Consider the following 112,937-nt stretch of genomic DNA (forward strand, 5'->3'; position numbering starts at 1 on the left):
AGGCGGGCTTTGAGCTTGCCGGTGGGCATGCCGGAGATCAGTTGCCGGAACCGTTTCCTGCGCCCGTGCTTCTCCCGGGTCTTCTCGGCGCTGAAGTCGAGATCCTCGATGGCGATCGCCGTGACACCGGTCCGGGCGGCCCAGTGCAGGAGTTGGGTGAGGGCGTGGCGGACCTGTGCGTCCCGGTGTGCGGCCGTTCTGGACAGGTCGTAGGCGAAGCGGTGGGGGTTGCCGACGGGGTTGCCGTGGGGGTCGAGGCGGTAGGCGGCGAAGTGGCCGGCGTTGGTGTCCACCCCGATCACACCCCCGGCCCTCGCAGCCTCCAACGGGACGGTCTGCACGACAGGTCGTTGCCAGGACGCGGTCAGGTACCAGCGTCCTCGGCGGGTGTCGTAGTGGATGCGGTAGGCGACGGCCCGGTTGCCTACGACACGGTCGGCCCACTCCGCACCCCGGTGCGCGAACCCGACCGTGCAGGTGAGGGTGTAGCGGCCGTGTGCGCTGTTGGCGAGGTGGGCCAGGGGGACGGGGAGTTTGATGCTGACCCGGCCGTCCGGGGTGACGCGGATCGTCTCGTTCCCGTACCGCTTTCCCGACTCACCGTCCGCCGCGAGGAACCACCGCTCCGCCTCCCAGCGCTCACGCCACTGCGCCACGCTCAGCCCGGCCTCTTCGAGGTGGTGGCGGGTGTTCAACAAGCGTTTCCCGCCCCGCACGACCCGTACCCGCCCCGACCGCCAGTCCGCGACAGCAGCCGCAAGCCGGTCCTCCAAGGCTGTGAGACGGCGGGACTTGTGGAACCACTCACCCCGGGACCGGTAACCACCCGGCGCCCGCTTGGTGCCCTTCGAGCCGACCGGGAGCGACAGGCGGTGGCGCAGCGTCCTGATTCCGGCCTCAAGGCTGCGGATGTGCGCGGCCAGGCACCGCCTCGCCAGCGCCCACTGATCATGTGACGCCTTCGTGACCGCTCCCGCCCATCTGGATGACGACTCGCCCGTCAGACCCCGCTTACGGGCCGCCCATGAGGCGCTGGAGTGCTCCAGGCCCTCAGCGCAACGCGCTTTGAGGTCCATCGAGGCGAGCGAGCCCAGGTGCGCACTCACCAGGCGCAGCACGTTCCTGTCCTCGTGCGTGAGGTCCTTGAGCCGGGTACGTACCGCCACACCGGACGGGCCGGGAGCGATGAACGCAGCGGTGACCGGGCGGAGGTCAGCCATGTTCGGCGGCCTCCATTGCCCTGCGGGCACGGTTCCGTGCCGACCTGCGCCCGTACAGGCGGGCGCAGAACGAGGTCAGCACCTCCACCATGTCCCGCACCAGGTCGTCCTCGACTTCGCTGTCGTCCAGCACCAGGAGGCGACGGCCCGTCGCGCACAAAGCGGCCTCGACAAGTTCTACGTTCATCCGTCCGAACCGGTCCTTGTGCTCCACCACCACGGAGGTCACGTGCGGATCGGCCAGCAGGCGCCGGGCCTTGGGGCGGCAGCCGCTCATCCCGGAGGCGATCTCTGCCTCGACCCGAACGACCCGGTGACCGGCCTTCGCCGCCCACGCCGGCAGCCGGGCGACCTGGCGCTCCAGATCGCTCTTCTGGTCGTGCGAGGACACGCGGGCATACAGACCCACTCCGCCCATGGCCCCGGACGTGGTGTTCGCGTCCACGTTCACCAGGATCGTGCGCGGCCCGACCCGCTGAGCCGGCACCGGCAACGTTCCCTCACGGAACCATCGATACGCGGTCTGCGGATGCACACCCTGCGTCCTCGCCCACTCCGTCAGATTCACGCCCTGAGAACGACACTCACTCAAACGTGGTTACGCTCACTCCCTCAGCTCTGAGGACCAGCAGGTGGATACCCCACGCCCCCGCCCCGCCACAACTCCGCCGGGGGCTCCGGAAACCAGCGCCTACGCTTGCTGCCATGCCCATCCCACCCGCATATGCCCTTGTCGCGACCGACCTGGACGGCACCCTCCTGCGCGGCGACGACACCGTCAGCCCGCGCACCCGCGCCTCGCTCGCCCTGGCCCGCGCGGCCGGCGCGCGCCACCTCGTCGTCACCGGGCGGCCCGTGCCCGGTGTGCGGGAGTTGCTGGACGGGCTCGGGTACGAGGGGCTGGCCGTCTGCGGGCAGGGGACGCAGGTGTACGACGCCGGGGCGCGGCGCACCGTGCGGGCCGTCACGCTCGACCGGGAGGCGGCCGGGACCGCGCTCGGGAAGATCGAGGCCCAGGTGGGGCAGGTCTTCGCCGCCGTGGACCAGGACGGGGCCGAGGGGCGCACGCTCATCGAGCCCGGCTACCGGCTGCCCCACGCCACGCTGCCCGCGCAGCGCACCCGGCACCGCGACGAGCTGTGGGCCGAGCCCGTGATCAAGGTGCTCATCCGCCACCCCGAGCTGAGCGACGAGGCGCTGACCGCCGAGGCCCGCGCGGTCGTCGGCGACCTCGCCACGGTGACGCACTCCGGCCCCGGAACCGTCGAGCTCCAGCCGTACGGCATCGACAAGGGCGCCGGGATCGCGCTCGCCGCCGAGGAGCTGGGCGTGGACCCGCGCACGGCGATCGCCTTCGGGGACATGCCCAACGACCTGCCGATGTTCCGCAGCTGCGGCTACGGCGTCGCCATGGGCAACGCCCACCCGGAGCTGCGCGCGGCGGCCGACGAGGTGACGCTCTCCAACGAGGAGGACGGGATAGCGGTCGTGCTGGAACGGCTCTTCGGGTGAACCCGCCTCACCGGTCCAGCGTCGCCCCCAGCGCCCGCAGCACGTGGTCCACCAGCTTCCCCACGTCCTCCGCGTCCTGCATCGGCTTGCGCAGCACATGGCGGTAGTACAGCGGGCCGTAGAGCATCTCCACCGCGAGATCCAGGTCCGCGTCCGGCGGGATCTGGCCCTGCTCCTGCGCGCTCCGCAGCCGGCCGACCGCCTCCTGGAAGCGGGGATCGATCAGCTGCGTGCGAACTGTTTCGGCCAGCCGGTCGTCGTGGTGGAGCTCCGAGAGGATGCCCGCGTAGGCCGGGCCGAACGGGGGCACGGCGAGGACGTTCACCGCACCCGTGAGGTGGGTGCGCAGGTCCTTCGCGATGTCGCCGGTGTCCACGAACGGGGTCGCGGAGACCAGCATCTCCGTAAAGGCTTCCAACAGGACCGCGCTCTTCGACGGCCACCAGCGGTAGATCGTCTTCTTGCTCACGCCCGCCCGCGCCGCGATCGCCTCGACCGTGACCCGTCCGTAGCCCCTCTCCGTACAGAGATCGAGGGCGGCTTGCAGGGTCGCCCTGCGTGAGCTCTCGCTCCTGCGCAGTGAACTCGGCGATGTGGTCATTCGGTGAGCATAGGACTCTTTGAGCCAAACCTTATTGACAGCGAGTCGCTACAAGTCGAACAATGCTCTGGCGGAAACGGAACGTACCGTGTCGGCTCGTTCCTTCTGTTTTCCGCGCCGTTCGTGCCGTTCGTGCCGCGACGAGCCGATCGGGGGACGGCTCGCCGGCCGACGGTACGGGCGCGGCTCCCTCTCAGGCGGTGATGTCCTTCGCCGTGAACCGGGCCCAGGCCGCAGAGCCGAACACCGCCACGTACAGCCCCTGAAGTTCGAGGTTCTTCAGCAGCTGGTCCCAGTAGACGGGCTCGCGCAGCAGGTCCGCGAAGGACAGCCAGTAGTGCGGGAAGAGGTAGGGGTGCACCCCGCTCAGCTGGGGGATGGTGTCCACGATCTGGACGGTGATCAGCACCCCGACCGTCGCCGCCATGGCCGCGATGCCACTGTTCGTGAGCGTCGAGACGAACAGCCCGAGCGCCGCGAAGCCGGTCAGGGACGCCGCCACGAAGACCGCGACGACCCCCGCGCGTACCAGGCCCTCGCCGAAGCCGATCGTCGTCCCCGAGATCGTCGTGACGTCGCCCACCGGGAACAGCAGCGCGCCCACCGCCAGCGCGGACGCGGCCACGACGAGCGTCGCGACCAGGCAGAAGCCGAGCGTCGCGGCGTACTTCGCGAGCAGCAGCCGCGTCCGGCCGGCCGGGGCGACCAGCAGATAGCGCAGGGTGCCCGCGTTGGCCTCGCCCGCGACCGCGTCGCCCGCGATGACGCCGACCGCCATGGGCAGGAAGACGGGGAGCGTCGCGGCGAGCGCGGCGAAGACCAGGAAGAGCCCGTTGTTGGTCACCTGGGACAGGAAGGCCGGCCCGCCGCCCTCTCCCCCGGCCCCCGCCGAGGAGCCGTCCGCCGTCTCGATGCGCACGGCGATCCCGATCAGGGCGGGCACGGCGGCGAGCACACCGAGCAGCGCGAGGGTGCGCCAGCGGCGCAGGGTGGTGGCGCACTCGGAGCGGAGGATGCCGAGGGTCCAGAGGGGGTTGCGCCCAGCGGACCCGGTCTCCTGAGCGGTTTCAACTCGCGACATCGAATCCCTCTCCCGTCAGGGCCACGAACGCGTCCTCCAACGAAGCCCGTTCCACGCCGAACGCCCGCACCCGGACGCCCGCCCGCACCAGCGCCGCGTTGAGATCGGCCGGGTCCACCGTGCCCGGCGGGGCGTCCGCGCGGACCCGGTCGCCGTCCACCGTGATCCCCGTGACGCCGTGCTCCTTCAGCACCCGCGCCGCGTCCGCCGCGTCCGGCGTGGTGACCGCGAGGCGGCTGCCCGTGGCCAGGCCCGCGACCGGGCCCTGGGTGAGGAGGCGGCCCCGGGCCATCACCGCCGCGTGCGTGCAGACCTGCTCGATCTCGTCCAGCAGATGGGAAGACAGGAAGACCGTGGTGCCGTCCGCCGCCAGCTCCCGGACCAGGGCGCGGATCTCGCGCATGCCCTGCGGGTCCAGGCCGTTGGTCGGCTCGTCCAGGACGAGGAGGCGGCGCGGCCGGAGCAGGGCGGCGGCGAGGCCGAGGCGCTGCTTCATGCCCAGCGAGTACGCCCGCGCCTTCTTGCCGGCCGCCGGGGCGAGCCCGACCCGGTCCAGCGCGTCCCCGACCCGGGCGGCGCGGGTGCGCGGGTCGGCGGTGGGGTCGGCCCGGTCGAACCGGAGGAGGTTGTCCCGGCCGCTCAGGAACCCGTACAGCGCGGGTCCCTCGATCAGCGCGCCGACCTCGGGGAGGACGGTGCGCGAGGCGTCCGGCATGGGGCGGCCGAGGACGCTCGCGGTGCCGGAGGTGGGGGCGATGAGGCCCATGAGCATCCGGATCGTGGTGGTCTTGCCGGAGCCGTTGGGCCCGAGGAAGCCGAAGACGCTGCCGCCGGGCACGGTGAGGTCCAGGCCGTCCACGGCGAGCTGGCCGCCCCGGTAGCGCTTGGTCAGCCCGCGCGTCTCGATGACGGGTGCGGTGCCGGGTGCCCCGGGCTGCCCGATGGGCTCGGCGTCGGGCCCTGCCATGCGTGCTCCCCACTGGTCGTACGGTCGCGCCCGCCCCGCCGCGCGACACGCACGGCGGGGCGGGCGAAGGAGCGTCAGCCCGCGTTCGCGGCGGCGACCAGCGCGTCCTTGGTGACCGCGCCCACGTAGACGCGGCCGTCGTCCGTCATCAGCGCGTTGATCAGGCGGGTCTTGAAGACCGTGCCCGAGCCGAACTTCCCGCTGACCTTGTCGCCGAGCGCGTCCAGGAACTGCTGGGCCTCGGCGGGGACGTCCTTCGACGCCTCGGAGGGCAGCGCCGCGCCGCCGGGCGTCTTGAACTCGGCGATGCTGTTCCAGCCCTTGCCGATGATCTTCGGGGCGCCCTCGCCCTCCGCGGCCTTGAACTTCCCCAGGTCGCCCCGCGACTTCTCGTGGCCCTCGGCCTTCGCGTCGTCGGCCTCGGTGACCTTCGCGCCCTTGGGCGGGGTGAAGGCGAACGAGGACGCGGCGGGCTTCCCGAAGTCGACGGAGGTGAAACCGGCGTCCACGACCGCCTTGCCGCCGCTGCTGGGCTGAAGCGTGAACTTCAGCGGCACGCCGTTCTCCGCGTCCACGGCGACGGTGATGGACCCGACCGTGGAGCCCTTCTGCTCGGGCTTCAGGACCAGGCGGTACGCGTCGCGCCCTGCGACCCGCGCGGTGCCGTCCACCGAGACGGACGTGGTGCCGTCGGCGGCCTTCAGGGCCTCCTCGGCGAGCGCCTTCGGCGTGGTCGGGACGCCCTCGGGGGCCGCCTGCTCCTTGCCGTGCGGCGCCTTGCCCTTGCCGTCCGCGTGGTAGACCGCGTTGGAGCCGCTGTCGTAGGCCCAGACCTCGTCGCCGTTGTGGATGAGGCTGTACTCGGACGCCTGGTCCAGGACGGACAGGCGCTGCTTGTCGGGGCCGTCGGCGGCCACCCGGAGGGTGTGCGTACCGGAGGCCAGCTCGGTGAGCTTGGACTGCGGGTCGGCGCTCGATCCGCCCTTGCCGCCGTCGCCGTCCTCGGCCGCGCCGGACAGGAAGGAGCCGGCCAGGCCGCCCATGGACGGGATGCCGAGGTCCGTGCTGATCTTCACCGTGCCGGAGAACTGCTCGGTGTCCGACGCGGCGATCTTCTCGATGAGTTCCTGCGCGGTGATCTTCGGCAGATCGGGGTCGCCCGAGCTGGCGAGCGCCGGGACCAGGCCGATCGTCGCGGCCGCCACCCCCGCCACCGCTACGGGGACGATGTAACGCACGGCCTTGCGGCGGCCGGCGGGCCTCCGGACGGCCGTGCCGTTGGTCTCCGCGCTGTCGTTCGGTGCCATGTGTGCCCTACCTCCGTGGTCGGCGGCTTCCGTCGGGATGCACTCGTCCACTCCGTGCCGCCATTCTCACCCGTTTTGGTCAGGAGTGGTTGTTCTCCATCTGACCAAATCGGGCGGCCCGAAGCGTCAACCCCCGGGAGCAACCTCGTGTACCTCTTCGGTATGACGGTGGAGGGCCATTTCTCCACCGCCCAGTAGGGGTTGGGCCCTCACAGGCAGTCGCGGGCCACGGGTCCGTCAGCCGGCGCGGTGGACCACCGCGTCGCACAGCTCTTCCAGGGCGAGCTTCGCGTAGCACTCCGGGAGCGGCTTCAGCGCCGCCCGCGCCTCCTGGGCGTACCGCACGGTGTCGCGGCGGGCCAGCGCCAGGGCCGGGTGGGCGCGCAGCAGCCGCAGCGCCTCCGCGAGCCGGTCCGGGTCGCCGAGGTCGGAGTCGAGCAGCTCCACGAGGGCCAGGTCGTCCGGCTTGCCGTCCGCCGCGGCCTGCGCCCTGAGGTGGAGGACGGGGAGGGTCGGGATGCCCTCCAGGAGGTCCGTGCCGGGGGTCTTGCCGGACTCGTGGGAGTCCGACGCGATGTCCAGGACGTCGTCGGCGAGCTGGAAGGCCACGCCGAGCCGTTCACCGTACTGGGTGAGGATGTCCACCGCGGCGTCGTCGGCGCCGGACATCAGCGCCCCGAACCGGCAGGCGACGGCGATCAGGGAGCCGGTCTTGCCGCGCATCACTTCGAGGTAGTGGTCGACCGGGTCGCGGCCGTCGCGCGGGCCCGCGGTCTCCAGGATCTGGCCGGTGACCAGGCGCTCGAACGCCTCCGCCTGGATGCGGACGGCCTCCGGACCGAGGTCGGCCAGTATGTGCGACGCGCGCGCGAAGAGAAAGTCGCCGGTCAGTACGGCGACCGAGTTGCCCCAGCGGGAATTGGCGCTGTCGACGCCCCGTCGCACCTCGGCCTCGTCCATGACGTCGTCGTGGTACAGCGTCGCGAGGTGGGTCAGCTCGACCACGACGGCCGCGGGCACCACGCCCGGCGCGTCCGCGTCGCCGAACTGGGCGGCGAGCATCGCGAGGAGCGGCCGGAACCGCTTGCCGCCCGCGCGCACCAGGTGCTGGGCGGCTTCCGTGATGAAGGGCACGTCGCTCTTGGTGGCATCGAGCAGGCCCGACTCGACAGCAGCCAAACCGGCCTGGACACCGGCCTCAAGAGCCTGGTCCCGCACGCTCAGTCCGAACGGCCCGACGACGGTCACGAGGGGATCTCCTGTCTGCTGACGATCACACGGAATGTCGATGTGTCGTTGCCACCACTCAAGTCAGCGTATCCGGTCCCCTTTGGATCACCGTGGGCGCCTTCCCGCATCCGCCGGTATGTTCGGGATCAGCTCATACGATCAGGAGTTGCCGCTTTGTCCCACACAGCAGCAGACACCGAACCGGCGCAGCCGCCCCCGGCCGACGACCACGCGTTCTTCGGCCAGCCACGGGGTCTGATGACCCTGTCCGGCCTGGAGGTCTGGGAGCGGTTCTCGTTCCTCGGCATGCAGGCGATCCTGGTCCTCTACTTCGCGGACACGGTCGCCAACGGCGGCATGGGCATGGAGGCCGGTACCGCCGCCTCCGTCTCGGCCGCGTACGGCACGCTCGTCTACCTGGTCTCCGTGGCCGGCGGCTGGCTGGCCGACCGCATCCTGGGCTCGTACCGGGCGGTGCTGTACGGCGGCATCCTGATCGCCTGCGGGCATTACGCCATGGCGGTGCCCACCAACGCGATGACCTGGGTCGGGCTCGGTCTGATCAGCGCCGGTACGGGGCTGCTGAAGCCCAATGTGGCGACGATGGTCGGCAAGCTCTACCGCACGGACGACGAGCGCCGGGACGCGGGCTTCGCCCTCTATTACATGGGCATCAACATCGGTGCCTTCCTCGGTCCGCTGATCACCGGCTGGCTCGGTGACCACGCCAGCTGGCACTGGGGCTTCTCGGCCGCCGCCTTCGGCATGACGCTGGGCCTCATCCAGTACGTGGCGGGCCGCCGTCACCTGGCCGGCCGAAAGCACGCCGCCGAATTCCCGCTGGCCCCCGGGCCCATGCGCCGGGCGGTCCTGCTGATCGTCGTCGGGGCGGTGGTGGTGGCGGCCGTCGCGACCGCGCTGGCCCTGGCCGGCTGGCTGACGATGGACCGGTTCGTGGACCTGCTCACCCTGATCTCGGTGATCGCACCCGTCGTCTACTTCGCGGTGATGTTCCGCAGCCCCCGGGTCACCGCCGAGGAGCGCGGCAGGCTGCGCCCGTACGTCGTGCTGTTCCTGGCGTCCGTGGTGTTCAACTTCATCCTCTTCCAGGCGTACTCGACGATGATGCTGCTCGCGTCGACCAACGCCCGTACGGAGATCTTCGGCTTCCACTTCCCGGCGAGCTGGTACGCCTCCGCGCTCGGCGCCTTCGAGGTGCTGCTCGCCCCGGTGGTCGCGGCCGTCTGGGCGAAGATGGGGCCGCGCCAGCCGCACGCCTCCAACAAGATCGCGATCGGGGTCATCCTCGGCGGTCTCTCGTTCCTGCTGATGGTCCTGCCCACCTCCGGGCACACCGGCGACACGTACAAGATGGCCGCCTGGTGGATCGTCGGCTCCTATCTGCTGCTCGGGCTCGGCGACATCCTGCTGGAGACCTCCGGCATGTCGGCGACGACCAAGCTCGCCCCGAAGGCGTTCGCCAGCCAGACCATGGCCCTCTGGTTCCTCTCGCTGGCCCTCGCCAACGGCATCCAGGCCCAGATCGTGAAGCTGTACGGCGAGGTGTCCAACCCCGCCTACTTCGGTGTCAACGGCGCCGTGGCGGTGGTGGCCGGTGTGGCCGTCATCGCCGCCGCCCCCTGGCTCAGGCGCACGATGCACCCCGTCCACTGAGGTACGCCCATGCACATCCAGACCGCGTTCCCGTACGAGACGACCCGCGAGGACCTCTACATCCCGCTGCCGGACGGCACCCAGCTGTACGCCCGGATCTGGCGGCCGGTCACGGACGAACCCGTGCCCGCCCTGCTGGAGTACCTGCCGTACCGGCTGAGCGACTGGACCGCGCCGCGCGACTGGCAGCGCCACCCCTGGTACGCCGGACACGGCTACGCCTCCGTCCGGGTGGACGTGCGCGGGCACGGCAACAGCGAGGGCATGCCGGGCGACGAGTACGACGCGACGGAGCTGGCGGACGGGGTCGCGGTCGTGCACTGGCTGGCCCAGCAGGAGTGGTGCTCCGGCCGGGTCGGCATGTTCGGGATCTCCTGGGGCGGCTTCAACTCGCTCCAGATCGCCGCGCTGGCCCCGGAGCCGCTGAAGGCCATCGTCACGGTGTGCTCGGCGGACGACCGCTACGACAACGACGTCCATTACATGGGCGGCTCGGTCCTCGCCGTGGACATGCACGCCTGGGCGGCGACCATGCTGGCCTTCGTCTGCCGGCCGCCCGACCCGGCGGACGTCGGCGACGACTGGCGGCAGATGTGGCTGGACCGGCTCGAAGCGGTGGACCCCTTCATCCACACCTGGCTCTCCCACCAGACCCGCGACGCCTACTGGAAGCACGGCAGCGTCTGCGAGGACTACTCCGCGATCGAGGCGAACGTCCTCGCGGTCGGCGGCTGGCACGACCCGTACCGGGACACCGTCCTCCGGCTGGTCGAGCACCTGGACCCGGCGAAGGTGCGCGGGATCATCGGCCCCTGGTCGCACCAGTACCCCGACCGGGGACTGCCTCCCGGACCGGGCATCGGCTTCCTCCAGGAGACCCTGCGCTGGTGGGACCAGCACCTGAAGGACGAGGACACCGGGGTCATGGAGGAGCCGCTGCTGCGGTCCTGGATCAGCGAGTCGCACCCGCCCGCCACGGTGTACGAGACGCTGCCCGGCCGCTGGGTCGGGGAGACCAGCTGGCCGTCGGAGAACGTCACCCCGGTCGCGTACGCCCTCCAGGGCGGGCCGCAGATCGTCCACTCGCCGCAGCAGACCGGGCTGGACGCCGGGCGGTTCTTCCCCTTCGGCAACGACGCCGACCTGCCGCCCGACCAACGCGACGAGGACGCCAAGTCGCTCTGCTTCGAATTCCCGGTCGCCGACGCGCCGATCGAGATCCTGGGCAGACCCCGGGTGAGCCTGCGCATCACCATGGACGTGCCGCGCGGCCAGGCCGTCGTCCGGCTCTGCGACGTCGCCCCCGACGGCTCCTCCACCCTCGTCACGCGCGGCGCGCTCAACCTCGCCGCCCGGGGCGGCCGGGACCGCACCGAGGACTGGAAGCCCGGCGCCACCGAGGACGTCACCTTCGAGCTGAACGGCATCGGGCACACCTTCCCGCCCGGCCACCGCATCCGGCTCGCCGTCTCGTCCTCGTACTGGCCCTGGATCTGGCCGCAGGCGGGCTCGGCGGGCTTCACCCTGGAGGCGGACGGCAGCCTCGTCGAGCTCCCGGTGCGGCGGCACACCGAGGATCCCGCCATCCGCTTCGAGGAGCCCGAGCAGTCCGAGCCGCTGGGCGTCGTCTACCCGGAGACGCTGGACGCGCCGCGCCCGGAACGGCTCGTCGTCCGCGATGTCGCCAAGGGCGAGTGGCGGATGGAGGTGGACCCCCGCTACGGCGGCACGCGGGTCTACCCGGACGGGCTGGAGTTCACCGAGGACGCGGTGGAGACGTACACCATCCAGGAGGGCGACCCGCTCTCCGCGCGGACCCGGTCCGACTGGACGATCCGGCTGCACCGGCCGGAGATGGCCTGGGACGTGCAGATCGACACCCGCTCCGAGATCACCGCCGACGCGGACGACTTCCACACCGTCAACGAGGTCGTCTGCACCGAGGGCGGCGAGGTCGTCTTCCACCGGACCTGGGAGAAGAGCATCCCGCGAACTTCCGGGTGACGTCGCATGTGAGGCGTACTTTCCAGGGCATTGGGGATGGTTGGGGCACTGCCGTACGGCAGTGCTCCCGACGTAACGTTGTCCCCAAGCGACCCGGAAAGCGAGGCAGCGAACGATGCCCGAGCAGAGCAGTCCGCTCGATGTGGCCGAGGGCGACCCCTTCGGCCCGCACAACCTGCCGTACGGCGTGTTCTCCACCCCCGACCGCCCGGGCGAACGGCGCGTCGGCGTCCGCCTCGGCGACCACGTCCTGGACGCCGGGGCCGCCGCCCTCGCCCTCGGTTCGCCGTACGCCCAACTCCTCGCCCAGCCGGACCTGATGGCCCTGCTGGCGGCCGGGCGCACCGCCTGGCGCGATGTGCGCCGGGCCCTGACCGCCTGGGTCACGGTCCCCGCGCACCGCGCCGACATGGAGCCGCTGCTGCACCCGCTGGACGCGGTCACGCTGCATCTGCCGTACCAGGTCGCGGACTACGTGGACTTCTACGCGAGCGAGCACCACGCCACCAACGTGGGCCAGATCTTCCGCCCCGACGCCGACGCGCCGCTCACCCCCAACTGGAAGCACCTGCCGATCGGTTACCACGGCCGCGCCGGGACCGTCGTGGTCTCCGGCACCGAGGTGGTCCGCCCGGCCGGCCAGCGCAAGGCACCGGCCGACCCGGCACCCGTCTTCGGCCCCTCCGTGAAGCTCGACATCGAGGCGGAGGTCGGCTTCGTCGTCGGCACCCCCTCCGAGCAGGGGAAGCCCGTCGCCCTCACGGACTTCCGCGAGCACGTCTTCGGGCTCTCGCTGCTCAACGACTGGTCGGCGCGCGACATCCAGGCGTGGGAGTACGTCCCGCTCGGCCCGTTCCTCGGCAAGTCCTTCGCGACCTCCGTCTCCGCCTGGGTCACCCCGCTGGAGGCCCTGGACGCCGCCCGCACCGCACCGCCCGCCCGCGACCTCCCGCTGCTCCCCTATCTGGAGGACGCGGACGAGGACGAGCCCGGCGGCTACGACCTGCGGATCTCCGTCGCGGTCAACGGGCACGTCGTCGCGGAGCCGCCGTTCTCCACGATGTACTGGACGGCCGCCCAGCAGCTCGCCCAGATGACGGTCAACGGCGCCTCGCTGCGCACCGGCGACCTCTTCGGCTCCGGAACCGTCAGCGGCGCCGAGCCGTCCCAGCGCGGCTGCCTCCTGGAGCTGACCTGGAACGGCCGCGACCCGCTGGAACTCCCCGAGGGCAAGCGCACGTTCCTGGAGGACGGCGACACGGTGACCCTCACCGCCTGGGCGCCGGGGCCGGACGGCACCCGGGTGGGTCTCGGCGAGGTGTCGGGGCGGGTCGTGCCCGCGGAGTGAGCCCGGCGGACCGGGCGGGACCGGTCCGCATGCCGGACCGGCGGGTGGCGGAACTTGCCCGGGCCGCTCCCGTCACCGCAGGTCAGAGCCGTTCCGCCGGGGTCCGTTGATGGCGCAACACTGTGGCAACACCAACTCCCGTACCCCGCCGCTATGGTCCACCGCATGCCAGCCGAACGCACCCGCGAGCACACCGTGCCCGTCGCCGCCGCCCGCCGGCGCCGGCTGCGTGCGGACGGCGCCCGGCTCCTCGCCGACCTGCTGCGCCACCAGGTGCGCACGGGTGCGTTCCCCGGCGGTGTCCTGCCGTACGAGGACACCATCGGGCGCGACTACGGCGTCTCCCGCAACACCGTGCGCCAGGCCCTCGACCTGCTGCGCGGCGAGGGGGTGGTCGAGCGGCAGCCGGGCGTCGGCACGGTCGTCGTCGCCGAGAAGTACCCGCACGCGCTCGACCGGCTCCAGGGTCTGGCGGAGACCCTGCGCGAGCACGGCCGGGTCACCAACGAGGTCCGTACGGTCGGGCCCGTCCCCGCTCCGGCCCCGGTCGCCCGGCGGCTCGGGCTCGCCGAGCACACCGACGTGCTCTACATCGAGCGCCGCCGCCTGCTGAACGGGCTGCCGCTCTCCCTCGACCTCACCTACGTCCCGATGGACCTCGGCGCCGGGCTGCTCGGCGCCGACCTGGAGAACACCGACGTCTTCCGGCTGCTGGAGTCCCTGACCGGGCAGCGGCTCGGCGACGCCGACATCACCCTGGAGGCCGTCAACGCCGACGCGCACTCCGCCGCCGTCCTGGAGGTCCCGCGCGGATCCGCGGTCCTGATGCTGGAACGGCTGACCCGGCTCGCCGACGGCCGGCCCGTGGACCTGGAGTTCATCCGCTTCCGCGGCGACCGCATCAGCATGAACGGCGTCCTGCACCGGGCCTGTTGAGCCACCCCACCCATTCGAAAAAACCTTCCCTGGAGCCCCGCCATGCCTCTGGCGCCCCAGCGGGCCGACGTGCCCGTGACCATCGACGAGTCGAAGTGCATCGACGGATGCACTCTGTGCGTCGACATGTGCCCGCTCGACTCCCTGGCCATCCACCAGGACAGCGGCAAGGCGTACATGCACGTGGACGAGTGCTGGTACTGCGGCCCCTGCGCCGCCCGCTGCCCCACCGGGGCGGTCACCGTCAACATGCCCTATCTCCTGCGCTGAAAGGCCCCGACTCCATGCGACGCACAGCACCCGGCGCCCTGGCCGGCGCCGCGCTGCTCCTCACGCTCACCACGGGCTGCGGCGGCGGGGCGAGCGCGGACGACAGCGGTACGGTCACGGTGACCGTGGGCTACCAGTCCCGCACGATCAACACCGTCACCGCCGGCACCCTGCTGCGGTCCCTCGGCTATTTCGAGGACGAGCTGCGCAAGCGCGGCGAGCGGGACGGTGTCACGTACAAGGTGGAGTGGCAGGACTACGCCACCGGCGCCCCGATCACCGCCCAGATGACCGCCGGAAAGATCGACATCGGCTCGATGGGCGACTTCCCGCTGCTGATCAACGCGGCCCGGGGCGTCCAGCTCAAGCGCCCCACCCGGCTCGTCTCGGTCACCGGCTACAACCTGTCGGGCGGCCTCAACACCGTGGTGACCGGGCCGGATTCGCGACTTCGCACGCTCACCGACCTGCGCGGAAAGAAGGTGTCCACGAGCGTCGGATCGGCCGCCGACGGCACCCTCGTACGGGCTCTGCAACAGGCCGGGCTCGACCCCGAGAAGGACATCCGCAAGCTCAACCAGCAGCCCGCAGTGGGGGCTTCGGCGCTTCAGGCGGGCAGCGCGGACGCGTTGTCGCAGTTCGTGGCCTGGCCGGGGCTGCTCGCCTTCCAGGGCCGGGCCAAGGCGCTGTACGACGGCGCCGAGCTGAACCTGCCGACTTTCCACGGCGTCACGGTCAATGAGGAGTTCGCGGAGAAGCGGTCCGCCGTGGTGGAGGACTTCCTGCGCGCCCAGGGCCGGGCAACGAGCTATCTCCACGAACACCCCGTCGCCGCCTCGGAGTCCGTCGCGAAGGCCACCGGCCTCCCGGCGGAGGTCGTGCACCTCTACAACGGTGCTCAGGGCATCGCCACCTTCGACACCACCCTGAAGCCCGCGCTCGTCGCCGCCCTGAAGAAGGACGTCCCGGTACTGGCCTCCGCGAAGCTCGTCGGTGACGTGGACGTGGACGCCTTCGTGGACGACCGGTACATCAAGCGGGTGTACGGCTCCGGCTATGCGAAGGCCCTCGCCGCCGGGCCGCCCGCCCGGCGCGGCGGAGAGGTCTGGCTGAAGGGCGAGGACGCCACCACGGCCTTCGCCACCTCCGCCGAAGTCCTGCGGTACGTGGCCGCGCACCGGGACGCCGTCCGGGTGGCGTACGTCCCCGACGCGAAGACCGGGACGCTGTGGTTCGCGGACCGCGCGGTGTGGGTCGCGGACGGCCCGGTGCTGCGGCCGTACGTCACCGGGTCGGCCGCCCGCGCCGATGTGGCGGCGCACCCCGGCGCCCGGACCGTCTCCTACGCCGACGCGCTGAAACGCGCCGGGTCCGCGTCATGAGCGGGCGGTGGTCGCCCGTCCGGCGGGTGCTCTCGCTGGCGGCGGTGCTCGGGCTGTGGCAGGCGCTGACCACGTACGACATCAATCTGTGGCTGCGCTTCGAGCAGTTCCCCACGGTCGGCGAGATCGCCCGCGCGTTCGCGGACCGGGTCGCGGGTGACGCGTACTGGCAGGACCTGACCGACAGCCTGACCCGGATCGTCACCGGCTTCGCGCTGGCCGCCGTCCTCGGGGTCACCGTCGGCACCGCCGTCGCCCGCTCGCGGATCGCCGCCGATCTGCTGGGCCCGGTCCTCGAAGTGCTGCGGCCCGTCCCGGCGATCGCGCTGGTCCCGGTCGCGATCCTGCTCTTCCCGAGCAACGAGCAGGGCATCGTCTTCATCACGTGCACGGCCGCGTTCTTCCCGGTCATGGTCTCCACCCGGCACGCGGTGCGGGCGCTGACCCCGGTCTGGGAGGAGGCCGTCCTGACCATGGGCGGCGGGCGGCGGCGCGTGCTGTGGTCCGTGGTGCTGCCCGGCGCGCTCCCCGGCATCCTCGGCGGCCTGTCCGTGGGGATCGGCGTCTCGTGGATCTGCGTGATCTCCGCCGAGATGATCTCCGGCGAGTACGGGGTCGGCTACCGGACCTGGCAGGACTACACGGTGGTCGACTACCCCGGGGTCTTCGTCGGCATGGCCACCATCGGCCTGCTCGGCTGGCTCACCTCCACGGCGGTGGAGCTGCTGGGCCGCCGGCTGACCCGCTGGCTGCCGCGCACGGAGAGCCGCCCGGCCGCCCCCGCGCGCCGACGCCGCCCCGCCCCGGCGGCGCCCACCGCCCCCTCGGTCCGCACGGCACAGGAACGGGTGCGCTCATGACCACTGACACGACGTATGGGCTGCGGCTCGCGTTGCGCGGCGCCACGCTCGGCCGGACCGGGGCGCCCGTCCTGGACGGCATCGACCTCGATGTCGTGCCCGGCGAGATCCTGGCCGTCGTCGGCCCGTCCGGCTGCGGCAAGTCCACGCTGCTGCGGACCCTGGCCGGGCTGCTGCCCCCGCTCGGCGGCGAGGTCACCGAGGACGGCGCGCCCGTCACCGGGCCCCGCGCCGAACGGGCCCTAGTCTTCCAGGACGACGCGCTGCTGCCCTGGCGCACGGTCCGGGCCAACGTCGAACTGCCCCTGGCCATCCGGGGCGTGGGGCGCGCCGAACGGCGGAGCCGCGCCGGGGAGTGGCTGGCCCGGGTGGGGCTCGCCGAGCACGCGGCGAAGCTGCCGCACCGGATCTCCGGCGGGCAGCGCCAGCGCGTCCAGCTGGCCCGGGCGCTCGCGGCGGGGCCCCGGGCGGTCCTGATGGACGAGCCGTTCGGGGCGCTGGACGCCCAGACCAGGGCCGGTATGCAACAGCTCCTGGTCGATGTGCTCCGGGGCAGCGGCGCCACGGTGGTGTTCGTGACGCACGACGTGGACGAGGCGCTGTTCCTCGGTGACCGGGTGGCCCTGCTGCCGGGCGGGCGGGTGCTGCCGGTGCCGCGTCCGCGCGAACGGGCCGCGCACACCGATCCGGCGACGGTCGCGCTGCGCCGCGAGGTCCTGGAATCCCTCACCACCCTCTGAACTCTCCCCTGAACTCCCCTTTCCTGAAAGGCACCCCCGTGCAGATCCCCGCCCTCGCGGACGCCGAGGAACTCTCCTGCGACGTGCTGGTCGTCGGCGGCGGTACGGCCGGCACGATGGCGGCCCTCACCGCCGCCGAGCACGGCGCCTCCGTCCTCCTCCTGGAGAAGGCGCACGTCCGCCACTCCGGCGCGCTCGCCATGGGCATGGACGGCGTGAACAACGCGGTGATCCCCGGCCGCGCCGAACCCGACGACTACGTCGCGGAGATCACCCGCGCCAACGACGGCATCGTGGACCAGTCGACCGTCCGGCAGACCGCGACGCGCGGCTTCGGCATGGTGCGGCGCCTGGAGTCGTACGGGGTGAAGTTCGAGAAGGACGAGCACGGCGAGTACGCGGTCCGGCAGGTCCACCGCTCGGGGTCGTACGTCCTGCCGATGCCCGAGGGCAAGGACGTCAAGAAGGTCCTCTACCGGCAGCTGCGGCGGCGCGAGATGCGCGAGCGCATCCGCATCGAGAACCGGGTGATGCCCGTACGCGTGCTGACCGGCGACGACGGCCGGGCGATCGGCGCGGCCGGCTTCAACACCCGCACCGGGCAGTTCGTCACGGTCCGCGCGGGCGCCGTCATCCTCGCCACGGGCGCCTGCGGCCGCCTCGGCCTGCCGGCCTCCGGCTACCTCTACGGTACGTACGAGAACCCGACCAACGCGGGTGACGGCTATGCCATGGCGTACCACGCGGGCGCCGAGCTGACCGGCATCGAGTGCTTCCAGATCAACCCGCTGATCAAGGACTACAACGGCCCGGCCTGCGCGTACGTCGCCAATCCGTTCGGCGGCTACCAGGTCAACCGGCACGGCGAGCGGTTCGTGGACTCCGACTACTGGTCGGGGCAGATGATGGCCGAGTTCGCGGCGGAGGTGGCCTCCGACCGGGGCCCCGTCTACCTCAAGCTGAGCCATCTGCCGGAGGAGTCCGTCAGCGCGCTGGAGACGATCCTGCACTCCACGGAGCGCCCGACACGCGGCACGTTCCACGCGGGGCGCGGTCACGACTACCGCACCCACGACATCGAGATGCACATCTCCGAGATCGGCCTCTGCGGCGGCCACTCGGCGTCCGGAGTCCGCGTGGACGACCACGCCCGCACCACCGTGGACCGCCTCTACGCGGCCGGTGACCTGGCGTGCGTCCCGCACAACTACATGATCGGCGCGTTCGTCTTCGGCGACCTGGCGGGCGAGGACGCGGCCCGATTCACGGCGTACGAGGGCGAGTTGCCGGCCGAGCAGCTGCGAGCCGCGCACGAGCTGGTCTACCGGCCGCTGCGCCATCCGGACGGGCCGCCGCAGCCCCAGGTCGAGTACAAGCTGCGCCGCTTCGTGAACGATTACGTGGCTCCGCCGAAGTCCGGGGCCCGGCTGTCGATCGCCCTGGAATCCTTCGAGCGGATGCGGACGGACCTCGCGGAGATGGGCGCGAAGACCCCGCACGAGCTGATGCGGTGCGCGGAGGTGTCGTTCATCCGCGACTGCGCGGAGATGGCCGCGCGCTCCTCGCTCGCCCGTACGGAGTCCCGCTGGGGGCTCTACCACGAGCGCACGGACCACCCGGAGCGGGACGACGCGGACTGGTTCCACCACCTGGACCTGTACAAGTCGGCTTCCGGCGCCATGGAGTTCACGGCGCGCCCGGTGGCGCCGTACCTGGTCCCGGTGGAGGGGTTCGCGCCGGCCGGGGGGCCGGTGCGGCGGATCGGCACGGTGGAGCCGGTGGGGGTGGGGACGGCGGGGGCGCGGGAGGCGGCGCCGGTGTCGGTGTCGGCGCGTGTTCCCGCGTCGGCGGCCTCCGAACCGGCCGTCTCCACCTCGCCGCGCATCCTGGAGCTGCTGGCGCTGAGCGAGGGCGAACCGGACCTCGATGCCCTCGCCCCGTATCTGGACGACCCGGACGCCGCCGTGCGCCGGGCCGCCGTCGCCGCGCTCACGGAGTCCACCCCGCCGGGCGCGGGCCCCGCGCTGGCCACGGCCCTGGGCGACGCATCGGCCGCCGTGCGCGCGGCCGTCGCGGCGTCCCTGCGCGAACTGGTCGAGGTCCTGCCCCCGTCCCCGGAGCTCCGCACCCCGCTGGTCGCCGCGCTCTCCTCGGCCGACGCGGTGGTCCGCGCCGCCGCGCTGGACACCCTGCGGGCGCTGCGGCTGGGCGACGCGGAGCTGTACGCGGGCACGCTGGACGACCCGGACCTGGACGTGCGCGTGGAGACCGTACGGGCGCTGGTCTCGGTGGACGCGGTGGAGGGCCTGGCCCGCGCGGCGGCCGACCCGGCCCGCGAGGTCCGCGTCGCGGTGGCGAAGGGCCTGGCCGCCGTCCACTCCCCCGCCCCGGCCCCGCTCGCCCCGCTCCTGGACGACCAGGACCCCCTGGTCCGCGCGGCGGCCCTGGGCGCGCTGGCGGAGACGGGCTGCCCGGAGCCGTACGCCGACCGCGCGGTGGCCGCCCTGGCGGACCCGGCCTGGCAGGTCCGCGCGGGGGCGGCGAGGGGGCTGACCTCGGCTTCACCGGCCCACGCGGTGCCTCCGCTGGCCGCCACCCTGGCCGACCCGAACGCGGACGTCCGGAAGGCGGCGGTCCTGGCCCTCCTCCGCCACGGGGACGCGCCGGGGGCCCGGGAGGCGCTGGCGGGGGCGGTCGCGGACCCGGACGCGGACGTGCGGGCTTACGCGGGGCGGGGGGCGGGGGTCCCGCGGTAGGTCCGTCCGGCCGCGGGACCGGTGATCGCGGCAACGAGGTTGCGCAGGGGCCCGGCGGGCTCCGGCACAGGCGCGGCGAGTGTGCCGCGCGAGGCTCAGGTCATCGGCGGAGGGCTTCGGCGGGTTCGATTCTGGCGGCTCGCCAGGCCGGATAGAGGCCGGCGACCAGGCCGGTGACGAGACCGATGAGCGGGGCGGTGGCCACCGTGGCGGGGTGGACGACCGGGGTCCAGTCACGGGCGACGGCCACGCCGAGGACGGTGAGCGTGCCGAGAGAGGTGCCGATCAGGCCGCCGAGAGCTCCGAGCGCGCCGGACTCGGCGAGGAACTGGCCGGTGATGTGCCGGCCCCTGGCACCCAGCGCCCGACGCAGTCCGATCTCTCCGGTGCGCTCCAGGACCGCGACCAGGGTCGTGTTGGCGATGCCGACGGCACCGATGACCAGGCAGATGCCGGCCAGCAGGAGGAAGAGCTGGTTCAGATCCGACGTGACCTTGCTCCGGAGGGTTTTGGGGTCCGGCGGTGGTGTCGACTTGAGGTATTCGGGATGGTCGGGGCGGAGTGCGGTCGGGGCGAGTGTCGCCACCTGCTGGGCGGCGCCGACGTCGGTGGCGATCAGCATCTTGTCGCTGCCCGCCTTCGGCCGGCCCCACAGCCGCACGGCCGTGGTGCGCGGGACCACCACCGAGAGCAGCAGGTTGGCCTGGCGCTCGACGTCGTCCACGATGCCCACGACGGTGAAGGGCTCGTCACCGATGAAGACGGCCGGCCGGGTCTCCAGGGTGGTGATGCCGAGCCGGGCGGCGACACCCGAGCCGAGCACTGCCACCGGCAGCGCCTTCTTCGAGTGGAACTCGTCGTAGATCCTGCCCTGCCGCATGGTCGGAACGGCGGCGCGCAGTGCCCCTGGCGAGGCGCCCACGACGTCCACCTGTTCGCCGCTCTCGGCCGCGGTGCCGACCGGGGCGGCCCGTACCGTCATGGAGGGGCCGGTCTGGACCGTGAAGTAGACACCCGCGTCCCGCACCCCGTGCAGTCGGCCGATCCGCTGGTCCGCGTCCTCGGGGAAGCCGGGCCCGGCGTACTCGTCCACCTGCGTGCTGATGTCTTCGACTGACACCTCGGTGGCAGTGAGCATGTTGAAGCGCGAGTCGATCTGAGAGGACGTGGTCGCTGTCAGCCCCAGGATCGCCACGAAAGTGCCGACGCCGAGCACGGTGCCCAGCGCCGTCAGTGCCGAGCGTGCCGGACGTTGCAGCACACCGGCGAGCGATTCGGCGAAGGCGTCCCGCAGCGTGAAGCGCGAGGGCTTGACCTCGGGTTCCGGCCTGAGCCGGGGCCTTGGCACCCGCGGCAGGAGGGGGGCCCGGGAGACACGGCGATTCATGGGCGCACCTGCTCGTGGAGTACGCCGTCGCGGATCGCCACGCTGCGCAGTCCGCGCCCGGCCACCTCGCCGTCGTGAGTGATCACCAGGACCGTCATGCCGTCGGCGTGCAGTTCGTCGAGGAGTTCCAGCACGGTGGCCGCGTTGGCCGTGTCGAGGTTGCCGGTCGGCTCGTCACAGAGCAGGAGCGAAGGGCGGGCGACCAGGGCGCGGGCGATGGCGACCCGCTGCCGTTCGCCTCCGGACAGCCGGGTCGGCAACGCGTCGGTCCGGTGGGCCAGCCCGACCCGCTCCAGTGCCTCCCGCGCCCGTGCCGGACGCTCACGTCGTGGTGCACCGTTGTAGACCATCGCCAGTTCGACGTTCTCGGCGGCCGAGCGGTGCGGCAGCAGATGGAAGGACTGGAACACGAAGCCGATCCGCCGCCCGCGCAACGCGGTGCGGTCGGCGTCCTTCAGAGCCCCGGTGTCGATCCCGTCCAGCAGGTACCGCCCGTGGGTGGGTGTGTCCAGCAGCCCGGCGATGTTGAGGAAGGTCGACTTCCCCGAGCCGGAGGGCCCGATCACCGTGACGAACTCGCCCCGGTCCACCCGTAGATCACATGGCTTGAACGCCTCCACGGGCGGTGGCCCCGGGTAGGTGAGCGCCACCTGATCGAACTCGATGACGGGGGAGGTCACTTGGCTGCACCGTCCTTGTCCTCCGTGCGGCCCTGGCCGGCCTTCTCCGCCACCCCCGGATTCACTCCGGTGATGACGTTGTCGCCCTCCTTGAGTGCGCCTTCGGAGAGCGGGACGACCTCCACGTACCCGTCCCCCGTGGTTCCGGGACGCACCTCGACACGACGCTGTTCCTCGCCCCGGGCCACGGTGACGGTCGTCCTGCCGTCCTCGCCGGCGGAGACGGCGGTGACGGGTACGACCAGGGCCTCGCCGTCGGTGGCGCCTGCTTCGATCGTCAACCGCACGTCCTGGCCGGCCAATGCGACGGGCAGCGCCTTCAGCGGGCGGACCAGCATCACGTAACCGGCCTCGCCGGCCGGAGCCGCGTCGTCGCCGTCACCGGCGGGCGTTTCCGGCTGCTGGACGGTGTCCGAGACGGACAGCACCTTCGCCTGGGCGGTGGTCCCGGATATCTCCGAAAGGATCTGCACCCTCTGACCAGCTCTGACCATGCCTTTCTGGTGCTCCTGGAGGGCCCCCCGTACCAGCAGCGCACCGGCGGACAGGGTCATCGCCGGGCCGTTGACCGGCGAACCGACCCGGACGGGCACGCTGTCCACGCGGGCCGGGAAGTCCTCCAGGAAGACCACTTCACCCGCCGGCAGCATGGGCCCCTGTGCGGCCTGTGCCTTGCTCAACTCGGCGCGTGCCTCGGCCAGGTCCTCCTGGGCGCGTTCCACCGCCCGGCCCCTGTCCTTCGGGGACGCGGCGCCTGCTTCCTCGGGCCCGGCCTTCCCCGCCGAGCCCGTCGTGCCGGGCGATTCCGCGGCCGCGTCCCGGGCGTCCTGGAGCGCGCGCTCGGACGCGGTGACCGCGTCCTGCGCGTCCTTCACCCCAGCGCCTTCGTCGGCCAGCGCCGGCACCGGCTCGTAGCCGATGGACGCGTAGAACGAGTTCAGCGCTCTCTTGGTGCCCTCCCCGAAACGGCCGGCCGCGTCGCCTCCGCTGCCGTGGCCCAGCTGGGCCAGTGCCCGTTGCACCTGCCGTACGTCCTCACCCTTGGCGCCCGGCTTGAGGTCCCGGTACACCGGCAGTTTTCCCTTGAGCGCGAACACCGGCCGCCCGGACACCTCCATCAGCACCGTGCCGGCCGTCACCGAATTCCCCGCCTTGAGCGCCACCTTCGTCACCACCGGTGTGCCGCCGCCCTCGCCGCCGCTGATCACGGGGGCCACCTGCACCGACTGGCCGGCCGTCACCGTCCCCCGGACGATGACCGAATCGGTCAACTTCCGCTTCTCGACCCTGGCCACCAGCACGTCCATCGGGGGAGGTCCCGCCTCAGCCGCCTGCTGGGCGGGTGACTTGATCACCAGGGAAGCCCCCACCCCGCCGACACACAGAAGAAGGGCGGCCGCGACCACGATCACCACCATCCCGCGCCGCCCACGGAGCCAGACACTCCGGGGCCGGACCGGTGTCTCCGGAGGAAGGGGTGGTGTCTCCGTCGGGTTTTCCTGCACATTACGCATGTACGCCTCGGGATTCTGGCACGCCGTTTTTCGGCGGCGGATCGAAGAACACCGGCCGGTCCGGCCGGCTGCTCCGTCGCAGAATCCTGCCGACTGCATGGTGTCGTGTGGAGGAGGTGAATTCTCTGCCGCCTTCCCACGGCGGCAGAGGAATCCGGGGGTTCTTCGCGGAAGGGCCGGAAAAACTGATGGGAGTGCCCGAAGGAAGGGAAGCCCGCCGGGGCTCGTTACGCCTTGTCGCCCGTTACGCCTTGTCGCCCGGATCGGAACCGGGGTCCTCCGCGGTGATACCGCACTTCTTGAGGGCCTTCTTGCCTTCCGGGCTTCCCAGCTGCTTCTCCAGCGCGTCGTCGGGCACGGCCTCGCCGGTCGCCGTCGGATCCCGGAACTCCGTGATCCCTTCTGCGCGCATGCACTTCGCCTGCTTGCGCAGCACCTCCAGGGCCGCGGCGTCGAGCGTGGGCACCGCGGCACCGCCGCATTTCGTGATGGCCGCCTGGAGATCCTCCGGCGTGTTCTTCCCCTTGTCGGGAATGCTCTTTCCGTCGTCCACCGTGAACTCGATACCGAGATCCCGCAGGCAGGACTCGTGAGGAAATGCCTGAGCCGAAGCAGATGACCCGGGATCGGCCCCTCCGGATTCACCCTCCTTCGAATCGCCACCGGAGCAGCTGACGGAGAGGAATGCAGTGATGAGGACGACCGCACCCATGCGAGGCGGAGTCCATAAAGATCGTTTTCCATTGGCGCGCATGAAAATTCACGGTAAGTCAAGAGGGGGTCCCTGTCCACTGTCCCCGGGGGCAGTAGACAGACGTATGTATGTCGTGATCGCATATGAGCCACGCGGCCTGCGGGGCCGCATGAATCAAGCCATTTCAATGAAAGGCGTGAATCGTGAACGCAAGAACCTCCAGGGTCGTCGCCACGGCCGGCCTGCTGCTTCTGAGCGGGGCCGGTGTACTCGCGACGGCGGGCCAGTCCGCGGCTGCCACCCGTGACGGAAGCACCAACTCGGGCGAGTTCGGCGCGTACTACCTGCAGAACCAGGCCAGCTACGTGTTCGACTTCGCCAGCTACGACGCGAACTTCGCCAACGACTCGTTTCCCAAGGCATCCGGCATCAACCCTGATGACAACACGGAGTCCTACTGGAACCGCAACTCCACCTACGTGGACGTGTACACCGAGTCGGGTCGCGGGGGCGTCCACGGCTGGATCCCGGATGGTCTGTCCGGGGACTTCAGCTCCAACTACAAGAACAACGTGACGTCGGCGTACGAGCGCTGACGAGGCCCGCCGCTTAACGGCCACCCTGCGAGACGCGCCCCCCTGCCCGTATACGCCGGGCAGGGAGGCGCGGCTTCATAGTAGCGAGAATCCGGAACTTGGAGCTGCCGTGAACCGTCTGTCGTCGCTGCGACGCCCCACACTCACCCCGGCGATCCTTGCGGTGGCATCCGCGGTGCTCCTGGCTGCGGGTTGCTCCTCGGGAGGGGGAACCGAGGAATCCAAGGAGCCCGAGGTCTCCGGCACCCCCAGGATCACCGATCCCAACTCCTTCGCCTTCCCGCTGGACCCGTACCTCACCAAGCCGGATGACCAGCACACCCTGAGCAAGGCCCAGGAGGAACTCACCCGTCAGTGCATGAAGCGGTTCGGATTCACCTACCGTCCGGCGGCCCAGCGCCCCACGGTCAACCCCTTCGGCGAGAACGGGCTCCGCTACGGGGTGAGTTCGACGCGGTTGGCAGCCAAGTACGGATACGGGTCCGGGTCCGGGGACGGTCCTGACCAGCCCGAGGCCCCGGCGTCCGGGGCCGAGCTGCTGACAGGCGCGGCGAGGCTGGCGATGTTCGGGAAGGAAGACCTCAAGCCCTCCGACCTGCCCAGCAGTCAGGAGGAGGCCGAAGCGTCGGAGGCGAACAACGGGGTCATCGCGGGAAAGGCGGTCCCGGTGGGCGGCTGTCAACGCGAGGCGGCCATGAAGGTGTTCTCCCCGCGCAGGAAATCGCTGCCGATCACGTTTACCTACGGGCTCATGACGGATGCCTGGTCACGCACACGTGATGACAGCCGGTACGTGGCAGTGGGGCGGAAGTGGGCCGAGTGCCTCAAGGAGAAGGGATACGTGACCTCTCCCGATCCGCTCACGCAGGATCGCGACCTCAAGTTCACGGATCCGCAGTCACCACAGGCGATCACCGTGGCGAAGGCGGACGTGGCCTGCAAGGAGAAGGTGAATCTGATCGGCGTCGCCTTCGCGGTGGAGAGCGCCTATCAGAAGCGTCTCGTCGAGCAGAACGCCGAAGCCCTCAAGCAGGTGCAACAGCAGCAGGAGGAGCAGTTGCGACTGGCAGCGTCGCTGCTCCGCTGACCTCCGTGGGTGCGTGAGCCCCGGCCCGCTCTCACTCGAACTCCGGGGGCTCCTCGTCCCAGCCGAACTCGGCGTCGTCGAAGGCGGACGGCTGGGCGGGGCGGGCGGCGGGTGCGGTGGGCGCCGGTGCGGGCTTTCGCGCGGGGGGCGGGGCCGTCTGCGTCGGGGGTTCCGGGGTCTCCGCGGCCGCCGGGGCCTCGGGTGTGTCCAGGCCGGACAGGACCTCCAGGACGCCTTCGCCGTACGTCGCGAGCTTCTTCTCGCCCAGGCCGCTGATGCCGCCCAGCTCGCCCAGGGTCGTCGGGCGGATCGTGGCGATCTCGCGGAGGGTGGCGTCGTGGAAGATCACGTAGGCCGGGAGGCCCAGCTCCTTGGCCTGGGCGGCTCGCCAGGCGCGTAGGGCCTCGAAGACGGGGACGGCCGTCTCGGGGAGGTCGGCGGCGGCCGCCGCCTTCGGCTTGCGCTCGCCCCGGGCGGAGGACGCTCGCGCGGTCGTCGGCCTCTTCGGCTCCTTGCGGAGCTGGACCTCGCGCTCGCGGCCCAGGACCGTGCCGCTCGCCTCCGTGAGGACCAGCGTGCCGTACTCGCCCTCCACGGCGATCAGGCCCTGGGCCAGGAGCTGGCGGACCACGCCGCGCCACTCCGCCTCGGACAGGTCCTCGCCGATGCCGAAGACCGACAGCTGGTCGTGGTCGAACTGGATGACCTTGGCCGTGCGGCGGCCGAGCAGGATGTCGATGATCTGGCCCGCGCCGAACTTCTGGCCGCGCTCCCGCTTCAGCCGTACCACCGTGGACAGCAGCTTCTGGGCGGACACCGTGCCGTCCCAGGTCTCCGGCGGGGTGAGGCAGGTGTCGCAGTTTCCGCAGGAAGTGGCGGTCGGCTCCTGGCCGAAGTACGTGAGGAGCTGGGCGCGGCGGCACTGGGCCGTCTCGCACAGGGCGAGCATCGAGTCCAGGTGCGAGGCGGCCCGGCGGCGGAACGCCTCGTCGCCCTCGCCGCCCTGGATGAGCTTGCGCTGCTGGACGACGTCCTGGAGGCCGTACGCCATCCACGCCGTGGACGGGGCGCCGTCGCGGCCGGCCCGGCCGGTCTCCTGGTAGTAGCCCTCGACGGACTTCGGGAGGTCCAGGTGGGCGACGAAGCGGACGTCCGGCTTGTCGATGCCCATGCCGAAGGCGATCGTCGCGACGACGACCAGGCCCTCCTCGCGCAGGAAGCGGGACTGGTGCGCCGCACGCGTCCCGGCGTCGAGCCCCGCGTGGTACGGGACGGCCTCGATGCCGTTGCGGCAGAGGAATTCGGCGGTCTTCTCCGTGGACGCGCGGGAGAGGCAGTAGATGATGCCCGCGTCCCCGGCGTGCTCCTCCTTGAGGAAGGCGAGCAGCTGCTTCTTCGGGTCGGCCTTGCCCACGATCCGGTACTGGATGTTGGGCCGGTCGAAGCTGGCGACGAAGTGCTTGGCGTCGGGCATGCCGAGCCGCTGCGTGATCTCGCGGTGCGTGGCGTCCGTCGCCGTCGCCGTCAGGGCGATGCGCGGCACGTCCGGCCACCGCTCGCCGAGCACGGACAGGGCGAGGTAGTCGGGGCGGAAGTCGTGGCCCCACTGGGCGACGCAGTGCGCCTCGTCGATCGCGAAGACGGAGACCTCGCCCCGGGCCAGCAGCGCCAGCGTGGTGTCCAGCCGCAGCCGCTCCGGGGCCAGGTACAGCAGGTCCAGCTCGCCCGCGACGAACTGCGCCTCCATCGAGCGGCGCTCGTCGAAGTCCTGCGTGGAGTTGATGAACCCGGCCCGCACGCCGAGCGCCCGCAGCGCGTCGACCTGGTCCTGCATGAGGGCGATCAGCGGGGAGATCACGACGCCGGTGCCCCGCCGGACCAGGGCCGGGATCTGGTAGCAGAGGGACTTGCCGCCACCGGTGGGCATGAGCACGACGGCGTCCCCGCCGGCCACCACGTGGTCGACGATCGCCTCCTGCTCGCCGCGGAACGCCTCGTAGCCGAAGACGCGGTGCAGCGTCCGCCGCGCCTCGCTCTCGGCCGTGGCGGCGGTCCCGCCCGTGCTCACATCCGTGGTCATGCCCGTCACGCCCGTCCCGCTCATCGCTCTGTCCCCCGATATCGGTCCCGCTGCGTCCCAGCGCTCTCCCCTGCCACGATAGGCGCCGCCTGTGACAACGCCGGACGGGCTTGACTTCCCGAGGGAAGGCCAAGCCCGTCCGGCGCTGCCGTACAGCCGTTTCCGGCTACCTCACGAACGTCCCGGCCTGGCCCGCCAGGTCCAGGAAGTACTGCGGGGCCACACCCAGGACCACGGTCACGGCCACGCCGATCGCGATGGTCGTCATCGTCAGCGGGGACGGGACGGCGACCGTGGGGCCGTCCGCCTTCGGCTCGCTGAAGAACATCAGCACGATGACCCGGATGTAGAAGAACGCGGCGATCGCCGAGGAGATCACACCGACCACCACCAGGCCCCCCGCGCCGCCGTCCGCCGCCGCCTTGAACACCGCGAACTTCCCGGAGAAGCCCGAGGTCAGCGGGATACCGGCGAAGGCCAGCAGGAACACCGCGAAGACCGCCGCGACCAGCGGCGAGCGGCGGCCCAGCCCGGCCCACTTCGACAGGTGCGTCGCCTCGCCGCCCGCGTCCCGTACCAGCGTGACGACGGCGAAGGCACCGACCGTCACGAAGGAGTACGTGCCGAGGTAGAAGAGGACGGACGAGATGCCCTCGGGGGTGGCCGCGATCACACCGGCCAGGATGAACCCGGCGTGCGCGATCGAGGAGTAGGCCAGCAGCCGCTTGATGTCGGTCTGGGTGATCGCGACGACTGCGCCGCCCACCATCGTGACGATCGCGATGCCCCACATGACCGGCCGCAGGTCCCAGGTGAGCCCCGGCAGCACTACGTACAGCAGGCGCAGCAGCGCGCCGAACGCGGCGACCTTCGTGGCGGCGGCCATGAAGCCGGTGACCGGGGTCGGGGCGCCCTGGTAGACGTCCGGGGTCCACATGTGGAACGGGACGGCGCCGACCTTGAAGAGCAGGCCGGTCAGGATCATCGCGCCGCCGATGAGCAGCAGCGCGTCGTTGCCCATGGTGTCGGCGAGCGCCGGGTCGATCTTCTGGATCGAGCCGTCGACCACCGTGGCGATCTGGGCGTACGAGACGGAGCCCGCGTACCCGTAGAGGAGGGCGATCCCGAACAGCAGGAACGCCGAGGAGAACGCGCCGAGCAGGAAGTACTTCACGGCCGACTCCTGCGACATCAGCCGCTTGCGGCGGGCGACGGCGCACAGGAGGTACAGCGGGAGGGAGAAGACCTCCAGGGCCACGAACAGCGTCAGCAGGTCGTTGGCCGCCGGGAAGACCAGCATGCCCGCCACCGAGAAGAGGACGAGCGGGAAGACCTCGGTGGTGGTGAACCCGGCCTTGACCGCGGCCTTCTCGCTGTCGCTGCCGGGCACCGACGCGGCCTGGGCCGCGAAGGAGTCGACGCGGTTGCCGTGCGACTCGGGGTCGAGCCGCCGCTCGGCAAAGGTGAAGACCGCGACCAGGGACGTCAGCAGGATGACGCCCTGGAGGAACAGCGCCGGTCCGTCGACCGCGATGGCGCCCATCGCGGCGATGTGCGCCTTGGTCGTCCCGTAACCGCCGGCCGCGAGGCCGACCACCGCGGCGAACGCGGCGACCAGCGCGACGACGGTCAGGAAGACCTGGGTGTGATACCGGGCCCGGCGCGGCACGAACGCCTCGACCAGGATGCCGAGGACGGCGACGCCGATCACGATCAGGACCGGGGTCAGCTGGGTGTACTCGATGACCGGGGCCTTGAACTTCTCGTCCGGAGCGGCGGATGTCACCCCGCTCGCCGTCGTCCACAGGCTGTGGACAGCTGTTGCGCTCACTTGGCGGCCTCCACCTCGGGCTGGGGGTCCTTCTTCTGTACGTCCGACATGGTGTGCTGCACCGCCGGGTTGACGATGTCCGTCAGCGGCTTCGGGTAGACACCGAGGAAGAGCAGCAGCGCGATCAGCGGGACGACCACCACGAGCTCACGGGCCTTGAGGTCCGCCATGCCCTGCACCTCGGCCTTGACCGGGCCGGTCATGGTGCGCTGGTAGAGGACCAGGACGTAGATCGCGGCGAGCACGATGCCGGTGGTGGCGATGATGCCGACCGCCGGATACGCGGCGAACGCACCCACCAGGACCAGGAATTCACTGACGAACGGGGCGAGCCCCGGCAGCGACAGCGTGGCCAGGCCGCCGATCAGGAAGGTGCCGGCCAGGACCGGGGCCACCTTCTGCACCCCGCCGTAGTCGGCGATGAGGCGCGAGCCGCGCCGACTGATCAGGAAGCCCGCGACCAGCATCAGCGCGGCCGTCGAGATGCCGTGGTTGACCATGTACAGCGTGGCGCCGGACTGACCCTGGCTGGTCATCGCGAAGATGCCCAGGATGATGAAGCCGAAGTGCGAGATGGACGCGTAGGCGATCAGCCGCTTGATGTCGCGCTGGCCGACCGCGAGCAGCGCTCCGTACACGATGCTGATCAGCGCGAGCACCAGGATCACCGGCGTCGCCCACTTGCTGGCCTCCGGGAAGAGTTGGAGGCAGAAGCGGAGCATCGCGAACGTGCCGACCTTGTCGACCACGGCGGTGATCAGCACGGCGACCGGGGCGGTCGCCTCACCCATGGCGTTGGGCAGCCAGGTGTGCAGCGGCCACAGCGGGGCCTTCACCGCGAAGGCGAAGAAGAACCCGAGGAACAGCCACCGCTCGGTGCCGGTCGCCATCGAGAACGTGCCGTTGGCCCGGGCCTCGGCGATCTCGGAGAGCGAGAACGAGCCCGCGACCACGTACAGGCCGATCACCGCGGCCAGCATGATGAGGCCGCCGACCAGGTTGTAGAGGAGGAACTTCACGGCGGCGTACGAGCGCTGCGCCGCCGCGTTCTCGTCGCTTCCGGTGTGCGCCCGGTCCCCGAAGCCGCCGATGAGGAAGTACATCGGGATGAGCATGGCTTCGAACAGGATGTAGAAGAGGAAGACGTCGGTGGCCTCGAAGGAGAGGATCACCATCGCTTCGACCATCAGGATCAGGGCGAAGAAGCCCTGGGTGGGGCGCCAGCGCGAGGAGTTCGTCTCCAGGGGGTCGGCGTCGTGCCAGCCGGCCAGGATGACGAACGGGATCAGCAGGGCGGTGAGCGCCATGAGCGCCACTCCGATGCCGTCCACGCCCAGCTCGTAGCGGACGCCGAAGTCCTTGATCCAGGCGTGCGATTCGGTGAGCTGGAAGCGGTCGCCGCCGGGCTCGAAGCGGGCGAGCGCGATGCCCGCCAGGACGAGCGTGGCCAGCGAGAAGAGCAGCGCCAGCCATTTGGCGGCGGTGCGCCGGGCGGCCGGGACGGCGGCGGTGGCCACCGCGCCGATCGCCGGGAGCGCCGCCGTCGCTGTCAGGAGGGGAAAGGACATGTGATCAGACCGCCCTCATCAGCAGGGTCGCGGCGATGAGAACCGCCGTACCGCCGAACATCGAGACCGCGTAGGAGCGGGCGTAGCCGTTCTGCAGCTTGCGCAGCCGGCCGGAGAGCCCGCCCATGGACGCGGCCGTGCCGTTGACGACGCCGTCGACCAGGGTGTGGTCCACGTAGACCAGGGAGCGCGTCAGGTGCTCGCCGCCCCGGACCAGGACCACGTGGTTGAAGTCGTCCTGGAGGAGATCGCGGCGCGCGGCCCGGGTGAGCAGGGAGCCGCGCGGGGCGGCCACCGGCACCGGCTTGCGGCCGTACATCGCCCAGGCGATGGCGACCCCGATGACGAGCGCGACCATGGTGGCCCCGGTGACGGTGGACGCGCCGATCGGGGCGTCGCCGTGGTCGTGGCCGGTGACCGGCTCCAGCCAGTGCAGGAAGCGGTCGCCGATCGAGAAGAAGCCACCGGCGAAGACCGAGCCGAAGGCCAGCACGATCATCGGGATCGTCATGGACTTCGGGGACTCGTGCGGGTGCGGCTCGTGGCCTTCGGCGTCGGGCTGCCAGCGCTTCTCACCGAAGAAGGTCATGATCATCACGCGTGTCATGTAGAACGCGGTGATCGCGGCGCCGAGCAGGGCCACGGAGCCGAGGATCCAGCCCTCGGTGCCGCCCTTGGCGAACGCCGCCTCGATGATCTTGTCCTTGGAGAAGAAGCCGGAGAGACCGGGGAAGCCGATGATCGCGAGGTAGCCGAGGCCGAAGGTGACGAAGGTGACCGGCATGTACTTCCGCAGGCCGCCGAACTTCCGCATGTCCACCTCGTCGTTCATGCCGTGCATGACCGAACCGGCGCCGAGGAAGAGCCCGGCCTTGAAGAAGCCGTGCGTCACCAGGTGCATGATCGCGAAGACGTAGCCGATGGGGCCGAGCCCGGCGGCCAGGATCATGTACCCGATCTGAGACATCGTGGAGCCGGCGAGGGCCTTCTTGATGTCGTCCTTCGCGCAACCGACGATCGCACCGAACAGCAGCGTGACCGCGCCGACGACTACGACGACCATCTGGGCGTCCGGCGCGGCGTTGAAGATCGCGCCGGAGCGGACGATCAGATAGACACCGGCGGTGACCATGGTCGCGGCGTGGATGAGGGCGGAGACCGGGGTCGGGCCCTCCATCGCGTCACCGAGCCAGGACTGCAGCGGCACCTGGGCGGACTTGCCGCAGGCGGCGAGCAGCAGCATCAGGCCGATCGCCGTCAGCTTGCCCTCGCTGGTCTCGCCGGTCGCCTCCAGGACGGGTCCGTACGCGAACGTGCCGAAGGTGGTGAACATCAGCATGATCGCGATCGACAGGCCCATGTCGCCGACGCGGTTGACCAGGAACGCCTTCTTCGCGGCGGTCGCCGCGCTGGGCTTGTGCTGCCAGAAGCCGATGAGCAGGTACGACGCGAGGCCGACGCCCTCCCAGCCGACGTACAGCAGCAGGTAGTTGTCGGCGATGACCAGGATCAGCATCGCCGCCAGGAACAGGTTCAGATAGCCGAAGAAGCGGCGCCGGCGCTCGTCGTGCTCCATGTAGCCGATCGAGTAGATGTGGATCAGCGTGCCCACACCGGTGATCAGCAGGACGAAGGTCATCGACAGCTGGTCGAGCTGGAAGGCCACATCGGCCTGGAAGCCCTCGACCGGGATCCAGCTGAACAGCTTCTGGTGCAGCGCCCGGTCCTCGGCGCCCTTCCCCAGCATGTCGGTGAAGAGCACCACGGCCACGACGAACGAGGCGGCGGCGAGCAGGGTGCCGAGCCAGTGCCCGGCGCGGTCGAGGCGCCGGCCGCCGCACAGCAGCACCGCCGCTCCGAGCAGGGGCGCCGCGACGAGCAGCGCAATCAGGTTCTCCACAGTGCAAACGCCCCTTACAGCTTCATCAGGCTGGCGTCATCGACCGAGGCCGAGTGGCGGGAACGGAACAGCGACACGATGATCGCGAGCCCGACCACGACCTCCGCGGCGGCGACGACCATCGTGAAGAAGGCGATGATCTGGCCGTCGAGGTTGCCGTGCATCCGGGAGAAGGTCACGAACGCGAGGTTGCAGGCGTTGAGCATCAGCTCGACGCACATGAACACCACGATCGCGTTCCGCCGGATCAGGACCCCGGCCGCGCCGATGGTGAACAGCAGGGCGGCGAGATAGAGGTAGTTGACCGGATTCACTTGGCGACCTCCTCTTCTTCGGTGTCCCGGCCCAGCCGCTCACCGGAGCGCTGCTCCAGTGCCTTGAGGCCGGCCAGTGATTCCTGGGACACGTCACGCATCTGGCCGCGCTTGCGCAAGGTGTTCATGACGGTCAGCTCGGACGGGGTGCCGTCGGGGAGCAGGCCCGCGATGTCCACCGCGTTGTGCCGGGCGTAGACGCCGGGGGCGGGCAGCGGCGGGAGGTGGTTGCTCCGCACGCGGTCCTCGGACATCTCCCGCTGGGTCTTGGCCCGTTCGGTGCGCTCGCGGTGCGTGAGCACCATCGCGCCGACGGTCGCGGTGATCAGCAGGGCGCCGGTGATCTCGAAGGCGAAGACGTACTTGGTGAAGATGAGGCTGGCGAGCCCCTCCACGTTCCCGCCGTGCACGGTGTTGGCGGTGCCCAGGCCGTTGAAGCTCTTCAGCGAGGCGTTGCCGATACCGGCGATCAGGAGGACGCCGAAGCCGATGCCGCATCCGGCGGCCAGCCAGCGCTGGCCCTTGATGGTCTCCTTCAGCGAGTCCGCCGCCGTGACGCCGACGAGCATGACCACGAAGAGGAAGAGCATCATGATCGCGCCGGTGTAGACGACGATCTGGACGACGCCGAGGAAGTACGCGCCGTTGGCGAGGTAGAAGACGGCGAGGATGATCATCGTCCCGGCGAGGCACAGCGCGCTGTGCACGGCCTTCTTCATGAGCACCGTGCACAGGGCGCCGATCACGGCGACCGTGCCGAGCACCCAGAACTGGAACGCCTCGCCGGTCGAGGTCTGCGAGGCCGCTGCGGCCAGGCCGGTCATGCGTCCACCTCCTGCTCGGCGCCGTTGCTCCCGGCCTCGTCGTCCGGCTTCTCGCCCTTGGAGACGGCGAGCTGGCGCTCCGTACCGGGGGCGGCCTCGGTGACCAGGCCCCGGTAGTAGTCCTGTTCGTCCGTGCCGGGGAAGATCGCGTGCGGGCTGTCGACCATGCCTTCCTCCAGGCCCGCGAGCAGCTCGTCCTTGGTGTAGATGAGGCTCTCGCGGGTGGTGTTGGCGAGCTCGAACTCGTTGGTCATCGTGAGCGCCCGGGTCGGGCACGCCTCGATGCACAGTCCGCAGAGGATGCAGCGCGCGTAGTTGATCTGGTAGACGCGGCCGTAGCGCTCACCCGGGGAGTAGCGCTCCTCGTCGGTGTTGTCCGCGCCCTCCACGTAGATCGCGTCGGCGGGACAGGCCCAGGCGCACAGCTCGCAGCCGACGCACTTCTCCAGCCCGTCCGGATGGCGGTTGAGCTGGTGGCGGCCGTGGAAGCGGGGCGCCGTCACCTTCGGCGTCTCCGGATACTGCTCGGTGAGCCGCTTCTTGAACATGGCCTTGAAGGTCACGCCGAAGCCGGCCACCGGGTTGAGGAACTTGTCCTCCGAGTTCGGGGAGGACTGCGAGGACGCCGTCGACCCCGTCGGCCCGGTGGACTTCGCCGGCCTCTTGGACCCCGGCAGATCTGGCAGTTCAGACACTGTCGGCCTCCTTTCCGTCACTCGGATTTCCGTCACTCTGAGTATCCACCCCACCACTGACAACGAGCTCCCGCTCGCGTCGCGGCCTGCGCCGGGGCACCGGCGGCAGGGTCTGTCCGGGCAGCGGCGGCACCGGGAATCCGCCCGCCATCGGGTCGAACGCCGGCTCGGGCCCGGCCTGCTCGGCCGCGGCCTTCTCCTTCTTGTCGCGGAACATGTCGGCGACGAAGGAGATCAGCAGCACCGCGATCACGGCACCTGCCACGTAGAGCAGGATCTTCGAGAAGTCGTAGCCCTCGTTGCGCAGCGCCCGAACGGTCGCGACCAGCATCAGCCAGACGACGGAGACCGGGATCAGGACCTTCCAGCCGAGCTTCATCAGCTGGTCGTAGCGGACGCGGGGCAGCGTGCCGCGCAGCCAGATGAAGAAGAACAGCAGCAGCTGGACCTTGACGACGAACCAGAGCATCGGCCACCAGCCGTGGTTCGCGCCCTCCCAGAAGGTGCTGATCGGCCACGGCGCCCGCCAGCCGCCCAGGAACAGGGTCGTGGAGACGGCGGAGACGGTCACCATGTTGACGTACTCGGCGAGCATGAACATCGCGAACTTGATCGACGAGTACTCGGTGTTGAAGCCGCCGACGAGGTCGCCCTCTGACTCCGGCATGTCGAACGGGGCGCGGTTGGTCTCGCCGACCATCGTGACGATGTAGATGATGAACGAGACCGGCAGCAGGATGATGAACCAGCGGTCCTGCTGCGCCTCCACGATCTTCGACGTCGACATCGACCCGGAGTAGAGGAACACCGAGGCGAACGCGGCGCCCATCGCGATCTCGTACGAGATCATCTGCGCGCAGGACCGGAGCCCGCCGAGCAGCGGGTACGTCGATCCGGACGACCAGCCGGCGAGCACGATGCCGTAGATGCCGACCGAGGCGACCGCGAGGATGTACAGCATCGCGATCGGCAGGTCGGTGAGCTGCATCGCCGTACGGTGACCGAAGATCGAGACCTCGTTGTCCGAGGGCCCGAAGGGGATCACCGCGATGGCCATGAACGCGGGGATGGCGGCGACGATCGGCGCGAGGACGTAGACGACCTTGTCCGCGCGCTTGACGATGACGTCTTCCTTGAGCATCAGCTTGATGCCGTCTGCGAGCGACTGGAGCATGCCCCAGGGGCCGTGCCGGTTGGGGCCGATACGCAGCTGCATCCAGGCGACGACCTTGCGCTCCCACACGATGGAGAAGAGCACGGTCACCATCAGGAACGCGAAGCAGAAGACGGCCTTGATGACGACGAGCCACCAGGGGTCGTTGCCGAACATCGACAGGTCCTCGGCGGCGAGCACCGAACCGTGCGGTGCCGCGGCCAGTTGAGCGAAGGCGGTCACGCCCGCACCTCCGGTGTGACGTCGGGAGTACCGGCAGCGGCGGGGCCGATCCGGACCAGGCCGCCGGGGCGGGCCCCGGTCGTGGCCGGCACGCCCCGCCCGGCCGAGTTCAGCGGCACCCAGACCACGCGGTCCGGCATGTCGGTGACCCGGAGCGGGAGTTCGACGCTGCCCGCCGGGCCGGACACCGCCAGCAGGTCGCCGTCCTTGACCCCGCTCTCCGCGGCCGTGGCGGCCGACAGCCGGGCCACCGCCTCGTGCCGGGTCCCGGCGAGCGCGGTGTCGCCCTCCTGGAGGCGGCCCAGGTCGAGCAGCATCCGGTGGCCGGCGAGGATCGCCTCGCCGTCGCCGGGCCGGGGCAGCGGCTGCGCGGAGACACGCGGGTCGTCCGCGTACCCGCCCTGCCGGCCGCCGAGGCGGTCCAGCTCGCGGCGGGCGGCCTTCAGGTCCGGCAGCGCGAAATGGACGTCCATCGCGTCGGCCAGCATGTGCAGGACGCGCGCGTCGCCCGGGGCGAGGTTCCGCGTCATCTGGTCGGGCTTCAGCGCGGCCTCGAACATCCGCGCCCGGCCCTCCCAGTTGAGGAAGGTCCCTGACTTCTCGGCGACCGCGGCCACCGGGAACACCACGTCGGCGCGGTCGGTGACCTCGCTCGGGCGGAGCTCGAAGGAGACCAGGAAGCCGACCCGGTCCAGGGCCTCCAGGGCCCGCGCCGGGTCCGGCAGGTCCTCGGTCCCGACACCGGCGACGACCAGCGCGCCCAGCTCACCGGTGGCCGCGGCCTCGATGATCTGGCCGGTGTCGCGGCCGAAGCGGGACGGGAGTTCGACGACGCCCCACGCGGCGGCGACCTCGTCCCGGGCGCGCGGGTCGGTGGCCGGGCGGCCGCCGGGCAGCAGCGACGGGAGCGCGCCCGCCTCCACCGCGCCGCGTTCGCCCGCCCGGCGCGGGATCCACACCAGCCGGGCCCCGGTCGCGGTCGCGGCCCGGACCGCGGCGGTCAGCCCGCCGGGCACCCCGGCCAGCCGCTCGCCGACCACGATCAGCGCGCCCTCACCGCGCAGCGCCTCCGCCGCGACGGCGCCCTCGCCCTCCAGGCCGACACCGCCCGCGATGGCGTCCAGCCACTCGGTTTCGGTGCCGGGTGCGGCGGGAAGCAGCGCGCCGCCCGCCTTCATCAGGCCCCGGGTGGCGTGCGAGGCGACGGAGAAGGTGCGCTGGCCGTGCTTGCGGTGGGCCTTGCGGAGCCGCAGGAAGACCCCGGGGGCCTCCTCCTCCGACTCGAACCCGACCAGCAGCACGGTCGGCGCCTTCTCCAGGGAGGTGTACGTGACACCGGACCCGTCCAGGTCCTTGCCGCGCCCGGCGACGCGCGAGGCCAGGAAGTCGGCCTCCTCGTCGCTGTGGACCCGGGCCCGGAAGTCGATGTCGTTGGTGTTCAGGGCGACGCGGGCGAACTTGCTGTACGCGTACGCGTCCTCGACGGTCAGCCGGCCGCCGGTGAGGACGCCGGCCCGGCCGCGCGCGGCGGACAGGCCCTCGGCCGCGGCCGCCAGCGCCTCGGGCCAGCTCGCCGGTTCCAGCTCGCCGGACTCGCCCCGGACGAGCGGGGTGGTGAGCCGGTCGCGCTGCTGGGCGTAGCGGAAGCCGAAGCGGCCCTTGTCGCAGAGCCACTCCTCGTTGACCTCGGGCTCGTTGGCCGCGAGGCGGCGCATGACCTTGCCCCGCCGGTGGTCGGTTCGGGTGGCACAGCCGCCGGCGCAGTGCTCGCACACGGAGGGTGTCGACACCAGGTCGAAGGGGCGGGAGCGGAATCGGTACGCCGCCGAGGTCAGCGCCCCGACCGGGCAGATCTGGATGGTGTTCCCGGAGAAGTACGACTGGAAGGGGTCGCCCTCGCCGGTGCCGACCTGCTGGAGCGCGCCGCGCTCGATCAGCTCGATCATCGGGTCGCCGGCCACCTGGTTGGAGAACCGGGTGCAGCGCGCGCAGAGCACGCAGCGCTCACGGTCCAGCAGCACCTGGGTGGAGATCGGCACGGGCTTCTCGTACGTCCGCTTCTTGCCGTCGAAGCGGGAGTCGGAGTCGCCGTGCGACATCGCCTGGTTCTGGAGCGGGCACTCGCCGCCCTTGTCGCAGACCGGGCAGTCCAGCGGGTGGTTGATGAGCAGCAGCTCCATCACCCCGCGCTGCGCCTTGTCGGCGACCGGCGAGGTGATCTGCGACTTGACGACCATGCCGTCGGTGCAGGTGATGGTGCAGGACGCCATCGGCTTGCGCTGGCCCTCGACCTCGACGATGCACTGCCGGCAGGCACCGGCCGGGTCGAGGAGGGGGTGGTCGCAGAACCGGGGGATCTCGATGCCGAGGAGTTCGGCGGCGCGGATGACCAGGGTGCCCTTGGGGACGCTGATCTCGATGCCGTCGATGGTCAGCGTGACGAGGTCCTCGGGCGGGATCGCCGCTTCGCCGCCCCCGGAGGGCGCACTCGTGGTGACTGTCATGCGTTCACCCCCTGGTGAGCGTTCTTGTCGTCGGCCCAGAGGGTCGATTTGGCGGGATCGAAGGGGCAGCCCTTGCCGGTGATGTGCTGCTCGTACTCCTCGCGGAAGTACTTCAGCGAGGAGAAGATCGGCGAGGCGGCGCCGTCGCCGAGGGCGCAGAACGACTTGCCGTTGATGTTGTCGGCGATGTCGTTGAGCTTGTCGAGGTCGGACATCCGGCCCTTGCCCGCCTCGATGTCGCGCAGCAGCTGGACGAGCCAGTAGGTGCCCTCGCGGCAGGGGGTGCACTTGCCGCAGGACTCGTGCGCGTAGAACTCGGTCCAGCGGGTGACGGCCCGCACCACGCAGGTCGTCTCGTCGAAGCACTGGAGCGCCTTGGTGCCGAGCATGGACCCGGCCGCGCCGACGCCCTCGTAGTCGAGGGGCACGTCGAGGTGTTCGTCGGTGAACATCGGCGTGGAGGAGCCGCCGGGGGTCCAGAACTTGAGGCGGTGGCCGGGGCGCATGCCGCCGCTCATGTCGAGCAGCTGGCGCAGCGTGATGCCGAGGGGGGCCTCGTACTGGCCGGGGCCCGCGACATGGCCGCTGAGCGAGTAGAGCGTGAAGCCCGGGGACTTCTCGCTGCCCATGGACTTGAACCAGTCCTTGCCCTTGTTCAGGATCGCGGGAACCGAGGCGATGGACTCGACGTTGTTCACCACAGTGGGGCAGGCGTACAGACCGGCGACCGCAGGGAAGGGGGGCCGCAGCCGGGGCTGGCCACGCCGTCCTTCGAGAGAGTCGAGCAGCGCGGTTTCCTCACCACAGATGTACGCACCGGCGCCCGCGTGCACCGTGAGTTCCAGATCGAGCCCTGAACCCAGGATGTTCGTCCCCAGATATCCCGCCTCGTACGCCTCTCGAACGGCCTCGTGCAACCGTCGCAGTACGGGGACGACCTCACCGCGCAAGTAGATGAACGCGTGCGACGACCGGATCGCGTAACAGGCGATCACGATGCCCTCGATGAGGCTGTGCGGGTTGGCGAAGAGGAGCGGGATGTCCTTGCAGGTCCCCGGCTCCGACTCGTCGGCGTTGACAACAAGATAGTGAGGCTTGCCGTCGCCCTGCGGGATGAACTGCCACTTCATGCCGGTGGGGAAGCCGGCGCCGCCGCGTCCGCGCAGACCGGAGTCCTTGACGTACGCGATGAGGTCGTCCGGGGACATGGTGAGGGCCTTGCGCAGTCCCTCGTACCCCTCGTGGCGCCGGTAGGTGTCCAGGGTCCAGGATTCCGGCTGGTCCCAGAAGGCGGACAGGACGGGCGCGAGCAGCTTCTCGGGGCTGGTCCCGTTGTGATCGAGCTCGGTGGCCAACGTCATCACTCCCCCTCCTCGGCCGCGGGTCCGGCCGGGTGGTCCGGGTCGGATGCCGAGGTCTGCTGCGTGGCGTTCGGTGTCCCGGAGGGACTCGTTGAGGGGTGGTGGTCGGGCGACGGGTGGGCGTGGGAGCTGAGGTGCTCGGCGCCCTTCTGCGGCTGGTCGCTGGGCGCCTCGCCGCGCGGGCTCACCACGCGGGCCTTCGGCGCGGCCTCGCCCTTGGCCAGCTTGAGGCCGATGAGCGAGGCGTGGCCGGCGCCGCCGGTGGCCTCGACGGCGCCGGGGCGCTCGTCGGGGAAGCCGGCGAGGATGCGCGCGGTCTCCTTGTACGTGCACAGGGGCGCGCCGCGGGTGGGTTCGACGGTGCGGCCGGCGATGAGGTCGTCCACCAGCCGGGTGGCGCTCTCCGGGGTCTGGTTGTCGAAGAACTCCCAGTTGACCATCACGACGGGCGCGAAGTCGCAGGCGGCGTTGCACTCGATGTGTTCGAGCGTCACCTTGCCGTCCTCGGTCGTCTCGTCGTTGCCGACGCCGAGGTGCTCCTTCAGCCGGTCGAAGATGGCGTCGCCGCCCATCACCGCGCAGAGCGTGTTGGTGCAGACGCCGACCTGGTAGTCGCCGCTCGGCCTGCGCCGGTACATCGTGTAGAAGGTGGCGACCGCGGTGACCTCGGCGGTGGTGAGGTCGAGCATCTCGGCGCAGAAGGCCATGCCCGTGCGCGAGACGTACCCCTCCTCGGACTGCACGAGGTGCAGCAGCGGCAGCAGCGCGGAGCGGCTGTCGGGGTAGCGGGCGATCACCTCCTTCGCATCCGCTTCGAGCCTGGCGCGCGCCTCGGCCGGGTAGGCGGGGGCGGGGAGCTGCGGCATCCCCAGACTGACTTCCTGACGTGCTTCGGTCACCGGTCGACGCCTCCCATCACGGGGTCGATGGATGCGACGGCGACGATGACGTCGGCGACCTGGCCGCCCTCGCACATCGCCGCCATGGCCTGGAGGTTGGTGAAGGACGGGTCGCGGAAGTGGACCCGGTAGGGGCGGGTTCCGCCGTCCGAGACGACGTGCACGCCGAGTTCGCCCTTGGGCGACTCGACGGCGGTGTACGCCTGTCCGACGGGGACCCGGAAGCCCTCGGTCACCAGCTTGAAGTGGTGGATCAGGGCCTCCATGGAGGTGCCCATGATCTTCTTGATGTGGTCCAGCGAGTTGCCGAGGCCGTCCGGGCCGAGTGCGAGCTGCGCGGGCCAGGCGATCTTCTTGTCGGCGACCATGACCGGTCCGGGTTCGAGCCGGTCGATGCACTGCTCGATGATCCGCAGCGACTGGCGCATCTCCTCCAGGCGGATGAGGAAGCGGCCGTAGGCGTCGCAGCTGTCGGCGGTGGGGACCTCGAAGTCGTAGGTCTCGTAGCCGCAGTACGGGTCGGTCTTGCGCAGGTCGTGCGGGAGGCCCGCCGAGCGCAGGATCGGGCCGGTGGCGCCGAGGGCCATGCAGCCGGTGAGGTCGAGGTAGCCGACGTCCTGCATGCGGGCCTTGAAGATGGGGTTGCCGGTGGCGAGCGCGTCGTACTCCGGCAGGTTCTTCTTCATGGTCTTCACGAACTCGCGCAGCTGGTCGACCGCGCCCGGGGGCAGGTCCTGGGCGAGGCCGCCGGGGCGGATGAACGCGTGGTTCATGCGGAGCCCGGTGATCAGCTCGAAGAGGTCGAGCACCAGCTCCCGGTCGCGGAAGCCGTAGATCATGATCGTGGTGGCGCCGAGCTCCATGCCGCCGGTGGCGATGCACACCAGGTGCGAGGAGAGCCGGTTGAGCTCCATCAGGAGCACGCGCAGGACGGTGGCCCGGTCGGGGATCTGGTCCTCGATGCCGAGCAGCTTCTCGACGCCCAGGCAGTAGGCCGTCTCGTTGAAGAACGGCGTCAGGTAGTCCATGCGCGTGACGAAGGTGGTGCCCTGCGTCCAGCTGCGGAATTCGAGGTTCTTCTCGATGCCGGTGTGGAGGTAGCCGATGCCGCAGCGGGCCTCGGTGACGGTCTCGCCGTCGATCTCCAGGATGAGCCGGAGCACGCCGTGCGTGGACGGGTGCTGCGGGCCCATGTTGACGATGATGCGCTCGTCGTCGGAGGCGGCGGCGTTCTCGACGATCTCGTCCCAGTCGCCGCCGGTGACTGTATATACAGTCCCCTCGGTGGTGGCGCGGGGCGTTGCATGGGGAGTGGTCATCAGGAGTACGACCTCCGCTGGTCCGGAGCCGGGATCTGGGCGCCCTTGTACTCGACGGGGATGCCGCCGAGCGGGTAGTCCTTGCGCTGCGGGAAGCCCTGCCAGTCGTCCGGCATCATGATCCGGGTGAGGGCGGGGTGCCCGTCGAAGACGAGCCCGAAGAAGTCGTACGCCTCGCGCTCGTGCCAGTCGTTGGTCGGGTAGACCGGGACCAGCGAGGGCAGGTGCCGGTCGTCGTCCGGCGTGGAGACCTCGATACGGATCAGCCGCCCGTGGGTGATCGAGCGCAGGTGGTAGACCGCGTGCAGCTCGCGGCCCTTGTCGCCGGGGAAGTGGACGCCGCAGACGCCGGTGCACAGCTCGAAGCGGAGCGCCGGGTCGTCGCGCAGGGTCCTGGCGACGGTGACCAGGTGCTCGCGGGCGATGTGGAAGGTGAGCTCGTCCCGGTCGACCACCGTCTTCTCGATGACGTTCTCGGGGAGGAGGTCCTGCTCCTCCAGGGCGCCTTCGAGCTCGTCGGCGACCTCGTCGAACCAGCCGCCGTAGGGGCGGGAGGAGGCGCCGGGGAGGGCGACGGTACGGACGAGGCCGCCGTAGCCGGAGGTGTCGCCGCCGTTCTCGGCGCCGAACATGCCCTTCCGTACGCCGATGACCTCGCCGTGCTCGTCGCGCGGGGCGGGGACGGAGGAGCCGTTCTGCTCGTCGCTCATCGCATGAGCCCCTTCATCTCGATGAGGGGCAGGGCGTTGAGCGCCGCTTCCTCCGCCTCGCGGGCGGCTTCCTCGGCGTTGACCCCGAGCTTGGATCCCTGGATCTTCTGGTGCAGCTTGAGGATCGCGTCCATCAGCATCTCGGGCCGCGGCGGGCAGCCCGGCAAATAAATATCAACCGGGACAATGTGATCGACACCCTGAACAATGGCGTAATTGTTGAACATTCCGCCCGACGATGCGCAAACCCCCATGGAGATGACCCACTTGGGGTTCGGCATCTGGTCGTAGACCTGCCGCAGGACGGGCGCCATCTTCTGGCTCACCCGCCCGGCCACGATCATCAGGTCCGCCTGCCGCGGCGAGCCGCGGAAGACCTCCATGCCGAAACGGGCCAGGTCGTAACGGCCTGCCCCGGTGGTCATCATCTCGATGGCGCAACAGGCGAGGCCGAAGGTCGCCGGGAAGACGGAGGACTTCCGCACCCAGCCGGCCGCCTGCTCGACGGTGGTCAGAACGAAGCCGCTCGGCAGCTTCTCTTCGAGTCCCATGGTGTGCCCCTCAGCCCCTCAGTCCCATTCCAGACCGCCGCGCCGCCACACATACGCGTAGGCGACGAAGACGGTGAGCACGAAGAGCAGCATCTCCACGAGCCCGAAGATCCCCAGGGCGTCGAAGCTGACCGCCCAGGGATAGAGGAAGACGATCTCGATGTCGAAGACGATGAAGAGCATCGCCGTCAGGTAGTACTTGATGGGAAAGCGGCCGCCTCCGGCCGGCGTGGGTGTCGGTTCGATACCGCACTCGTACGCTTCGAGCTTTGCCCGGTTGTACCGCTTGGGGCCGATAAGCGTGGCCATGACCACGGAGAAGATCGCAAACCCTGCCCCGAGGGCGCCGAGCACGAGGATGGGCGCGTAGGCATTCACGCTCCTCGCTCCTTCCAGTCGTCCTTGACCGTTGGACCGCATCGGGCGAACCGGCTCGCCACCTCACCAAGATCGTGCACATGTGAGGCAGTTCACAAGCCCGACTGCCCCGCATCCTATGCCCGCCGTCCTGTGATCTGCGACACGGGGGTCACCAACGTCTTTGTGATCTCCACCACCTGACGAACGATCATGAAGTCGGATGAGCGGTGATCTTCGTACACGAAGCGGCCGAGTGATCACGAGAGGTGACATCTGGTGCCGTTACCGCTGGTCAAAGGGGTGTCGCACTATCAAGCCACGGCGCTGCGCGCAAAATTGGCGATGGACACGATGGGGTGATAAAGGGATCTGCCCCACTCTGGGGCCGTGCGGGCCGGGATGGGGTGACCGGAGGCGAGGGCCGGACAGGGGTCACTCGCGCGAGGGTTCACACGGAACGAAGTGGACGCGGACCGCCGCTTCCCGTGTCGAGTCCTCGTATGCCCCTCACAGCAAGACCATGCTGTGAGCTGCGTCACTCCACATCAGCCGTTATAGAAGCGGGCTTGGCCAACAGTGTGAACGGGTGGTAAGTGACGGGCAATTCGGGCGTATTGCTGAAAACCCGTGATCACAGCCATGATCGCGACTGCCCGATTTGCCCGTTACGGCGTCAATAAAGGCCGCCAGAAAGCGGATTCACAGATTCCGGACGTAACTGTGTCGCAACACACGTTTCTTGATGGGACCCCGCGCGCCCTGATAGCGCTAGTACCCATGTCCCACACCGCTCACATACCCAGCCACCGGAAGCCCCGCCGAAACGCCTCGACGACGGCACTGCGGGCCGGAGTTGCCGGTGGCGTCCTCAGCACCATCGCGGTCGCGGGTGCCGCGGGCCCGGCCCAGGCCGAACCGGTGACCCAGACGATCGAGATGCCCACCATCACGGCGGGACTCTCCACCACCGTCGCCGCCACCGCCGAGGCGACCCAGCAGGTCGCCCTGGACCTGGAGACGCAGGCGCAGGAGGACGCGGCGGCCAGCAGCGCCGCCAAGGACGCCAAGAAGGCCAAGGCCGAGGCCGTCCGCAAGGCCGAGGCCAAGAAGAAGGCCGAGGCGGCCGCCAAGGCCAAGGCGGAGGCCGCCGAGCGCGCCTCCCGCGACGCCGCGCGCACCACGCTCCAGAAGACCACCGGCTCCTCGTCGTCCGGCTCCACCAACGCCGCCACGACCTCGTACTCCTCCAACGCCACCGGCTCCGCGGCCTCCGTCGTCGCGTTCGCCCAGGCGCAGGTCGGCGACGCGTACGTGTCCGGCGGCACCGGCCCGAACTCGTGGGACTGCTCGGGCCTGGTCCAGGCCGCGTTCCGCACGGTGGGCGTCGACCTGCCGCGCGTCTCGCAGAGCCAGTCCACCGCCGGCACCCAGGTCTCGCTGAGCAACCTCCAGCCCGGCGACATCCTGTACTGGGGCGGCGCGGGCAGCGCGTACCACGTCGGGATCTACGTGGGCGGCGGCCAGTTCGTCGGTGCGCAGAACTCCTCCACCGGTGTGGTGCAGCGCCCGCTGGACTACGACATGCCGACCGGCGCGGTCCGCGTCCTCTAGGACCTCTCCGTGTTCACGGATTCACAAGCGCCTCGGCGCACTTCGCAGGGCCGCCGCTCCCCCGCTCGGGAGTTGCGGCCCTGCGGTGTTTCCCCCAGTACCCGCCCCGTGGCCCGCTTCCAGCGGAATCACGGAAAGGCGCCACCAACCCGCCGGCCGCCACGGACATCGCGAACCGGCCGGACACCGGCCGCCTGCGCTTGTGAACCGGGGCGCGAACAACGCCCGTACCACTCACTGAGCGCAGGACGGCCGTGCCGTACACCCGACGGCCCCAGTCGCTCGTCCCGACCCCGCTCCCGTGAAGGCACTCCTATTGATCAGAGACTCACGAGACTCTGATCAATAGGCGTAGGCCCTCACCAGCAGGGTTCCTACGTCTTCTCCTTCAGGGGGAGGGATGACCTCGGCTTTGGGGTTCGAGTACCCGGAGGAGGCCAGAAGCCTCGACCATTCCTCCGGGCTGTAGTCCCACCTTGTCACTGCCCTGGCCTCTCTCAGAGTGCCGACAGGCTGAGTGCCGGCCGCTGGGGGCTTGTGGGAGAAGACCAGTACGCCACCAGGGGAAAGCCTCTTGTGAATCAGAGGAAGAAGCTGTTCGGGGTCCGTGAACCAGACGGGCCCGAAGATGGACAAAACCGCATCGAAGGAGCCCTCGAGGTGGGTCAGGTAGTCGGTCACCTCTGCCGTGTGAAAGGTCAGGCCGGGAAGGCGGCCCCATCGGGCCACGGCCTTCTTGTGCTGGCTGGGCGCGATGTCCACGCCGGTGCAGTCGGCCCCGAGTGTGGTGAGGTGGGCAAGGTTGCAGCCCGTACCGCAGCCCAGTTCCAGAACGGTCCGGCCGTACAACTCTCCTAGGATCGATTCGTCGGGCCCGTGGTCGGGGTACTGCGTCCAGTTCAACCACGTCGCGGCCCCGGAGGCGTTGGCGACCCTCCGTGGCATCCGCCCTTGGGCGTATCGCTCCCAGGCTTCGACGACCTCCATGCACAACCTTCCCTCATGGTGCCGACTCCCCTTGCCCCCGAGGGGAGTCGGCCCAGTCCGTGCGGTGTTACTTCCCGCTGTTGGGGCTGTCCGTGCACCCGGCGTGACACTGGGAGCAGTCGGCGGTGTCCTCCCTGGTCCACAGCTCCGGGTCGATCTCGAAGCCGGTGGTCCTGATGGCCTTGGTTGTGTCCCCCAGCGCGGGCGGCCCCTGCGTGCCCTCTCCGGGCAGGTGCGGAACGTGGTGGATGTAGCGTCCCGCGTGCTGGTCGCAGAACGCCATGTAGTTCATCGAGTCGAGCACAAACGAGTGGACACCCAGATCCACGGCAGGGGAGGGCCCCATGCGGATCTCGGGGCGCTCGGCCGAGGTCACCAAGTAGGCGACGGCCTGGCCGAAGGTGCGCTCAGCGAGGTCACGCTCCATGGCGTGGTCCCGCATGATGAGTCGGACTTCCCGGTCCCACACCTGGGCGGGGACGCAGTTCCGAGGGTCTCGGACCTGTACCGCAGTTGCCATCAGTGGTTCCCTTCACGTGGTCGCGCTCGGGTGATGGAGGCGCGGGTCTCAGGGAGCTACGCGCTCCCGCAATCTCGCCGGCGCTGCCATGCCGTCACGCCTCCGGTAATTCGTGGCGGGAGAGATGATCCCCGAGTTGCGGAGCGATCCGACGAAATATTCACGTCGTTGATTAAAGATCACCTGCGGCAGTCTTCGGCCCAGGCTTCCAGACACTCCCTGGCGTCATCCCCGAATATGGCGTGTTCCTCATACGAGGTGAACCGGATAATCAAGTCCTGGACATCCCGGTTGTCGCGGAAAACAATAGCACCCAGATCCAGTTCAGCAGTCGCCAAAGTGTCGTCATAGATGGTGAACGTATTCAAGGACCCGGAAGTGAAGTGAACTCCCATCGGGATTACGCCCAGTTGAATGTTTGGCTGGCGAGTGAACGATGCGAGCCGGTCGATTTGCATGGCCAACTCGTGAGGGGGGACGAGCGGGTATCTAACAGCTTGCTCGGTGAGGATGAACGTGAACTTTTTGGAGCGATCAAACAGAACCTTTTGTCGGTCCAGTTTCATTGCTACGGCTTTGGCCTGCTGCTCCGGGGGCGCATAGGCCAGACTGGCGCGAACGTATTCAGGCGTGGCCAGGAGTCCGGTAACCATGGACAGAAGGAAGTATCGGAACCTCTTGGAGGACGCCTCAAGTCCGGCCAGCTGCAACTGTTTCTTGTCCAGACCCTTCCTTCGGAGCGTCCTTCCGTCCTGCCACTCCGTCTGCGCGATTCGGGCTATAGCCATCGCTTCGGCCGAGACAGCGGGGGGAGCATCGAGACCCCGAAGGATCTGCTCAACATCCAGGAGGGATGGGCGTCCCTTGTTGCTCTCAATTCGGCTGATCTTGGATTGAGACATGTTGCAGCGCGCGGCAAGCCGGACCCCTGAGAGTCCGGCTTGCTTGCGAAGGTGCTTGAGCATGGCCGCGAGTTCGCGTCCCGACCGGTCCAGCTCATCAGGCTCGATAGCCACCGCTGACGTACTCCCTGAACGCCACTGATTCCGCGAGGGCGATCCTCTGGTATTCGATGTACGGTGCCGGGTCGCCCTCGTACAGCTCCCGACTGATCTGCGTGCCGTCATCCGCGTAGTTCATGAGAACCACTTCCGACCTATCGAACAGCCAGAAGTCTTGAACCCCCTCAAGGGGGTCGGGGCGATCGGTCACGTCCAGGATCCGGATATCATCCCCGGCCTGCGAGTGAGCCTCGTAGTACATGAACTCGAAGCGGAGGTAGTCCGTGAGTGGCTGCCTGACGATGTGAACGCGCCCTTTGCGCCGTCCTTCCGCCCTGATCTTCTGCAAGCCCTCCGTGTAGCCGGAACAGTAGTTCCGAGGGTCGATTCGCCGCCCTGCCAGGAAGTCCTGGATATCCCCGTCCTCGCCCGGAACCTGGTACCAGGGAAGCGTCTCAAGCCGCCATGCCTCCTGTTTGAAGCCCTGAACCTTGGCGGTCCAGTCCTCACCATCCAAGAGCACGAACAGCCTCCCTCAGAACGCTCTCAGGGATGCGAACGAGACCTTCACCGGCCGGAGGCAGGAAGGTGGAGTCAGCGTCTCCCTGAACCACGATGGAGCCGTCAGAGGCTCGGTAGACGTTCGGGCAGTCGTCGTTGTTGCAGTTCCCGTTCCCGTTGCCGGTGAGTCGGGTCAGTTCCTCGCGAGCCATAGTCACGAACCCCCTGCTGGCGGCCCCCTGCGGGCCACTTGTCACGACAGTAGGAGCGGGACGGGAGTACGTCCATGCAGGAACGCGACTATGCGCGTCATTGCATAAACAGTCCCGAAGGAGCGGAATTTGGCGAACAGCCCCCGTTCCACCCGGCACCGGACGGCCCTGGCGTTCATCCCGTCGTACGTGGTGTGCCCGCGGCGCACGGCCCCGGTTCGAGCAGGACGAACCAGACCGTCTTGGCGTTCCCTCCCTGCCCGCCGCGCGTCGAGGTCCCCCAACGATCGGTCAGGCTCTCCACGATGAGGAGCCCGCGCCCGCTCTCCGCGTCCGGCGCGGCCCCCGGCTTCGGCAGCCGGTTCGGTTCGTCGTCAGTTACGTAGACCATTACCTGACGTCGGTTCACCGTGACATCGACCCGGATGCGCGCTGACCCGGTATGGCAGTGCGCGTTGGACACCACCTCACTCACGCACAACCGGGCGTCGTCGACCAACCCGGGGTGCTCGGTAGCTCGCAGCAGCGCCCCCACGAAGTCCCGCGCGACACGGGGCGCTGTGGGGCTGTTCGGTGCGACGAGCCGGTAGCGCTCGCCGCGCTGGGGGAGGTATGGGACGAGCGGGGACGGAACGGTTACGGAGGTCATGACGCGGTCTCCCTACGTGAGCGGGTCTCCGGTACGCCGGCCCGTTCCGGTGAGCCGTGACATCGGCCGGTCCCAGGCAAGGTGAACTCACCTGTGGGGGGCTGCACTTCGGGTCACCGAGCCGTTTCCGGCCGACACCGAAGGACGCTAGGGCACAACATTGGTACGGCGCAACAATGGGACGGCCGTAGCACTCGTACGAGTGGACCAGTGCCCCAATGGGGCGGCACACTCGTACCCGTACGAAGGGGAGGGCCCATGCCGCCGAGGAGCTATCCGACCGCCAGACAGAAGCGGTTGGGCGCGGAGCTTCGCAAGCTGCGCGAGCGCGCCGGAATGTCCGGGAGTGAAGCCGCCGCCTACCTGGGCGGCGAGCGCGCCCAGATCAGTCACATCGAGTCCGGCCGCTACGGAGTGAGCGACCAGCGCGTCCGCCGCCTCGCGGCTCACTACTCGGCCGGCGACAAGCATCTGGTCGACGCGCTCGCACGTATGGCCGAGGAGCGCACCAAGGGCTGGTGGGACGACTACCGAGGAATACTCTCACCGGGATTCCTGGACCTGGCCGAACTGGAGCATCACTCTACCTATATCCGTGCCATTCAGATGCTGAACGTTCCGGGAATCTTCCAAACAGAGGCGTACGCACGGGATCTGATCCGAAGCGGCGTTTCCGATCTCCCGACCGCAGAGCTGAACGCCCGCGTAGAGCACCGCGCAAGACGTCGCGAGATTTTCGACCGGCCCGCGCCCACGCTGTTCGAAGCCTTCATCCACGAGGCAGCCCTGCGCATGCGGTATTGCGACGGCGACACCATGAGAGAACAGCTCGGTTTTCTTCACACCGTGTCCGCATGGCCTTCCGTGACGATCCGCGTCATCCCGTTCGCGGCACGGATCACCGGCTCGGTGCACTCGATGCTGTACGCCGGGGCCGGCATCCCAGCGCTCGATACCGTACAGATCGACAGCGCTTTCGACGCAGGATTCCTGGATGCCGAAGCCCAGCTCGCCAGGTATCGAGAACTCCTTGGCTCCATCGAGTCGATCTCCCTCACTCCGGAGGAGTCGGCTGAATTCATCCAACTCATCGCACAGGAAATGTGAGTCAACGCGACATGACCGACGCAATCAACTGGCAGAAGTCCTCGTACTCGGGAGCGGACAACAACCAGAGCTGCATCGAGCTGGCCCCCGTGGACGGCTCGATCAGGATGCGCGAAAGCGACGACCCCGATGTGGTCGTCACGACGAGCGTGGCCAAACTCCGTGCCTTCGTCCTGGGTGTCAAGGCTGGTGAGTTCGACCACTTGATCTGACCGACTCGCGCCGAGCGCCCTCCACCTGCACGGAGACGGCAGGCGGAGGGCGTCCGCATGAGGCGGTACAACTTAGGGACGTCCCACTGTTGCACCGCACGGGTTGGTGACGCTACCGTCACCGTACGTCGCGAACTCAGCCGGGCGCATCACTCGGCCGTACTTTTCAGCGGCGCAACTCCCCTCTGCCTCAAGCCCATTGAAGGCTTCACGCTGCCCGCCCCATGGACACGCCTCGATCGGACGGTCGACCTTGCGTACATCACCCCGAGCCACTCCCGTGACGGCACTCGTAGCGCACGGCTTCCGGTTCGAAGTGCTCCGGTACGGCCCCGCCACCGGATTCGTCCCGGAACCCATCGACCTCCGCATCTTGCCCGGCCCCCGCGACGCGATCCGGATCATCCGCGTACAGCTCCGTACGAGTCATGTCCTGGGGCTGACACCTAGCGAGACGACAAGGGCACTCCACTGGGCCGACCAGGGTGGCTGGGTGCAGGCTCTCGGGGCGCTCCATCGCGGCGAATCGTGCGGATTCACCCTCCTACTCCGCAAGGGACGCCACATCGAGTGGCACGTGCGCCCCGTGCGCCACCTGACGCTCGCCCCTTCGGGCCCCCAAAGTTGCCCGCGACCCTGACGGCACGCATGGCGGCCGGGCCGAGACGACAAGACCGGCCGACGCTGCCGCCGCGGGTGCGGCCGGCGCGGATCCAGTTCCGTAGGGCCACATGTTGCTCCCCAGGGCGCGCACGGTCTGCGCGATCTCCCTCGGCCTGTCCGGAACAATCCAACTCCGGTGAGCTTCTGTCCCGATCAGCCGGTGCGACGGAACCTGCCCAGTTCAGAGGCTGTCCACTTTACTGACGCTGCTTTTGCGGACCGCGAAACGCTGGATCGGCTCCGCTATGGAGCGTAAGAGTGGCGCTGTGAACGCTACTCACTACCGCCTGTTGGTGGCCGTCCTCGTGGGTCTCCTCGCGACGTCCGTGGCCGTGACCCTCGCAGTACTCGACCAAAACCCCGTCACGGCGGCCATCCGCGACGCCGCGGTTGCGTTCGTCGCGGCCACTACTTTGTGCCTGCTCATGATGAGCGCGCTCAAGGGCGGCGGGGACGGGGGAACGCAGTGACCGGCTACTGGAACCAAGGAATGTACGTTGAACCGACCTGGGAGCACGAGGGTGACGAATCCTGGTTCGAGGACGAGATGGTGACGGTAGCCGGGCACTTGTACCCGCGCCGCTTCCGCATCTCCATAAGGTGCGACGCCAGCCAGGTCGAGCTGTGTATTGGCCTGGAGATCTGCGACGGGGGTTTCACGGAGCAGGTAGGCGGCACCACGGTCCACGGGGTGACCTCGGACCTGGACCGGGACCAAGTCCGCACCTCCGTTCGAAAGCTGGCCCTGCCCCTCGCACTCACGATGGTGCCCCTCGCCGTTCGGAAGACTGAAAAGGGCTGGGAGTGGACGGCTGAAGGGTGGTCCGCTCCTCCGCTCTTCAAGGTCGGAGACCATTTGCCCGGTCATCAGCTGACCCTGCTCAAGGAGCTTCGGCGCCGGACCGGGAGGAAGTGGTGTATCGAATACCTCCCCCGTATCCACTACGCGGCCAGCATCGTCAGGGAGGCGCAGGCCGAGAAGTCGATGCGCAGAGTGATCGAGGAGGACGTCTGCCCCCAGACATGTGTGGGGCGTACGCAGGCATACCAGGATCTGCAAGCCGCACGCGAGCTCGGCTGGCTTCCCGCATCCCAGGTGTGACCGAGCCCCCTCCCCCCGGAAGGCATGTGCGTCGACACGCCCGCATGCCAACCGGCCGCAGGCAGCAGGCAGGATCCCACCGCCCCGGCAGGGCGGCGGGATCGGCTCGTGTACGGGCGCTACGAGCGCGGCGCGACCTTCGCCAGGCCGTTGATGATGCGGTCCATCGCGTCGCCGCCGGTCGGGTCGGTGAGGTTGGCGAGCATCTTCAGCGTGAACTTCATCAGCAGCGGGTGCGTCAGGCCGCGCTGGGTGGCGACCTTCATGACCTTGGGGTTGCCGATCAGCTTCACGAAGGCGCGGCCCATCGTGTAGTAGCCGCCGTAGGTCTCCTTGAGCACCTTCGGGTAGTTGTTCAGCGCCAGCTCTCGCTGGGCGGGGGTCGCGCGGGCGTGCGCCTGGACGATGACGTCGGCCGCGATCTGGCCGGACTCCATGGCGTACGCGATGCCCTCGCCGTTGAACGGGTTGACCATGCCGCCCGCGTCACCGACCAGGAGCAGGCCCTTGGTGTAGTGCGGCTGGCGGTTGAAGGCCATCGGCAGCGCGGCGCCCCGGATGGGCATCGTCATGTTCTCCGGGGTGTAGCCCCAGTCCTCCGGCATGGACGCGCACCACGCCTTGAGGACCTCGCGCCAGTCCAGCTCCTTGAAGGCGGAGGAGGAGTTGAGGATGCCGAGGCCGACGTTGGAGGTGCCGTCGCCCATGCCGAAGATCCAGCCGTAGCCGGGCAGCAGCTTCTCCTGGGGGCCGCGCCGGTCCCACAGCTCCAGCCAGGACTCCAGGTAGTCGTCGTCGTGCCGGGGCGAGGTGAAGTACGTACGCACGGCGACGCCCATCGGGCGGTCGTCGCGGCGGTGCAGGCCCATCGCGAGGGAGAGCCGGGTGGAGTTGCCGTCGGCGGCGACGACGAGCGGGGCGTGGAAGGTGACCGGGGTCTTCTCCTCGCCGAGCTTCGCGTGCACCCCGGTGATCCGGCCGGTGCGCTCGTCGGTGATCGGGGCGCCGACGTTGCACCGCTCGTACAGCCGGGCACCGGCCTTCTGCGCGTTGCGGGCCAGCTGCTCGTCGAAGTCGTCGCGCTTGCGGACGAGTCCGTAGTCCGGGTAGGAGGCCAGATCCGGCCAGTCCAGCTGGAGCCGGACGCCGCCGCCGATGATGCGGAGGCCCTTGTTGCGCAGCCAGCCCGCCTCTTCGGAGATGTCGATGCCCATGGACACGAGCTGCTTGGTGGCGCGCGGGGTGAGCCCGTCGCCGCAGACCTTCTCGCGCGGGAACGCGGTCTTCTCCAGGAGGAGGACGTCGAGTCCGGCCTTGGCCAGGTAGTACGCGGTCGTGGAGCCGGCTGGGCCCGCCCCGACGACGATGACGTCCGCGCTGTGTTCGGACAGGGGTTCGGTCACGGTCGGTTCTCCCGAAGACTCGAATTCGCGTGCCGCGCGGCACAGGTCCAAGGCAGTCTATGGGGGCCTGCCGACCAACCCTCCGAAGGGCTGCCTCATGTCAATCGCGCCTGCCGCTCCGCCCGTCGTACAGCTGCGTGTCCCGACCGACGAGGACGCCGTCGCCTGGCACCGGGCCTTCGACGACCCCGAGGTGATGCGGTACTTCGGCGGGCGGGCCGAGGAGCTGTCGATGTACGAGGAGTGGACCGCGCGCCAGCGCAGACACGACGCCGAACTCGGGTACTGCCTGTGGACCGTGCTCGACGGGCAGGGGCAGGTCGTCGGCTTCACGGGCGCGCAGCCGTGGGGCCCGACCGCCTACGGCCCGGTGGGCGAGACCGAGATCGGCTGGCGGCTGGCCCGCTCGGCCTGGGGTCTCGGTTACGCGACGGCCGCCGCGCGCCTCACGCTGGAGCGGCTGCGCGCGGCGGGCGTGGAGCGCGTGGTGGCGACGGTCGACGTGCTGAACGAGCGGTCGGCCGCGCTGGCCCTGCGCCTCGGCATGGAACCGGCCGAGACCTTCACGACCGAGCGGCCGGGCCAGGAGGTCCGGGTCTTCCGGCTGGCGCTGTGACGGCCGGGCTCAGTCGACGTCGTTGAGCATCCACGTGGACAGGGCGGTGTCGAACACCTCGCGGGCGGCGACCCAGTCCACGTCCCGCTCGGTGACGTAGACGGCGTACTCGGTGCCGTCCTCGGCGATGTAGCTCTGGTCGATCGCGTGGACCGTCTGTCCGCTCTTGTCCTCGTACGTGTACTCCCACCGGGCGCCCGGGCGGCCCTGGAAGGTGTTGGCCGACAGCTGGACCTGCTGGTAGTTCTTCTGGTTGGCGGAGGCGGTCTTCTCCAGGGCCTGGAAGTTCTCGTACGAGGTGTAGGGGGCGTCCGCGATGACGCCGACCTTCAGCAGGGCGGTGTCGCCCGGGGCCGCGGCGTAGGTGACCTGGTGGTCCTTCTCGCCCTGGCGCTCCCAGTCGTCCGGCAGGGCGAGCGAGAAGCCGGCGGTGTCGGCGACGACGCTGTAGCCCTCCGGGAAGACGAGCTCGGCCGGGTCGGTGGTGGCGCTCGCCTCCGTGGAGGGGGCTTCCTCGGAGGGGGCCTCGCTCGTCCGGTCCTCGGCGGGCGTCGCCCGGTCGCTCTTCTTGCCCTTGTCGTTCTCCGAGGTGCCCGGGTCGTCGTCGTGGCGGTCCAGCAGGGCGAGGGTGCCCGCGGTGGCCCCGCCGCCGAAGATCAGCGCCGCGGCGAGCGTGGCCCCCCAGACGAGGACCGCCCGCCGGCGCCGGGGCGCGGGCGGCTGCGCGGGGTCCGGGGCGGGGATGTACGGGGCGTGCAGGGTGGCGGTGGGCGGCTCGGCGTCGGCTTCGGGTGCACCCGTCTCGGCGGGCGTGGACTGGGCGGGCGGGGTGTGCGGGCCCGGGCCGGGGTTCGGGGCGGGGGCGTAGGTGCCGGGGGCCGGGGTCTGGCCGGGCGCCGGGGTGTACGGGCCGGGGGCCGGGGTGTACGGGCCCGGAATGTGCGGGCCCTGGTGCGGCGGGCCGTACGGGCTCGGCGGGGCCGGGTACGCCGGGGAGCCGCCACCCGGGCCGCCGCCGCCCGTCATCCGGGCCAGGTACGGCGCGACGAGGACCGCGCCGCCCACCCACAGCAGCCCGAACAGCAGCGCGTCGGCGACGCTGGGCGAGACGTCCAGGGTGCCCGAGCCGCCGATGTCCGCGACGTTGCCGGAGAACTCGGCGGACAGGCCGCTCATCGCGGTCAGCGCGAGGAACCCGAGCAGGAACAGGCCGCCGGCGGTGACCTGTTCGCGCCGGTCGGCGGAGCGGCGCCCGGCGAGCAACCCGACGATGAGCGCGGAGACGAGGCCGGCGGCGAGCGCGCCGACGAGGGCCCAGTCGTTGGCGGCGTCGCTCAGCTCGCCGAGCCCGAACGAGCCGTGGTCCATACCGGAGCCGATGATGTCCGCCTGTCCCCGCGCGTCGTACTCGACGGAGCCGCCCCAGCTCACCGAGAGCACCATCAGCGCGATGTTGGGCAGCAGCGGCAGGGCCATCAGCAGGGCGGTGCCGTTGACGTCGTCCAGGGTGGCGTACGTGATGTAGCCGATCAGGCCGCACAGCAGGAGGACGGCGCCGAGCGCGCGGACGGCGGTCCCGGCGGCGCGTACGAAGCTCTGCGCGCCCGGCCGCTGGGCCAGCCAGGCGGCCGCGACATCACGTTGCAGCACGGCGCAGGTGGTGACGAGCGCGAGGGCGAGGGCGCCAAGGGCCGCGAGGACCGGCGAGGAGTGGAGCGAGTAGCTCTCGATCTCGGGCTGGGCGTAGAGCCCGAGGACCAGGACCGCGGCGGTGGCCACGACGCTGATCCGGACCGCCGCGTCGAGGCCGCCGCCCTGCCGGCGGACGCCCCGGGCGCCGAGGACGAGGGCGCCGATCCACAGCACGGTGACGGTGAGCGGGATCAGCGAGAGCGTCGTCTGGCTCTGCCCGCCCGGATCGAAGTCGCCGTACGTGTCCCCGTACGGCGAAGCGCCCCCGTATCCGCCACCGCCGCCCGGCACGACGGCCCGGACCTCGAAGCCGCCGCCGAACGCCTGGAGCAGCATCGCGAGCGCGATCCGGAGCCGGTCGCTCCACCCGACGACGACGTCGTCCCCCTGCCCGTAGTCAGGGATGGCGAGTGCCACGGCGAGCCCAATGATCAGCCCGGTCGGCCAGACGGCCGCCTTCAGCGAGCCCGCCCAGTCCCCGCGCATCACCCGACCGAAGAAGATCCCGACGGGCGAGGGCCCGGCCGGTACGGGCGCGTACCCGGGCGGCGGAGCGGCGGGCCGCGTCATGTAGGCGGGCACCGCGGGCGGTTCGACGGCGGGCACCGCGGGCGGTTCGACGGCGGGCACCGCGGGCGGTTCGACGGCGGGCGCCCCGGCCGGCGGCGGCGGAGCGGCGGGCTGAGGAGGCGCGGCGGGCGCGGCGGGCCGTTCACGCCCGCACTTCATGCAGAAGCGCGCCTCGTCGGGCGCCTGGGTTCCACAGAAGGGGCAGTACGAGGGCATGAGAGCTCCGCAGCGGGCCGGGGACGGGCGAGACGGTGACACACCGAAACGGGGAAGACGCGTGCCGTATCAACGGACACATCTTCCCCGCCCACCGGTTCCCGTCAACTCGGAATGTCGGCAACCGCTTTCGCGCGGTCCGCGCTCCCCGTCCGGGGCCCGCCGGAAACGTCAGTCGCGCACACCCCGGTGAAGGGCCACCACGCCGCCCGTGAGGTTGCGCCAGGCGACCTGGGACCAGCCGGCCTGCTGGAGCTTCTTCGCCAGGCCGGGCTGGTCGGGCCAGGCGCGGATGGACTCGGCGAGGTAGACGTAGGCGTCGGGGTTGGAGGAGACCGCGCGGGCCACGGGGGGCAGGGCGCGCATCAGGTACTCGATGTAGACCGTGCGGAACGGGGTCCATACGGGCTGCGAGAACTCGCAGATGACGACCCGGCCGCCGGGCTTGGTGACCCGGTACAGCTCGCGCAGCGCCGCGTCCGTGTCCTGGACGTTGCGCAGGCCGAAGGAGATGGTCACCGCGTCGAAGACCTCGTCGCGGAAGGGGAGTTTCGTGGCGTCGCCGGCGGTGAAGGGCAGCCAGGCGTGCCGCTTCTTGCCCTCGCGGAGCATGCCGATCGAGAAGTCGCACGGCACGACGTACGCACCGGTCGCGGCGAACGGCAGCGAGGACGTCGCCGTGCCGGCCGCCAGGTCGAGGACCTTCTCGGCGGGCCGGGCGTTCACCGCCTTGGCGACCGCCTTGCGCCACACCCGGTCCTGGCCGAGCGAGAGCACGTCGTTGGTCAGGTCGTAGTTCGCCGCCACGCCGTCGAACATCGAGGCGACTTCGTGCGGCTGCTTGTCCAGGGAGGCTCGGGTCACGCACCCCATTCAAGCAGCCCGGTCCGCGCCGCCTCGCGGGGGACGCCCCGGGCGAAATCCCGCTTCAACCTTTTCCGCCCCGCGGCACTCAGTAGTCACGAAGAGACCTTCGCGGAGAACAGGAAAGGGGGCAGATGTTCACGGGAGCCAGCCGGGGTGCCGACGGCTTCGAGGAATTCGCCCGCGCCGCTCAGCACCGCCTCTACCGCACCGCGTACCTGCTCTGCGGCGACGCCGACGCCGCGCGCGACCTGACCCAGACCACGCTGGCCAAGCTGTTCCAGCACTGGCGCCGGGCGGGCGCCGCCGACCACCCGGACGCCTACGCCCGGACCGTGCTCACCCGCACCTACATCGCCGAGCGCCGTCGCCGGCTGCGCGACCTCCTCGCCCATACGCCGATCGCCGCGCCCGCCCCCGCGGTGGGCCCCGAGCTCACCGTCACGCTGCTCGCCGCCCTCGCCGAACTGCCGCCGCGCGCCCGGGCGATGGTCGTCCTGCGCTACTGGGAGGACCTGAGCGTGGAGACCGTCGCCGGGCTGCTGCGGTGCAGCCCGTCCACCGTCAAGAGCCAGTGCTCGCGCTCGCTGGCCACGCTGCGCGCCCGCCTGGGCGACGCGCACCTCTACACCGCCCGAGGATGAGGAGTCACGCCGTGTACGTGTTCATGGACCCCGCTCCGGGCGACGAGCCCGGCCGGGACGACGACGAGCTGCTGGTCCGGACCGCCATGGAGCGGGCCACCGACGGGGCGCCGCCGCTGCCCGATCTGCTCCCCGGCGCCCTGGTCCAGGGCCGCCGCCGCCGGGCCCGGGCCCGCGCCGCGATCGGGGCGACGGCGACCGCGATCGTCGGCCTCGGCGTCTTCGGCGCCGCGCTGCCGGTGTGGGGCGGGGACGGGGAGCCGGTACGCCAGTGGTCGGCGGCCTCGCAGACCTCGCCGGTCCCCACGCCGACCGCGGTACCCGTCCGGCCCCCCGTGCACATCGAGCCGAGCCCCGGCGAGACGTCCATGGCGGACCTGCCGGAGCACGAGTTCTCACGGCAGCGGGTCTTCCAGAACGAGACGGCCGGGGTGCTCGAAACGCTGCTCCCCAAGGCGATCGGCCCGGTCCGTCCGGTCGACATCGCCGTCAACCGGTACCAGGGCGGCGCGGACGGCCGGGTCTTCCCCATCACGCTCTCCATCCGCCCGCTGGCCACGGGCAAGGCGGCCCGGGCGGACCCGCCCTGCCTCGACGTGGCCGTAAAGGATCTGCGGTGCGACGAGGTGTCACTGCCGGGAGGCATCATGGCCCAGGCGATCACGGCGGCCGGGAACGCCAAGGGGGGCAAGACGATCACCGGGGTCACCGTGCGTTTCACGTACCGGCACAGCCGCGTCGTGCTCACCGTGGGGGGTGACGACACGGCCATGGTGTCGGCACCGGTCACCGCCGACCAGCTGGTGGCCGTCGCCGGGGACCCGATGTTCATCGAAACGGTTGCTTATGCGGACGAACGTCCGATGGAAGCGAAGGAGGGCTCTGTCCGTGGGGGCTGAGAGCAGGCGGGGGCGGCACGGCGGAGCGGGACGCGGCCGAAGACGCGCGAGACGGGCGCGGCGCCGCAGCCGCATACGCATACTCACCGCCGTCGCCGTACCGGCGGCGCTGATCGGCGTGGTGGTGATCCTCGCGCCCCGCTGGGCGGGCGGTGACGGCGCCCCGGCGGCCGCCGCGCCGAAGCCGTCGCCCGTCGCCGCGTCCCCCTCGCCCTCGCCCTCCGTGAAGCCGAGCCGGAGCCCGAAGCCCAGCCGGAGCCCGAAGCCGTCCCGGTCGCCCTCCGTGAAGCCCAGCCCCACCCGCATCCCCGCCTCCGGCCCCGGCACCTTCACGACGGCCCGCGCCGACACGGCCTCCTCCGGGCAGTACGCGTACCGCGTCGAGGTCGAGGACGGCTCCGGCGTCGACCCGGAGGAGGCCGCCGACCGGATCGCCGGCATCCTCGCCGCGCCGCGCGGCTGGGGGGAGGGCGGGAAGCGCACGTTCCGCCGGGTGTCCTCCGGCCCGGCCGGGCTGGTCGTCCGCATCGCGACGGCGGCCACCACGGACCGGATCTGCGGGCAGGGCGGGATGAACACGCACGGCGAGGTCAACTGCCGGATCGGCGAGAAGGTGATGGTCAACCTCAAGCGCTGGCAGACCGGTTCGCCCGAGTTCGACGGCCCGCTGAACGAGTACCGCGCCCTGATCATCAACCACGAGGTCGGCCACTGGCTCGGCCACGGCCACGAGACCTGCCCAGGCGCGGGCCGCCCCGCCCCCGCGATGATGCAGCAGATCTACGGACTCAAGGGCTGCGTCGCCAACGCCTGGCCGTACGACGAGAACGGGACATACCTGGGCGGCCCCTCGGTGCCGTAACGATTCCCCAAACGCCTCCGCCACGACCTCATATGGTTGTGGACTGAACCAATCGCCCCGATCACCGGTCCTACAGCGGGGGACGGAACGTCGATCGCTGGGGAGGGTTTCGGATGCCCGGATGGAAAGGGCGCCGGGGGGAGGGCGGCCGGAGCAGGCTGCTCACATGGACTGTCGTCCCCGTCGTACTCGCGGCCGCCGCCGTCGCCGGCCTCCGCTGGAACGACGCGCGCGGGCCCGCACCCGCCTCCTTCACCGTGGCCCGCGCCGCCGCGACGGACACCGGTACGGGGAACGCCTACCGGGTGGAGGTGGAGGACGGCGCCGGGCTCGACGCGGACCGGGCGGCGGCCGTCGTCGCGCACATCCTGGCCGCGCCCCGGGGCTGGTCGCACCACGGGGAGCACAGGTTCCGGCAGGTGGCGAAGGGCCCGGCGGGGCTGGTCATCCGGATAGCGACCCCGGAGACCACCGACCGCGTCTGCGGCGCGAGCGGCCTCGACACGCACGGCGAGGTCAACTGCCGCGTCGGTACGGTGGTGATGGTCAACCTGAAGCGCTGGCAGACGGGTTCGCCGGAGTTCGACGGGCCGCTGGGCGAGTACCGGGCGCTGATCATCAACCACGAGGTCGGCCACTGGCTGGGCCACGGCCACGAGACCTGCCCCGGCAAGGGCCGCCCGGCGCCCGCGATGATGCAGCAGATCGACGGCCTGAAGGGCTGCGTCGCCAACGCCTGGCCGTACGACAGGAACGGGACGTACCTGGGCGGGCCGCCTGTGCCGTGAGGGAGCGTTCGGTATTTCTTCCGCATCGGGGTCGGAAGCAGTCGGCGCGCACCGGATCTTTCCAGCGGTCCGGGGAATCCCGTATCGCAAAACTCTCCCGTTGGCCGCCCGATCTCCATGCTAGGTTCAAAAATCCGAACTGAGTCCCGGGGGGGATCATGAGGATTCGCTGCCTAGTATGTGCCGATCACAGCGGCACACGGCGCGACCAGGGGAAACATCCGACACAGCTGACACGGACCCCGCTCCACCACCTCACTCCGATGGAACGCCAGGTGTTCGCCGCCCTGCACGACGGACCGTCGAATGAGGCGCTCGCGGCATCTCTCCACATCACGCCACGCACCGCGAAGTTCCACATCGCCAATCTCCGCCCCAAGCTCGGCGGTCTCAGCCGGTTACAGCTCTGTCTTCTCGCAGCACTGGAAAAGCTGGAAATACCAGCTATCTGCCTCACATGCGCTCACACTCTGGCAAAAGCCCCCGAGTTGACCCATAGCGCATAAAAAACGCTCTCAGCCTTTCGGTCCGCCGGCGCTCCGAGTGAGGGGGGAGACGTTTCCCCTCACCGCCGGCGGTACACCAGCCTGCCGCCCAGCACCGTGGCCACGCACGTCCGCGCGCCCGCCGCGCAGAGCGTCGTCACATCCGGTACGTCGAAGACCGCGAGGTCGGCGCGGCCGCCCTCGGTGAGGGGGCCGTGCTCCGAGCCGGGCAGGTCGTGTCCCCGCACGAAGGGATCGAGGCCGGGGGCGCCGCGGTCTCCGGAGGGCGGGACCACGGTCAGCCCGGAGCGGTTGACGACGGTGCCGACCGCCGGATCGGTGAACGGGCCCGCGAGATGCGTCGTCCCGTACCGCAGCATCTGCTGCAGCCCGCGCCGCACGCTGCCCGCGCGCCAGGTCTCCTCGGGGCCCAGCGCGTCGAGCGCGGCGCCGGTCAGGGGCTCGGTGCCCAGCGCGTCCGCCTCGCGGGGGTCGGCGAAGTACCACTCCTCCAGGAGCCGGACCGCGTCGCGCTGCACCAGCCCCGGGGTGAGGACGCCGGGCCAGCGCCGGACGCGGGCGCCGGGGTGGGCGGCCGCCAGTTCCCCGTACGGCCCGAAGGCGGCGACCACCGCGTCCCGCACGGCCACCGCGCCGCCGGACACGGGTGCGCGGCCGCCGCCCGGCAGGAGCAGGGCGGCGGCGTGAATCGTCAGCATGGAGAGATCAGTTGGCGCTGAGGAGCTTGAGCTCGGGGTGCGCGGTGCCGCCCTCGATCGCGGTGGACGAGATGTGCGAGACGACGCGCTCGTCGACCGGGTCGTTCGCCGGGTCGTCGTGCACGACGAGGTGCTCGTACGTCGTGGCGCGCTGGGCCGGGACCCGGTCCGCCTTGCGGATCAGGTCGATGATCTCCAGCCGGTTGGAGCGGTGCTTGGCGCCGGCCGAGGAGACGACGTTCTCCTCCAGCATGATCGAGCCGAGGTCGTCCGCGCCGTAGTGCAGCGACAGTTGGCCGACCTCCTTGCCGGTGGTGAGCCAGGAGCCCTGGATGTGGGCGACGTTGTCCAGGAAGAGCCGGGCGATGGCGATCATCCGCAGGTACTCGAAGAGCGTGGCCTGCGTCTGCCCCTTCAGCTTGTTGTTCTCCGGCTGGTACGTGTACGGGATGAAGGCCCGGAAGCCGCCGGTGCGGTCCTGCACGTCACGGATCATGCGCAGGTGCTCGATGCGCTCGGCGTTCGTCTCGCCGGTGCCCATCAGCATGGTCGAGGTGGACTCGACACCCAGGCCGTGCGCGATCTCCATGATCTCCAGCCAGCGCTCGCCGGACTCCTTCAGCGGGGCGATGGCGGTGCGCGGCCGGGCCGGCAGCAGCTCGGCGCCGGCGCCCGCGAAGGAGTCGAGACCGGCGGCGTGGATACGGCTGATGGCCTCCTCGGCGGAGACCTTGGAGATCCGGGCCATGTGCTCGATCTCGGAGGCGCCGAGCGAGTGGATCACCAGCTGCGGGAACGCCTTCTTGATGGCCGAGAAGTGCTCCTCGTAGTACTCCACGCCGTAGTCCGGGTGGTGGCCGCCCTGGAACATGATCTGCGTGCCGCCCAGCTCGACGGTCTCCGCGCAGCGGCGCAGGATGTCGTCGAGGTCCCGGGACCAGCCCTTGGCGGTGTCCTTCGGCGCGGCGTAGAAGGCGCAGAACTTGCAGGCCGTGACGCACACGTTGGTGTAGTTGATGTTGCGCTCGATGATGTACGTCGCGATGTGCTCCGTACCGGCGTACCGGCGGCGGCGCACGGCGTCGGCCGCCGCGCCCAGGGCGTGCAGCGGGGCCGACCGATAGAGGTCGAGCGCCTCCTCCGGAGTGATCCTGCCGCCTTCGGCGGCTCGGTCGAGGATGGGCTGGAGGTCGGCCTTCTCGGTCACCGGGCTGTCACCTTTCGGCGGTTTTTCACGGGTCTACGGACCGGTTCAGCGTACGCCAGCACTGCCGCGCGTCTCTCGCCGCACCCTCGCTGCGGGGTGGCGCCCCCGGGGTCAGCCGACCGCCTCGTCGAGGCTGCGCCAGGTCGGCAGCAACTCGTCGAGCAGCGCTTCCGTACGTGCCGGAAGCCCCCGGCCGCCGGCACCCGGCCGGTCCGCGCGCGTGACAAGGAACGTGGCCAGCTCCGCCAGGCGCGCCATGTCGCCCGTGGCATGGGTCGCACGCAGCAGCTCGTTCCACAGCCGCTCGTCGCCCTGCGACGGGGAGAGTGCGACGGTGAGCGCGGCAACGGCCGGTTCGGGCTGCCCCTGTTCGAGGTGGTGCTCCGACAGCGCGAGGGCCACGTCCGCGACGAGCAGGGGAAGCTGGGCGTCGATGATCTCGTGGGCGAGCCAGCCGTACCGGCCCTCGGGCCGGCCCGCCAGCAGCGGGCCGCGGACGAGGCCGAGGGCATCGGTGAGCAGCCGCTCGCGCACGGCCGCGTTCCCAGCCCCCTGGCCCCGGGTCGCTTCGTGGTGCAGGGAACGCAGCACGTCCAGGTCAGAGACCACGGAGACGGCCAGCGTGAGACGGCCCGTGTCTTCCAGCCGCAGCCGGGGCGTGCCGTCCGGGTCGTCTCCGAGCCACTCCCGCATCCGCTCGACAAGCGCGTCCCTGACATCCGCCGTCACCCCGCGTGGCCACAGCGAGGCGGCCAGCACCTGCGGGTGCACACCCTCACGGTGCAGCAGGAGCAGCGCCAGTGCCTCGTGCAGGAGCACGCTGCGCTCGCTGTCCGGGGGATCGAGTCCGATCAGCTCGTACGCACCGACGAGCCGGGCGTAGACCGCGGGCCGGCCGCGCTCGGTGATGTCGACGAGGAAGGGGGCGGACGACGGGCCGGGGCCCGGATCGTGACCGGGCTCGGCCTGCGCGAAGAGCTGGATCACCGCGTCGTGCTGGACGCGTGGCAGCATCTGCGCCTTGAGGTCGAGACCCAGCAGCGGGGCGAGCAGCCGGCCGTCGGGGGTGACGTCGAGCTGCCACACGGCTCCGGGCACCTGGGCCGAGCCCGTACTGACGAGATAGCCGATGCCCAGCCGCCCCGCGTCGGAGGCGAGTTCGGTGAGCCGTGCGGCCTGCGCCTCGGTCGGCTCGGCCGTGAGCAGGACGAGATGGGGCGCCCAGCGATGGTTCTGTACGTGACCGGTGCGACCGGTGAGGACGGAGTCGTGGCCGGCTGCACCCAGAGCACCCCGGCGCTGCCGGGTCTCGGCTTCCATGACCTCCAACAGGTCGTCCAGCCCTTCCAGATGACGCAGCCGGGTGGGGGCCAAGGCGCGAAGTTCCTCCCCGAAGCCCACCAGTGTGACGGTCATCCGGTCCGACCAGCCGCTGGTGGCCAGTTCCGCGGCGATCGAGGCCAGTACGGCGGCACGGTCCTGCGGGGCTCCGGTCAGCGAGACGAGCCCGGGTACGGATTCCAGGTTCAGCAGCAGCCGGGACCCTTCACGAGTGCCCAGGCTGACCAGACCGGGGTAGGGGGAGACGGTGTCGCCGTTCTCGTACGTGCCGGTGGCGGACCGCTCCACGTACCAGACCCCGGAGTCCTGGCCCTCCTGCCACGGGGCGGGCGGGCGGGCTTCGGGGCGGCCGAGCTGAAGGTGCAGTCCGCCTTCGGACAGCCAGGCCGCGTGCACGACCGGCAGCGGGCGGGACTCCGCGGCGAGCGAAGCGGACAGGCCACGCAGGGCCCGGTCCAGGAAACGCACGGCCTCGGGGTCGGCCCCGACCAGCAGCGCGTCCTGGGCGTCGGCGGCGGCGCCGGTGGGCACCGACGGTTCCCTGCCGCCCCGGCCCACGACGGTGCCCATCGCCGACTGCCACAGCGTGGTACGCCGCCGGTGGCCCAGGGCCGCGAGCAGTCCGACGGCGAGCAGCGGGGAGGCGATGAGGGCCTCGGAGAGGCCGAAGGAGGAAGCGGAGGAGTGGGCCGGGGCCGCGACCTCCTTGCCTGCCGGGCCGTTGTCCGGGGCGGCAGGCCGCTGCGCGGGCAGCGCGATCTGCGCGGTGTCGGCGTCGCCGCCCTGCTCGGCACCGTCTCGCGCCCTGCCCCGCGTGTCGTCGTATTCCTGAATCTGCTCCCGGACTTCCCTGGACACCTGAGGCGCGTCGTCCGGCATCTCGACGACATCACCGCCGTGGGCGTCCGCCGGCATCTCCATGATCCAGCCCGGGCGGATGAGGCTCGCCTGCGAAAGCCTCGATCCGTCCGGCTGTACCCGGTCCTTGTTGAGCTGGTAGATCTCGTTGTACCGGCGCCCGTCCCCCAGGTGCCGTTCGGCGACCTCCCAGAGCGAGTCGTGGTGCCTGCCCTCCGGAGGCTGGATCCGGTAGAACTTGGTCCCCTGTTCCTTGCCGGTCTCCGCCGTTCGTTCCGCGCTCTCGGCCTGTGCGGCCGCCTGCTCCCGCACCGCATCCCGTATCTGCCGGCCGGGAGTCTGCTGGGCGGACGACGCCACCGCCGGGCGGCTCGGCTCCTCCGGGCCGGAGCCCATCTGGGAGAGGCCGGGGGCAAAGCTCGCCGCTCCCGCCATCACCAGCAGCAGCGCCGCCACCAGTCGCCGCGCGAGCGCCTGACTCATCCCGGAAGCCGGAATCCGGGCCGGCATGCCGACCCCGGAGACAGCCGCCTTCACCTCGACCAGGACGCAGGCGGTGAACTGCGCCCAGGCCAGCCAGACCACCACCGTCAGCACGCTGATGAACGTGTCGACGGTGATCTGCTGCTGAAGCATCTCCAGCGAAGGCATCTCGTCCGCCAGCGGCCAGCCCACGAAGTACGCCAGTGCCCCGGGCACGCCGACGACGAGGGCGGCCAGCGCCAGGAGCGCGAGGAACGCCTTGACGAAGTCGGTGAAGCTCCGGGACGGTCCCGGGCTACTGGTCGTACGGGATGTGGAGCGTGCCATAACAGGGTTCCTCTGGAAAAGGACGGTCGGACAGGGCGGCGAGCGGTCGCTCTCCGGCCACGTAACTACCCGGCGACGGACTCGGCGACCGATCTGCCGTGCACGGTCAGCTGCCCGCCGAACAGCATTCCGCTCAGCACGGGCTGGTAGGTGAGCCGGATCTCGGCCTCGACCCGTTGGGCGTCCGCCGTCACGCAGCCCGAAGCGGCGACGTCCGGCTCGGACATCCCCTGCTCCCGGGCGAAAGCGCGTACCCGGGCGTCGCAGTTGCCGAAGTTGATGGGGGCCGCGCCACCGGAGTCGTCGTACAGGGCGGCCCTGTCGATGTCCTGGGCCGCGTACCGGGCGGCCTGTTCGGCGATGTCCGCGGCCCGTTCGCGCTGGGAGATCGCCAGCCCGCCGTCGATGACGAAGGCGGCCAGCACCATGAAGACCAACGCGAAGATGATGACGGCGCCGGCGCCCGAGCCCCTGTCGTCCAGACGCCCGCGCCATACCGCCCGCCACGCGAGCGGTGTCTCCCGCCGCACCTTCATGCGGCCCTCCTGAAGGGATCGAGCGGTGAGGCGGACCGGCCGGTGAGGGTGGTCGGAATGTTGAGACCGAGCATCCCCAGACCACGGACCTCGCAGCTGACCTCGACGGTGAAGAATCCCCCGGGCTCGAAGCCCTCGCTGGTCTTGGCCACCGTCACCGGTCCCGCACAGACGTCGGACAGATCGGCCTCGGCTGCCTTCCGCGCCTCGGTCATCGCGAGACCGCGGTCCTTCTGGATCGAACCGGCACGGGCCGCGTCCCGTGCGGCACCGTCGACCGCTCCTCTGCCTTCGACGAGCTGTCCGAAACCGACGAGTACCAGGACGAAGAGGACCATGACGGGTGCGAGGACGACCATCTCGACCGTGGACAGGCCGCCGTCACCGGCGACGTCCGCGGCCGTACCCCGGTCGCCGACGGCCCGGCCACGCGTCCGCGCGCGCACCCGCTCCAGCGCACTGGTCACGCGGTTCATTCCCCTCACTGCTCCCCGTCCGGTACGAATCGCTCCACCGGCCCCTGGGACTGTGCGTGAATCGTCAGGTCGAGCCCCGGAAAGACGCTCGGCACCCTCGCGGTGATCTCCACACCCACGGTGGCCGCGTCGGGCTGGTAGGCCCGGACATCTGGCGACAGGACCAGCTGCGGCCCCAGCTGCTGTATGTACCTTCCGGCAACCGCCCGCCCCTTGGCCTGCCACCCGCTCGGATCCTCGTCCGCCTGGGCCCGTGCCTCGCGGGCGCCCGCCTGGGCGGCGGCCTGCGCCACATGATCCGCGAAGGAGTACAGCGCGAACTGCACGGTCGCGAAGATCATGAAGAACAGGATCGGGGTCAGGAAGACGAACTCGATCGCGGTCGCGCCGGAGTCACCGCGCCCGGATGCCGCGTCCACGCGTCGGCGCACGGCGGCACGCAGCCGCCGCGCAGCGCGGCTCGCGGCATCGGAACGGAGTGGCTCGACCGTGGGCATCCTTCGGGTCAGCAGGTCGATTCGGCATCGCTGCCCGCGATGCACTTGCCGACCTTGGTGGCGCCGTTCTTGAGCGCGAGGTTGAGAATCGCGGCGACCACACCGACGATCGCTACGACCACGGCCGAGATGATCACCCACTCGACGGCGGACGCTCCACGGTCGAGCTCGCCCGAGCGGGCCCGCTCCACCCTGGCCCGCAGGAAGGTCAGCAGGAAATCGATGGCCGGATGACTGATACGGGGACCGTCCATGGACTCGGATCCTTTCGGAGAAGGGGCATTCGGGTTACGGAGGTCAACTGACCTGGAAGACGCGCACGGCGGCCGGGAAGATGAGGAAGACGAGGAATCCGGCGCAGAGCAGCAACTGGGCGACGAGCATCGACTGTGACTTCTCACCCGCGCTGCCTTCGATCTGGGCCATCTCCCGGTGCCGCATCGTCTCGGCCCTGGAGGCTAGGGACTCACGTACCTTCGCTCCGTCGTCGGCGACGAGCGCCAGCGACGCCGAGAGGTCCTTCAGCTCGTCGATGCCCAGCTGTTCGCCCAGCCGCCCAAGGGCCTGCCATTGGCTGGTCCCGGTGATGCGGGCGTCCGCCAGGGTGTTACGGATCCGCCGCAGCGCCGCACCGTCGCTCACCTCGGCCGCCGCCATCAGCGCCTCGGGAAGGCCGCGGCCACCGGCCAGGTTCATGGCGACCAGGTCGAGATAGGCGCCGACGGCCCGCCGCAGGTCGCGGCGCTTCTCGGCGGCGTCCCGCCGTACTTCGAGGTCCGGCAGGAAGAAGAAACCGGCAGCGAAGGCCAGGGCCAGCCAGAGCGGGACGATCGGGCCGCTGCCGAATCCGAGCGTCCAGATGACCACGAAGACGAGCGGGCCGAAGAAGAGACCGGCGGCGCCCAGCAGGATCTTGGTCGCCAGGAAGTGCTCCCACCCGCGTTCGAGGACCGAGAGATCAGCCCGTAGCGAGCGCTGTTCCCAGCCCTGCTGCACATAGAAGTCGGCGACGCGGGCGCCGGCCCGGGCACGCAGCGAGTCCAGCCGCCCGGTGGGCGCGTCCCCGTCCCCGTTCGGGCTCGTCTCGTACGCCGTGCCACGCGCACGCAGGGCGTCGATACGGGCCACCGTCGCGACCGCTCCCCGCCTGGACGGCAGCAGCGCCCGTACAAGTGTGTAGACCCCGAGACCGAGTACGGCCCCGACCACCACGGGCAGGGTGAGGTTCATCGCGGGAAGACCTCCTCGTTACCGGGCGCCGAGGACCGGACCCGCTGGGGCGACGACGCTGACGGCTGGGGGCGCACGAAGCGCACCGCCATGTCGTCCCGCACCAGGAAACGCTCAGGGGTCTCGATGGTGGAGAGCTTGCGCAGCCACCAGAACCCCAGGGCGAACAGACCGCACACACAAAGAAGGACGAGCTGGCCCAGCGGTGTGCCGTACGGGGAGACGAAGTCCCGGTTGAAGATCGCGAGTCCGAGCACGAAGACGACGCTGACGCCGACGACGATCTGCACACTCCGCCGGGTGCTGGACCGCTGGGCCATCACGCGCTGCCGCATGTCGACTTCCTCGCGGGCCGACTTGGCCAGGGCACCAAGGACCTGTCGCAGGCCCGGTCCCCGCAGTCGTGCGTTGAGGATGAGGGCCGCGACGATGATGTCCGCAGATGCGTCATCGATCTCGTCGGCGAGTATCTGGAGTGCGTCGGGCAGCGGCGTACGCGCCCTCAGCCGGTCCACGAGCATGTCCAGGTGGGAACGCAGAGCGGGTGCGGCGGCCCGCGCCGAGGCCGGGATGGCCTGTTCGAGTCCGACGGCACCGGCGATGGTGTCGCGCAGCGACTCGGTCCATGCCGCGAGGGCCTCGACCCGGCGCATCGCGGCCCGCTCCGCCGCGGCACCGCCGAAGAGGCGGTCCCAGAAGAAGACCAGCACACCGGCTGCGATGCCTGCCACGATCCAGCGGGTCAGCAGCAGGATGACGAGCCCGGCACCGATCGAGACCGAGCCGCGGCGCCCGGTGAACCGGGCCAGTTCCGCGAGGCGTTCATTCGATCTGGCCTTCTCGTGCGGTGCCTTCGCGGGTGTGCCCCGGACGGCGAGGACCAGGAGGGCGAGGCCGCCTCCGACGAACACCCCGCATACCACCGCGTACAGCACAGGCAGCGAGAAGACGCCGCTCAACGAGGAGATGCCGTTCATGTCTCTCCGCTCACCCCCAGGATCCGCTGGGGCGGTAGCCGTGCGCGGCCAGTTCCTCGGCACAGGCGACGGGTGCGTGCGGTACGAGCCGGCCGTCGGGGGTCTCGGCGAACACCTCGCTGGACAGCACCCGGCCGTCGACGCCGTTCACCTCACGTACGGAGGTGACCAGACGGCGCAGGATGCCGCCCTTCCGGAAGTCGTTGCGGCGCTCGATGAAGACCACGAAGTTGATGGCTCCGGCCACCAGCATCTGGCTCGCCTCGATGGGCAGCCGTTCGGCGGCCTGTAGGGCGTAGGTGGAGATACGGGTGAAGACCTCGCTGGAGCTGTTCGAGTGGATCGTGGACAGCGAGCCGTCGTTGCCCTGCGACATCGCGTTGAGCATGGTGACGATCTCGTCGCCGAGCACCTCGCCGACGATCACCCGGGACGGGTTCATACGCAAGGAGCGGCGCACCAGTTCGGACATCATGATGGCGCCCTGGCCCTCGGAGTTGGGCAGCCGCTCCTCGAACGCCACTACGTTGGGGTGCAGGTCGGGAAACTGGTCGAGGCCCAGCTCCAGGGCCCGCTCGACGGTGACGAGCCGCTCCTGCGGCGGAATCTCGTTGGCGAGCGCGCGCAGCAGGGTGGTCTTCCCCGCGTTCGTCGCGCCCGCGATCATGATGTTCTTACGGGCCCGGACCGCGCAGGCCAGGAAGTGCCCCAAGTCCGGGGTGACCGTGCCGTTCCCCACCATGTCGGACATGAAGACCTTGCCCATGCGGGCCCGCCGGATGGACAGCGCGGGCCTTCGGGTCACGTCCATCACCGCGGAGAGCCGGGAGCCGTCGGGCAGCCGCAGGTCGAGCTGGGGATTGGCGGAGTCGAAGGGCCGTGACGACAGGCCCGAGTACGCGCCGAGGATCTGGACCAGCTCGACAAGCTCCTCGTCGGTCTCGGCCACCGGATCCCCACGCACCTCCCTGCCGTCCGCGTACCCGACGAAGACCTGGTCGCAGCCGTTGATGTCGATGTTCTCGACCTGGGGGTCGTCGAGCAGCGGCTGCAGCCGCCCCACCCCGAAGAGCGCGGCGTGCACGGCCGCAGCGGACTGCTCCTCCGTCTCGGCGTCGAACGGCGTCCGGCCGGCGTTGATCTCGGCCCGCGCGTACTCCTCCAGGATCTGGGCGATGACGGCGCGCGCATACTGGCGTTCGTCCTCGCTGGACATCTGGCGGACGCCGGACGCCTGGTCGATCCGGCGCTGTTCGGCGATCCGGTCTCCGGCTTCCTGCCGGAAGCGTTTGACCAGCTGGTGGTCGACGGCGGTCATCGGCGCGCACCGGGGATCGGGCCCTGCGCCGCTCCGGGCATCTGGCCGGGCATGTGCCCCGGTGCCGCTCCCTGGACGGGGAACGTCCAGGCGGCGCCGTACTGCTGGTAGATGTCACGAGCGGTCTGCCGGGCCGACCGGATCAGCAGCGACCTGTCGAGCCGGCCGCGCTTGCGCCCGGCCAGCTGCTCGGCGCCGGACGGGTCGTGGGCCAGCGTGCCCATCACACGGGCGCCGGACTGCGCGCCGATCAGCATGCTGTCGACCTGGCCGGCGACCTTCGCCGAGTCACTGGGATCGGCGACCAGCAGGACGCCGATGAGCGGCGTCGCCGGCTGGGCGACGCCGCGCGACGCGCCGTGCAGCCGAGTGGAGAGCGCGAGCACCCGGTCCCGCACGCGGGCGATGCTCTCGGGCTGGGTACGCGCGACGAGCAGCACCAGACTGGCGTGCGCGAACAGATCGAGGGCGGGAGTGTCCCCGCTGATCCGGCCGCAGTCGGCCATGACGTCGGCGGGGGCCTGCGGGGACTCCGCCAGCGCGGCGAAGGAACGGCCGAGCAAGGACCACTGGCCGGCCAGCCCCGCTGCCTGTTCGGAGGAACCGATGCCGACAAGAACGTCGAGGCCGCCCGACAGCGTCTGGGAATGGTCCCAGAGCTGGTCGGGCGCGAGACCGCGACGCGCGGTCGCGGCGATCGAAAGCATGCCGGCGTTGGGGTTCAGCGGACCGCCGTGGGCGGCCTGGCCGCGGTAGACGAGATCGCCACCGGCGGGATCCGCCTCGGCCAGCAGCACGCGGCGCGGCCAGACGGCGGAGAGTGCGACGGCTGCGGTGGTGACACCCGGCGACCCCTTGTCCGCCGCGAGCGCGATGAGCGCCATTTCTTCTGCTTCCTGTGCGCTCGTGAATCAGCTGGTGGGCGAGGGGACCAGCACCAGCGCGACCTGACCGGTCGCGGCGGCCTGGGTGAGTCCCTCGACGTCGGAACTGCTGACCAGGAGAGTGACGGGCAGACTGCCACTGCCGACCGTCGAGTTGTCGCCCCTGACGACGTCACTGACCTTGGCGCTCTGGACGATCAACGCGTTGGCGCCGGCAGCACCCTTGTCCGTATCAGTGCCGACACGGTACGCGGATACCTCGTCGCCGGTCTTGATGCCCGCCGGGTACTGCCCCTCCTTGAGGGCGAGCCCCACGAATGCCTTCCCGTCCGGCAGCCCCACGTCGTCCGAGAACATCTCGCCGATGGGGATGGTGCCTGCGACCAGAGTGCTCTTGGCCCGGAGCTTCTTCAGTTCGGTCCTCTGAGTCCACGGCACGTAGTGGACACCCGGGTCGTCCGCCACCATGACGGACGTCATGGAGTCGTCGGTCACGGCCTTCCCTGCCGGCACGTCCGCGGAGAGACGCACGACCTCGATCCGGTCACCGGCCCGCAGCACGAGCACGGTCGCACCGAGTGCGCCGACGAGAATCAGCAGTACGGCGAGCGCGGCAAGCGCGGGCTTGCGTTCACGCACCGGCGCCGGAAGCCGCTCACCTGCATGCTGGGCCGGTCCGGAACTCCGCTGGTTCCCCGCCCCCGTACGGTCCCGCACCTTCACGCAGCCGCTCCCCGTTTACCACCACAGACAATTCGGCCATTCAACAACCGTCAGGACTGACAGGTGAGTTGACCAGACACTGAAGACACCCAAAGGCCCTTGCAGCTTAACATTCGCACATATGTAGCATCAAGATGTTACGGCGGCAACCGCGAGGCGCCGCAAGGAAGTTCACTCTTCACTCATCTCCCCGATGCTCCCGGAACCACGACTGCGACCTGCACGCCGGCGAACCGGCCCGTTTTGCCCCCGCTCCGATCTCCTGCCACCGACGCCCGGTCCCACATCCGCCAGGACGGACGGGCTTCGCGGCACAACCCGCCCCCACAACACGCCCATCGGGCGGGTCCAGCGGCTGCCGGGACGATTGGCAAGTTCACGATGGCGAAACCAAGAGCCCCCCGGATAGCGTCATGTTGCCTCGGACATCAGTTGACCCACGGGAGTCGCCAGTGAACCGCCGCACGTTGCCCATCGCCACCGCGCTGACCACCGCAGCATTCCTCCTCCTGACCGCGTGCGGCAGCGACGACAAGCCCGAGGCGAACGACAAGATCGCGGGCGCCGACTCAGGCGGGACGAAGTCCGCGACGCCAACAGCGAGCCCGCCGGGCGAGTCGAACCGCCCACAGATCACCCTCCCCAAGGATGTGCAGAACGTCTTCGAAAGCTGGAAGACAGGCGACCCCACAAAGGACTCGATTCTGACAGATGTCAGCCAACGCATCAACGCAACGGATGCCGCCATCGCAAAGGGTGATTCCAACGCGTCGACTCTCCCCTTCTATTACCAGGGAGACGCATTGATTGGCGCAGCTGAGTGGATTCAGGGGTACAAGAAGGACGGTTTGTCCATCACGGGAACGACCCGATACTTCAAGCCCAAGATCGAAATGCTCGGCAAGACGTCCGCCGGCGTTGTCTATTGCGCGGACGAGAGCAAGGCGTACAACAAGGACCGCAAGACAGGCAAGGCCGACAAGTCCCCCGCCTCGGACGATTCGTATGTCTACTACAGCACCAGAGTGGACAAGAACGATCGGGATATCTGGCAGACCGTCAAGCTGACCTCGAAGAGAGGACACGAGTCGTGCACCCCGTGAACACATTCGGAAAATTGCTGCTGGTGGGCGCTACCGCCTCCGCACTGGCCCTGCTGCCCGGAACTGCGATTGCGGACAAAACTCGCGGCGACGGCTCCCAGGGCAATGTCAAGTCATCGGCGAAGCGGAACGGGCACACCCTCACCTCGCGCATCAGCTACTCCGGCTCCACCAAGGGCGCGTCCGGCAAATCGTCCGGCGGCTTCGCCGCCACCGGCAACTGGACGCCCCCGGCCTGCTGGTACGAGCCGCGCTCCCCCGCGGAGTTCAAGAAGAGCGTCGAGGACATGTACACGACGACTCTGAACACGCCCGGCCAGCACAGCTACGCCAAGGCCGCCGCCGGCCAGTACCGGGACATGTACAAGGACGGCAAGTACAAGAACTACAACCTGGACAAGGCCGACGAAGGCGCCTTCTGGGTCTCGGTCCAGGACAAGGACCGCTGGGACGAGCCGGGCGCGTGGAGCTGTAGCGAACTGCCCTTCTGGGTCGAGAAGGGCAAGGCTCCCCAGGTCAAGAACAGCGTCACCCCCGAAGTCCTCGCTCAACTCGCCTACAACCAGGTCGATGTCCCGAAGACCGAGGTCAGCCTCGCCCCGGCCGGCAACACCAAGGTCAACCTTCCCACCTGGGCCTGGCTCGACGAAGCGACCTTCAAACCCGTCTCGGTCACCGCCTCCCTCGACGCCGGCGGCGTCAGCCTCCGGTCGACCGTCACCGCCACCCCGGTCTCCCTGCACATCAAACCCGGCACCAAGGACGCGACCCTGCATCCCGGAAGCGGCGAATGCGCTTTCCACGACGGCCACATCGGCACCCCCTACGCCAAGGGCGACGCCGACAAGACGCCCTCGTGCGGAGTCACCTACCTGCGGTCCTCCGGAAACGGCTCGTACGCGCTCCAGGCCACCCTGACCTGGAACGTCACCTGGACCGGAACCGGCGGCGCAGGCGGCACTCTCCCCACGGGCGCCTTCGGCACCACACAGAACATCACCGTCCAGGAAATCCAGGCCATCAACCGTTGAGCGGCATCGGCCGGAAACTCCATATGGCCGACCGCCGAAAGGTCCCGAATGTATACCGAAAAGCTCCCCAAAACGTGGTCCGCCATCTGCATCGGCATCTATGTCGTCGGCGTCGCCTACATGGGGTTCGACTCGGTCCCGGAGGACACCGGGCCGTGGCTCGCCGTGTCGGCGGTTTTCCTCCTCCTCCTCATTCCCTGCCTCTCCGTCCCGATCTCGAAGGCCATCTACAACCGCATCCACATCGATCCGGCGCAGAACCTGCTCCGGGTCGGCCGGGAACGGATGGCCCTGACGGACGTGGACCCCGCCTCGGTCTTCCATGAGATCCAGCAGGATCCGCTTGGCATCGCTCAGCGATACGCCGCGTCGCTGGGCAACATCGACGCCCCGGTCCGGGGGCTCCGGGCAGCCGAGCGTGGCGCGCCGCGCCTCGTCGGTGGCGGATGGGGCGTCCCCATGGGCATGGAAAGCGTGGAGATCCGTACCCGGCAGGGCGAACGGCTCTCCATCGCCACGCACGACCGGATGGCCTTCCTCACCGCCCTGGCCGACTCCACCGCCCACGGAACACCCGGAATCCGATAGGAGAGGATGAGCGGCATGCCTTCCTTCGACAGCTCCCGCGGCCGGTTCCGCCTGGCGGACCGTCACATCACCGTACTGGCACATCTCATGGACAAGGAGGCACCGCCGGCCGAGCTCTTTCACTCGCTGGGCGAGCTTCAGCGCATCGGCCTCGTCGGCCCGGAGGGCGAGCTCTCGCCGCTGCTCCGCGACCTGCTGACCGCTCTCGCACAGCCTCTGGTCCTGATCCAGGCCGAAATGACCGGTCCACAGGGGCCGTTGAACCACGGCGTCGTGGTCGGCCAGGACACCGTGTTCTCCCACGACGGCTGGCCCGGGGACGAGGAGTCCGAATACGTTCCCATCCAGCCGAGCACTCTGGTGTGGGAGCTCGCCCGCAAGGTCAAGCTGCAAAGCATCGACATCGAGGAGTCCGAGCTGCTCGGCGTCCCCGAGATCACGACGACCATGGGCGCGCTGGATGCGGCATTCGCGGTGATGGAACAGGCGACGGACGACGTGGATGCCACCAGGACGGCCGTCATCGCCGCCGTTTCCGGTGCGAGCGACCTGGCTGAACCAGAACTGTCGGCCCTGGCCGAACTGGCCATGTCCCTCAACTCCACCTGGCGCATGACCACCACCTGGGGCGGCGCATCGGAAGCGGCCTCGGTGCGGAGCATCGCGGTGTGGGACTGCGGACACCACGGCAACTGGGAGCGCGTACAGCCCCAGGAGCCCATCCAGGAGGGGCAGATCGGCCCCGACACCACGCTCCGGGTCGTCCGGACCAGTTCCCGCGACCTCTGGGACAAGCTCGCCGACCTGCTCCCCGACAAGGAAGACCTCGTCCCGAGCAACGCGTAGCCGCAGGAAATTCACCCGGGGGACCACCGTGCGCAACGTCAACGCAGATGATCTGGATGAACTCGCCAAGCTCATAGACGGCAAGGGCGGGATGGGAGACAAGCTCACCGAGGCCCTGAGCCGGGCCTCCTCGCTCGGGGTCTCGGACCGTCTGGCGCCGATCAAGCCGATGCGCAGCTGGGTTACCGAGTCGGGCCCGGACATGCGCCGCCGTGCGACGGCGGTCAGAGAGGAGAAGCTGCTCGAACGGGGCGACCGGGAGACGTACAGCGACTGGCTGGCACGGATCGAAGCCCACTACCTGAAAAAAGTACCCGGCCTCGACAAGTACAGCGAGAAGGAGATCGAAGAGGTCCTGAACGACATATCGGACGTCGCCACCGGATTGAAGATCGGTGGACTCACCCTTACTTCGGGGCTCGGCATGGCGAACGTGCTCCTCAGGAACTCCTGGCACAGCGGCTGGCTGCGCACCCTCGTCGATTCCGGGGGGCTCGGCAGCACCGCGCAACGCCTGTCTCCGGGGATTCTCCGCTCCCTCGCTTCTCCCGGGAGCTGGCTCCCCGGGCAGTTGGCGGGCCAGGTCAACAGCCGTAGCGCGCTCTACCGGGCTCTCAGCCGAATCCCGTTCACCGGGACGCGTGAGGCCAGCATCTTCAGCACCGCCTGGGATGCGGCACGGGGGCTTCCTGTCCTGAACTCCCCCTTCGTGAGCCGCGGCATCAACGCCATCGTCGGATCGGACGCCGCAGCGGCGCTGTACGGCGGAGTGACCCACTCCGGTGCCCTCGTCACACGTGCCGCCAACGCGAACCTCTTCAAGGTCTGGCGCAGCGCGTCCTACTTCCAGGAACTCTCCAACGCCCGGCCCTCGGTCATCGCCGCCGGCAAGACCGCCTCCCCGTTCCTCAAGGGACTCGCCGCGACCGGGAAGACCGCTGGATTCCTGCGGGGCGCCGGCATCGCGAGCTCCGCCCTCGCGACCGGTCTGAGCGTCGCCAACGTCGCAGCCCAGGGAAACCCCGTCGAAGCCTTCAAGAAGAAGGGTGCCGGGTATGTGGCGGACGTGGCCGAGGCCGGCTTCAACGCGTCGTTGACGACTGCCATGATCGCTCCGAACCCTGTCACGATCGGGGCGACCGTCGTATTCGGCGGTGTGTACGTCGGCGCGAAGGTGGTGGAGCACTGGCCTGAAGTCAAGGAAAAGTGGAACACGACGAAGGACTGGGTCGGGGACAAGGCCTCGAAGGTCGGCTCCGGTATCGCGAACGGCGCGAAGAGTATCGGCAAACACGCGAACCCCATGAACTGGTTCTGACATCACATCACACCAGGGGTGCACGATGAATGAATTCATGTTTGAACTCGAGCAATTCTCCGCCAAAGAAGAGGAAGGCAGGTCGGGCACCGCCGGAGCCTTCGGTACGGTCACCGTCTCCGTCCCACGAAGAAAGTTTCGGGACAAGAGCTTGGGAAACTCCACCGAGATCCGTGCCGACGGTGAGCACATTCCCGAGGTTGTGTACCGGGCGGTCGGCAGGCCGCGTCCCGGACTGAGGGATGGCCGCCTGCTCGTCGACGGCACTCCCGTGGATCTCTCTTTCAACAGAAACGCCCTCCGGAACAAGTCCCGCGCGCTGCAATTGACTCATCAGGGCCGTGCATACGCATACATCGTCACCGGCAACCGCAAGGGAGCCGTCCTGCGGCGCGCCGGCGCGGACATCACCATCGCCCGGGAGAAGAGCACGTCCGGCAGGGGGCTGAACAGCGTCGGGACGGCGACCGGTGACGTGGACGCGGTCGATCTGGCGCTGGCCGTCGTCTTCGAGGAGGTCGACACATTCGATCTGACGTCGTTCGGCGCGGCCACCACGGCGTTCAACCGGATCGTCACCCCCAGAACGCATGACTCGGGCGTCGGGTCGGAATAGTGGAACCCGGCGAAGCCGACTTTCCAGGGGATCCCGATGAATCGAAATGAAACGCTTCGACCGATGTCGGCTCAAATCGTAACGAGGAAAGAAAGACAGAAATGAGCGAAATCACCTTCGAGCTCAGACCAGTCATCACCCGGAAGGAATCCGGCCGCAGAGGGCTGGTGGGTCCCTATGGTGAAGTGACTCTTGGACATACGCGCATCAAATGGCCGTGGTCCGCCGCGAAACCGCTGGAGCTTCGCCTTCATGGCGCGCAGGTGCCTGACGCCACGTACACCTCACTCAGCACGTATCGGCCCACGCTGAAGGCCCCGCACCTCGTCCTCGACGGCACGCCTGTCGATATGTCCTTCAAAAGCTGCGCGTTCCGGAAGAAGGACCGCGTACTGCGGTTGTCCTGGCTGGATCGCACGTACGACTACACCGTAACGGGAATGAAGAAGGGAGCCGTCCTCCGTCGGCCGGGGGTGGAAATCACCACTGAACGCAGGAAGAACCCGGCCGGAAAGGGGCTCTGCAGCTGGGGCACCGCGACCGGGGAGTGCGACGCAATCGATCTGGCACTGGCCGTCCTCTTCGAGGAGGTCGACACGTTTGAACTGACGACCTACGCGGCGATGTCCGAGGTCTTCAACAAGGTGACCACTCCTCGGCGGCCCGAACCGATGGACTGAATCCCACAGCGCGGTCACCACCGAACCGAACGGGGAGATTGAGGAATGGCAGACCCGGAACTCCAGGAACTCACCAGGCGCGCGGGCGAGCTCCGAAGCCTCGCCGACCACATCGCGAGCATCGCGGACGCCCCGCACACATACGCGACCGCCACCATGAAGACCTGGAAGGGCCCACACGCCGAGCGCACACGTGGGCAGCTGAAGTCCTGGCGGGCGAAGTGCGACACGGTGGCGGAGGCGCTGCGCGAGGAGGCCCGTACGTGCGACCAGTCGGTCAAGGACGCCAGGCAGAAGCAGAAGACCTGAGCCTCCGCCTGCCGTTGAGCCGCGCGGAAGTCCGGACGCCGTCCGTGAACGTGCCACACACGCATCACGCGCATGCCGAAGTGAATGCGCTCCCATGAACCGGCGGTCCGGCAGCGGACCGGGAGGAAGTAATCCATGCGAGTCCTGGTGACGGTCGTGCGGGAAGGGGTTGCCCCGCAGGACCTTCTGGTCACCCTGGAGGCGGAGGCGACCGCCGCCGATGTGGCGGCCTGCCTGACCGGTGGCGACGGGCGGGCATCCGGGGCGGTGACCGGGCAGTCGCCGTACCAGAACGTGGTGCTGTCGCGTTCCGTGTGGGGCGAGCGGATACCGGACCCCCGCGACGCCGGGGTCCCGCTCTGGGTCGACGGCCATCGGTGCGCGCCGGACGAGCCCGCGCGGTCCGTCCTGCGGGACGGTGCCCGCGTCACCACGGACGACGCCATCGGGCCGTTCATGCGGACAGGAGAGCCCACGGGGCGGTACGAACTCCATGTCAGCGGGGGACCCGGTTCCGGGCATGTAGCCCGCATCCAGGTCGGCAGGTCGACCATCGGCACCGGTTCCTCGTGCACCCTTCCACTCGCCGACCGCTCGCTGCCCCCGCTCGCCCTCGAACTCTCGGTCGGCCTGGACGGGGCCGTGACGCTCCATCCCCGGGAAGGCGTCTCCGCCTCCATCGGCAACGACGTGGTCACCGCGGACTGCGACTGGCCCGTGGGCGCGGTCGTCCGCGTCGGTGACTCCGTCATCGGGCTGCGGGAACCGCAGCGCCCGGACGCCCACTTGGCGCCCACGGAGGACGGCGGCTACGCCTACAACCGTCCGCCGAGGCTGTCGCCCCTGCGACGGCGCCCCCGCCTCATCGTCCCTGTGGAGCCGGTGAAGGGCGAGGGGCCGCGCCTCCAGCTGCTGGCCTCGATGATCCCGGCCTTCTTCGGCGTCGGGATGTACTTCATGACCAAGCAGCTCTACACACTGCTGTTCTGCGCCATGAGTCCGCTGATGATGATCGGCTACTGGGCCGGCGAGGCCCGGCACGAACGCAAGCGGTACAAGCGGGCGGTCAAGCAGTACAAGGCGGACAGCGCGGCGTACGCGACGAACCTGACCGAGCTCGGCGTGGAGGAGCAGCGCGGTCGCCGGGAGGCCCACCCGGATCCGGCGGAGCTGCTGCTGTGGGCCACCGGCCCTCGCAGACGCCTCTGGGAGCGCCGGATCGTCGATCCGGATGCGCTCCAGCTCCGCGCCGGTCTCGCCGCTCTCCCTTCGGACGTGGAACTGCGGTCCGCCAACGGCGGCACTCTCGACGATTCGGTGCAGCCGCCCGTCCTTGCGGACGTACCTGCCGTGCTGCCGCTCGCGGAGCTGGGCGTCGTCGGTGTCGCGGGTGACCGCGGGTCCGCCCTCGGTGTCGCGAACTGGATGGTCGCGCAGGCCGCGATCCTGCACAGTCCCCGGGATCTCGCGCTCGTTGCGCTCTCTTCCTCGCCGGATGCCCAGGACGTCTGGACATGGGTGCACTGGCTGCCGCACACCACCCCCCAGGCGGGGCAGAACTGCCTTTCGCTGGTCGGCTCGGACCCCGAGGCCATCGGACGCCGGGTCCAGGAGCTACTGGCCGAACTGGAGCGCCGGAAGGCGGCGTCCCAGGGGTTCGGCACGGCAGGCGGGCTGAGCCCCGATCCGTACACCCTGATCGTCCTGGACGGGGCACGGCTGCTGCGGCGCGTCCCCGGCATGCCGCAACTCCTCAAGGAGGGCCCCCTTTTCGGCATGTTCGCCCTCTGCATCGAGGAGGACGAACGGCTGCTGCCCGAAGAGTGCAAGGCGGCCGTCAGCGGCCGGACCGATGCCCCGCACCACGTCGAGATCAGCGGCGGGGGGCTTGAAGCCCTGGGCGACGTACTGGCGGATCAGGTGTCGACGGCCTGGTGCGAGCTCGTCGCGCGTTCGCTGGCACCGGTACGGGATGTGAGCCAGGACGACGCCAACGCGGCGTTGCCCACCGCGGCGCGGCTGCTGTCGCTGCTCGGGATGCCCGATCCGGCCGGTGCGGATGTCGCCGGTGTCTGGAAGCGGGGCGGGTCGACCACCGAGGTGCCGATCGGCATCGCTGCGGACGGCCCGTTCACGCTCGACATCAGGCGCGACGGCCCCCACGCCCTGGTGGCGGGTACGACCGGTGCCGGCAAGTCCGAGCTGCTCCAGACGATCATCGCTTCGCTGGCCGTCGCCAACCGGCCCGATGCCCTGAACTTCGTCCTGATCGACTACAAGGGCGGCAGCGCGTTCATGGACTGCGCCCGCCTTCCGCACACCGTCGGCATGGTGAGCGACCTCGACGCGCACCTGACCGAACGTGCCCTCGCCTCCCTGGCCGCCGAGCTCAAACGGCGCGAGGAAATACTCTTCGAGACCGGCACCAAGGACATTGAGGACTACAACGACACCCGAAAGCTTCGCCCCGGGCTGGAGCCGATGGCCCGGCTCGTCCTGATCATCGACGAGTTCGCCTCGCTCGTGGCCGAGCTGCCCGACTTCATCGCGGGCCTCGTCGACATCGCCAGGCGAGGCCGCTCCCTCGGGGTGCACCTCATTCTGGCGACCCAGCGTCCGGCGGGCGTCGTCAGCCAGGACATCCGCGCCAACACCAACCTGCGCATCGCACTCCGGGTGACGGACAGCACCGAATCCACGGACGTCATCGAGGCGCCCGACGCCGGGGCCATCGCGAAGTCCACACCTGGCCGGGCGTACGTCCGTTCCGGCGCGCAGTCCCTCGTGGCCGTCCAGTCGGCCCGTATCGGTGGCCGGCGCCCGAGCATCGGCGCGGACCGCCCCAAGGCCGTCGCGGCCACTGTGGGCTGGAGGGACTTCGGCCGCCCGGCGCCCAGCGCAGCCGGGGGCGAGGACGACGGAACGATGGTCACCGACCTCAGCCTGCTGGTCGACGCGGTACGCGACGGTGCGGAGCTGATGGGCTTCGGCCCTCGGCCCAGCCCCTGGCTCCCGCCGCTGCCCGAGCTGCTGTCGGTCGGCGACCTGCCGGAGGCCACCGACGCGCCGGAGCCCGGCGGCGAGGTCACCCCGATCCGGATGGGGCTCACGGACCTTCCCTCGGAGCAGGCGCGTGCCGCGCTGACGCTGGACCTCGTCCACGGTGAGCACATGATGCTGATCGGCGGGGCGCGGTCGGGCCGCTCCACCGCGCTGCGTACCCTCGCCGGTTCGCTGGTCGCCACCACATCGCCGAGGGACGTGCACCTCTACGGCATCGACTGCGGAGCCAACGCGCTGCTGCCGCTGACCAGGCTTCCGCACTGCGGGGCGGTGGTCACCCGTGACCAGCCGGACCGGGTGCGACGGCTGCTCGGCCGGCTGACCGACGAGATCTCGCGCCGCCAGCAGCTCCTGGCCGTGGAGGGCCTTTCGAGCGCCGCCGAGCAGCGCGCGTCGGCGGCCCCCGAGGACCGGCTGCCCTGGATGGTGCTCCTCCTGGACGGCTGGGAGGGGTACACCGCGGCTCTGGAGGGCATCGACTACGGCCGGCTCATCGAGATGATCATCAAGATCTTCCGGGAGGGCGCTGCCGTGGGGGTGAAGGTGGTCATGACCGCGGACCGGAGTGGGTTCAGCGGCCAGGTCTCCCCGTCGTTCGGCGACAAGCTCATCCTGCGCATGACTGACAGCAGCGACTACACACTGGCCGGCCTGTCCACCCGAGACACGCCGAAGAGCATGCCGTCCGGCCGGGCCCTGCGTCTGACCGACCACGGCGTCCAGGAGAGCCAGATCGCGCTCCTGACACCCGACCCGGCCGGGCAGGCCCAGGTCGCGGCGTTGCGGGACATCGGCGAGGAGGCGCTGCGACTCCACGGCGTTCCGCCCCGAGGGCTGCGGCCGCTCCGCGTGGACGAGCTGCCCGTGCGGCTCACCGTCGCGGAAGCCAGGGCGCTCGCCCCCGACTTCACTCCCCCGTCACCGCTCTGGGCGCTCTTCTGCGCGGGCGGCGACGAGCTGGAGCCGATCGGGGTCGACTTGGAGGAGTCCGGTCCCGGGTTCCTCGTCGCCGGTCCTCCCAAGTCGGGCCGCTCCACAACGCTCCTGGTGGCCGCGCGCACCCTGCTCGGCCAGCAGGTGCCTCTGATCCTCGTGACACCCCGGCGCTCTCCGCTCCGCACTCTGGGGGCCGAGGCGGGCGTCCTCGGCGTGCTCGACTCGGAGAGCTCGGCCAAGGATCTCGCCGAGCTGACCGGACGCGCGAACGGTACGTACGCGGTCGTGGTGGACGATGCCGAGATGCTCTACGACTCCGAGCTCGACACCGCCCTGGAGGAGGTCGCGCAGGCCGGACGGGATGGCGCGATCGGTATCATCGCCGCCGGTGCCACGGACACGCTCAGTTCGCAGTACCGGGGGTTCGGCGTGGAGGTCCGGCGGTCGCGCCAGGGCCTGATCCTCTCGCCCCAGAGCACTTCGGACGGCGAGCTGTTCAACATGCGGCTGCCCAGTCCCGGCAGCGGCCCCACCGGACGGGGTCTGCTCATTCGCAACGGACAGGTGATGCCGGTCCAGGCATTGCTGGAAGCGTAGGGGCGGGGCCGAGCCGGCACACGAGAATGCCGGGGCGGCCCGGCCGGGCCGCCCCGGCATCACGCCGTACGAAGGCTGCTACCTGGTTGCCTCGTCGATCCGGTCGTGACTGCTCTTTGCGGACTTGTGAGCATCGCCAAGGGAGTTGGCGAGCTTCTCAAGGTGCGGCTTGAAGCCGGTCCAGTCGTCACGGAACCGGTCGGCGCCAGGGCCCCGCCAGGAATCGTGGCTGTTCTTGGACTTGCCGTCCAGGAGAGTGATGAGGTCGCGGACCTCTCCCTCCTTCTTCTGGAACGCTTCGTACAGGCCCTTGAGCTCTGTGAGACTTGCACCGCGGTCGATACCGCCGGGTCCACCAGCCATCCGAGACCTCCCCGTGTTGCATCGCAGACAACTTCAGCTGTTTCAGGGGACGCTACCGCATCACAAGCAACATCCGGAAGAAGACCGGACAGTCGGTGGGACCGGACGGCCGACCGCGCCCGGTCCACTCGAAATGGCCCGCCAGTCAGGAGACTTACCCGCGCCGGCCTTATGCGGCCGCTTCAATTCGTCCCCTGTTGCATGGCCGGTCGAATAGCCGAACAGATACGGACGCAGACCCGCGCGGCGAGAAGCCGGCCCGTTTTCCAGGTCCGGGACAATTTCGCGATTTCGCCCCCTGGGGGAATATGCCCATAGGACACCTCATCCGCCGAGGAGCTCCACCTTCACGTCCGCCGGGAAGCCCGCCGCCGCACCGGTGCGCCGGGCGAACTCCTGGACGCCCGCCAGCTGGTCCGGGCCGAAGCGGAAGTCGAGCGTCGTGAAGTAGCGCTCCAGGACCTCCGCGTCGAACGCCTCCCAGCGCGCCGCCTGCTCGGCGACCTTGGTGACCTCCTCCAGGGACAGGTCGCGGGACGCGAGGAACGCCTCGTGGACATGCTTGACGGCCGTGGGCTCGGCGGCCAGGTAGTCCTTGCGGGCGGCCCAGACGGCGAAGACGAACGGCAGGCCCGTCCACTCCTTCCACATCGCGCCCAGGTCGTGGACCTGGAGCCCGAGGCGGGGCGCGTCGTGCAGGTTGGCGCGCAGGGCCGCGTCACCGATGAGGACGGCGGCGTCCGCCTCCTGCATCATCAGGCCCAGGTCCGGCGGGCAGGTGTAGTAGTCGGGGGTGACTCCGTACCGCTCGGCGAGCAGCAGCCGGGCCAGCCGTACGGAGGTGCGGGAGGTCGATCCGAGGGCGACGCGGGCCCGGTCCAGGTCCTCCAGCGGCCGCTGCGAGACGATCACGCAGGACATGACGGGGCCGTCGCAGCCGACGGCGATGTCGGGGAAGGCGACCAGGTCGTCCGCGTTGCGCAGGAACTCGACCAGGGTGACGGGGGCGATGTCCAGCTCACCCCTGACCAGTTGCTCGCTGAGCTTCTCCGGGGTGTCCTTCGACAGCTCCAGGTCGAGCAGGGTTCCGGTGCGTGCCAGCCCCCAGTAGAGGGGAAGGCAGTTGAGGAACTGGATGTGGCCGACGCGCGGCCGGGGGCGACGGTCGTCGCCCGCGACGTTTGAAACGGTTGAATTGTCCACATCGCGAGGCTAGACCTGTCCCGGCCGGGCCGCCCCACCGGGGGCGGTGGCGCACAGGAAGGCCCTCTCGGATGGCTCATCCGGACGGCTATCAAACATCCGGGTGAAGTGATCTTTCCCTCTACCCCTACGCACACGCTGCGTGCTAGGCTCGACAGCAAGTTGCAGTTTGGTTTCCCTTGCAGTACAGAGCCTGCGGAGCATGTAACCCCGCAGGCTTTTGTAGTTTTCAGACTTCATTGCAGGTTCTGGAGCAGGGCAACCCTTTGGCCCAAGGAGGGCTTATGGCTACCGGAACCGTCAAGTGGTTCAACGCTGAAAAGGGCTTCGGCTTCATCGCCCAGGACGGCGGCGGCCCGGATGTCTTCGTCCACTACTCCGCGATCAACGCGGCCGGGTTCCGCTCCCTCGAGGAGAACCAGGTCGTGAACTTCGACGTCACTCAGGGTCCGAAGGGCCCGCAGGCTGAGAACGTCACCCCGGCCTAGTTGCCCGGGTCGGCCGATCGCGGCCGGTAAGAGCAGTACCCAAGGAGCCCCGCTCCTCCGCACCGGCGGAGGGACGGGGCTCCTGCCCGTGCGCGGCCCGTTCAGACCGCCCCTTGACCTTCACACCGTGTGAAGCCGTGCAGTGGGAGACGTCATGTTCACCATCGGAGACTTCGCCCGGTACGGGCGGGTGTCGGCCCGCATGCTGCGTCATTACGACGAGATCGGGCTGCTGCACCCGGACCGCACCGACCCCTCGACCGGCTACCGCCACTACGGCGCCGCCCAGCTCGCCCGGCTCAACCGGATCATCGCGCTCAAGGACCTCGGCTTCACGCTCCAGCAGGTGGGGGCGGTCCTGGACGAGGCGGTGGGCCCGGAGGAGCTGCGCGGGATGCTGCGGCTGCGGCGTACGGAGCTGGAGGCGGCGATGGCCGCGGCGGCGGCCAGGCTGGCGCAGGTCGAGGCGAGGCTCCGGTCCATCGAGAGCGAGGGACACATGTCCAAGGACGACGTCGTGATGAAGAAGGTGCCCGCGGTGCGGGTCGCGGAGCTGACCGGGGTGGCCGGCAGCTACGAGCCGCAGGACATCACCCCGGTGATCGGCCCGCTGTACGACCGGCTCCTCCCCCTCCTCGGGGCGGCGGGCCTGACCCCGTCGGGCCCCGGGATCGCCCGGTACGAGGACGTGCCGGACGGCGGCGGCAGCGTCACCGTGCACGCCGGGGTGACGGTCTCCGCGCCCGTCGGGCCGGTCGGTGACACCGGGATCACCGTGGTCGAGCTGCCCGCCTTCGAGGCGGCGACCGTCGTGCACCGGGGCTCCATGGACGCCGTGCTGCCCACCGCCCAGACCCTGGCCCGCTGGATCGACGCCAACGGCTACCGGTCGTCGGGGTACGCCCGCGAGATCAGCCTCGAATGCCCGGAGGACCGGGACGCGTGGGTGACCGAGCTCCAGGAGCCGGTGGTCCGGGCGACGGCCTGAGACCCGGGGCGCCCGTCCCGGGACGGGCGCCCCGCTTCGTACGTCCCTGTCCCAACTGCCCCGTTCCGGATCGTTGTCGAGGGCTTGTGCAGAGAGTCATCCGTTACTGACGGGCCGACCCTTCACAAGGCAGACTGTTGACGGCGATATCAACGGTATGGAGCAATCCGGATGGTCTATGACCAATCCGGACACGGCGGCCGTGCCGGGCCGTGCGCAGGCAGGACAGGAGGCAGCAATGGGCCGTGACGACGGGCCACGGGTACGCGTTCCGCAGCAGCGGGCCCCCGAGCGGGGCCCGGAGCAGGAGGCCGTGCTGCACTTCTCCGTACTCGGCCCGGTCCGGGTCCACCGGGGCGGCGAGACGCTGCCGTCCGGATCGCCGCAACAGCGCGCGCTGCTGACGGCGTTGCTGCTGCGCGGCGGGCACACCGCGACGGCCGCCGAACTCATCGACGGCATCTGGGGCGACGAACCGCCCTCGCAGGCGCTGGCCGCCGTACGCACCTACGCCTCCCGGCTGCGCAAGATCCTCGGCCCCGAGACCCTGGTCAGCGACTCCGGCGGTTACGCGATGCGCACCGGTGCCGACGCGCTGGACCTGACCGTGGCTCAGGAGCTGTCGGCCGGGGCGGAGAAGGCGCGGGCGGGCGGCGACCGGGACGCGGCGCGGGCCCTGCTGAGCAAGGCGCTCGGCCTGTGGGACGGCGAGGCGCTGGCCTCGGTGCCCGGGCCGTACGCGGAGTACCAGCGCACCCGCCTGGAGGAGTGGCGGCTCCAGCTCACCGAGACCCGGCTCGACCTGGACCTGGAGGCCGGCTGCCACGCGGAGGCGGTCTCCGAACTGACCGCGCTCACCGCCGCGCACCCCCTGCGGGAGCGGCTGCGCGAGCTGCTGATGGTGGCCCTGTACCGCAGCGGACGGCAGGCGGAGGCGCTGGCCGTCTACGCGGACACCCGGCGGCTGCTCGCCGAGGAGCTGGGCGTCGATCCGCGCGCGGAGCTGGGCCGGCTCCAGCAGCGCATCCTGCGCGCCGACGAGGAACTGGCCCGCCCGGCGGACAACCCGGCCCCGGCCCCCGCGCCGGTCCGCCCGGCCCAGCTGCCCGCGACCGTCCCGGACTTCACGGGCCGGGACGCGTTCGTACGCGAGCTGGGCGACCGGCTCGGCACGGCGGAGGGGTCCGTGATGGCCGTCTCCGCGCTGGCCGGCATCGGGGGCGTCGGCAAGACGACGCTCGCCGTCCACGTCGCCCACCGGGCCCGCAGACACTTCCCGGACGGGCAGCTGTACGTCGACCTCCAGGGCGCCGGGGCCCGGGCCGCCGAGCCGGAGACGGTCCTCGGCGCGTTCCTGCGGGCGCTCGGCACCGCGGACTCGGCCATTCCGGAGACCCTGGACGAGCGGGCCGCGCTGTACCGCTCCGCGCTGGACGGGCGCCGGGTGCTGGTCCTCCTCGACAACGCCCACGACGCCGCCCAGATCCGGCCGTTGCTCCCCGGCACGGAGGGGTGCGCGGCGCTGGTGACGAGCCGGGTGCGGATGGTCGACCTGGCCGGGGCGCATCTGGTCGACCTGGACGTGATGTCGCCGGAGGAGGCGCTCCAGCTCTTCACCCGGATCGTCGGCGAGGAGCGGATCAACTCGGAGCGGGAGGCCGCGCTCGACGTGGTCGCCGCGTGCGGCTTCCTCCCCCTGGCGATCCGCATCGCCGCATCGCGGCTGGCCTCCCGGCGCACCTGGACCGTCTCGGTCCTCGCCGCCAAGCTGGCCGACGAGCGCCGCCGCCTGGACGAGCTCCAGGCGGGCGACCTCGCGGTGAAGGCCACCTTCGAACTCGGCTACGGCCAGCTGGAACCGGCCCAGGCCCGCGCCTTCCGCCTCCTCGGCCTCGCGGACGGCCCGGACATCTCGCTGGCCGCCGCGGCCGCCCTCCTCGACCGCGACCCGCACACGGCGGAGGACCTCCTGGAGGCCCTGGTCGACACGTCCCTGGTCGAGTCCGCCGCCCCGGGCCGCTACCGCTACCACGACCTGGTCCGCCTGTACGCGCGCTCCTGCGCGGAGCGGGACGAACAGGAGCCCGGGGAACGGGATGCGGCGCTGTCGCGGCTGCTGGACTTCTACCTGGCGACGGCGGCGGGGGTGTACGCGCTGGAGCGGCCGGGGGACCGGCTGGTGGACCACCTGGAACGCACGGAGGGCGCCGGGCTGTCCTTCAGCGACCGGCACGACGCCCAGGACTGGCTGTACGCGGAGGCCGGGACGTTGCTGGCCTGTCTGCGCCAGTCGACCGCCCCGACGATGCTGCGCCGGTCGATCGATCTGCTGTGGGCGGCCCTGGACCTGGCCGAGTCCGGTGCCAACTCCAAGCAGTACGAGGCGGCCGCCTCCTTCATGCTGGACGCCGCGCGCGCCGGCGGCGACCGCAGGGCCGAGCGCCGTTCGCTGGTCACGTTGAGCAACGCCCACCTGGTGGCGGGCCGGTTCGCCCTGGCGGACCAGGAGGCCTGTCAGGTACTGGAGTTGGCGCACGAGACGGAAGATCCGCTCCCCGACTGCTGGGCGTACAACCACCGAGGCGTCATCGCCATCTACCAGAGCCGCCACGAGGACGGCGAGAGGTACCTGACCCACGCGATCGAAGCCTTCCAGGCGGGCGAGAACCTTCCCGGTGAGGCGTCGTCGCTCTGCAATCTCTCCCGGGTGCACCTGGCCATGGGCCGTACGGCGAGCGCGGTGGCCCTGGCGCGGAAGGGCATCGAGATATACGACGGCATGGGGCACTCCCTGCGGGGCGCGAACGCCCGCTACGCCCTGGGCATCGCACTGACCCGGAGCGGCGATCTCCAGGAGGCGACGAGCAGCTTCCTGGAGGCCCTGGAGGTCTTCCGAGACAGCCGGCAGCGTCTGTGGGAGGGCATGACCATCTTCCGCCTCGCGGAGACGGACCTGGCCGCCGACAACCCGGCGCAGGCCGCCTCCAAGGCGGAGACCGCGCTGACGGTACTGCGCGGCATCGGCGGGGAGTGGCGCCGGGGCAACGTGCTGACGGTCCTGGGAAAGGCCTTGGACGGCATCGGCCAGACGGGGCGTGCCGAGGCGTGCTGGCGCGAGGCGCTGGCCATCTACGACACCGACGGCTCCGAGGAAGCGGCCCAGATCCGTGCCCTGCTGGCCCGTGTCCCCTCCGAGCGGTCCTGAGGGCGACAGGCTCGTCGTTCATCGTTCGTTTATCGCCGGGCGGCAAGCTCATGCCTGTCGATCCGTCGCGTCGGGGGGCAGGCGGGACGACCAGTGGCCAGACCACTATGGTGAGCGGCCCTGACAGGGGGCCCGCCCGGCAGTCCACGGGGGAACAGCCGGGCGGGCCCCTCCCACGCAACAACGCCAGCCACAACGGAGATGACCCCATGGGTGACAAGAAGAAGACCGACCCGATTTTCAAGCCGGCCGACACCCACGCCACCGGCGGGGACGCGGATCTGACGACGCAGGACACGCACGCCACCGTGGAGCCCCTGGACACCCACGCCACCGGGGGCGAGGTCAAGCCGCTCGACACCCACGCGACGAGCGAGCCGGCCAACTGAAGCCGTAATTCGACGGGGGCACGGGGGAACGGCCGCGGCGGCGCGGAGGGGATGCCGTCGCGGCCGTTACGTTTGCGTGCGGTGCGGTCAGAAGCTCAGCTCGGCCGTGACCTTGCACTTCTTCACGCGGGAGACCTGGCGCGGGCTGTCCATCCGGACGGACACCGTCTTCGTGTCGCCGTAGTCCGCCTCCACGGTCGCCTCGCCCGTGTCGACCACGCTGCCCATCGAGTCCAGGAACGTCACGTCCACCTCGTAGGTGTGCGTGCCGGAGGCGACCGGGGTCAGGCGGACCGTGGACGCGGTGACCGCCTTGCGCTTGCCCTTCGCGGGCTGGGCGCAGCGGAAGACGTACACCTGCGGCGCGTCCGACGCGGTGGCGGTGGGGGTCGGGTCGCTGTACGTGGAGCCCGACGAGCCGCTCGACGAGTAGTCGTCGTCGTAGTCGTCGTCCGAGTCCGTGTCGTGGTACGTACCGTTGCTCTTCTTGGAGTTGGAGCATCCGCCGCCGCTGCTGCTGTGGCTGCTGGACCGGCTCTTTCCGCTCTTGCTCTTGCCGCCGTGGCTGCCACTTGAGAAGCCGGTGAGCGCGAGTACCACCGCGACCAGGACCACCGTCAGCTTGACGTGCTGCCGTGTCATCGAATCCGCCCCCGATTGTGTGCTGTTGTGCGCCGCCGGCCCGGGTGGCCGGGCGACACGGAACCGTAACGCACAGCATGGCGCGGATGACCGGCGGGCCGGTCATGGCCCTGTCACGGTCTCGTTCCCGTCTGGTGGCGGGGGCAACCCGTGCGGCGTAGCGTCGGAGCGAGAGCGCTCTGGAGGTACGGAGATGATCCGCAACGTCCTCGGTGCGGTCCTCGCTCTCGCCGGAGCGGCGGCCGCCGTGCTGAGCCCCTTCCGTGACTGGTACGACGGCCGCCTCGGGCGGCATTACCGGCTGGGCGACCTCTTCACCGGTACCGGTGTGACCGGTACGCAGTCCGGCGGCCTGTTCGGCTCGCTGTGGCTGCCGTTCCTGTGCGCGGCGGTCGTGACGGTGGTGGGGGTCGTCCTGCGCTCCCGTACGCTCGTCGCCCTCGCGGGCGTGGTGGTGCTCGGGTTCACCGTGCTGTGGATGGTCCGCGTCTTCCAGGTCACGGACAGCCTGGCCGTCACGGGCGACGGTTCGGGGCTGGGCTTGGGCGTGGCGTTGGCGCTGGGCGGGGGTGTGCTGATGCTTTTGGGGGCCTGGGCGATGTCTGGCCGCCGCCGCGCCCCGCGATACGACGCGCCGGGGTCCGCGGACCCCGACACGTGGCCGCCGACCCGGGAGCCCGGGCCTTCGGTCCAGACGAGCCCGTGGCCGGAGCCGGAGGGCGACGACCCCTACGTCGGGCCTGACAAGTCAAGCCCGTCCGGCGATTGAGGACGGAACCGTTGCCCTGGTGGGCGGTGCGCGGACGGGGTCTCCGGGGCGAAGGCCCTACGCTCGCGCCCGGGCGCCCGTCCCCGTGCCCTTCAGCGCGTCCAGCGCGTACACGCAGCGGTCCTTGCTGCACGCGTACACCACGCCGCCCCGGACCACGGGCGAGCCCGTGATCTCGCCGCCGGTGGCGAGCTTCCAGCGGAGCTGGCCGCCCGCCGCGTCGAGGGTGTACAGCACGTGGTCCGCCGAGCCGAAGTGGACGCGGCCGTCCGCGACGACCGGGGCGCCCACCACCTCGCCGCCCGCCGCGAACCGCCACTTCGGGGTGCCGGTGACCGCGTCGAGGGTGTAGAGCGCGCTGCCGCTGCCCACATGGACGTTGCCCGCGACGACGAGCACCGGCTCCGCCGACTGGCGGGCCTCCGTGGCGATGCGCCAGCGGTCCTTGCCGGTCGCGGCGTCCAGGGCGTACACCGTACCGAGGTAGTCCGCGAGGTAGACCCCGCCGCCGGTGACGGCCGGGCCGGGGGCGAAGGCGGGCGGGGACAGGAAGACGGCCGGGCACTCGAAGTGCCAGCGGACGTGCCCGGCCGCGATGTCCACCGCGAGCACCCGCGTCCCGGCGGCGACGTACACGTAACCGTCCGGCGCGGGCGTCACCCGGACCGGCACGCCGCCGCAGGAGGCCGCGTCGCCGATGGGGTACGACCAGCGCTCGACGCCGGTCCGGGCGTCGAGGGCCTTGAGGCGGGCGTCCTTCCAGACGTACACCGTGCCGTCGTGGATGACCGGCCCGCCCTCCGGCGTCTCGAAGTCCGTCTGCGCACCGGTGAGGTCCCACAGCTTCTCGCCGGTCGCCGCCTCCCACGCCTGCACACCGCCGCCCCGGGTGGCGGTGACGACCGTGCCCCGGTCCGCCTTGAGCGCGTACACCCAGGCGCCGGCGCCCACCCGCCACCGCTCGGCGCCGCTGGTGGCGTCCAGGGCGTAGAGGGAGGGGCCGTCCGAGGCGTGGATGCGGCCGCCGTCGACGGCCATCGCCCAGGCGACGTCCCGGGTCTTGAACTGGCGCCGCCCGTTGCCGGTGTCCAGCGCGTGGACCTCGAAGGACGTGACGTACAGCAGGTCGCCGACGACGACCGGCGTGCCCCACACGTCGTTGGACATGCGGAAGCGCCAGGGCCGCCACCGGGCGGGCCCGGACTGCCCGGAGTCGGGGGCCTGCGCCGGAGGGGGCACGGGGGCGGGCGGGGGCGTGCCGTCGACCCCGTGGGGCGGGCGGACCCAGCCGGTCGCGGGGCCCGCGTCGGCGCCGGTGGCGGAGGCGCGGACGTCCTGGACGCGCGGCCCGGGCCCGATCGGCACCTGGACGCCGGTCAGCCGCACCGGCCCCCCGGCGTCGGGCACCGGCGGGGCCGTCGGGCGGGCGGGGGCACCGCTGTGCCAGGGGCCGTCCCAGTCCGCGCCGGGCGGCGGGTGCGGCGCGGTCTCGGCGGGGCGCGGCGGCGCGACGGGCGGGGCGGGCGGGGCGGCCGGCGTACGGCCACCGCCCCGGCGCCGCTCGATCAGCTCGGTCGCGGCGGCCGGCAGCCACGCGGAAGCCGTACCGCCGTCGTCGTCACCGCCGCCGGAGGCGAAGAGGTGCGGGGCGAGCTGGGCCTGGAGGTCGGCCGGGCTGGGCCGCAGGGCCGGGTCCGTCTGCATGCAGGAGTCGATCAGCGGCCGCAGATCGTCCGGCAGGCCCGACAGGTCGGGGCTCTCGCGCAGCAGCATGAACACCGTCTCGACCGGGTTGGCCCCCCGGTACGGGGCGTGCCCGGTCGCGGCGAAGACGAGCGTCGAGCCGAGCGAGAAGATGTCGCTGGCCCCCGTCACGCTCCGCGAGTCCCGGGCCTGCTCCGGTGACATGTACGCGGGCGTGCCGACGGCCACGTTGGTCATGGTGAGCCGGGTGTTGGAGACGCCGGACGCGATGCCGAAGTCGATGACCCGGGGGCCGTCCTCCACGACGAGCACGTTCGACGGCTTCATGTCGCGGTGGACGAGCTGCGCCCCGTGGATGGACTGGAGGGCCTCCGCGATGCCCGCCGCCAGCCAGCGGACGGCCTGGGTGGGCATGGGCCCGCACTCGTTCACGATCTCTTCGAGCGAGGGGGCGGGCACGTACGCCGTGGCCAGCCACGGCACGGCGGCGCGCGGGTCGGCGTCCACGACGGCGGCCGTGTAGAAGCCGCTGACGGCCCGGGCGGCCTCCACCTCGCGCGTGAAGCGCACCCGGAACAGCTGGTCCTCGGCCAGTTCCGTACGGACGGTCTTGATCGCCACCCGGCGGCCCGACGCGGACCGGGCCAGATAGACCAGCCCCATGCCGCCGGCCCCGAGCCGTCCCAGCACCTCGAAGGGGCCGATCCGCCTCGGGTCGTGCTGCGTCAGCTGCTCCACTACTTGCCACCTCCCCGTACGGACCCCAGATGACGGAGGCCCGCGAAAATCCCGCCGTGTGCAGCGTCTCATCAGTGGACGCGGCCCGGCGGTGCGCACCCCGATTGTTCCTGGCCGGGGCCCCGGTTGCGAACCCGGGGGCGGATCGGGGTGTCCTGTGCCACTCCGCCCGTATCAGGACACAGGCTCCTGAAGTACGGCGAACTCGGCGCCCTGGTCGTCCTGGAGCACGGCCATCCGCCCGTACGGGATGTCGAGCGGTGGTTCGGTGACCCGGCCGCCGAGGCGTTGGACGGTACGGGCGGTGTCGTCGCAGTCCGCGACGTTGAAGTAGCTCAGGAAGTGGCTGGGCAGCTCGGCCGGGAACGCGGCCGTGATGACGCTCCGCCCGCCGACCGCCGTCCCAGGGCCCGGTTCGGTGCCGGGCGGGGACCACGTACGGAAGTCCACGCGGTGCTCGTCGGTGTCGGGGACGTCCAGGGGCGAGTCGTCCACGTCCGCGCAGCGGAAGCCGAAGACCTCCTCGTAGAAGGGGTCGACGCGGTCCTTGGACCGGGTGTGGACCTCGGTCCAGCAGAAGGAGCCGGGCTCGTTCTGCTTCTGGAAGCCTTCGCGCTCGCCGGCCTGCCAGAGGCCGAAGACCGCGCCGCCGGGGTCGGCGGCCTGGGCGAGCACGCCGTGGCGCCCGGCCGGGACAGGTTCGGTGATCACCTGGCCGCCGGCCGCGCGGACGCGGGCGACCGATCCCTCGATGTCGTCGGTGGCGAAGTAGACACCCCAGGCGGTCGGCATCCGGCCGTCCTTCTTCGCGGCCAGCGCGGCGACGAGCTTCCCGTCGCCGAGGGCGTCGGCGCGGCGGTCGCCGTCCGGGCGGAAGGTCCAGCCGAACAGCTCGCCGTAGAAGCGCTTGCCCGCCTCCAGGTCGGGGAGCTGCACATCCACCCAGCACGGTGCGGACTGCGCGAACGCGGCCATGGGACCGGATCCTTCCGTCGTCGGGGTGACGCCCGTCACAGTCACGGTAGCTTTACGGTGCGTGCGGCGCGCCTCGGAGCCCGCACGGGCGAACACGGGTTCGAAAGTTATCCACCGAAGTTATCCACAGGCTGTTAATAACATTCATCGCACTGTGGGCAACGAGAGGCCTGCGCGGGCGCCGTTCCCCATTTGCTTCGGTCGAATCGCGCTCCGATCACCCGTCGGTAAGCTGACGGCATGACAGGACAAGTACGCACCGTCGACGGCCGCGTGGCCGGTCGACGCGGTCAGGCGACGCGGCAGAAGCTGCTCGACTGCCTCAGCGAGATGCTCAGCTCCTCGCCGTACCGGGACGTCAAAGTCATCGACGTCGCCCGGAAGGCGGGGACTTCACCAGCGACCTTCTACCAGTACTTCCCCGACGTCGAGGGCGCCGTCCTCGAACTCGCCGAGGACGTCGCCAGGGAGGGGGCCGGGCTCACCGAACTGGTCGCCGGGCGCTCCTGGGTCGGCAAGGCGGGCTGGCAGACCTCCGAACAACTCGTGGAGGGCTTCCTCGACTTCTGGCGGCGCAACGACGCGATCCTGCGCGTGATCGATCTCGGCGCGGCGGAGGGCGACAAGCGGTTCAACAAGATCCGCATGAAGGTCCTCAACTCCGTGACCGGCTCCCTGACGGAGTCCGTGAAGGAGCTCCAGGCGAAGGGCAAGGTCGACAAGGACATCAGCGCCGCCGCGATGGCGGGCTCCCTGGTCGTCATGCTGGCCGGCGTCGCCTCGCACCAGAAGGGGTTCACGGCCTGGGGCGTCAAGCAGGCCGAACTCAAGCCGAATCTGGCGCAGTTGGTGCACCTCGGCATCACGGGCAAGAAGCCGACGAAGTAACGAACCCCCGCTGGGGCGACGCGCGCGGTGACCCCGGCGCCCCCAGGTCCTGTCTCACCGACGGCGGACCACACCTGTGGTCCGCCGTCGGCGTATCCGGACGGGGTGCGGCGACCGCCGGTGCCCCGCGCTGCGGCGTAGCGTCGGAGGCATGACCGACGCACTCGATCCCGCCGCCCGGCAGTCCTTCCTCCGGCTGCTGCACGCCCAGCGCGTCTGGGACACCGAACTCCCCGCCTTCGACCCGGACGGCGCGCCGCCGACCCCGCACGCCCTCTTCCTCGCCTGGTTCGCCGAGGCCGTGGCCGCGGGGGCGGCCGAGCCGCACACCATGAGCCTGGCCACGGTGGACGCCGACGGCCTGCCCGACGTGCGGACGCTGATGCTGCACGACGTGGACGAGCGGGGCTGGCACTTCGCGACGCACTCCACCAGCGCGAAGGGCGGCCAGCTGGCCGCCCGGCCGTACGCCGCGCTCGGCTTCTACTGGCCCGCGCAGGGCCGGCAGGTCCGCGTCCGGGGCCCCGTCACCGCCTGCCCCACGGCGGAGAGCTCCGCCGATCTGCATGCCCGCTCGACCGGGGCGCTCGCGGCCGCACTGGTGGGCCGGCAGAGCGAGATCCTGGACTCGCCGGCCGACCTCGCCCGCGCATCGGCCGCCGCCTGGGACCGGGCCCGCGAGGAGCCGGAGGCGGAGGCGCCGGCCTGGACGCGGTACGCGGTCGAGCCGCGCGAGGCGGAGTTCTTCCAGGGCGACGCCCAGCGCCGCCACGTGCGCCTCCGGTACCGCAGGACGGCGGACGTGACGACGGGGGCGGGGACGTGGGAGCGGGAGCTGCTGTGGCCGTGAGCGGCGGGCTCAGTCCGCCCGGATCGCCCCCACCGGGCACGCTCGGACCGCCTCCGCGACCATCGGGCCCGGTTCCGGCTCCGGCAGGAGTTCGCTGAGGCCGTCGTCGTCCTGGGTGAAGACCCTCGGGGCGGCCAGGGCGCACTGGCCCGCGCCGATGCACACGTCCTTGTCGATGTCGATCCGCATGGGGTTCTCCTCCGTCACCAGGTCACCGGCAGTTCGAGCAGGCCCTGCACCGTGTCGCCCGGTTTGAACGGGACCTCCTCCGGGTCCACCGCGAGACGGAGGCCCGGCAGGCGGCGGAAGAGCGCGGGCAGGGCGATCTCCAGTTCGGCGCGGGCCAGGTTCTGGCCCAGGCACTGGTGGATGCCGAAGCCGAAGGCGACGTGGTTGCGCGCCCCGCGCCCGAGATCCAGCTCGTCCGGCGTGTCGAAGGCCGCCGCGTCCCGGTTGATCACCGCGGTGGACAGGAGCACGCCCTCCCCCGCCCGCAGCGTCTCCCCGCCGATCTCGATGTCCTCCACCGCCAGCCGGGACAGCCCGTCCGCGATGGACAGGTACCTCAGCAGCTCCTCCACGGCGGCCGGCACCGCCTCCGCCCCGCCGCCGGTCAGCCGGGCCAGCTGGTCCGGGTGCCGGAGCAGCGTGAACGTGCCGAGCGAGATCATGTTCGCGGTCGTCTCGTGTCCGGCCACGAGCAGGATCTGCGCCAGGCGCACCAGCTCGTCCCGCTCCACCTGCCCGGTCTCCAGCCGCTCGGCGATCAGCTCGTCCAGCAGCCCGTCGCCCGGATCGCGCCGCTTCCGGGCGATCAGCTCGCGGAAGTACGCGTCCAGGTCGTCCCGGGCCGCGACCACGTCCTGTGGCCCGGGTCCCCGGAGCAGCTTGCGCGAGCGGTCCTCGAAGAACTCGTGGTCCGCGTACGGCACCCCGAGCAGCGCGCAGATGACCATGGACGGCACCGGCAGTGCGAAGGCGCCCACCAGCTCGGCCGGCGGCCCCTGCGCCACCATCGCGTCCAGCAGCCCGTCCACGGTCTCCTGGATGCGCGGCCGCAGCGCCGCCGTCCGGCGCACCGTGAAGCTCGGGATCAGCATCCGGCGCTGCGCGTTGTGCTCCGGGTCGTCCACGCCGATCAGCTCGACGCGGCGCTGCTTGGACGCGGTGAGCCTCGGCGCGAAGAGCGGGAAGTCCGGGTGCGTGCGGTCGGACGACAGCCGGGGGTCGGTCAGCAGCGCCCGCGCCTCCGCGTGCCCGGTCACCAGCCAGGCCGTACGGCCGTCGAAGAGGCGGACCCGGGACACCGAGCGCTGGCCACGGCTCTCGCTCGGGTAGCCCGCGGGCGGCTGGTAGGGACAGGTGCGGTCCTGCGGGAAGGCGGTGGTCTCGGACTGGGTCCCGGGCTGGCGCTCGGACTGGGTCTCTGTCATGACGGACCTCGCAACGAGGGGGGTGAGGTGGTCCTGCCGATCACCCTCACTAGATGCCTCAGGCATCTACCTGGCCTAGGTGATGTTCGGCCATACCCGCCGAACGGAGCAGCGGCATCCACTTTCGGCCGCCGAGGAGCACCATGGAGACAGGCGAGGAGTGGAGGTCACCCATGGCCGGAACCCGTAGCCGGTACGCCACCGACCGTGGCCTGACCACGCGCATGGTCACCACCATGTTCCTGATCGGGCTGCTGTACGTGGTGCTGGTCGGCGTGCTCCTGGCGGTGCTGCGCGGGGCCTGGCCGATCATCCTCGTCCTCACCGGCGGCATGTTCGTCGCCCAGTTCTGGTTCAGCGACCGGATCGCCGCGTTCAGCATGGGCGCCCGGGAGGTCTCCCCCGCCGAGGCGCCGGAACTGCACGGGGCGATCGACCGGATATGCGCCCTTGCCGATATGCCGAAACCGCGTGTGGCCATCGCGGAGAGCGATGTGCCGAACGCGTTCGCGACCGGGCGCAGCCAGAAGTCGTCGCTCGTCTGCGCCACGACGGGGCTGCTGCGCAGACTGGAGCCGGAGGAGTTGGAGGGCGTCCTCGCGCACGAGATGTCGCATGTCGCGCACCGGGACGTGGCCGTGATGACGATCGCCTCGTTCCTCGGCGTCCTGGCCGGGATCATCACCCGGGTCGCGCTCTGGGGCGGCTTCGCCCGCAACAGCCGCAGCAACGACCCGATCGGCATCCTGATCCTGCTCATCCCGCTGGTCAGCGCGGTCGTCTACGCGCTGAGCTTCCTGCTCACCCGGCTGCTCTCCCGCTACCGGGAGCTCACCGCCGACCGCACGGCCGCCCTCCTCACCGGCCGCCCCTCGGCCCTCGCCTCCGCCCTCACCAAGGTGAGCGGCCAGATGGCCCGGATCCCGACGGAGGACCTGCGGAAGGCGGAGCCGTACAACGCCTTCTACTTCGTCCCGGCCTTCGCCTCGAAGGAGAGCATCGGCCGGCTGCTCTCGACGCACCCGACGCTGGAACAGCGCCTCGACCAGCTGGCCCGCATCTCGGCCGACCTGTCCCGTCCGTGAAGGAGCCCGACCGTGAGGCGCGCCCCCGTGAAGCCCGTCCGTAAGGAGTCCCCGTGGGCCTGCTCGACACGATCCTGGGCCGCAGCAAGCCGGTCCGCCCCGACCTCGACCAGCTCTTCGCCGTCCCGTCCGCCGCGCTGACCCTCCAGGCCGCGACGGGCTTCACGCCGACGGGCCTGGGCTCGGTGTGCTTCGCGGGCGTGGAGGGCTCGGCCTTCGCCCGCGTCCGGCAGGACGTACGCGAACTGCTCGACGCGGATACGGGGCGCGGCGGCATCCCGGTGGAGTTCAGCCGCGACACGTACGGCTACACCTGGCTGCTGGCCCGCCAGCCGGCCGAGGACGCCGCCGCGCTGGTCAACGACCTGCACGCGGTCAACACCCTGCTCCAGGACGGCGGCTTCGGCCCCCAGCTGCTGTGCTCGCTGGTCGCGTTCCGGGACGGGCAGGACCGTTCGCTGGCGCTGGTGTACCTGTACAAGCGCGGCACGTTCTATCCGTTCGCCCCGGTCCCGGGCGGCGCCGAGAAACGCGACAACCAGCTGGAATTGCAGGTCCGCGCCGCGCTGGGCGACGACCTCCGGGTGGAACAGGACCTGTCCCGGTGGTTTCCGGTGTGGGGGGCGCCGGGGGTGTGAGCGTACGGGTTCAGAGGTGCTCGTCGAGGAATTCGGTCAGCTGGCCCTTGCTGAGGGCCCCGACCTTGCGGCCGTCCTCGGCGCCGCCCTTGAAGAGGATCAGGGTGGGTACTCCGGTCACGTTCTGCTGGGGCGCAGTGGCGGGGTAGTGGTCGATGTTGTGCCGGGCGACGGCGAGGCGGCCGGCGTAGTCGGCCGCGACGCTGTCCATCATCGGGCGCACCATCTTGCAGGGCCCGCTCCACTCGGCCCAGAACATGACCAGCACCGGGCCGGCTGCGTTCAGGACCTGTTCGGCGAAGGTCGCGTCGGTGGTGTCGATGGGTTCAGCGGCCATGGCATGTGCCTTCCTGCTACGGAGGACCTGGACGGCCCCGGACTTCGTACGGGGTGAACGGCCCCGAAGGGATCGCACCGGGCCGCCACCCATCCCACCAACCAGCGAAAACGCCGGGCAAGGGCCGGAACAAGCCATCCCGATTCCTGTCGTGGACCGCCACGGTGGCGGCGGCCCGACTGCCCGTGGCGCAAACCGAGCGGGTGACGAGCACGCCATGCGTGAAGCGATTCACTCCGGGTATTCGATCACACACAAGGAGTATCGGAATCGAATGGCTGTCACGGGAAAGGGAGTTGAATGAGCGTCATCGTCAGACGTCTGGGTGATGCCATGCCGCCTGGTTTCACGGACTTCGCCGAATTCTTCATGAGTTGGCGGGACGCCTTCTGGGCCTACCGGGAGGACGACGTCACCAACGACTACAACTCCATCGTCTTCGGCGGCCCGTCCGCAGGCGACCAGTTGTGGATCATGGATCAGCCCGAGTTCCGGATGCTCCACAACCTCCTTCCGGCGGGCACCACGCCCGTGACGGCGTTCTGCCAGATCTACTCGCTGAAGTACCGGCGGCAGATGCTGACTACGGGGATCTCCGGCCTCTACACGATCAAGTTCACGCTGTGGCCGCACGTCTCCGCCGAGCCGCTGGGAGCGCTGTCGACCGACTTCACCTACAAGCTGTACGACACCGGCCGGGCAACCGTCCCGGTCACCGTCGCGCTCCCACCGCTCGCCCTGGTACCTGCGTGACCCCCGCAGTCGCGCCCTCCGCCACGACGGCGGGGGCGCGATCCGCCGGCCTACGATGCGACCCATGGTGATCACGTACGACTGGCGCGGCGACTTCGAGAACGGCGCCGTCGACGCGCTCCACTCGGAGGCGTTCGGGCACTCCCGGGAGGACACCGACTGGCGGACGCGGCTGCACCGGCACAGCCTCGGCTGGGTCTGCGCCCGGCGGGCCGACCGTCTCGTGGGGTTCGTCAACGTCGCCTGGGACGGGGGCGTGCACGCGTTCGTGCTCGACACGATGGTCGCCCCGGACGTGCGTCGCGCCGGTGTCGGCTCCGCGCTCGTGGCGGCCGCGGTGCGCGGCGCCCGTGCGGCGGGCTGCGATTGGCTCCACGTCGACTTCGAGGAGCACCTGCGCTCCTTCTACGCCGACGCGTGCGGCTTCCGCCCGACGGACGCGGGGCTCATCGCCCTGCGCACGGACACCGCCCGCTAGCCTGCCGCCCATGGCCTCCCCCGACCGCTCCTCGTACGACGCTCTGGGGCGGCTGTGTCCGCCGCCGGGCCAGCCGCCCGCCGTGCCGGACTGGGGGCGGGCCGAGCGGGCGCTCGGGTTGGCGCTGCCCGGCGACTACAAATGGCTGGTCGAGACGTACGGGGCCGGGGTCTTCGACGGGACCGTGTGGCTGCTCGCGCCCGGGGCGCCGCATGTGATGTGCGATCTCCTCGCGGAGGCGGCCGAGCGGGCCGACATCCTGGAGAGCCTCTGGGAGATCGGCGAGGACAAGCCCGCCGAACTGCTGGAACCAGGGGCCCGGGTCGTGCCGTGGGCGTTCGAGGAGGGCTCGGGGGCGTTCCTGTACTGGCTGGTGCGGCCCGGGGTGGAGCCGGACGACTGGACCGTGCTCTTCAACGAGGGGCGGGGGCCCCTGTGGGAGCCGCACGCCATGGGGTGCCTGGCGTTCCTGCTCGCCGTGCTCACGGGGACGGCCGAGACGGAGTACTTCGGTTACTCCCACGAGGAGCCGAGGCCCTTGGAGCACCGCTTCGAGCCGGTGCTCCGGGCGGTCGCGGGCTGAGGGGGCGCCGGGTCACGGGTGCTCGAACCACTGGAGCACCCCCGTCGCGGCGAAGCACAGGGCGCCCGCGAGGGTGCCGGTGTTGGAGACCGCCAGGCTCACCGGGACGTGTTCTCCGGGCGTGACCAGGTCCGCCAGGGCCGCGATCATGAACAGCGCCGAGCCCGCCATGTTGACGGTGACGATCCACCAGCCGAGGTCGTGCGGACGGACACCCGTGGGCGCGTGGCACACCTCGGCGAGGGCGAGCTGACCGGAGATCAGGAAGAGCACGCAGCCGATCACGTCCGGCGCCCACACCAGGCGGGCCGCCTGCTGGGTGCTGAGGCCCTGGAGGAACGAGTCCAGCAGGTTGAGCCCGAAGACCAGCGTGCCGGTGAGGAGCAGGAACGCGCTGAGCCAGTCGATGCGCATCGGCTCGTAGCTCCACCACCGCCACGCCCGCGTCTCCAGCCGGTACGCGCCGGGCGGGCGGCGCGGGGCGTTGACGGCCTGGAGGAACGACGCGTAACCCCCGAGGTTGAAGAAGAGGCCGCCGCCGAAGTACGTGGCCGATACGGCTGTCGCCTCCGCGCCGGTGAGCGCGAGCGCTGCCCCGGCCGCGAAGAGGAGGCCGCCGAGCGTAAACGTCACCGCCGCGACGGAGTTGAGCGTGCGCATCCGGGCGAGCGCCCGGGCGTCGGCGCGGTGGACGACCGGCGCGGCGCCGTCCGCCCGGCGCACCGTCAGCGACCCGCGCCTGCGCACCCTGCGGGACTCCCACACCGCCACGGCCCCGCCGCTCCCCCGCAGGGTCAGCCGGGTGGTGAACGGGCCCACACCCTCGGCCAGTCTCCCGCCGTCCGGACGGTCCGGTTCCTCGTCTCGACGCACCCGCGTCAGTGTACTGTCCGAAATGTTCCAGAAGCCCGGAACGGGCGGCACCAGGAGGTACGGACATGGCCGGCGTGATCCACAACACCGGGGACGTCCCGGACGCCCGGACGGCACGGGCGGCCGTCTCCACCGGGCGGCTCCCGACGGCCGAGGCGGTCCGGTCGACGCTGGACCGCGTGCGGCGGCGGTTCCAGGAGGACCGCGAGGGACAGGTCCCGGACTACATCCCGGAGCTCGCCGAGGTCGACCCCGAACTCTTCGGCATCGCCGTCGCGCACGTGAGCGGCAACGTGTACTCGGTGGGCGACGCGGAGCACCCGTTCTCGATCCAGTCCGTCTCGAAGCCGTTCCTCTTCGCGCTCGTCAACCACGAGCTCGGGCGCGACACGGTGCGCGAGCGGATCGGCGTCAACAGCACGGGGCTGCCGTTCAATTCGGTCCTGGCGGTCGAGCTGAACCACGGCAGCCCGATGAACCCCATGGTCAACGCGGGTGCCCTGGCCACCAACGCGCTGGTGCCGGGCGGGTCGACCGACGAACGCTGGGAGTTCATCCGGCGCGGCCTCTCCCGCTTCGCGGGCCGCGAACTGCACCTGGACGAGCGGGTGTACGCCTCCGAGTCGGGCACCAACCAGCGCAACGAGTCGATCGCCCGCCTCCTCGACAGCTACGGCGCCCTCGCCCGGGACCCCGTCGAGACCACCGACCTCTACACCCGCCAGTGCTCCCTGACCGTCTCCGCCCGCGACCTCGCGGTCATGGGCGCGACCCTCGCCAACGGCGGCGTCTGCCCCCTCACCGGCGAGCAGGTCGTGGACGCCGGAGTCTGCCGCGACACCCTCTCCGCACTGGCCACGGCCGGCCTGTACGAACGCAGCGGCGACTGGCTGTACGAGGTCGGCATGCCCGGCAAGAGCGGCGTCTCCGGCGGCATCATCACTGTCACCCCTGGCAAGGGTGGGCTCGCCGTCTTCTCCCCCCGCCTGGACGAAGCGGGCAACAGCGTACGGGGGCAACGCGTCGCCCACTTCCTGTCCGCGGCGCTGGGCATGGACCTGTTCGCGTCCACGCCGTACGGGGCGGCCGGGTAGCGGCCGATTACCCTGCACGTCGGACGACGAGTACGGGGGCGAGGCGTGTCGGAACACCAGCTGGTCGCTCGGGTGCGGGCCGGGCGGGCGCATGCGGTGCGGGACGCTCTGCGTGCGGGCGCCGACCCGGAGACCGAGAACGCCGACAGCGTCCCCGTGCTGTGTCTCGCCGTCGCCGCGTTCGACGGGTATGTGGCGGAAGCCCTCCTGGAGGGCGGTGCCGATCCGCTCCGGCCGTTGCCGGACGGGAGCACGCCGCTGCTGCGGACCGTGATATCCGGCAATGCCGGCCTGACCGCCGCCCTGCTCAGGCATGCTGCGGACCGGCTCTCGGAGGAGGACCGGGCGGGGCTCCTCGCCTGTGCCCGGCGCTGGTGCGGGACCGGAGCCGAAGCGGGGCTGCGCCTGACGACCGGTGCGACCGGCCCGGTGGTGCGCCGCAGGGTCCCGGACGACTTCGGCGTCACCGCGTACGACGTGCTCACGCTCGGCGGGACGAGCGTGTACGACGGCCACTGCGCCGTCCTCACCCGTCTGGAGGCGGTGTTCGGCCTGCACCGGCCGTTCGACGTCCTGCTCGCCCGTGCGCTGGCTCGTGCCGACGGGGAGCACGCCGACTGGACGGAGGTGGTCGCGGTGCTCGCCGAACGGTCCGGTGCGGAGGTCTGGGACAGGGTCCCGGCCCTGCGTTCGGCCTCCGCTCCCCTGCGGCGACGGCTCGCCGCGGACCTCGTACGGGGTCTTCTCGTCCTCGACGAGGAGTCCGCCGAGCGTCGGGCCGCGGACGTCCTCCTGCCGTGGGCCGTGGAGGAGACGGACCCGGCGGTGCTCGCGGCGGTGCTGCGCGGGCTGATGTACGTCGACGACCCGGCGGCCGAGGAGGTGGGGCTTGCCCACCGCGCGCACCCCGACCCCCGCGTACGCATGGTGGTGCCGTCCTTGCTGAGCAGGACGCGGTACGCGTACACCCACCCCGAGGCGTGGGGCACGCTCGCCGCTCTGGCCGGTGATCCCGACGCCCGGGTCCGCGCGGCCGTGTGCGAGTGCCTCTACGAGTTCGAGGGCCGCGAGCCCGTCCGCGCCGACATCCTGGCCGGTTTCCTGGGCGAGGACGACCAGTTGGTCCGTGTCAAGGCCGTCAGCGGCCTCGCCCTCGCCGACGACCCCCGCTGTGTGGAGGGCGCCCGGCTGATCGGTCCGGTCGACCGGGCGGAGTGGGACACCTGGCTCCTGGACGCGGCGGCGCGCTACGTGGAGCGGCACCACCGCTGAGCCGGGTGTCCGCCGACCCCTACGTCCGCTTGAAGTACTCGATCTCGCCCAGGGCGATCGGGTGGCCGTTGCCCTGGCCTGCGGCCTCGCGGATGGTGAAGCGGACCTTCACGACGTCGCTGATGCCCATGCGCAGGGTCTGTTCGCCCGGCTTGTCGGCCAGGGTCATCGTCTTCTCGTGGGTCTTGCCGTCCTTCGTCGTGATGGTCAGGTCCGCGCGGGTCGGCCTGGCGCCCTTCTGGAAGACCTCCGCCTTCGTCGAGACGCCCGTGTGGACCGTGACGCCGACCAGCCGGAACGGGTCCTCGAACTCCGCCGTCAGCGCGTCGCCCGTCTTCGGGGCGCCCCAGTACGAGTTCGTCACGCCGTCCGTCGCCGCCTTGGCCGGGTGCCCGGGGGCGGACGCGTTCGCGGAGACGTGGGCCGGGGAGACCTCGCCCGTGCCGCCGAGCTTGTCGCGTACGTCCTCCACGACGTAGCGGCCCGCCGGGATCAGCAGGAAGCCCGCGACCAGGAGGCCCGCGATCACGAGCGCGATGAGCATGCCCCGCAGGAGCCTCCCCGAGCCCGCCCTCACCCGCCGGTTGAACGGCCACCGGGTCCGCCACCAAGGCAGCGGAGCCGCCGTGGCACGGGGCTTCAGGGGCTCGGCGCAGTTCCGGCAGAACGTGCGGCCCGGGCGGTTGTTCGTCCCGCATGAGGGACACGGCTCGCCATCCGGTTCCTCGTCCGCCGATGCGGTCCTGACGGTGGGCCTGGCGACGACCGGCACCCCGGGCATGACCGCCCCGATGGGTTCTTCGGCCGGTTCCGGTTCCGGTTCCGGCTCCCGTGGGGCCGGACGCGTCGGTCGTACGGGGGCGGGCGCGGGTTCCGGTTCGGGCTCGGGGGCCGGGGCCGGTTCGGGGGCCGGTTGCGGCTCCGGCGTGGGGGCCGGTCGGGGTTCCGGCTCGGGGGCCGGGGACGGCTCATCCGGTACCGCAGGCGGCTCCGGGGCCGGCGCACCGGGCCGGGCCCGTGTCGACCAGCCCAGATACGTACCGCAGCTTCCGCAGAAGTCCTCGTCGTCCGCGTTCGCGGCGCCGCAGGACGGGCAGGGGCGGGTCATGAGGGGCTCCCGGTGATGTCGACCCGGCAGGTCAGATGGGCCGGGCAGGAGGCGCGGGCCACGGCGAGGACTCGGGTCTCGTCCAAGGGGTGGTCCGTGTGGATGCGGATCAGGAGTTCGCCCGTGGGGCGCGGCGGCAACTCCGAGTCCGGCTCCGACGACCACGTCACGCCGCCGCCGTCCTGGATGTCCGCCTCCACGCCGAAGCACAGGCGCAGGAGGTCCGCCAGGCCCTGGCGGGTGCCGCGGCGGCGGTGGAGTTCGACGGCCCGGGCGACGGCCGCGCGGCGGCGGTCCTCCGGCCAGGTCGGGTCGATGCCGGCGCTCACCCAGGAGGAGAGCCAGGGGAGGAAGTCCGCCGGGGCCAGCGCCGGGTCGAAGTAGGCGGGGAGGTTGTCGAGCGTGGACAGGACCGGGGCGAGGACCGTGTCCAGGCCCGCCGTGAAGCGCTGGGCCAGGTCGTCGTCCGCGTACAGGGCGGGCAGCAGCGCGCCGATCGGGTAGCGGCTGGGGAGGCCGGGGACGGCGGCCCTGGTCATGAGCGCTCCTCGCCGGCGGTGACCACGGACCTCGTAACGGCGGACCTCGTCATGCGCGCTCCCCCGCAGCCGTCACCGCGATCTGGTGCTGGTGGGAGAAGACGAGCGCGTTCGGCGCCACGTCGATGCGGTCCACCGCCCCGCCTCGCCTTCCGGTCAGGGGATCCGCCGGGAACAGGCGGACCTCCTCGACCAGGCGGACGCCGGGCACGTTCTGGAGGGCGGCGAACACCTCCCCGTACTGCACGGGCCTGCCGAACGGCCACCCCGTGCCGTCCGCGCCGCCCCGCAGCGGGTCGATGAGGCGGAAGAGCGCGTCGAGCACGGCCGTCCGGACGCGGTCCGTCTCGCCGTCGTCCGCGACGAGCCCGGCGACCACCGTGACGCCCTGGTACGCGGGGGGTTCGACCACCAGGCGGGTGCCGACCAGCCGCCGTTCGTCCAGGCGTCCGGCCACCGTCGCGAGCACCGAGTCCGGCGGGATCAGCTGCTCGAAGCGGAGGCGGCCGCCCTCGTCCGGGACCGCGTCCGGCACGACCAGGACGCGGACCGCGCCGCCCTCGCCGGGCGCTGCGGGCAGGCAGCGGACGCGGCGCAGCGAGGGCGCGGCCTCGCGGGCGATGGCCTCGTGGTCCTCGGCGGTGACGGCCCGCTCCTGGACGCGCAGGATCTGCGGCGCGCGCAGCTTCGCGTTCTCGACGGTCTCGCCGTCCACGCCGCCGCGCGCCGCCTCGCGGTTGTCGACCCCGGCGACGTACGGGACGGAGCTGCGCAGGACGCGGATCGCGCCGCGCGCCACATTCCCGGCGGCGCCGCCGCCCGTGCGGTAGCGGGGAAGGCGGATGTGGGCGCCCTTCGAGGGCACCGCCCCGTACGCCCGTATCGTGCCGTCCGCCTCGCGCACCTCGGGCGGGAAGGCGAACCGGCCCGAGACGGCGTCGATCCGGACGTGCCGGTCGCCCGGACCGGACGCGCCGAAGTGCTCGACCGGAGTCCAGGTCTGCCAGCCGTCCGCCGAGGACACCTCCACGAGCGGCGGTTCCCCGTCGAGCAGGACGGGCGTCCGGGGCACCGCGAACGTCTGGCCCGCGACCCCCTCGGAGGTCCCGAGCGGCACGTCGTACACCGTCTCCGCGTGCTCCACGCCGATCGTGCCGCCGACCGTGAAGACCTCCGCCTCGCGGATCGTCGGGGACTCGGAGTAGAAGGGCTGGCCGGGGGCGGCCTCGGTGACCCGGCAGCGCAGCCAGCCCGCGCGGATGCCCGCGGTGACGGACGCGGTGTGCCCGGCGGGCACGAACACCGTGATCTCACCGGGCTTGTTGAGCCCGCCGGTGGAGTCGACGCCGGTCGCGCACGGCACCCAGCGGGCGCCGTCCCAAGCCTCCCAGACCAGCGGCGGCTGCCGGGGGTCGACGCCGACGCCCTCGACCCGGCTGTCCAGGCGTACGGCGACGATGCAGCACGGCACGGCGGTGGGCAGCCCGAACAGGAGCGCGTCGCCGGGCTCGGGCCGGGCCTGGAAGCAGGGGATGTCCCGGCCCTCGGCGAGCGGCGCGGTGCGGTCGGTCTGCTCGCCGGACGCCGGGACCGTGACCAGGCGGACGAGGGAGCTCGGCACGATCGCCAGGTCCTCACCGGTCGAGAAGACGACCGCCTCCTCCGTCTCGCCGCGCGCGGTCGCCACCTCCGTACCGGCCGGGAGGCGCACCGTGTCCGGCTGCGGCGCGGACAGCCAGAAGTCGACGTCGGCGCGGGCCGCCGTCGGCGGGAACAGCTGCACGCCGAGCAGGTCCAGGAAGGCGAAGTAGTTGCGGTCGGGCACCCGGTTCAGCCGGTAGAGCAGCTGGTCGACCATGTACGCGAACGTCTCGATCAGCGTGACCCCGGGGTCCGACACGTTGTGGTCGGTCCACTCGGGCGAGCGCTGCTGGACGTACCGCTTGGCCTCGTCCACGAGCTGCTGGAAGCGGCGGTCGTCCAGATTGGGCGGGGTGAGGGACATCAGCGGGCTCCCGCCTCGGGGATCGTATAGAAGGGGAAGACGAGGTTGCGCAGGTCGTTGGTGGACCGGACGGTGTAGTGCACGTCGATGTAGAGCGTGCCTTCCTCGACGGTGTCGTACGCGACGACCACGTCCCGGACCTCGATGCGCGGCTCCCAGCGCTCCAGGGAGGTACGCACCTCGTGGGCGATCCGCCCGGCGGTCGCGCCGTCGCCGGGGGCGAAGACGTACTCGTGGATGCCGCAGCCGAATTCGGGCCGCATGGGGCGTTCGCCGGGCGCGGTGCCGAGGATCAGGCCGATGGCCTCCTCGATCTCCTGCTCGCGCTCGACCATGCCGATGCCGCCCGTGGCGCCGACGCGCAGCGGGAAGCCCCAGCCGCGCCCGATGAAGCCGTGCTCGCTCATATCGGGCCCCCGATCAGGACGTTGGGCGCGCCCATGACGATCTTCGCGCCGCACGTCGTGGTGTCGCCCATGCGGGCGGCGGGCAGCCCGCCGATCAGGACCTCGCCGCCGACGGCCGCCGCCGGGTTCGGCATGATGACGTTCCCCGGGCCGAGCAGGGCGTGCGGGGGCACGACGCACACGTGCAGGCTTCCGGTGACGGCGGCGGGCTTGCCGCCGATCCACACGGTGGCGACGGCGGCCGCTCCCGGGGGCGGGGTGCCGATGACGCCCCCGTGGACGGTGGGGTCGCCCGTACGGGCTGCCTGGGGCATGGCTGGTGATCTCCTCGGTGGAACGCGTCAGTTGATGCGGACGAGTGCGGCCTTCAGGACGGCGAGCAGGCCGCCGTCGACGGTGACGCCGGTCTTGCCGTTGATGGTCACCGAGGCGCCCTTCACCTGGACGTTCCCGGTGCCCGCGTCGAGCGTGATCCCGGTGCGGCCGAGCGACAGGGAGCTGAGGACCCGGCGGGTGCCGCGCGCGTACACCTTGAGCGCGATCTCGCCGCGCCGCTCGTCCAGCACGACCTCCAGCTGCTCGTCGCCGGTGGCCAGCCGGACACCGGACGGGCCGCGCGGGGTGTCGAGCAGTTCGACGCGGTTGCCCGAACGGGACACCAGGGAGCGGCGGTTGACCTTTCCGCTGGTCGGGTCCACGAGCGGGACGTCGTGCGGGGACGGCTTGTCGCGACCGTTGTAGAGCCCGCCGAGCACGTACGGGGCGTCGATCAGGCCCTGTTCGAAGCCGACCAGCACCTCGTCGTTGACCTCGGGGCTGAAGACCCCGCCGCCGCCCTGCCCGCCCCACTGCACCGTCCGGACCCAGTCCGTGACGTAAAGGTCGTCCAGCCAGGGGAACTTGAGCTTCACCGAGCCGCTTTCCTTGCCCCGGCCCTCACGGATGTCGGTGACGATGCCGATCGCGAGGCCCGGCATCCGGGGCCCGGGCACGGGTGCGCCCGGCCCGCCGGTGAGGCCGGTCAGCGAGCGGTCCGGGTCGGTGCTGACCAGGACGGTCGTGCGGTAGCCGCTCTGCGGGTCCAGGGTGTGGTGGGCGGCGGTCGCGGTGTAGCGCCCGGCGAAGTCGGGGCCGACGTTGCCGAGGGCGACCGGTTCGCCCGCGCGGAGCTTCGGGTTGCCCTCCGCGACCGCCTCGATCTCACCGAAGCCGGAGGCGACCCGTCCGGCGACCGCCCCGGCGACCGCGCGGGCCTCGGCCTGGGTGCGGTACGGGGTGTCGGCGACGGTCATCCGGGCGTTCTTGCCGAACAGGGCGGCGGGCGTGGCGGGGCTGGCGCCGGGGGCCACGGTCTCGGAGCGGATCGACTGCTCGCGGGCCAGGACCCGGACCTTGTTCTGCACGTCCCAGCCGCGCACCTCCACGCTGTCCGCCCCGTCCGACGCGGACAGCACGGCCCGCAGCGCCAGCAGGTTGCGGCCGTACTCCAGGACCATCGGGTGCTTGGAGGCGGAGGTGGACGGGGCCGGCGCCGAGGAGGCGGGCTTCTGCTTCACGAACTGGAGCAGGCCCTTCTCGTCCACCCGGACATGCGCTCCGCACTCCCCCGCGAGGTACTGGAGGAAGTCCCAGTCCGAGATGTTCGGCTGGGTCAGCTGCTTGTACATCACCGGGGCCGCCTCGACCTTCCCGCACCGCATCCCGGCCTCGGCGGCGACCTTGCGGACGATGTCGGCGGCCTTCATGTTCCGGTACGCGACGACCTTGCGGCCGCGCCGCAGCCGGTGCGCCTTGGAGAACGCGCGGACCACGGTGAACGATCCGGTGGTGTCGCTGTCCAGCTCCAGCGCGGTCACCTCGCCCGTGAACAGCCGCTCGCGCGCCCGTTCCTGGACGGTGACCACGGAGATCTTCAGCTCGGTGCCGATCGTGATCCCGGTGGCGGTGAGCAGCGTGTGGTACGGGTCGCGGTAGGTCAGGACAGCGCTGTCGGGCAGCCCGATGTTCTCGTCCACCGCGCAGCTCACCAGCTGGGCGGCCCACGCCTGGGGCAGCTCGGCGGGCGCCTCCACGATGGGGTCGGCGGCGAAGGAGCGGGCGGGGCCGGTCATCGGGAAGCCTCCGGTACGCCGTCCTCGGCCGCGCCGTCCTCCAGCGCGGGCACCAGGAGTTCGCTGCCCGGGGGCAGGTGCATGGGGTCGTCGATGCCGTTCGCCTCCGCGATCGTGCGCCAGGCCGTGGCATCGCCGTACTCCCGCCAGGCCAGCAGCGGCAGGCTGTCCCCGGCGACGACCGTGTGCGTACGCCGGGCCTCCCGCGAGCCGGACGTCGGGTTCTGCCCGGCCGGGTCGACGCTCGCCTCCTCGATGGACAGCGAGCAGGTGGCGCGCAGCGGCTTCCCGTCGACGTCGAAGAGCGTGTACGAGACCGAGAGGCTGGACAGCACCCCGTCGAACGACGTCGTCCGCGAGGTCCCCCAGTCGAACCGCACCCAGGGGCTCGACGGCTTCTTCCGGCCCAGGCTGCTCGGCGTCGGCACGCAGGCCGTCATCAGCTGCTCGACCGCCTTCTCCACGGAGTTGTCGTGCGTGGCGGTGGCGTCCAGGAACACGTCCAGGGACAGCGCGCGCGGCCCGCTGCCGACGAATTCGGGCAGCGCGGACTCGCCCGCCGTGCGGGACGGGGTCCGTCGCCACTCGGTGGAC

At 70.7% G+C, this 112,937-nt stretch carries 109 protein-coding genes (2 of these 109 only partly in view); 46 read left to right on the plus strand and 63 right to left on the minus strand.

Features of this window, described 5'->3' with window-relative positions; all coding sequences use genetic code 11:
• Window positions 1-1,220, minus strand: the 5' portion of a protein-coding gene (locus tag ACIQZN_RS08505) for an IS200/IS605 family accessory protein TnpB-related protein (protein WP_403989585.1). Its footprint begins 409 nt before the window's first position; only the first 1,220 of its 1,629 coding nucleotides appear in the window; it begins with the start codon at window positions 1,218-1,220; the stop codon falls past the left edge of the window.
• Window positions 1,213-1,788 carry an IS607 family transposase gene (locus tag ACIQZN_RS08510; RefSeq protein WP_403989586.1) on the minus strand — a complete coding sequence of 192 codons (576 nt, stop codon included), beginning with the start codon at window positions 1,786-1,788 and terminating at the stop codon, window positions 1,213-1,215. The genes ACIQZN_RS08505 and ACIQZN_RS08510 overlap by 8 nt, the downstream gene beginning before the upstream one ends.
• A 137-nt stretch (window positions 1,789-1,925) precedes the next feature.
• On the opposite strand from ACIQZN_RS08510, the gene ACIQZN_RS08515 reads away from it, so the two are divergent.
• A complete protein-coding gene (locus ACIQZN_RS08515) occupies window positions 1,926-2,732 on the plus strand; it encodes an HAD family hydrolase (protein ID WP_403490276.1) in 807 nt (268 codons plus the stop codon).
• 7 nt (window positions 2,733-2,739) lie between these two features.
• Here the strand turns inward: ACIQZN_RS08515 and ACIQZN_RS08520 are convergent, their stop codons facing one another.
• From ACIQZN_RS08520 to ACIQZN_RS08540, 5 genes are all read right to left on the minus strand, one after another.
• A complete protein-coding gene (locus tag ACIQZN_RS08520) occupies window positions 2,740-3,333 on the minus strand; it encodes a TetR/AcrR family transcriptional regulator (protein WP_403989588.1) in 594 nt (197 codons plus the stop codon).
• A 193-nt stretch (window positions 3,334-3,526) separates the two neighbouring features.
• Window positions 3,527-4,414, minus strand: a complete 888-nt coding sequence (locus ACIQZN_RS08525; protein WP_403989590.1) for an ABC transporter permease — start codon at window positions 4,412-4,414, stop codon at window positions 3,527-3,529.
• Complete coding sequence (locus ACIQZN_RS08530; RefSeq protein WP_403989592.1) at window positions 4,401-5,381, minus strand: ATP-binding cassette domain-containing protein; 981 nt, start codon at window positions 5,379-5,381, stop codon at window positions 4,401-4,403. The genes ACIQZN_RS08525 and ACIQZN_RS08530 overlap by 14 nt, the downstream gene beginning before the upstream one ends.
• 74 nt (window positions 5,382-5,455) lie before the next feature.
• Window positions 5,456-6,688 carry an outer membrane lipoprotein carrier protein LolA gene (locus tag ACIQZN_RS08535; protein WP_403989594.1) on the minus strand — a complete coding sequence of 411 codons (1,233 nt, stop codon included), beginning with the start codon at window positions 6,686-6,688 and terminating at the stop codon, window positions 5,456-5,458.
• Between the two features lie 237 nt (window positions 6,689-6,925).
• Entirely contained in the window at window positions 6,926-7,936 is a 1,011-nt protein-coding gene (locus tag ACIQZN_RS08540) for a polyprenyl synthetase family protein (RefSeq protein ID WP_403989596.1), read from the minus strand.
• 156 nt (window positions 7,937-8,092) lie between these two features.
• On the opposite strand from ACIQZN_RS08540, the gene ACIQZN_RS08545 reads away from it, so the two are divergent.
• The 9 genes from ACIQZN_RS08545 (at window position 8,093) to ACIQZN_RS08585 (ending at window position 19,888) form a co-directional block, all read left to right on the plus strand.
• Window positions 8,093-9,592 carry a peptide MFS transporter gene (locus ACIQZN_RS08545; RefSeq protein WP_403989598.1) on the plus strand — a complete coding sequence of 500 codons (1,500 nt, stop codon included), beginning with the start codon at window positions 8,093-8,095 and terminating at the stop codon, window positions 9,590-9,592.
• A 9-nt stretch (window positions 9,593-9,601) separates the two neighbouring features.
• On the plus strand, window positions 9,602-11,596 hold the full coding sequence (locus tag ACIQZN_RS08550) for a CocE/NonD family hydrolase (RefSeq protein ID WP_403989600.1): 1,995 nt from the start codon (window positions 9,602-9,604) through the stop codon (window positions 11,594-11,596).
• A 115-nt stretch (window positions 11,597-11,711) separates the two neighbouring features.
• Window positions 11,712-12,944: a fumarylacetoacetase gene (fahA, locus tag ACIQZN_RS08555; protein WP_403989602.1), complete on the plus strand. Its 1,233-nt coding sequence runs from the start codon at window positions 11,712-11,714 to the stop codon at window positions 12,942-12,944.
• A 165-nt stretch (window positions 12,945-13,109) separates the two neighbouring features.
• Window positions 13,110-13,880 carry a GntR family transcriptional regulator gene (locus ACIQZN_RS08560; protein ID WP_403989604.1) on the plus strand — a complete coding sequence of 257 codons (771 nt, stop codon included), beginning with the start codon at window positions 13,110-13,112 and terminating at the stop codon, window positions 13,878-13,880.
• A gap of 42 nt (window positions 13,881-13,922) precedes the next feature.
• Complete coding sequence (locus tag ACIQZN_RS08565; protein ID WP_018101329.1) at window positions 13,923-14,150, plus strand: ferredoxin family protein; 228 nt, start codon at window positions 13,923-13,925, stop codon at window positions 14,148-14,150.
• Window positions 14,151-14,164: 14 nt separating this feature from the next.
• Window positions 14,165-15,532, plus strand: a complete 1,368-nt coding sequence (locus ACIQZN_RS08570; RefSeq protein WP_403989607.1) for an ABC transporter substrate-binding protein — start codon at window positions 14,165-14,167, stop codon at window positions 15,530-15,532.
• Window positions 15,529-16,392 (plus strand): ABC transporter permease, encoded by an 864-nt coding sequence (locus ACIQZN_RS08575; protein ID WP_403989609.1) that lies wholly within the window; start codon window positions 15,529-15,531, stop codon window positions 16,390-16,392. The genes ACIQZN_RS08570 and ACIQZN_RS08575 overlap by 4 nt, the downstream gene beginning before the upstream one ends.
• Window positions 16,389-17,132 carry an ABC transporter ATP-binding protein gene (locus ACIQZN_RS08580; RefSeq protein ID WP_403989611.1) on the plus strand — a complete coding sequence of 248 codons (744 nt, stop codon included), beginning with the start codon at window positions 16,389-16,391 and terminating at the stop codon, window positions 17,130-17,132. The genes ACIQZN_RS08575 and ACIQZN_RS08580 overlap by 4 nt, the downstream gene beginning before the upstream one ends.
• A 38-nt stretch (window positions 17,133-17,170) precedes the next feature.
• Window positions 17,171-19,888, plus strand: a complete 2,718-nt coding sequence (locus ACIQZN_RS08585; RefSeq protein WP_403989613.1) for a fumarate reductase/succinate dehydrogenase flavoprotein subunit — start codon at window positions 17,171-17,173, stop codon at window positions 19,886-19,888.
• Window positions 19,889-19,988: 100 nt separating this feature from the next.
• On the opposite strand, the gene ACIQZN_RS08590 is transcribed toward ACIQZN_RS08585, so the two are convergent.
• The 4 genes from ACIQZN_RS08590 to ACIQZN_RS08605 form a co-directional block, all read right to left on the minus strand.
• A complete protein-coding gene (locus ACIQZN_RS08590) occupies window positions 19,989-21,275 on the minus strand; it encodes an ABC transporter permease (RefSeq protein ID WP_403989614.1) in 1,287 nt (428 codons plus the stop codon).
• The gene (locus ACIQZN_RS08595; protein WP_403989616.1) at window positions 21,272-21,955 is read right to left on the minus strand and encodes an ABC transporter ATP-binding protein; all 684 of its coding nucleotides are present in this window, start codon (window positions 21,953-21,955) and stop codon (window positions 21,272-21,274) included. The genes ACIQZN_RS08590 and ACIQZN_RS08595 overlap by 4 nt, the downstream gene beginning before the upstream one ends.
• On the minus strand, window positions 21,952-23,310 hold the full coding sequence (locus tag ACIQZN_RS08600; protein ID WP_403989618.1) for a peptidoglycan-binding protein: 1,359 nt from the start codon (window positions 23,308-23,310) through the stop codon (window positions 21,952-21,954). Before ACIQZN_RS08600 ends, ACIQZN_RS08595 begins: the two co-directional genes overlap by 4 nt.
• 403 nt (window positions 23,311-23,713) lie before the next feature.
• Entirely contained in the window at window positions 23,714-24,181 is a 468-nt protein-coding gene (locus tag ACIQZN_RS08605) for a hypothetical protein (protein WP_403989620.1), read from the minus strand.
• Window positions 24,182-24,366: 185 nt separating this feature from the next.
• Between ACIQZN_RS08605 and ACIQZN_RS08610 the strand changes: the two genes are divergently transcribed.
• Both ACIQZN_RS08610 and ACIQZN_RS08615 read left to right on the plus strand, forming a co-directional pair.
• Window positions 24,367-24,759, plus strand: coding sequence for a hypothetical protein (locus tag ACIQZN_RS08610; protein WP_403989622.1), 393 nt, complete (start codon window positions 24,367-24,369; stop codon window positions 24,757-24,759).
• A gap of 109 nt (window positions 24,760-24,868) precedes the next feature.
• The gene (locus tag ACIQZN_RS08615; protein WP_403989624.1) at window positions 24,869-25,846 is read left to right on the plus strand and encodes a hypothetical protein; all 978 of its coding nucleotides are present in this window, start codon (window positions 24,869-24,871) and stop codon (window positions 25,844-25,846) included.
• Window positions 25,847-25,877: 31 nt separating this feature from the next.
• Here ACIQZN_RS08615 and recQ read toward each other — a convergent pair whose 3' ends face one another.
• From recQ to ACIQZN_RS08690, 15 genes are all read right to left on the minus strand, one after another.
• A complete protein-coding gene (gene recQ / locus ACIQZN_RS08620; RefSeq protein ID WP_403989626.1) occupies window positions 25,878-27,950 on the minus strand; it encodes a DNA helicase RecQ in 2,073 nt (690 codons plus the stop codon).
• 142 nt (window positions 27,951-28,092) lie between these two features.
• On the minus strand, window positions 28,093-29,757 hold the full coding sequence (nuoN, locus tag ACIQZN_RS08625; RefSeq protein ID WP_403989628.1) for an NADH-quinone oxidoreductase subunit NuoN: 1,665 nt from the start codon (window positions 29,755-29,757) through the stop codon (window positions 28,093-28,095).
• On the minus strand, window positions 29,754-31,325 hold the full coding sequence (locus tag ACIQZN_RS08630) for an NADH-quinone oxidoreductase subunit M (RefSeq protein WP_161206674.1): 1,572 nt from the start codon (window positions 31,323-31,325) through the stop codon (window positions 29,754-29,756). The genes nuoN and ACIQZN_RS08630 overlap by 4 nt, the downstream gene beginning before the upstream one ends.
• Before the next feature lie 4 nt (window positions 31,326-31,329).
• Entirely contained in the window at window positions 31,330-33,225 is a 1,896-nt protein-coding gene (nuoL, locus tag ACIQZN_RS08635; RefSeq protein ID WP_403989631.1) for an NADH-quinone oxidoreductase subunit L, read from the minus strand.
• A gap of 14 nt (window positions 33,226-33,239) precedes the next feature.
• Window positions 33,240-33,539, minus strand: a complete 300-nt coding sequence (gene nuoK / locus ACIQZN_RS08640; protein WP_018101339.1) for an NADH-quinone oxidoreductase subunit NuoK — start codon at window positions 33,537-33,539, stop codon at window positions 33,240-33,242.
• The gene (locus tag ACIQZN_RS08645; protein ID WP_403989633.1) at window positions 33,536-34,363 is read right to left on the minus strand and encodes an NADH-quinone oxidoreductase subunit J; all 828 of its coding nucleotides are present in this window, start codon (window positions 34,361-34,363) and stop codon (window positions 33,536-33,538) included. Before ACIQZN_RS08645 ends, nuoK begins: the two co-directional genes overlap by 4 nt.
• Entirely contained in the window at window positions 34,360-35,058 is a 699-nt protein-coding gene (nuoI, locus tag ACIQZN_RS08650; RefSeq protein WP_403989635.1) for an NADH-quinone oxidoreductase subunit NuoI, read from the minus strand. Before nuoI ends, ACIQZN_RS08645 begins: the two co-directional genes overlap by 4 nt.
• On the minus strand, window positions 35,051-36,454 hold the full coding sequence (gene nuoH, locus ACIQZN_RS08655; protein WP_403989637.1) for an NADH-quinone oxidoreductase subunit NuoH: 1,404 nt from the start codon (window positions 36,452-36,454) through the stop codon (window positions 35,051-35,053). Before nuoH ends, nuoI begins: the two co-directional genes overlap by 8 nt.
• Window positions 36,451-38,958 carry an NADH-quinone oxidoreductase subunit G gene (locus tag ACIQZN_RS08660; protein ID WP_403989639.1) on the minus strand — a complete coding sequence of 836 codons (2,508 nt, stop codon included), beginning with the start codon at window positions 38,956-38,958 and terminating at the stop codon, window positions 36,451-36,453. The genes nuoH and ACIQZN_RS08660 overlap by 4 nt, the downstream gene beginning before the upstream one ends.
• Entirely contained in the window at window positions 38,955-40,319 is a 1,365-nt protein-coding gene (nuoF, locus tag ACIQZN_RS08665) for an NADH-quinone oxidoreductase subunit NuoF (protein WP_383297853.1), read from the minus strand. Before nuoF ends, ACIQZN_RS08660 begins: the two co-directional genes overlap by 4 nt.
• Entirely contained in the window at window positions 40,319-41,185 is an 867-nt protein-coding gene (gene nuoE, locus ACIQZN_RS08670; RefSeq protein WP_403989917.1) for an NADH-quinone oxidoreductase subunit NuoE, read from the minus strand. Before nuoE ends, nuoF begins: the two co-directional genes overlap by 1 nt.
• 29 nt (window positions 41,186-41,214) lie before the next feature.
• Entirely contained in the window at window positions 41,215-42,537 is a 1,323-nt protein-coding gene (locus ACIQZN_RS08675; RefSeq protein WP_018101346.1) for an NADH-quinone oxidoreductase subunit D, read from the minus strand.
• Complete coding sequence (locus ACIQZN_RS08680) at window positions 42,537-43,247, minus strand: NADH-quinone oxidoreductase subunit C (RefSeq protein WP_403989642.1); 711 nt, start codon at window positions 43,245-43,247, stop codon at window positions 42,537-42,539. Before ACIQZN_RS08680 ends, ACIQZN_RS08675 begins: the two co-directional genes overlap by 1 nt.
• Entirely contained in the window at window positions 43,244-43,798 is a 555-nt protein-coding gene (locus ACIQZN_RS08685) for an NADH-quinone oxidoreductase subunit B family protein (RefSeq protein ID WP_018101348.1), read from the minus strand. The genes ACIQZN_RS08680 and ACIQZN_RS08685 overlap by 4 nt, the downstream gene beginning before the upstream one ends.
• Window positions 43,799-43,816: 18 nt before the next feature.
• Window positions 43,817-44,176 carry an NADH-quinone oxidoreductase subunit A gene (locus ACIQZN_RS08690; protein ID WP_003967084.1) on the minus strand — a complete coding sequence of 120 codons (360 nt, stop codon included), beginning with the start codon at window positions 44,174-44,176 and terminating at the stop codon, window positions 43,817-43,819.
• A gap of 759 nt (window positions 44,177-44,935) precedes the next feature.
• Between ACIQZN_RS08690 and ACIQZN_RS08695 the strand changes: the two genes are divergently transcribed.
• A complete protein-coding gene (locus ACIQZN_RS08695) occupies window positions 44,936-45,769 on the plus strand; it encodes a C40 family peptidase (RefSeq protein ID WP_403989645.1) in 834 nt (277 codons plus the stop codon).
• 342 nt (window positions 45,770-46,111) lie between these two features.
• Here the strand turns inward: ACIQZN_RS08695 and ACIQZN_RS08700 are convergent, their stop codons facing one another.
• The 6 genes from ACIQZN_RS08700 to ACIQZN_RS08725 all read right to left on the minus strand — a co-directional run bounded on the left by ACIQZN_RS08700 (window position 46,112) and on the right by ACIQZN_RS08725 (window position 49,639).
• Window positions 46,112-46,756 (minus strand): class I SAM-dependent methyltransferase, encoded by a 645-nt coding sequence (locus ACIQZN_RS08700; RefSeq protein WP_403989647.1) that lies wholly within the window; start codon window positions 46,754-46,756, stop codon window positions 46,112-46,114.
• 67 nt (window positions 46,757-46,823) lie between these two features.
• Window positions 46,824-47,276 carry a glycine-rich domain-containing protein gene (locus tag ACIQZN_RS08705; protein ID WP_403989649.1) on the minus strand — a complete coding sequence of 151 codons (453 nt, stop codon included), beginning with the start codon at window positions 47,274-47,276 and terminating at the stop codon, window positions 46,824-46,826.
• A 179-nt stretch (window positions 47,277-47,455) separates the two neighbouring features.
• A complete protein-coding gene (locus tag ACIQZN_RS08710; protein ID WP_403989651.1) occupies window positions 47,456-48,292 on the minus strand; it encodes a Scr1 family TA system antitoxin-like transcriptional regulator in 837 nt (278 codons plus the stop codon).
• Window positions 48,276-48,800: a DUF6879 family protein gene (locus tag ACIQZN_RS08715; RefSeq protein WP_403989653.1), complete on the minus strand. Its 525-nt coding sequence runs from the start codon at window positions 48,798-48,800 to the stop codon at window positions 48,276-48,278. Before ACIQZN_RS08715 ends, ACIQZN_RS08710 begins: the two co-directional genes overlap by 17 nt.
• Window positions 48,784-48,990: a hypothetical protein gene (locus ACIQZN_RS08720; RefSeq protein WP_403989655.1), complete on the minus strand. Its 207-nt coding sequence runs from the start codon at window positions 48,988-48,990 to the stop codon at window positions 48,784-48,786. Before ACIQZN_RS08720 ends, ACIQZN_RS08715 begins: the two co-directional genes overlap by 17 nt.
• Window positions 48,991-49,165: 175 nt before the next feature.
• Entirely contained in the window at window positions 49,166-49,639 is a 474-nt protein-coding gene (locus ACIQZN_RS08725) for an ATP-binding protein (protein WP_403989657.1), read from the minus strand.
• Window positions 49,640-49,897: 258 nt separating this feature from the next.
• On the opposite strand from ACIQZN_RS08725, the gene ACIQZN_RS08730 reads away from it, so the two are divergent.
• The 4 genes from ACIQZN_RS08730 to ACIQZN_RS08745 all read left to right on the plus strand — a co-directional run bounded on the left by ACIQZN_RS08730 (window position 49,898) and on the right by ACIQZN_RS08745 (window position 52,723).
• A complete protein-coding gene (locus ACIQZN_RS08730; RefSeq protein WP_403989659.1) occupies window positions 49,898-50,746 on the plus strand; it encodes a helix-turn-helix domain-containing protein in 849 nt (282 codons plus the stop codon).
• 11 nt (window positions 50,747-50,757) lie between these two features.
• Window positions 50,758-50,958, plus strand: coding sequence for a DUF397 domain-containing protein (locus ACIQZN_RS08735; protein WP_018553498.1), 201 nt, complete (start codon window positions 50,758-50,760; stop codon window positions 50,956-50,958).
• 929 nt (window positions 50,959-51,887) lie between these two features.
• The gene (locus tag ACIQZN_RS08740; RefSeq protein ID WP_403989661.1) at window positions 51,888-52,091 is read left to right on the plus strand and encodes a hypothetical protein; all 204 of its coding nucleotides are present in this window, start codon (window positions 51,888-51,890) and stop codon (window positions 52,089-52,091) included.
• 20 nt (window positions 52,092-52,111) lie between these two features.
• Window positions 52,112-52,723 carry a hypothetical protein gene (locus ACIQZN_RS08745; protein ID WP_403989663.1) on the plus strand — a complete coding sequence of 204 codons (612 nt, stop codon included), beginning with the start codon at window positions 52,112-52,114 and terminating at the stop codon, window positions 52,721-52,723.
• Window positions 52,724-52,842: 119 nt separating this feature from the next.
• Here ACIQZN_RS08745 and ACIQZN_RS08750 read toward each other — a convergent pair whose 3' ends face one another.
• On the minus strand, window positions 52,843-54,126 hold the full coding sequence (locus tag ACIQZN_RS08750; RefSeq protein ID WP_073862554.1) for a geranylgeranyl reductase family protein: 1,284 nt from the start codon (window positions 54,124-54,126) through the stop codon (window positions 52,843-52,845).
• A gap of 97 nt (window positions 54,127-54,223) precedes the next feature.
• On the opposite strand from ACIQZN_RS08750, the gene ACIQZN_RS08755 reads away from it, so the two are divergent.
• The gene (locus tag ACIQZN_RS08755; protein WP_403989665.1) at window positions 54,224-54,742 is read left to right on the plus strand and encodes a GNAT family N-acetyltransferase; all 519 of its coding nucleotides are present in this window, start codon (window positions 54,224-54,226) and stop codon (window positions 54,740-54,742) included.
• Window positions 54,743-54,751: 9 nt separating this feature from the next.
• On the opposite strand, the gene ACIQZN_RS08760 is transcribed toward ACIQZN_RS08755, so the two are convergent.
• Both ACIQZN_RS08760 and ACIQZN_RS08765 read right to left on the minus strand, forming a co-directional pair.
• Entirely contained in the window at window positions 54,752-57,220 is a 2,469-nt protein-coding gene (locus tag ACIQZN_RS08760; RefSeq protein WP_403989667.1) for a zinc-ribbon domain-containing protein, read from the minus strand.
• A gap of 171 nt (window positions 57,221-57,391) precedes the next feature.
• Window positions 57,392-58,084 carry a demethylmenaquinone methyltransferase gene (locus ACIQZN_RS08765; protein ID WP_403989669.1) on the minus strand — a complete coding sequence of 231 codons (693 nt, stop codon included), beginning with the start codon at window positions 58,082-58,084 and terminating at the stop codon, window positions 57,392-57,394.
• 134 nt (window positions 58,085-58,218) lie between these two features.
• On the opposite strand from ACIQZN_RS08765, the gene ACIQZN_RS08770 reads away from it, so the two are divergent.
• The 5 genes from ACIQZN_RS08770 to ACIQZN_RS08790 all read left to right on the plus strand — a co-directional run bounded on the left by ACIQZN_RS08770 (window position 58,219) and on the right by ACIQZN_RS08790 (window position 61,783).
• Window positions 58,219-58,728: a SigE family RNA polymerase sigma factor gene (locus tag ACIQZN_RS08770; protein WP_403989671.1), complete on the plus strand. Its 510-nt coding sequence runs from the start codon at window positions 58,219-58,221 to the stop codon at window positions 58,726-58,728.
• A gap of 11 nt (window positions 58,729-58,739) precedes the next feature.
• Window positions 58,740-59,627: a hypothetical protein gene (locus ACIQZN_RS08775; RefSeq protein ID WP_403989673.1), complete on the plus strand. Its 888-nt coding sequence runs from the start codon at window positions 58,740-58,742 to the stop codon at window positions 59,625-59,627.
• A 121-nt stretch (window positions 59,628-59,748) separates the two neighbouring features.
• On the plus strand, window positions 59,749-60,489 hold the full coding sequence (locus ACIQZN_RS08780; RefSeq protein WP_403989919.1) for a DUF3152 domain-containing protein: 741 nt from the start codon (window positions 59,749-59,751) through the stop codon (window positions 60,487-60,489).
• Between the two features lie 113 nt (window positions 60,490-60,602).
• Entirely contained in the window at window positions 60,603-61,277 is a 675-nt protein-coding gene (locus ACIQZN_RS08785; protein WP_403989675.1) for a DUF3152 domain-containing protein, read from the plus strand.
• 263 nt (window positions 61,278-61,540) lie between these two features.
• A complete protein-coding gene (locus ACIQZN_RS08790; RefSeq protein ID WP_403989677.1) occupies window positions 61,541-61,783 on the plus strand; it encodes a helix-turn-helix transcriptional regulator in 243 nt (80 codons plus the stop codon).
• 59 nt (window positions 61,784-61,842) lie between these two features.
• On the opposite strand, the gene ACIQZN_RS08795 is transcribed toward ACIQZN_RS08790, so the two are convergent.
• The 12 genes from ACIQZN_RS08795 to ACIQZN_RS08850 all read right to left on the minus strand — a co-directional run bounded on the left by ACIQZN_RS08795 (window position 61,843) and on the right by ACIQZN_RS08850 (window position 73,338).
• Window positions 61,843-62,481 (minus strand): imidazolonepropionase-like domain-containing protein, encoded by a 639-nt coding sequence (locus ACIQZN_RS08795; RefSeq protein ID WP_403989679.1) that lies wholly within the window; start codon window positions 62,479-62,481, stop codon window positions 61,843-61,845.
• A 7-nt stretch (window positions 62,482-62,488) separates the two neighbouring features.
• Window positions 62,489-63,688 (minus strand): cyclic dehypoxanthinyl futalosine synthase, encoded by a 1,200-nt coding sequence (gene mqnC, locus ACIQZN_RS08800; protein WP_403989680.1) that lies wholly within the window; start codon window positions 63,686-63,688, stop codon window positions 62,489-62,491.
• A 111-nt stretch (window positions 63,689-63,799) separates the two neighbouring features.
• Window positions 63,800-66,697 carry a BTAD domain-containing putative transcriptional regulator gene (locus ACIQZN_RS08805; protein WP_403989681.1) on the minus strand — a complete coding sequence of 966 codons (2,898 nt, stop codon included), beginning with the start codon at window positions 66,695-66,697 and terminating at the stop codon, window positions 63,800-63,802.
• 65 nt (window positions 66,698-66,762) lie between these two features.
• Complete coding sequence (locus tag ACIQZN_RS08810; RefSeq protein ID WP_403989682.1) at window positions 66,763-67,233, minus strand: TadE/TadG family type IV pilus assembly protein; 471 nt, start codon at window positions 67,231-67,233, stop codon at window positions 66,763-66,765.
• Window positions 67,230-67,709 carry a TadE/TadG family type IV pilus assembly protein gene (locus ACIQZN_RS08815; RefSeq protein WP_403989683.1) on the minus strand — a complete coding sequence of 160 codons (480 nt, stop codon included), beginning with the start codon at window positions 67,707-67,709 and terminating at the stop codon, window positions 67,230-67,232. Before ACIQZN_RS08815 ends, ACIQZN_RS08810 begins: the two co-directional genes overlap by 4 nt.
• 5 nt (window positions 67,710-67,714) lie before the next feature.
• A complete protein-coding gene (locus ACIQZN_RS08820) occupies window positions 67,715-68,206 on the minus strand; it encodes a TadE family protein (RefSeq protein WP_403989684.1) in 492 nt (163 codons plus the stop codon).
• Window positions 68,207-68,214: 8 nt separating this feature from the next.
• A complete protein-coding gene (locus ACIQZN_RS08825; protein WP_403989686.1) occupies window positions 68,215-68,460 on the minus strand; it encodes a hypothetical protein in 246 nt (81 codons plus the stop codon).
• A gap of 43 nt (window positions 68,461-68,503) precedes the next feature.
• Complete coding sequence (locus ACIQZN_RS08830; protein WP_403989688.1) at window positions 68,504-69,436, minus strand: type II secretion system F family protein; 933 nt, start codon at window positions 69,434-69,436, stop codon at window positions 68,504-68,506.
• Complete coding sequence (locus tag ACIQZN_RS08835) at window positions 69,433-70,413, minus strand: type II secretion system F family protein (protein ID WP_403989690.1); 981 nt, start codon at window positions 70,411-70,413, stop codon at window positions 69,433-69,435. Before ACIQZN_RS08835 ends, ACIQZN_RS08830 begins: the two co-directional genes overlap by 4 nt.
• Window positions 70,414-70,423: 10 nt before the next feature.
• The gene (locus tag ACIQZN_RS08840) at window positions 70,424-71,731 is read right to left on the minus strand and encodes a CpaF family protein (protein ID WP_403989692.1); all 1,308 of its coding nucleotides are present in this window, start codon (window positions 71,729-71,731) and stop codon (window positions 70,424-70,426) included.
• The gene (locus ACIQZN_RS08845) at window positions 71,728-72,615 is read right to left on the minus strand and encodes a hypothetical protein (protein WP_403989694.1); all 888 of its coding nucleotides are present in this window, start codon (window positions 72,613-72,615) and stop codon (window positions 71,728-71,730) included. Before ACIQZN_RS08845 ends, ACIQZN_RS08840 begins: the two co-directional genes overlap by 4 nt.
• Before the next feature lie 27 nt (window positions 72,616-72,642).
• Window positions 72,643-73,338, minus strand: a complete 696-nt coding sequence (locus ACIQZN_RS08850; protein WP_403989696.1) for a hypothetical protein — start codon at window positions 73,336-73,338, stop codon at window positions 72,643-72,645.
• A gap of 452 nt (window positions 73,339-73,790) precedes the next feature.
• Here ACIQZN_RS08850 and ACIQZN_RS08855 point away from each other — a divergent pair, with 452 nt between their 5' ends.
• From ACIQZN_RS08855 to ACIQZN_RS08895, 9 genes are all read left to right on the plus strand, one after another.
• Window positions 73,791-74,441 carry a hypothetical protein gene (locus ACIQZN_RS08855; RefSeq protein WP_403989698.1) on the plus strand — a complete coding sequence of 217 codons (651 nt, stop codon included), beginning with the start codon at window positions 73,791-73,793 and terminating at the stop codon, window positions 74,439-74,441.
• A 23-nt stretch (window positions 74,442-74,464) separates the two neighbouring features.
• On the plus strand, window positions 74,465-75,472 hold the full coding sequence (locus ACIQZN_RS08860; protein ID WP_403989700.1) for a hypothetical protein: 1,008 nt from the start codon (window positions 74,465-74,467) through the stop codon (window positions 75,470-75,472).
• A gap of 48 nt (window positions 75,473-75,520) precedes the next feature.
• A complete protein-coding gene (locus ACIQZN_RS08865; protein WP_403989702.1) occupies window positions 75,521-76,060 on the plus strand; it encodes a hypothetical protein in 540 nt (179 codons plus the stop codon).
• 15 nt (window positions 76,061-76,075) lie between these two features.
• Window positions 76,076-76,906, plus strand: a complete 831-nt coding sequence (locus ACIQZN_RS08870; protein ID WP_403989704.1) for a hypothetical protein — start codon at window positions 76,076-76,078, stop codon at window positions 76,904-76,906.
• A gap of 28 nt (window positions 76,907-76,934) precedes the next feature.
• Window positions 76,935-78,224: a PE-PGRS family protein gene (locus tag ACIQZN_RS08875; protein ID WP_403989706.1), complete on the plus strand. Its 1,290-nt coding sequence runs from the start codon at window positions 76,935-76,937 to the stop codon at window positions 78,222-78,224.
• Window positions 78,225-78,249: 25 nt separating this feature from the next.
• Entirely contained in the window at window positions 78,250-78,840 is a 591-nt protein-coding gene (locus ACIQZN_RS08880) for a hypothetical protein (protein WP_403989708.1), read from the plus strand.
• A 101-nt stretch (window positions 78,841-78,941) separates the two neighbouring features.
• Window positions 78,942-79,520 (plus strand): hypothetical protein, encoded by a 579-nt coding sequence (locus ACIQZN_RS08885; protein WP_403989710.1) that lies wholly within the window; start codon window positions 78,942-78,944, stop codon window positions 79,518-79,520.
• Window positions 79,521-79,565: 45 nt separating this feature from the next.
• A complete protein-coding gene (locus ACIQZN_RS08890; protein WP_403989712.1) occupies window positions 79,566-79,829 on the plus strand; it encodes a hypothetical protein in 264 nt (87 codons plus the stop codon).
• Window positions 79,830-79,964: 135 nt separating this feature from the next.
• Window positions 79,965-84,425, plus strand: a complete 4,461-nt coding sequence (locus ACIQZN_RS08895) for an FtsK/SpoIIIE domain-containing protein (protein WP_403989714.1) — start codon at window positions 79,965-79,967, stop codon at window positions 84,423-84,425.
• A 78-nt stretch (window positions 84,426-84,503) separates the two neighbouring features.
• On the opposite strand, the gene ACIQZN_RS08900 is transcribed toward ACIQZN_RS08895, so the two are convergent.
• A complete protein-coding gene (locus ACIQZN_RS08900; protein WP_403989716.1) occupies window positions 84,504-84,788 on the minus strand; it encodes a WXG100 family type VII secretion target in 285 nt (94 codons plus the stop codon).
• A gap of 324 nt (window positions 84,789-85,112) precedes the next feature.
• A complete protein-coding gene (locus ACIQZN_RS08905) occupies window positions 85,113-85,991 on the minus strand; it encodes a menaquinone biosynthetic enzyme MqnA/MqnD family protein (protein WP_403989718.1) in 879 nt (292 codons plus the stop codon).
• 284 nt (window positions 85,992-86,275) lie between these two features.
• Between ACIQZN_RS08905 and ACIQZN_RS08910 the strand changes: the two genes are divergently transcribed.
• The 4 genes from ACIQZN_RS08910 (at window position 86,276) to ACIQZN_RS08925 (ending at window position 91,061) form a co-directional block, all read left to right on the plus strand.
• Entirely contained in the window at window positions 86,276-86,479 is a 204-nt protein-coding gene (locus ACIQZN_RS08910) for a cold-shock protein (protein WP_006347360.1), read from the plus strand.
• Between the two features lie 154 nt (window positions 86,480-86,633).
• Entirely contained in the window at window positions 86,634-87,467 is an 834-nt protein-coding gene (locus tag ACIQZN_RS08915; protein WP_403989720.1) for a MerR family transcriptional regulator, read from the plus strand.
• Window positions 87,468-87,705: 238 nt separating this feature from the next.
• Window positions 87,706-90,672: a BTAD domain-containing putative transcriptional regulator gene (locus ACIQZN_RS08920; RefSeq protein ID WP_403989722.1), complete on the plus strand. Its 2,967-nt coding sequence runs from the start codon at window positions 87,706-87,708 to the stop codon at window positions 90,670-90,672.
• A gap of 209 nt (window positions 90,673-90,881) precedes the next feature.
• The gene (locus ACIQZN_RS08925; RefSeq protein ID WP_391258181.1) at window positions 90,882-91,061 is read left to right on the plus strand and encodes a hypothetical protein; all 180 of its coding nucleotides are present in this window, start codon (window positions 90,882-90,884) and stop codon (window positions 91,059-91,061) included.
• Window positions 91,062-91,148: 87 nt separating this feature from the next.
• Here ACIQZN_RS08925 and ACIQZN_RS08930 read toward each other — a convergent pair whose 3' ends face one another.
• Window positions 91,149-91,703 (minus strand): hypothetical protein, encoded by a 555-nt coding sequence (locus ACIQZN_RS08930; protein ID WP_403989724.1) that lies wholly within the window; start codon window positions 91,701-91,703, stop codon window positions 91,149-91,151.
• A gap of 193 nt (window positions 91,704-91,896) precedes the next feature.
• Between ACIQZN_RS08930 and ACIQZN_RS08935 the strand changes: the two genes are divergently transcribed.
• On the plus strand, window positions 91,897-92,472 hold the full coding sequence (locus tag ACIQZN_RS08935) for a hypothetical protein (protein ID WP_403989726.1): 576 nt from the start codon (window positions 91,897-91,899) through the stop codon (window positions 92,470-92,472).
• Window positions 92,473-92,529: 57 nt separating this feature from the next.
• Here ACIQZN_RS08935 and ACIQZN_RS08940 read toward each other — a convergent pair whose 3' ends face one another.
• Both ACIQZN_RS08940 and ACIQZN_RS08945 read right to left on the minus strand, forming a co-directional pair.
• A complete protein-coding gene (locus ACIQZN_RS08940) occupies window positions 92,530-94,914 on the minus strand; it encodes a PQQ-binding-like beta-propeller repeat protein (RefSeq protein WP_403989728.1) in 2,385 nt (794 codons plus the stop codon).
• Window positions 94,915-95,088: 174 nt separating this feature from the next.
• On the minus strand, window positions 95,089-95,889 hold the full coding sequence (locus ACIQZN_RS08945; RefSeq protein ID WP_403989730.1) for a VOC family protein: 801 nt from the start codon (window positions 95,887-95,889) through the stop codon (window positions 95,089-95,091).
• 240 nt (window positions 95,890-96,129) lie between these two features.
• Here ACIQZN_RS08945 and ACIQZN_RS08950 point away from each other — a divergent pair, with 240 nt between their 5' ends.
• Together ACIQZN_RS08950 and ACIQZN_RS08955 are read left to right on the plus strand one after the other, a co-directional pair.
• Window positions 96,130-96,777, plus strand: a complete 648-nt coding sequence (locus ACIQZN_RS08950) for a TetR family transcriptional regulator (protein WP_403989732.1) — start codon at window positions 96,130-96,132, stop codon at window positions 96,775-96,777.
• 151 nt (window positions 96,778-96,928) lie between these two features.
• Complete coding sequence (locus ACIQZN_RS08955; protein WP_403989734.1) at window positions 96,929-97,627, plus strand: pyridoxal 5'-phosphate synthase; 699 nt, start codon at window positions 96,929-96,931, stop codon at window positions 97,625-97,627.
• A 9-nt stretch (window positions 97,628-97,636) separates the two neighbouring features.
• On the opposite strand, the gene ACIQZN_RS08960 is transcribed toward ACIQZN_RS08955, so the two are convergent.
• Together ACIQZN_RS08960 and ACIQZN_RS08965 are read right to left on the minus strand one after the other, a co-directional pair.
• Complete coding sequence (locus ACIQZN_RS08960; RefSeq protein WP_403989736.1) at window positions 97,637-97,816, minus strand: ferredoxin; 180 nt, start codon at window positions 97,814-97,816, stop codon at window positions 97,637-97,639.
• Between the two features lie 14 nt (window positions 97,817-97,830).
• Window positions 97,831-99,060, minus strand: a complete 1,230-nt coding sequence (locus tag ACIQZN_RS08965) for a cytochrome P450 (RefSeq protein WP_403989738.1) — start codon at window positions 99,058-99,060, stop codon at window positions 97,831-97,833.
• Between the two features lie 173 nt (window positions 99,061-99,233).
• Between ACIQZN_RS08965 and htpX the strand changes: the two genes are divergently transcribed.
• Window positions 99,234-100,145, plus strand: coding sequence for a zinc metalloprotease HtpX (htpX, locus tag ACIQZN_RS08970; RefSeq protein ID WP_403989740.1), 912 nt, complete (start codon window positions 99,234-99,236; stop codon window positions 100,143-100,145).
• 53 nt (window positions 100,146-100,198) lie between these two features.
• Window positions 100,199-100,783 carry a hypothetical protein gene (locus tag ACIQZN_RS08975; RefSeq protein WP_403989742.1) on the plus strand — a complete coding sequence of 195 codons (585 nt, stop codon included), beginning with the start codon at window positions 100,199-100,201 and terminating at the stop codon, window positions 100,781-100,783.
• Between the two features lie 10 nt (window positions 100,784-100,793).
• On the opposite strand, the gene ACIQZN_RS08980 is transcribed toward ACIQZN_RS08975, so the two are convergent.
• Window positions 100,794-101,120, minus strand: coding sequence for a thioredoxin family protein (locus tag ACIQZN_RS08980; RefSeq protein WP_403989744.1), 327 nt, complete (start codon window positions 101,118-101,120; stop codon window positions 100,794-100,796).
• Between the two features lie 333 nt (window positions 101,121-101,453).
• On the opposite strand from ACIQZN_RS08980, the gene ACIQZN_RS08985 reads away from it, so the two are divergent.
• The 3 genes from ACIQZN_RS08985 (at window position 101,454) to ACIQZN_RS08995 (ending at window position 102,934) form a co-directional block, all read left to right on the plus strand.
• Window positions 101,454-101,873, plus strand: a complete 420-nt coding sequence (locus ACIQZN_RS08985) for a hypothetical protein (RefSeq protein ID WP_403989746.1) — start codon at window positions 101,454-101,456, stop codon at window positions 101,871-101,873.
• A gap of 64 nt (window positions 101,874-101,937) precedes the next feature.
• Window positions 101,938-102,351 carry a GNAT family N-acetyltransferase gene (locus ACIQZN_RS08990; protein WP_403989748.1) on the plus strand — a complete coding sequence of 138 codons (414 nt, stop codon included), beginning with the start codon at window positions 101,938-101,940 and terminating at the stop codon, window positions 102,349-102,351.
• A gap of 10 nt (window positions 102,352-102,361) precedes the next feature.
• Window positions 102,362-102,934 (plus strand): hypothetical protein, encoded by a 573-nt coding sequence (locus ACIQZN_RS08995; RefSeq protein ID WP_403989750.1) that lies wholly within the window; start codon window positions 102,362-102,364, stop codon window positions 102,932-102,934.
• 12 nt (window positions 102,935-102,946) lie between these two features.
• Here ACIQZN_RS08995 and ACIQZN_RS09000 read toward each other — a convergent pair whose 3' ends face one another.
• The gene (locus tag ACIQZN_RS09000; RefSeq protein WP_403989752.1) at window positions 102,947-103,807 is read right to left on the minus strand and encodes a hypothetical protein; all 861 of its coding nucleotides are present in this window, start codon (window positions 103,805-103,807) and stop codon (window positions 102,947-102,949) included.
• Window positions 103,808-103,872: 65 nt separating this feature from the next.
• Between ACIQZN_RS09000 and glsA the strand changes: the two genes are divergently transcribed.
• The gene (gene glsA, locus ACIQZN_RS09005; RefSeq protein WP_403989754.1) at window positions 103,873-104,901 is read left to right on the plus strand and encodes a glutaminase A; all 1,029 of its coding nucleotides are present in this window, start codon (window positions 103,873-103,875) and stop codon (window positions 104,899-104,901) included.
• 45 nt (window positions 104,902-104,946) lie between these two features.
• Window positions 104,947-106,173 (plus strand): HEAT repeat domain-containing protein, encoded by a 1,227-nt coding sequence (locus ACIQZN_RS09010; protein ID WP_403989756.1) that lies wholly within the window; start codon window positions 104,947-104,949, stop codon window positions 106,171-106,173.
• A 19-nt stretch (window positions 106,174-106,192) separates the two neighbouring features.
• On the opposite strand, the gene ACIQZN_RS09015 is transcribed toward ACIQZN_RS09010, so the two are convergent.
• The 7 genes in view from ACIQZN_RS09015 to ACIQZN_RS09045 are tightly spaced (at most 49 nt apart) and all read right to left on the minus strand, a layout consistent with a single transcriptional unit that may run on beyond the window.
• On the minus strand, window positions 106,193-107,281 hold the full coding sequence (locus tag ACIQZN_RS09015) for a zinc ribbon domain-containing protein (RefSeq protein WP_403989758.1): 1,089 nt from the start codon (window positions 107,279-107,281) through the stop codon (window positions 106,193-106,195).
• On the minus strand, window positions 107,278-107,820 hold the full coding sequence (locus ACIQZN_RS09020) for a phage tail protein I (protein WP_403989760.1): 543 nt from the start codon (window positions 107,818-107,820) through the stop codon (window positions 107,278-107,280). The genes ACIQZN_RS09015 and ACIQZN_RS09020 overlap by 4 nt, the downstream gene beginning before the upstream one ends.
• Before the next feature lie 49 nt (window positions 107,821-107,869).
• Complete coding sequence (locus ACIQZN_RS09025) at window positions 107,870-109,825, minus strand: putative baseplate assembly protein (protein WP_403989762.1); 1,956 nt, start codon at window positions 109,823-109,825, stop codon at window positions 107,870-107,872.
• Window positions 109,825-110,232: a GPW/gp25 family protein gene (locus tag ACIQZN_RS09030; protein WP_018101386.1), complete on the minus strand. Its 408-nt coding sequence runs from the start codon at window positions 110,230-110,232 to the stop codon at window positions 109,825-109,827. Before ACIQZN_RS09030 ends, ACIQZN_RS09025 begins: the two co-directional genes overlap by 1 nt.
• Window positions 110,229-110,546, minus strand: coding sequence for a PAAR domain-containing protein (locus ACIQZN_RS09035; RefSeq protein WP_403989764.1), 318 nt, complete (start codon window positions 110,544-110,546; stop codon window positions 110,229-110,231). The genes ACIQZN_RS09030 and ACIQZN_RS09035 overlap by 4 nt, the downstream gene beginning before the upstream one ends.
• A 27-nt stretch (window positions 110,547-110,573) precedes the next feature.
• Window positions 110,574-112,343 (minus strand): VgrG-related protein, encoded by a 1,770-nt coding sequence (locus tag ACIQZN_RS09040; protein ID WP_403989766.1) that lies wholly within the window; start codon window positions 112,341-112,343, stop codon window positions 110,574-110,576.
• Window positions 112,340-112,937 carry the 3' portion of a LysM peptidoglycan-binding domain-containing protein gene (locus ACIQZN_RS09045; RefSeq protein ID WP_073964902.1) on the minus strand. It continues 92 nt past the right edge of the window, so the window shows 598 of its 690 coding nt (coding positions 93-690); its start codon lies off the right edge, out of view; it ends in the stop codon at window positions 112,340-112,342. The genes ACIQZN_RS09040 and ACIQZN_RS09045 overlap by 4 nt, the downstream gene beginning before the upstream one ends.

The sequence above is a fragment of the Streptomyces sp. NPDC097595 genome (assembly GCF_044761525.1).
In the GTDB taxonomy this organism is placed as follows: Bacteria; Actinomycetota; Actinomycetes; order Streptomycetales; family Streptomycetaceae; genus Streptomyces; species Streptomyces drozdowiczii_A.

Coding starts and splice junctions, on each gene's coding strand:
- ACIQZN_RS08515 (WP_403490276.1), top strand. CDS start 1,926: ATGCCCATCCCACCCGCATATGCCCTTGTCGCGACCGACCTGGACGGC.
- ACIQZN_RS08520 (WP_403989588.1), bottom strand. CDS start 3,333: ATGACCACATCGCCGAGTTCACTGCGCAGGAGCGAGAGCTCACGCAGG.
- ACIQZN_RS08525 (WP_403989590.1), bottom strand. CDS start 4,414: ATGTCGCGAGTTGAAACCGCTCAGGAGACCGGGTCCGCTGGGCGCAAC.
- ACIQZN_RS08530 (WP_403989592.1), bottom strand. CDS start 5,381: ATGGCAGGGCCCGACGCCGAGCCCATCGGGCAGCCCGGGGCACCCGGC.
- ACIQZN_RS08535 (WP_403989594.1), bottom strand. CDS start 6,688: ATGGCACCGAACGACAGCGCGGAGACCAACGGCACGGCCGTCCGGAGG.
- ACIQZN_RS08550 (WP_403989600.1), top strand. CDS start 9,602: ATGCACATCCAGACCGCGTTCCCGTACGAGACGACCCGCGAGGACCTC.
- fahA (WP_403989602.1), top strand. CDS start 11,712: ATGCCCGAGCAGAGCAGTCCGCTCGATGTGGCCGAGGGCGACCCCTTC.
- ACIQZN_RS08560 (WP_403989604.1), top strand. CDS start 13,110: ATGCCAGCCGAACGCACCCGCGAGCACACCGTGCCCGTCGCCGCCGCC.
- ACIQZN_RS08565 (WP_018101329.1), top strand. CDS start 13,923: ATGCCTCTGGCGCCCCAGCGGGCCGACGTGCCCGTGACCATCGACGAG.
- ACIQZN_RS08570 (WP_403989607.1), top strand. CDS start 14,165: ATGCGACGCACAGCACCCGGCGCCCTGGCCGGCGCCGCGCTGCTCCTC.
- ACIQZN_RS08575 (WP_403989609.1), top strand. CDS start 15,529: ATGAGCGGGCGGTGGTCGCCCGTCCGGCGGGTGCTCTCGCTGGCGGCG.
- ACIQZN_RS08580 (WP_403989611.1), top strand. CDS start 16,389: ATGACCACTGACACGACGTATGGGCTGCGGCTCGCGTTGCGCGGCGCC.
- ACIQZN_RS08590 (WP_403989614.1), bottom strand. CDS start 21,275: ATGAATCGCCGTGTCTCCCGGGCCCCCCTCCTGCCGCGGGTGCCAAGG.
- ACIQZN_RS08605 (WP_403989620.1), bottom strand. CDS start 24,181: ATGGGTGCGGTCGTCCTCATCACTGCATTCCTCTCCGTCAGCTGCTCC.
- recQ (WP_403989626.1), bottom strand. CDS start 27,950: ATGAGCGGGACGGGCGTGACGGGCATGACCACGGATGTGAGCACGGGC.
- ACIQZN_RS08630 (WP_161206674.1), bottom strand. CDS start 31,325: ATGTCCTTTCCCCTCCTGACAGCGACGGCGGCGCTCCCGGCGATCGGC.
- ACIQZN_RS08645 (WP_403989633.1), bottom strand. CDS start 34,363: ATGACCGGCCTGGCCGCAGCGGCCTCGCAGACCTCGACCGGCGAGGCG.
- ACIQZN_RS08660 (WP_403989639.1), bottom strand. CDS start 38,958: ATGACAGTCACCACGAGTGCGCCCTCCGGGGGCGGCGAAGCGGCGATC.
- nuoF (WP_383297853.1), bottom strand. CDS start 40,319: ATGACGTTGGCCACCGAGCTCGATCACAACGGGACCAGCCCCGAGAAG.
- nuoE (WP_403989917.1), bottom strand. CDS start 41,185: ATGCCGCAGCTCCCCGCCCCCGCCTACCCGGCCGAGGCGCGCGCCAGG.
- ACIQZN_RS08675 (WP_018101346.1), bottom strand. CDS start 42,537: ATGACCACTCCCCATGCAACGCCCCGCGCCACCACCGAGGGGACTGTA.
- ACIQZN_RS08680 (WP_403989642.1), bottom strand. CDS start 43,247: ATGAGCGACGAGCAGAACGGCTCCTCCGTCCCCGCCCCGCGCGACGAG.
- ACIQZN_RS08685 (WP_018101348.1), bottom strand. CDS start 43,798: ATGGGACTCGAAGAGAAGCTGCCGAGCGGCTTCGTTCTGACCACCGTC.
- ACIQZN_RS08695 (WP_403989645.1), top strand. CDS start 44,936: ATGTCCCACACCGCTCACATACCCAGCCACCGGAAGCCCCGCCGAAAC.
- ACIQZN_RS08700 (WP_403989647.1), bottom strand. CDS start 46,756: ATGGAGGTCGTCGAAGCCTGGGAGCGATACGCCCAAGGGCGGATGCCA.
- ACIQZN_RS08705 (WP_403989649.1), bottom strand. CDS start 47,276: ATGGCAACTGCGGTACAGGTCCGAGACCCTCGGAACTGCGTCCCCGCC.
- ACIQZN_RS08720 (WP_403989655.1), bottom strand. CDS start 48,990: ATGGCTCGCGAGGAACTGACCCGACTCACCGGCAACGGGAACGGGAAC.
- ACIQZN_RS08725 (WP_403989657.1), bottom strand. CDS start 49,639: ATGACCTCCGTAACCGTTCCGTCCCCGCTCGTCCCATACCTCCCCCAG.
- ACIQZN_RS08730 (WP_403989659.1), top strand. CDS start 49,898: ATGCCGCCGAGGAGCTATCCGACCGCCAGACAGAAGCGGTTGGGCGCG.
- ACIQZN_RS08735 (WP_018553498.1), top strand. CDS start 50,758: ATGACCGACGCAATCAACTGGCAGAAGTCCTCGTACTCGGGAGCGGAC.
- ACIQZN_RS08745 (WP_403989663.1), top strand. CDS start 52,112: ATGTACGTTGAACCGACCTGGGAGCACGAGGGTGACGAATCCTGGTTC.
- ACIQZN_RS08755 (WP_403989665.1), top strand. CDS start 54,224: ATGTCAATCGCGCCTGCCGCTCCGCCCGTCGTACAGCTGCGTGTCCCG.
- ACIQZN_RS08760 (WP_403989667.1), bottom strand. CDS start 57,220: ATGCCCTCGTACTGCCCCTTCTGTGGAACCCAGGCGCCCGACGAGGCG.
- ACIQZN_RS08770 (WP_403989671.1), top strand. CDS start 58,219: ATGTTCACGGGAGCCAGCCGGGGTGCCGACGGCTTCGAGGAATTCGCC.
- ACIQZN_RS08785 (WP_403989675.1), top strand. CDS start 60,603: ATGCCCGGATGGAAAGGGCGCCGGGGGGAGGGCGGCCGGAGCAGGCTG.
- ACIQZN_RS08790 (WP_403989677.1), top strand. CDS start 61,541: ATGGAACGCCAGGTGTTCGCCGCCCTGCACGACGGACCGTCGAATGAG.
- ACIQZN_RS08795 (WP_403989679.1), bottom strand. CDS start 62,481: ATGCTGACGATTCACGCCGCCGCCCTGCTCCTGCCGGGCGGCGGCCGC.
- ACIQZN_RS08805 (WP_403989681.1), bottom strand. CDS start 66,697: ATGGCACGCTCCACATCCCGTACGACCAGTAGCCCGGGACCGTCCCGG.
- ACIQZN_RS08810 (WP_403989682.1), bottom strand. CDS start 67,233: ATGAAGGTGCGGCGGGAGACACCGCTCGCGTGGCGGGCGGTATGGCGC.
- ACIQZN_RS08815 (WP_403989683.1), bottom strand. CDS start 67,709: ATGAACCGCGTGACCAGTGCGCTGGAGCGGGTGCGCGCGCGGACGCGT.
- ACIQZN_RS08820 (WP_403989684.1), bottom strand. CDS start 68,206: ATGCCCACGGTCGAGCCACTCCGTTCCGATGCCGCGAGCCGCGCTGCG.
- ACIQZN_RS08825 (WP_403989686.1), bottom strand. CDS start 68,460: ATGGACGGTCCCCGTATCAGTCATCCGGCCATCGATTTCCTGCTGACC.
- ACIQZN_RS08830 (WP_403989688.1), bottom strand. CDS start 69,436: ATGAACCTCACCCTGCCCGTGGTGGTCGGGGCCGTACTCGGTCTCGGG.
- ACIQZN_RS08835 (WP_403989690.1), bottom strand. CDS start 70,413: ATGAACGGCATCTCCTCGTTGAGCGGCGTCTTCTCGCTGCCTGTGCTG.
- ACIQZN_RS08840 (WP_403989692.1), bottom strand. CDS start 71,731: ATGACCGCCGTCGACCACCAGCTGGTCAAACGCTTCCGGCAGGAAGCC.
- ACIQZN_RS08845 (WP_403989694.1), bottom strand. CDS start 72,615: ATGGCGCTCATCGCGCTCGCGGCGGACAAGGGGTCGCCGGGTGTCACC.
- ACIQZN_RS08865 (WP_403989702.1), top strand. CDS start 75,521: ATGTATACCGAAAAGCTCCCCAAAACGTGGTCCGCCATCTGCATCGGC.
- ACIQZN_RS08870 (WP_403989704.1), top strand. CDS start 76,076: ATGCCTTCCTTCGACAGCTCCCGCGGCCGGTTCCGCCTGGCGGACCGT.
- ACIQZN_RS08880 (WP_403989708.1), top strand. CDS start 78,250: ATGAATGAATTCATGTTTGAACTCGAGCAATTCTCCGCCAAAGAAGAG.
- ACIQZN_RS08885 (WP_403989710.1), top strand. CDS start 78,942: ATGAGCGAAATCACCTTCGAGCTCAGACCAGTCATCACCCGGAAGGAA.
- ACIQZN_RS08890 (WP_403989712.1), top strand. CDS start 79,566: ATGGCAGACCCGGAACTCCAGGAACTCACCAGGCGCGCGGGCGAGCTC.
- ACIQZN_RS08895 (WP_403989714.1), top strand. CDS start 79,965: ATGCGAGTCCTGGTGACGGTCGTGCGGGAAGGGGTTGCCCCGCAGGAC.
- ACIQZN_RS08900 (WP_403989716.1), bottom strand. CDS start 84,788: ATGGCTGGTGGACCCGGCGGTATCGACCGCGGTGCAAGTCTCACAGAG.
- ACIQZN_RS08910 (WP_006347360.1), top strand. CDS start 86,276: ATGGCTACCGGAACCGTCAAGTGGTTCAACGCTGAAAAGGGCTTCGGC.
- ACIQZN_RS08915 (WP_403989720.1), top strand. CDS start 86,634: ATGTTCACCATCGGAGACTTCGCCCGGTACGGGCGGGTGTCGGCCCGC.
- ACIQZN_RS08920 (WP_403989722.1), top strand. CDS start 87,706: ATGGGCCGTGACGACGGGCCACGGGTACGCGTTCCGCAGCAGCGGGCC.
- ACIQZN_RS08925 (WP_391258181.1), top strand. CDS start 90,882: ATGGGTGACAAGAAGAAGACCGACCCGATTTTCAAGCCGGCCGACACC.
- ACIQZN_RS08930 (WP_403989724.1), bottom strand. CDS start 91,703: ATGACACGGCAGCACGTCAAGCTGACGGTGGTCCTGGTCGCGGTGGTA.
- ACIQZN_RS08935 (WP_403989726.1), top strand. CDS start 91,897: ATGATCCGCAACGTCCTCGGTGCGGTCCTCGCTCTCGCCGGAGCGGCG.
- ACIQZN_RS08945 (WP_403989730.1), bottom strand. CDS start 95,889: ATGGCCGCGTTCGCGCAGTCCGCACCGTGCTGGGTGGATGTGCAGCTC.
- ACIQZN_RS08950 (WP_403989732.1), top strand. CDS start 96,130: ATGACAGGACAAGTACGCACCGTCGACGGCCGCGTGGCCGGTCGACGC.
- ACIQZN_RS08955 (WP_403989734.1), top strand. CDS start 96,929: ATGACCGACGCACTCGATCCCGCCGCCCGGCAGTCCTTCCTCCGGCTG.
- ACIQZN_RS08960 (WP_403989736.1), bottom strand. CDS start 97,816: ATGCGGATCGACATCGACAAGGACGTGTGCATCGGCGCGGGCCAGTGC.
- ACIQZN_RS08965 (WP_403989738.1), bottom strand. CDS start 99,060: ATGACAGAGACCCAGTCCGAGCGCCAGCCCGGGACCCAGTCCGAGACC.
- htpX (WP_403989740.1), top strand. CDS start 99,234: ATGGCCGGAACCCGTAGCCGGTACGCCACCGACCGTGGCCTGACCACG.
- ACIQZN_RS08980 (WP_403989744.1), bottom strand. CDS start 101,120: ATGGCCGCTGAACCCATCGACACCACCGACGCGACCTTCGCCGAACAG.
- ACIQZN_RS08985 (WP_403989746.1), top strand. CDS start 101,454: ATGCCGCCTGGTTTCACGGACTTCGCCGAATTCTTCATGAGTTGGCGG.
- ACIQZN_RS08990 (WP_403989748.1), top strand. CDS start 101,938: ATGGTGATCACGTACGACTGGCGCGGCGACTTCGAGAACGGCGCCGTC.
- ACIQZN_RS08995 (WP_403989750.1), top strand. CDS start 102,362: ATGGCCTCCCCCGACCGCTCCTCGTACGACGCTCTGGGGCGGCTGTGT.
- glsA (WP_403989754.1), top strand. CDS start 103,873: ATGGCCGGCGTGATCCACAACACCGGGGACGTCCCGGACGCCCGGACG.
- ACIQZN_RS09015 (WP_403989758.1), bottom strand. CDS start 107,281: ATGACCCGCCCCTGCCCGTCCTGCGGCGCCGCGAACGCGGACGACGAG.
- ACIQZN_RS09020 (WP_403989760.1), bottom strand. CDS start 107,820: ATGACCAGGGCCGCCGTCCCCGGCCTCCCCAGCCGCTACCCGATCGGC.
- ACIQZN_RS09025 (WP_403989762.1), bottom strand. CDS start 109,825: ATGTCCCTCACCCCGCCCAATCTGGACGACCGCCGCTTCCAGCAGCTC.
- ACIQZN_RS09030 (WP_018101386.1), bottom strand. CDS start 110,232: ATGAGCGAGCACGGCTTCATCGGGCGCGGCTGGGGCTTCCCGCTGCGC.
- ACIQZN_RS09035 (WP_403989764.1), bottom strand. CDS start 110,546: ATGCCCCAGGCAGCCCGTACGGGCGACCCCACCGTCCACGGGGGCGTC.
- ACIQZN_RS09040 (WP_403989766.1), bottom strand. CDS start 112,343: ATGACCGGCCCCGCCCGCTCCTTCGCCGCCGACCCCATCGTGGAGGCG.